Annotated in this window: 105 protein-coding genes and 8 pseudogenes (2 of these 113 running past the window's edge); 69 read left to right on the forward strand and 44 right to left on the reverse strand. The window is 71.7% G+C overall.

The window, feature by feature from the left end:
* The 3 genes from ABD374_RS34655 to ABD374_RS15970 all read left to right on the forward strand — a co-directional run.
* A protein-coding gene (locus tag ABD374_RS34655) for a cupin domain-containing protein (RefSeq protein WP_425577252.1) crosses the window boundary here: on the forward strand, positions 1-23 show its final stretch. 298 nt of this gene lie to the left of the window's left edge; 23 of the gene's 321 nt are visible here — the last part of the coding sequence; its start codon lies beyond the left edge, outside the window; its stop codon occupies positions 21-23.
* Positions 24-119: 96 nt separating this feature from the next.
* Entirely contained in the window at positions 120-602 is a 483-nt protein-coding gene (locus ABD374_RS15965) for an RrF2 family transcriptional regulator (protein WP_344495664.1), read from the forward strand.
* 58 nt (positions 603-660) lie between these two features.
* Positions 661-1,884 (forward strand): NAD(P)/FAD-dependent oxidoreductase, encoded by a 1,224-nt coding sequence (locus ABD374_RS15970; protein WP_344495666.1) that lies wholly within the window; start codon positions 661-663, stop codon positions 1,882-1,884.
* A 477-nt stretch (positions 1,885-2,361) separates the two neighbouring features.
* Here the strand turns inward: ABD374_RS15970 and ABD374_RS15975 are convergent, their stop codons facing one another.
* Positions 2,362-2,766 carry a winged helix-turn-helix transcriptional regulator gene (locus tag ABD374_RS15975; RefSeq protein ID WP_344495668.1) on the reverse strand — a complete coding sequence of 135 codons (405 nt, stop codon included), beginning with the start codon at positions 2,764-2,766 and terminating at the stop codon, positions 2,362-2,364.
* A gap of 140 nt (positions 2,767-2,906) precedes the next feature.
* Here ABD374_RS15975 and ABD374_RS15980 point away from each other — a divergent pair, with 140 nt between their 5' ends.
* From ABD374_RS15980 to ABD374_RS16010, 7 genes are all read left to right on the forward strand, one after another.
* Positions 2,907-3,767, forward strand: coding sequence for an SDR family oxidoreductase (locus ABD374_RS15980; protein ID WP_344495670.1), 861 nt, complete (start codon positions 2,907-2,909; stop codon positions 3,765-3,767).
* A gap of 58 nt (positions 3,768-3,825) precedes the next feature.
* Positions 3,826-4,527, forward strand: coding sequence for a DsbA family oxidoreductase (locus ABD374_RS15985; RefSeq protein ID WP_344495872.1), 702 nt, complete (start codon positions 3,826-3,828; stop codon positions 4,525-4,527).
* Positions 4,528-4,782: 255 nt separating this feature from the next.
* Positions 4,783-5,172 (forward strand): nuclear transport factor 2 family protein, encoded by a 390-nt coding sequence (locus ABD374_RS15990; RefSeq protein WP_344495672.1) that lies wholly within the window; start codon positions 4,783-4,785, stop codon positions 5,170-5,172.
* Entirely contained in the window at positions 5,172-5,594 is a 423-nt protein-coding gene (locus tag ABD374_RS15995; RefSeq protein WP_344495674.1) for a nuclear transport factor 2 family protein, read from the forward strand. The genes ABD374_RS15990 and ABD374_RS15995 overlap by 1 nt, the downstream gene beginning before the upstream one ends.
* 1,027 nt (positions 5,595-6,621) lie before the next feature.
* Entirely contained in the window at positions 6,622-7,092 is a 471-nt protein-coding gene (locus ABD374_RS16000) for a MarR family winged helix-turn-helix transcriptional regulator (protein ID WP_344495676.1), read from the forward strand.
* Between the two features lie 39 nt (positions 7,093-7,131).
* On the forward strand, positions 7,132-8,697 hold the full coding sequence (locus ABD374_RS16005) for an MFS transporter (RefSeq protein WP_344495678.1): 1,566 nt from the start codon (positions 7,132-7,134) through the stop codon (positions 8,695-8,697).
* Between the two features lie 156 nt (positions 8,698-8,853).
* Complete coding sequence (locus ABD374_RS16010; RefSeq protein ID WP_344495680.1) at positions 8,854-9,714, forward strand: SDR family oxidoreductase; 861 nt, start codon at positions 8,854-8,856, stop codon at positions 9,712-9,714.
* Positions 9,715-9,896: 182 nt separating this feature from the next.
* Here ABD374_RS16010 and ABD374_RS16015 read toward each other — a convergent pair.
* The 3 genes and pseudogenes from ABD374_RS16015 to ABD374_RS16025 all read right to left on the reverse strand — a co-directional run.
* Positions 9,897-10,214: pseudogene (locus ABD374_RS16015) on the reverse strand (SPDY domain-containing protein); the annotation flags it as partial.
* 322 nt (positions 10,215-10,536) lie between these two features.
* On the reverse strand, positions 10,537-12,129 hold the full coding sequence (locus ABD374_RS16020) for an MFS transporter (RefSeq protein ID WP_344495684.1): 1,593 nt from the start codon (positions 12,127-12,129) through the stop codon (positions 10,537-10,539).
* A gap of 141 nt (positions 12,130-12,270) precedes the next feature.
* Positions 12,271-13,284 carry an NAD(P)/FAD-dependent oxidoreductase gene (locus ABD374_RS16025; protein WP_344495686.1) on the reverse strand — a complete coding sequence of 338 codons (1,014 nt, stop codon included), beginning with the start codon at positions 13,282-13,284 and terminating at the stop codon, positions 12,271-12,273.
* A gap of 97 nt (positions 13,285-13,381) precedes the next feature.
* On the opposite strand from ABD374_RS16025, the gene ABD374_RS16030 reads away from it, so the two are divergent.
* Together ABD374_RS16030 and ABD374_RS16035 are read left to right on the forward strand one after the other, a co-directional pair.
* Entirely contained in the window at positions 13,382-13,972 is a 591-nt protein-coding gene (locus tag ABD374_RS16030; protein WP_344495688.1) for a helix-turn-helix domain-containing protein, read from the forward strand.
* 124 nt (positions 13,973-14,096) lie between these two features.
* Complete coding sequence (locus tag ABD374_RS16035) at positions 14,097-14,966, forward strand: class I SAM-dependent methyltransferase (RefSeq protein ID WP_344495690.1); 870 nt, start codon at positions 14,097-14,099, stop codon at positions 14,964-14,966.
* A 310-nt stretch (positions 14,967-15,276) separates the two neighbouring features.
* Here the strand turns inward: ABD374_RS16035 and ABD374_RS16040 are convergent, their stop codons facing one another.
* Together ABD374_RS16040 and ABD374_RS16045 are read right to left on the reverse strand one after the other, a co-directional pair.
* A complete protein-coding gene (locus ABD374_RS16040; protein ID WP_344495692.1) occupies positions 15,277-15,519 on the reverse strand; it encodes a hypothetical protein in 243 nt (80 codons plus the stop codon).
* A complete protein-coding gene (locus ABD374_RS16045; protein ID WP_344495694.1) occupies positions 15,516-15,737 on the reverse strand; it encodes a hypothetical protein in 222 nt (73 codons plus the stop codon). Before ABD374_RS16045 ends, ABD374_RS16040 begins: the two co-directional genes overlap by 4 nt.
* A 574-nt stretch (positions 15,738-16,311) precedes the next feature.
* Here ABD374_RS16045 and ABD374_RS16050 point away from each other — a divergent pair.
* The 3 genes from ABD374_RS16050 (at position 16,312) to ABD374_RS16060 (ending at position 18,268) form a co-directional block, all read left to right on the forward strand.
* On the forward strand, positions 16,312-16,815 hold the full coding sequence (locus ABD374_RS16050; protein WP_344495696.1) for an FAD binding domain-containing protein: 504 nt from the start codon (positions 16,312-16,314) through the stop codon (positions 16,813-16,815).
* A 117-nt stretch (positions 16,816-16,932) separates the two neighbouring features.
* Positions 16,933-17,436 carry a nucleoside deaminase gene (locus ABD374_RS16055; protein ID WP_344495697.1) on the forward strand — a complete coding sequence of 168 codons (504 nt, stop codon included), beginning with the start codon at positions 16,933-16,935 and terminating at the stop codon, positions 17,434-17,436.
* Positions 17,437-17,815: 379 nt separating this feature from the next.
* Positions 17,816-18,268, forward strand: coding sequence for a protein kilB (locus ABD374_RS16060; protein WP_344495699.1), 453 nt, complete (start codon positions 17,816-17,818; stop codon positions 18,266-18,268).
* 467 nt (positions 18,269-18,735) lie between these two features.
* On the opposite strand, the gene ABD374_RS16065 is transcribed toward ABD374_RS16060, so the two are convergent.
* Entirely contained in the window at positions 18,736-19,920 is a 1,185-nt protein-coding gene (locus tag ABD374_RS16065; RefSeq protein ID WP_344495701.1) for a spore photoproduct lyase family protein, read from the reverse strand.
* Between the two features lie 103 nt (positions 19,921-20,023).
* Positions 20,024-20,914, reverse strand: coding sequence for an SDR family oxidoreductase (locus tag ABD374_RS16070; protein ID WP_344495703.1), 891 nt, complete (start codon positions 20,912-20,914; stop codon positions 20,024-20,026).
* Between the two features lie 237 nt (positions 20,915-21,151).
* Here ABD374_RS16070 and ABD374_RS16075 point away from each other — a divergent pair, with 237 nt between their 5' ends.
* The 8 genes from ABD374_RS16075 (at position 21,152) to ABD374_RS16110 (ending at position 30,350) form a co-directional block, all read left to right on the forward strand.
* Positions 21,152-21,838, forward strand: coding sequence for a hypothetical protein (locus ABD374_RS16075; protein ID WP_344495705.1), 687 nt, complete (start codon positions 21,152-21,154; stop codon positions 21,836-21,838).
* A 215-nt stretch (positions 21,839-22,053) separates the two neighbouring features.
* Entirely contained in the window at positions 22,054-23,133 is a 1,080-nt protein-coding gene (locus ABD374_RS16080; RefSeq protein ID WP_344495707.1) for a hypothetical protein, read from the forward strand.
* A gap of 340 nt (positions 23,134-23,473) precedes the next feature.
* Positions 23,474-24,298 (forward strand): SAM-dependent methyltransferase, encoded by an 825-nt coding sequence (locus ABD374_RS16085; protein WP_344495709.1) that lies wholly within the window; start codon positions 23,474-23,476, stop codon positions 24,296-24,298.
* A gap of 70 nt (positions 24,299-24,368) precedes the next feature.
* Positions 24,369-25,355 (forward strand): MerR family transcriptional regulator, encoded by a 987-nt coding sequence (locus ABD374_RS16090; RefSeq protein WP_344495711.1) that lies wholly within the window; start codon positions 24,369-24,371, stop codon positions 25,353-25,355.
* Between the two features lie 198 nt (positions 25,356-25,553).
* Positions 25,554-26,813, forward strand: a complete 1,260-nt coding sequence (locus tag ABD374_RS16095) for a polyprenyl synthetase family protein (RefSeq protein WP_344495713.1) — start codon at positions 25,554-25,556, stop codon at positions 26,811-26,813.
* Positions 26,813-28,345, forward strand: a complete 1,533-nt coding sequence (locus ABD374_RS16100) for a phytoene desaturase (RefSeq protein WP_344495715.1) — start codon at positions 26,813-26,815, stop codon at positions 28,343-28,345. Before ABD374_RS16095 ends, ABD374_RS16100 begins: the two co-directional genes overlap by 1 nt.
* Positions 28,342-29,337, forward strand: a complete 996-nt coding sequence (locus tag ABD374_RS16105) for a phytoene/squalene synthase family protein (RefSeq protein WP_344495717.1) — start codon at positions 28,342-28,344, stop codon at positions 29,335-29,337. The genes ABD374_RS16100 and ABD374_RS16105 overlap by 4 nt, the downstream gene beginning before the upstream one ends.
* On the forward strand, positions 29,334-30,350 hold the full coding sequence (locus tag ABD374_RS16110) for a DUF5914 domain-containing protein (protein ID WP_344495719.1): 1,017 nt from the start codon (positions 29,334-29,336) through the stop codon (positions 30,348-30,350). Before ABD374_RS16105 ends, ABD374_RS16110 begins: the two co-directional genes overlap by 4 nt.
* Positions 30,351-30,396: 46 nt before the next feature.
* On the opposite strand, the gene ABD374_RS16115 is transcribed toward ABD374_RS16110, so the two are convergent.
* The 5 genes and pseudogenes from ABD374_RS16115 to ABD374_RS16135 form a co-directional block, all read right to left on the reverse strand.
* Positions 30,397-31,947 carry an FAD-dependent oxidoreductase gene (locus ABD374_RS16115; RefSeq protein WP_344495721.1) on the reverse strand — a complete coding sequence of 517 codons (1,551 nt, stop codon included), beginning with the start codon at positions 31,945-31,947 and terminating at the stop codon, positions 30,397-30,399.
* Complete coding sequence (locus ABD374_RS16120) at positions 31,944-32,702, reverse strand: class I SAM-dependent DNA methyltransferase (RefSeq protein ID WP_344495723.1); 759 nt, start codon at positions 32,700-32,702, stop codon at positions 31,944-31,946. Before ABD374_RS16120 ends, ABD374_RS16115 begins: the two co-directional genes overlap by 4 nt.
* A gap of 52 nt (positions 32,703-32,754) precedes the next feature.
* Positions 32,755-33,954, reverse strand: a complete 1,200-nt coding sequence (locus tag ABD374_RS16125; RefSeq protein ID WP_425577253.1) for a lycopene cyclase family protein — start codon at positions 33,952-33,954, stop codon at positions 32,755-32,757.
* 91 nt (positions 33,955-34,045) lie between these two features.
* Complete coding sequence (locus ABD374_RS16130) at positions 34,046-34,690, reverse strand: RNA polymerase sigma factor (RefSeq protein ID WP_344495876.1); 645 nt, start codon at positions 34,688-34,690, stop codon at positions 34,046-34,048.
* A gap of 351 nt (positions 34,691-35,041) precedes the next feature.
* A pseudogene (locus tag ABD374_RS16135) lies at positions 35,042-35,254 on the reverse strand (beta-galactosidase); the annotation flags it as partial.
* A 65-nt stretch (positions 35,255-35,319) separates the two neighbouring features.
* Here ABD374_RS16135 and ABD374_RS16140 point away from each other — a divergent pair.
* Positions 35,320-35,685: pseudogene (locus ABD374_RS16140) on the forward strand (substrate-binding domain-containing protein); the annotation flags it as partial.
* Between the two features lie 149 nt (positions 35,686-35,834).
* Here the strand turns inward: ABD374_RS16140 and ABD374_RS16145 are convergent.
* The gene (locus ABD374_RS16145; protein ID WP_344495725.1) at positions 35,835-36,905 is read right to left on the reverse strand and encodes a glycerophosphodiester phosphodiesterase; all 1,071 of its coding nucleotides are present in this window, start codon (positions 36,903-36,905) and stop codon (positions 35,835-35,837) included.
* A 273-nt stretch (positions 36,906-37,178) separates the two neighbouring features.
* Positions 37,179-38,753 carry a peptidoglycan recognition protein family protein gene (locus ABD374_RS16150; RefSeq protein ID WP_344495727.1) on the reverse strand — a complete coding sequence of 525 codons (1,575 nt, stop codon included), beginning with the start codon at positions 38,751-38,753 and terminating at the stop codon, positions 37,179-37,181.
* Between the two features lie 221 nt (positions 38,754-38,974).
* On the opposite strand from ABD374_RS16150, the gene ABD374_RS16155 reads away from it, so the two are divergent.
* Positions 38,975-39,130, forward strand: a complete 156-nt coding sequence (locus ABD374_RS16155; protein WP_344495729.1) for a hypothetical protein — start codon at positions 38,975-38,977, stop codon at positions 39,128-39,130.
* Positions 39,131-39,498: 368 nt separating this feature from the next.
* Here ABD374_RS16155 and ABD374_RS16160 read toward each other — a convergent pair whose 3' ends face one another.
* Both ABD374_RS16160 and ABD374_RS16165 read right to left on the reverse strand, forming a co-directional pair.
* Positions 39,499-41,094 (reverse strand): glycoside hydrolase family 53 protein, encoded by a 1,596-nt coding sequence (locus ABD374_RS16160; RefSeq protein ID WP_344495731.1) that lies wholly within the window; start codon positions 41,092-41,094, stop codon positions 39,499-39,501.
* Positions 41,095-41,183: 89 nt separating this feature from the next.
* A complete protein-coding gene (locus tag ABD374_RS16165) occupies positions 41,184-43,205 on the reverse strand; it encodes a beta-galactosidase (RefSeq protein WP_344495733.1) in 2,022 nt (673 codons plus the stop codon).
* Between the two features lie 201 nt (positions 43,206-43,406).
* On the opposite strand from ABD374_RS16165, the gene ABD374_RS16170 reads away from it, so the two are divergent.
* From ABD374_RS16170 to ABD374_RS16195, 6 genes are all read left to right on the forward strand, one after another.
* Positions 43,407-44,729: an ABC transporter substrate-binding protein gene (locus ABD374_RS16170; protein ID WP_344495735.1), complete on the forward strand. Its 1,323-nt coding sequence runs from the start codon at positions 43,407-43,409 to the stop codon at positions 44,727-44,729.
* Between the two features lie 188 nt (positions 44,730-44,917).
* On the forward strand, positions 44,918-45,763 hold the full coding sequence (locus ABD374_RS16175) for a carbohydrate ABC transporter permease (RefSeq protein ID WP_344495878.1): 846 nt from the start codon (positions 44,918-44,920) through the stop codon (positions 45,761-45,763).
* Positions 45,760-46,674, forward strand: a complete 915-nt coding sequence (locus ABD374_RS16180) for a carbohydrate ABC transporter permease (RefSeq protein ID WP_344495737.1) — start codon at positions 45,760-45,762, stop codon at positions 46,672-46,674. The genes ABD374_RS16175 and ABD374_RS16180 overlap by 4 nt, the downstream gene beginning before the upstream one ends.
* On the forward strand, positions 46,671-47,711 hold the full coding sequence (locus ABD374_RS16185) for a LacI family DNA-binding transcriptional regulator (RefSeq protein ID WP_344495739.1): 1,041 nt from the start codon (positions 46,671-46,673) through the stop codon (positions 47,709-47,711). The genes ABD374_RS16180 and ABD374_RS16185 overlap by 4 nt, the downstream gene beginning before the upstream one ends.
* A gap of 202 nt (positions 47,712-47,913) precedes the next feature.
* Complete coding sequence (locus tag ABD374_RS16190; RefSeq protein ID WP_425577254.1) at positions 47,914-49,152, forward strand: MFS transporter; 1,239 nt, start codon at positions 47,914-47,916, stop codon at positions 49,150-49,152.
* Positions 49,153-49,415: 263 nt separating this feature from the next.
* Positions 49,416-50,489: a rhamnogalacturonan acetylesterase gene (locus ABD374_RS16195; protein WP_344495741.1), complete on the forward strand. Its 1,074-nt coding sequence runs from the start codon at positions 49,416-49,418 to the stop codon at positions 50,487-50,489.
* Between the two features lie 84 nt (positions 50,490-50,573).
* On the opposite strand, the gene ABD374_RS16200 is transcribed toward ABD374_RS16195, so the two are convergent.
* Positions 50,574-52,076, reverse strand: a complete 1,503-nt coding sequence (locus ABD374_RS16200; protein WP_344495743.1) for a SulP family inorganic anion transporter — start codon at positions 52,074-52,076, stop codon at positions 50,574-50,576.
* A 400-nt stretch (positions 52,077-52,476) separates the two neighbouring features.
* Here ABD374_RS16200 and ABD374_RS16205 point away from each other — a divergent pair, with 400 nt between their 5' ends.
* Positions 52,477-52,878 (forward strand): MerR family transcriptional regulator, encoded by a 402-nt coding sequence (locus ABD374_RS16205; protein WP_344495745.1) that lies wholly within the window; start codon positions 52,477-52,479, stop codon positions 52,876-52,878.
* Positions 52,879-53,002: 124 nt separating this feature from the next.
* Here ABD374_RS16205 and ABD374_RS16210 read toward each other — a convergent pair whose 3' ends face one another.
* Positions 53,003-54,637 carry a peptide chain release factor 3 gene (locus ABD374_RS16210; RefSeq protein ID WP_344495747.1) on the reverse strand — a complete coding sequence of 545 codons (1,635 nt, stop codon included), beginning with the start codon at positions 54,635-54,637 and terminating at the stop codon, positions 53,003-53,005.
* A 237-nt stretch (positions 54,638-54,874) separates the two neighbouring features.
* On the opposite strand from ABD374_RS16210, the gene ABD374_RS16215 reads away from it, so the two are divergent.
* The 3 genes from ABD374_RS16215 to ABD374_RS16225 all read left to right on the forward strand — a co-directional run bounded on the left by ABD374_RS16215 (position 54,875) and on the right by ABD374_RS16225 (position 58,849).
* Positions 54,875-56,560, forward strand: coding sequence for a ribonuclease J (locus ABD374_RS16215; protein WP_344495749.1), 1,686 nt, complete (start codon positions 54,875-54,877; stop codon positions 56,558-56,560).
* Positions 56,561-56,663: 103 nt separating this feature from the next.
* Complete coding sequence (locus tag ABD374_RS16220) at positions 56,664-57,935, forward strand: D-alanyl-D-alanine carboxypeptidase family protein (RefSeq protein WP_344495751.1); 1,272 nt, start codon at positions 56,664-56,666, stop codon at positions 57,933-57,935.
* Between the two features lie 338 nt (positions 57,936-58,273).
* On the forward strand, positions 58,274-58,849 hold the full coding sequence (locus tag ABD374_RS16225; protein ID WP_344495753.1) for a pyridoxamine 5'-phosphate oxidase family protein: 576 nt from the start codon (positions 58,274-58,276) through the stop codon (positions 58,847-58,849).
* Between the two features lie 84 nt (positions 58,850-58,933).
* On the opposite strand, the pseudogene ABD374_RS16230 reads toward ABD374_RS16225, so the two are convergent.
* A pseudogene (locus ABD374_RS16230) lies at positions 58,934-59,122 on the reverse strand (helix-turn-helix domain-containing protein); the annotation flags it as partial.
* 91 nt (positions 59,123-59,213) lie between these two features.
* Between ABD374_RS16230 and ABD374_RS16235 the strand changes: the two are divergent.
* On the forward strand, positions 59,214-59,711 hold the full coding sequence (locus ABD374_RS16235) for an Asp23/Gls24 family envelope stress response protein (protein ID WP_344495755.1): 498 nt from the start codon (positions 59,214-59,216) through the stop codon (positions 59,709-59,711).
* Positions 59,712-59,770: 59 nt separating this feature from the next.
* Here ABD374_RS16235 and ABD374_RS16240 read toward each other — a convergent pair whose 3' ends face one another.
* Both ABD374_RS16240 and ABD374_RS16245 read right to left on the reverse strand, forming a co-directional pair.
* A complete protein-coding gene (locus ABD374_RS16240) occupies positions 59,771-60,130 on the reverse strand; it encodes a hypothetical protein (protein WP_344495757.1) in 360 nt (119 codons plus the stop codon).
* 183 nt (positions 60,131-60,313) lie between these two features.
* Positions 60,314-60,749 (reverse strand): annotated as a pseudogene (locus tag ABD374_RS16245) (RidA family protein).
* Between the two features lie 869 nt (positions 60,750-61,618).
* On the opposite strand from ABD374_RS16245, the gene ABD374_RS16250 reads away from it, so the two are divergent.
* The 3 genes from ABD374_RS16250 (at position 61,619) to ABD374_RS16260 (ending at position 65,560) form a co-directional block, all read left to right on the forward strand.
* On the forward strand, positions 61,619-63,277 hold the full coding sequence (locus ABD374_RS16250) for a catalase (protein ID WP_344495759.1): 1,659 nt from the start codon (positions 61,619-61,621) through the stop codon (positions 63,275-63,277).
* 123 nt (positions 63,278-63,400) lie between these two features.
* On the forward strand, positions 63,401-63,856 hold the full coding sequence (locus tag ABD374_RS16255; protein WP_344495761.1) for an SRPBCC family protein: 456 nt from the start codon (positions 63,401-63,403) through the stop codon (positions 63,854-63,856).
* A gap of 63 nt (positions 63,857-63,919) precedes the next feature.
* Positions 63,920-65,560, forward strand: a complete 1,641-nt coding sequence (locus ABD374_RS16260; RefSeq protein ID WP_344495763.1) for a phytoene desaturase family protein — start codon at positions 63,920-63,922, stop codon at positions 65,558-65,560.
* A gap of 512 nt (positions 65,561-66,072) precedes the next feature.
* Here the strand turns inward: ABD374_RS16260 and ABD374_RS16265 are convergent.
* Positions 66,073-66,600, reverse strand: a complete 528-nt coding sequence (locus ABD374_RS16265; RefSeq protein WP_344495765.1) for an ANTAR domain-containing protein — start codon at positions 66,598-66,600, stop codon at positions 66,073-66,075.
* Positions 66,601-67,015: 415 nt separating this feature from the next.
* Here ABD374_RS16265 and ABD374_RS16270 point away from each other — a divergent pair, with 415 nt between their 5' ends.
* Complete coding sequence (locus ABD374_RS16270) at positions 67,016-67,486, forward strand: GtrA domain-containing protein (RefSeq protein WP_344495767.1); 471 nt, start codon at positions 67,016-67,018, stop codon at positions 67,484-67,486.
* A 146-nt stretch (positions 67,487-67,632) separates the two neighbouring features.
* Here the strand turns inward: ABD374_RS16270 and ABD374_RS16275 are convergent, their stop codons facing one another.
* From ABD374_RS16275 to ABD374_RS16285, 3 genes are read right to left on the reverse strand one after another with little or no spacing between them, the layout of a single operon-like run.
* A complete protein-coding gene (locus ABD374_RS16275; protein WP_344495769.1) occupies positions 67,633-68,013 on the reverse strand; it encodes a hypothetical protein in 381 nt (126 codons plus the stop codon).
* Between the two features lie 55 nt (positions 68,014-68,068).
* Positions 68,069-68,923, reverse strand: a complete 855-nt coding sequence (locus ABD374_RS16280) for a C40 family peptidase (RefSeq protein ID WP_344495771.1) — start codon at positions 68,921-68,923, stop codon at positions 68,069-68,071.
* Between the two features lie 13 nt (positions 68,924-68,936).
* Positions 68,937-72,719 (reverse strand): nSTAND1 domain-containing NTPase, encoded by a 3,783-nt coding sequence (locus ABD374_RS16285; protein WP_344495773.1) that lies wholly within the window; start codon positions 72,717-72,719, stop codon positions 68,937-68,939.
* 302 nt (positions 72,720-73,021) lie between these two features.
* On the opposite strand from ABD374_RS16285, the pseudogene ABD374_RS34660 reads away from it, so the two are divergent.
* A pseudogene (locus ABD374_RS34660) lies at positions 73,022-73,240 on the forward strand (helix-turn-helix domain-containing protein); the annotation flags it as partial.
* A gap of 88 nt (positions 73,241-73,328) precedes the next feature.
* A complete protein-coding gene (locus ABD374_RS16295; RefSeq protein ID WP_344495775.1) occupies positions 73,329-73,667 on the forward strand; it encodes a type B 50S ribosomal protein L31 in 339 nt (112 codons plus the stop codon).
* Positions 73,668-73,674: 7 nt separating this feature from the next.
* On the opposite strand, the gene ABD374_RS16300 is transcribed toward ABD374_RS16295, so the two are convergent.
* Positions 73,675-73,983, reverse strand: coding sequence for a hypothetical protein (locus ABD374_RS16300; protein WP_344495777.1), 309 nt, complete (start codon positions 73,981-73,983; stop codon positions 73,675-73,677).
* A gap of 205 nt (positions 73,984-74,188) precedes the next feature.
* On the opposite strand from ABD374_RS16300, the gene ABD374_RS16305 reads away from it, so the two are divergent.
* The gene (locus tag ABD374_RS16305) at positions 74,189-74,389 is read left to right on the forward strand and encodes a hypothetical protein (RefSeq protein WP_344495779.1); all 201 of its coding nucleotides are present in this window, start codon (positions 74,189-74,191) and stop codon (positions 74,387-74,389) included.
* Positions 74,390-74,525: 136 nt separating this feature from the next.
* Here the strand turns inward: ABD374_RS16305 and ABD374_RS16310 are convergent, their stop codons facing one another.
* The 3 genes from ABD374_RS16310 to ABD374_RS16320 all read right to left on the reverse strand — a co-directional run bounded on the left by ABD374_RS16310 (position 74,526) and on the right by ABD374_RS16320 (position 77,755).
* Positions 74,526-74,951, reverse strand: a complete 426-nt coding sequence (locus ABD374_RS16310) for a CBS domain-containing protein (RefSeq protein WP_344495781.1) — start codon at positions 74,949-74,951, stop codon at positions 74,526-74,528.
* Between the two features lie 174 nt (positions 74,952-75,125).
* Entirely contained in the window at positions 75,126-76,142 is a 1,017-nt protein-coding gene (locus ABD374_RS16315) for an iron-containing redox enzyme family protein (RefSeq protein ID WP_344495783.1), read from the reverse strand.
* The gene (locus ABD374_RS16320; RefSeq protein WP_425577255.1) at positions 76,139-77,755 is read right to left on the reverse strand and encodes an FAD-dependent oxidoreductase; all 1,617 of its coding nucleotides are present in this window, start codon (positions 77,753-77,755) and stop codon (positions 76,139-76,141) included. The genes ABD374_RS16315 and ABD374_RS16320 overlap by 4 nt, the downstream gene beginning before the upstream one ends.
* 58 nt (positions 77,756-77,813) lie before the next feature.
* Between ABD374_RS16320 and ABD374_RS16325 the strand changes: the two genes are divergently transcribed.
* The 6 genes and pseudogenes from ABD374_RS16325 to ABD374_RS16350 all read left to right on the forward strand — a co-directional run bounded on the left by ABD374_RS16325 (position 77,814) and on the right by ABD374_RS16350 (position 83,282).
* Positions 77,814-78,464 (forward strand): HemK2/MTQ2 family protein methyltransferase, encoded by a 651-nt coding sequence (locus ABD374_RS16325; RefSeq protein WP_344495785.1) that lies wholly within the window; start codon positions 77,814-77,816, stop codon positions 78,462-78,464.
* Positions 78,465-78,531: 67 nt separating this feature from the next.
* A pseudogene (locus ABD374_RS16330) lies at positions 78,532-78,648 on the forward strand (CDGSH iron-sulfur domain-containing protein); the annotation flags it as partial.
* Between the two features lie 99 nt (positions 78,649-78,747).
* Positions 78,748-79,164, forward strand: coding sequence for a CBS domain-containing protein (locus ABD374_RS16335; RefSeq protein ID WP_344495883.1), 417 nt, complete (start codon positions 78,748-78,750; stop codon positions 79,162-79,164).
* 2 nt (positions 79,165-79,166) lie between these two features.
* Positions 79,167-80,015, forward strand: a complete 849-nt coding sequence (locus ABD374_RS16340) for a DUF72 domain-containing protein (protein ID WP_344495787.1) — start codon at positions 79,167-79,169, stop codon at positions 80,013-80,015.
* A 100-nt stretch (positions 80,016-80,115) separates the two neighbouring features.
* Complete coding sequence (locus tag ABD374_RS16345; protein ID WP_344495789.1) at positions 80,116-81,042, forward strand: oxygenase MpaB family protein; 927 nt, start codon at positions 80,116-80,118, stop codon at positions 81,040-81,042.
* Positions 81,024-83,282, forward strand: a complete 2,259-nt coding sequence (locus ABD374_RS16350) for a serine/threonine-protein kinase (protein WP_344495791.1) — start codon at positions 81,024-81,026, stop codon at positions 83,280-83,282. Before ABD374_RS16345 ends, ABD374_RS16350 begins: the two co-directional genes overlap by 19 nt.
* 286 nt (positions 83,283-83,568) lie before the next feature.
* Here the strand turns inward: ABD374_RS16350 and ABD374_RS16360 are convergent, their stop codons facing one another.
* The 4 genes from ABD374_RS16360 to ABD374_RS16375 all read right to left on the reverse strand — a co-directional run bounded on the left by ABD374_RS16360 (position 83,569) and on the right by ABD374_RS16375 (position 86,994).
* The gene (locus ABD374_RS16360) at positions 83,569-85,305 is read right to left on the reverse strand and encodes a serine hydrolase domain-containing protein (protein WP_344495885.1); all 1,737 of its coding nucleotides are present in this window, start codon (positions 85,303-85,305) and stop codon (positions 83,569-83,571) included.
* Between the two features lie 146 nt (positions 85,306-85,451).
* Positions 85,452-85,799, reverse strand: a complete 348-nt coding sequence (locus ABD374_RS16365) for an Asp23/Gls24 family envelope stress response protein (RefSeq protein WP_344495793.1) — start codon at positions 85,797-85,799, stop codon at positions 85,452-85,454.
* Positions 85,796-86,413 carry an Asp23/Gls24 family envelope stress response protein gene (locus ABD374_RS16370; protein ID WP_344495795.1) on the reverse strand — a complete coding sequence of 206 codons (618 nt, stop codon included), beginning with the start codon at positions 86,411-86,413 and terminating at the stop codon, positions 85,796-85,798. The genes ABD374_RS16365 and ABD374_RS16370 overlap by 4 nt, the downstream gene beginning before the upstream one ends.
* The gene (locus tag ABD374_RS16375; RefSeq protein WP_344495796.1) at positions 86,404-86,994 is read right to left on the reverse strand and encodes an RNA polymerase sigma factor; all 591 of its coding nucleotides are present in this window, start codon (positions 86,992-86,994) and stop codon (positions 86,404-86,406) included. The genes ABD374_RS16370 and ABD374_RS16375 overlap by 10 nt, the downstream gene beginning before the upstream one ends.
* 210 nt (positions 86,995-87,204) lie before the next feature.
* On the opposite strand from ABD374_RS16375, the gene ABD374_RS16380 reads away from it, so the two are divergent.
* From ABD374_RS16380 to ABD374_RS16405, 6 genes are all read left to right on the forward strand, one after another.
* On the forward strand, positions 87,205-87,714 hold the full coding sequence (locus ABD374_RS16380; protein ID WP_344495799.1) for an Asp23/Gls24 family envelope stress response protein: 510 nt from the start codon (positions 87,205-87,207) through the stop codon (positions 87,712-87,714).
* 14 nt (positions 87,715-87,728) lie between these two features.
* A complete protein-coding gene (locus ABD374_RS16385) occupies positions 87,729-87,923 on the forward strand; it encodes a hypothetical protein (protein ID WP_344495800.1) in 195 nt (64 codons plus the stop codon).
* Positions 87,924-87,925: 2 nt separating this feature from the next.
* Complete coding sequence (locus ABD374_RS16390; RefSeq protein WP_344495801.1) at positions 87,926-88,960, forward strand: DUF6286 domain-containing protein; 1,035 nt, start codon at positions 87,926-87,928, stop codon at positions 88,958-88,960.
* Positions 88,926-89,495: an alkaline shock response membrane anchor protein AmaP gene (locus tag ABD374_RS16395; RefSeq protein WP_344495803.1), complete on the forward strand. Its 570-nt coding sequence runs from the start codon at positions 88,926-88,928 to the stop codon at positions 89,493-89,495. The genes ABD374_RS16390 and ABD374_RS16395 overlap by 35 nt, the downstream gene beginning before the upstream one ends.
* Positions 89,496-89,624: 129 nt before the next feature.
* On the forward strand, positions 89,625-90,041 hold the full coding sequence (locus ABD374_RS16400; RefSeq protein ID WP_344495805.1) for an SsgA family sporulation/cell division regulator: 417 nt from the start codon (positions 89,625-89,627) through the stop codon (positions 90,039-90,041).
* 261 nt (positions 90,042-90,302) lie between these two features.
* A complete protein-coding gene (locus ABD374_RS16405; RefSeq protein ID WP_344495807.1) occupies positions 90,303-90,509 on the forward strand; it encodes a hypothetical protein in 207 nt (68 codons plus the stop codon).
* A 79-nt stretch (positions 90,510-90,588) separates the two neighbouring features.
* Here ABD374_RS16405 and ABD374_RS16410 read toward each other — a convergent pair.
* A pseudogene (locus ABD374_RS16410) lies at positions 90,589-91,464 on the reverse strand (penicillin acylase family protein); the annotation flags it as partial.
* Positions 91,465-91,657: 193 nt separating this feature from the next.
* On the opposite strand from ABD374_RS16410, the gene ABD374_RS34665 reads away from it, so the two are divergent.
* The 5 genes from ABD374_RS34665 (at position 91,658) to ABD374_RS16430 (ending at position 94,768) form a co-directional block, all read left to right on the forward strand.
* On the forward strand, positions 91,658-91,738 hold the full coding sequence (locus ABD374_RS34665) for a hypothetical protein (RefSeq protein WP_425577256.1): 81 nt from the start codon (positions 91,658-91,660) through the stop codon (positions 91,736-91,738).
* Between the two features lie 72 nt (positions 91,739-91,810).
* Entirely contained in the window at positions 91,811-91,939 is a 129-nt protein-coding gene (locus ABD374_RS16415; protein WP_344495809.1) for a hypothetical protein, read from the forward strand.
* 5 nt (positions 91,940-91,944) lie between these two features.
* On the forward strand, positions 91,945-92,661 hold the full coding sequence (locus ABD374_RS16420; RefSeq protein ID WP_344495811.1) for a hypothetical protein: 717 nt from the start codon (positions 91,945-91,947) through the stop codon (positions 92,659-92,661).
* Between the two features lie 613 nt (positions 92,662-93,274).
* The gene (locus ABD374_RS16425; RefSeq protein ID WP_344495813.1) at positions 93,275-93,532 is read left to right on the forward strand and encodes a hypothetical protein; all 258 of its coding nucleotides are present in this window, start codon (positions 93,275-93,277) and stop codon (positions 93,530-93,532) included.
* A gap of 195 nt (positions 93,533-93,727) precedes the next feature.
* A complete protein-coding gene (locus tag ABD374_RS16430) occupies positions 93,728-94,768 on the forward strand; it encodes a hypothetical protein (protein ID WP_344495815.1) in 1,041 nt (346 codons plus the stop codon).
* Between the two features lie 688 nt (positions 94,769-95,456).
* Here the strand turns inward: ABD374_RS16430 and ABD374_RS16435 are convergent.
* The 3 genes from ABD374_RS16435 to ABD374_RS16445 are packed head-to-tail and all read right to left on the reverse strand — an operon-like array spanning position 95,457 to position 97,999.
* Entirely contained in the window at positions 95,457-96,086 is a 630-nt protein-coding gene (locus ABD374_RS16435; protein WP_344495817.1) for an HAD family hydrolase, read from the reverse strand.
* 44 nt (positions 96,087-96,130) lie between these two features.
* Complete coding sequence (locus tag ABD374_RS16440) at positions 96,131-96,940, reverse strand: enoyl-CoA hydratase-related protein (protein ID WP_344495819.1); 810 nt, start codon at positions 96,938-96,940, stop codon at positions 96,131-96,133.
* Between the two features lie 24 nt (positions 96,941-96,964).
* Positions 96,965-97,999 carry a phosphotransferase family protein gene (locus ABD374_RS16445; protein ID WP_344495821.1) on the reverse strand — a complete coding sequence of 345 codons (1,035 nt, stop codon included), beginning with the start codon at positions 97,997-97,999 and terminating at the stop codon, positions 96,965-96,967.
* 120 nt (positions 98,000-98,119) lie between these two features.
* On the opposite strand from ABD374_RS16445, the gene ABD374_RS16450 reads away from it, so the two are divergent.
* On the forward strand, positions 98,120-98,887 hold the full coding sequence (locus ABD374_RS16450; protein ID WP_344495823.1) for an SDR family oxidoreductase: 768 nt from the start codon (positions 98,120-98,122) through the stop codon (positions 98,885-98,887).
* 100 nt (positions 98,888-98,987) lie between these two features.
* Here the strand turns inward: ABD374_RS16450 and ABD374_RS16455 are convergent, their stop codons facing one another.
* A complete protein-coding gene (locus tag ABD374_RS16455; protein WP_344495825.1) occupies positions 98,988-99,584 on the reverse strand; it encodes a QsdR family transcriptional regulator in 597 nt (198 codons plus the stop codon).
* Positions 99,585-99,612: 28 nt separating this feature from the next.
* Positions 99,613-101,124, reverse strand: a complete 1,512-nt coding sequence (locus ABD374_RS16460; protein WP_344495827.1) for an AMP-binding protein — start codon at positions 101,122-101,124, stop codon at positions 99,613-99,615.
* A 224-nt stretch (positions 101,125-101,348) separates the two neighbouring features.
* Here ABD374_RS16460 and ABD374_RS16465 point away from each other — a divergent pair, with 224 nt between their 5' ends.
* Positions 101,349-102,491, forward strand: coding sequence for a serine hydrolase domain-containing protein (locus ABD374_RS16465; protein WP_344495829.1), 1,143 nt, complete (start codon positions 101,349-101,351; stop codon positions 102,489-102,491).
* A 46-nt stretch (positions 102,492-102,537) separates the two neighbouring features.
* Here ABD374_RS16465 and ABD374_RS16470 read toward each other — a convergent pair whose 3' ends face one another.
* Positions 102,538-103,737, reverse strand: a complete 1,200-nt coding sequence (locus tag ABD374_RS16470; protein ID WP_344495831.1) for an acetyl-CoA C-acyltransferase — start codon at positions 103,735-103,737, stop codon at positions 102,538-102,540.
* A 185-nt stretch (positions 103,738-103,922) separates the two neighbouring features.
* On the opposite strand from ABD374_RS16470, the gene ABD374_RS16475 reads away from it, so the two are divergent.
* Positions 103,923-105,152: an acyl-CoA dehydrogenase family protein gene (locus ABD374_RS16475; RefSeq protein WP_344495834.1), complete on the forward strand. Its 1,230-nt coding sequence runs from the start codon at positions 103,923-103,925 to the stop codon at positions 105,150-105,152.
* A 423-nt stretch (positions 105,153-105,575) separates the two neighbouring features.
* On the opposite strand, the gene ABD374_RS16480 is transcribed toward ABD374_RS16475, so the two are convergent.
* The gene (locus ABD374_RS16480; protein ID WP_344495836.1) at positions 105,576-105,932 is read right to left on the reverse strand and encodes a MerR family transcriptional regulator; all 357 of its coding nucleotides are present in this window, start codon (positions 105,930-105,932) and stop codon (positions 105,576-105,578) included.
* A gap of 131 nt (positions 105,933-106,063) precedes the next feature.
* On the opposite strand from ABD374_RS16480, the gene ABD374_RS16485 reads away from it, so the two are divergent.
* Positions 106,064-106,774 (forward strand): SDR family oxidoreductase, encoded by a 711-nt coding sequence (locus ABD374_RS16485; protein ID WP_344495837.1) that lies wholly within the window; start codon positions 106,064-106,066, stop codon positions 106,772-106,774.
* 70 nt (positions 106,775-106,844) lie between these two features.
* Positions 106,845-107,141, forward strand: coding sequence for a putative quinol monooxygenase (locus tag ABD374_RS16490; protein ID WP_344495838.1), 297 nt, complete (start codon positions 106,845-106,847; stop codon positions 107,139-107,141).
* A 284-nt stretch (positions 107,142-107,425) separates the two neighbouring features.
* On the opposite strand, the gene ABD374_RS16495 is transcribed toward ABD374_RS16490, so the two are convergent.
* The gene (locus ABD374_RS16495) at positions 107,426-107,761 is read right to left on the reverse strand and encodes a hypothetical protein (protein ID WP_344495840.1); all 336 of its coding nucleotides are present in this window, start codon (positions 107,759-107,761) and stop codon (positions 107,426-107,428) included.
* A gap of 16 nt (positions 107,762-107,777) precedes the next feature.
* On the opposite strand from ABD374_RS16495, the gene ABD374_RS16500 reads away from it, so the two are divergent.
* From ABD374_RS16500 to ABD374_RS16515, 4 genes are all read left to right on the forward strand, one after another.
* Positions 107,778-107,990 (forward strand): hypothetical protein, encoded by a 213-nt coding sequence (locus ABD374_RS16500; protein ID WP_344495842.1) that lies wholly within the window; start codon positions 107,778-107,780, stop codon positions 107,988-107,990.
* 739 nt (positions 107,991-108,729) lie between these two features.
* A complete protein-coding gene (locus tag ABD374_RS16505; protein WP_344495844.1) occupies positions 108,730-108,888 on the forward strand; it encodes a hypothetical protein in 159 nt (52 codons plus the stop codon).
* 227 nt (positions 108,889-109,115) lie between these two features.
* Positions 109,116-109,415, forward strand: a complete 300-nt coding sequence (locus ABD374_RS16510; protein ID WP_344495846.1) for a hypothetical protein — start codon at positions 109,116-109,118, stop codon at positions 109,413-109,415.
* A 281-nt stretch (positions 109,416-109,696) separates the two neighbouring features.
* Positions 109,697-110,068, forward strand: coding sequence for a hypothetical protein (locus tag ABD374_RS16515; protein ID WP_344495848.1), 372 nt, complete (start codon positions 109,697-109,699; stop codon positions 110,066-110,068).
* A gap of 1,199 nt (positions 110,069-111,267) precedes the next feature.
* Here the strand turns inward: ABD374_RS16515 and ABD374_RS16520 are convergent.
* Positions 111,268-112,598: the final stretch of a CHAT domain-containing protein gene (locus ABD374_RS16520; RefSeq protein ID WP_344495850.1), read on the reverse strand. 2,656 nt of this gene lie beyond the right edge of the window; only the last 1,331 of its 3,987 coding nucleotides appear in the window; the start codon falls outside the window, past its right edge; its stop codon occupies positions 111,268-111,270.

The following is a 112,598-nucleotide window of genomic DNA, read 5'->3' on the forward strand; positions in this document are numbered from 1 at the left end:
GCCGCGCGCCCCGCCCCACTTGAACGTCAGGCAGCAGGCTGCGGGTCGGCCATCCGGGGGCTGCCATGGCACGCAGGGCCGAGTTGACTCCCGCGAACCTGGATAGTTAGTGTCCAGGTATGCGGATGAGTCGGGGCGTCGAGTGGGCGGTGCACACGCTGCTGAACCTCGCGTGGTCGGCCGGTGACGAGCCGGTCTCGGTGGCCACGCTCGCCGAGGGGCACGACCTGCCGCGCTCCTACCTCAACAAGCAACTCCAGCAGTTGGTCAAGGCGGGACTGCTCGCCTCCGTCCCGGGTGCGCGCGGCGGGTTCCTGCTCGCACGGCCCGCGGAGTCGATCACCCTGCTGGACGTCTTCGATGCCATCGAGGGCGCTGACCCGCTGTTTCGCTGCACGGAGATCCGGCAGTGCGGCACCGTCGGCATGCGCACAGCCTGCGACTTCGCCACCGCCTGCGCGGTCAAGACCGCCATGGGACGCGCCGAGGAGGCGTGGCGCGGGGCGCTGGCCGCGCAGTCGCTCGCCGATGTGCGGGCAAAGGCCGACACGCACGCGCCGTCCATGAAGCGGACGGTGCGCGGCGCCTTCGGTCTCGACTGAAACGAACACACAGAGCGCGGCCCGTGCCGGCCGCGCCTTTTTCGGAAGGTGAATCTGGATGAAAAATATCCTGGTTATAGGTGGCGGTTTCGCCGGCGTCTGGAGCGCGGTGGGAGCCGTCCGCACCGCCCGTGAGCAGGGCATCGACCCCGCTGAACTGCAGGTCACCCTGGTCAGCAATACCGACGACCTGGTGATCAGGCCCCGTCTGTACGAGGCAGACCCCCAGGCCATGCGCGTCGCGCTGGACCGCGTCCTGGGCCCGGTGGGCATCCGGCGGGTCGCCGCCACGGTCACCGGGATCGACACCGACTCCCGCCAGGTCACGGCCCTCGGCCGCGACGCACAGCCCCTCACCCTCGGCTACGACCGTCTCGTGCTGGCCGCGGGCAGCCAGGTCGTACGGCCCCAGCTGCCCGGAACGCAGTGGCTGTTCGACATCGACACCCTGACCTCGGCCGCCAGGCTCGACCACCACCTGCGGCGCCTGCCGCAGTCGGCACCTTTCGACGGACAGTTCACCGCGGTCGTCGTGGGAGCGGGCTTCACCGGCCTGGAGATCGCCACCGAACTGTCCGGACGGCTGCGCGACCTCGCCCCCGACGAACGACGCGACGAGGTGAAGGTCGTTCTGGTGGAGCGGGCGGAGAACGTCGGTCCCGAGCTCGGACAGGGCCCGCGCCCCCACATCACCCAGGTCCTTGAGGACCTCGGCATCGAGCGCCGTCTGCGGACCACGGTCGATGGCGTGGGCGAACGGTCGGTGACGCTGTCGGACGGCGAGACGGTGCCTGCCGCGACCACCGTGTGGACCGCGGGTATGACCGCCAGCCCCCTCACCGCCTTCGTTCCCGGCGAGCGGGACCGGATCGGGCGGCTGGTCGTCGACGCACACCTGCGGGTCAAGGGGGTTGCGGGGGTGTTCGCCGCCGGTGACACCGCCGCCGCCGAGGCCGAGCCCGGCCACCTGACGACACAGAGCTGCCAGCACGCCGTCCCTCTGGGCAAGTTCGCCGGGCGCAACGTCGCCGGCGATCTCCTGGGCCTGGACCTGGTCCGCTTCGCGCCCGACCCGTACGTGACCTGCCTCGACCTCGGCCCCGCAGGAGCCGTCGTCACCTCCGGATGGGACCGCACGGTCCAGACGACCGGCCAGGAAGCCAAGAAGCTGAAGCAACAGATCAACAGCGACTGGATCTACCCCCCGGTCGACGACGCCGACCTCATCCTCCGGTGGGCCGATCACCGCACCACCTGGCCCACTGCGGAAGTAGCCGCGTAAAAATTTTGCTGGTTTCCCCCGGCCTCGACCGGGGGAAACCAGCTGGGTGTTCCCCGCCTGTAGGCGGTGCTCACCGGCAGCGCGGCGACGAATGTACTGATGACGATTGTCCATCGAGGGCTGGTCGTCGAGCGCGCAGTCGGACCAAGGCTGCCCGCCGGAGCCCGCACCTGCCCTGAGGATCGACGACTGTGCCCAGCTCGTTCGAGGTGGGCACAGTGGCGGAAGCGACCCTCGCACACTGTGCGAAGGGGCGCCGTGCAACGCAACCCTGCCCGCGCTGGCACGCAGCGCCGGGCTCACCGGCCGCTCGCGTTCCGTGGCGGTCCTTGGCATCTGCCACACCGGCTTCGATGGGTCTGCCTGGCTGCGCCCCAGGGCGCAAGGCCAGGATGCCTGCTCCGGGAAGGGGCCCGTTCGCGAGAGAAGTGCGGCCCTGACTCGCGGGCGCGCGGGGGCCTGGCTGTGGGCCGGGGGTCAGGCCGGGGTGGTGGCAGTGCGTTGTTCCTGGGATGCGAGGACTGCGGGCATGTTGGCTTCGATGTGGCTGATGAAGGCCATGAGGTGGTCGGCGGTGCTCTCGCCCAGGGGGGTGAGGGAGTAGTTGACGCTCGGGGGCATCGCGGTGAGGACCTCGCGGCTGACGAAGCCGTCGCGCTCCAGGGCCTGGAGGGTCTGGGCGAGCATTTTCTCGCTGACCCCGTCGATGCGCCGGCGCAGGGCGTTGAAGCGTGCCGGGCCTTTGCGCAGGCCCGCGAGGACCAGGACGCCCCAACGGCCCGTCAGATGGTCCAGGACCTGACGGGACGGGCATTGCTTGGCGAAGACGTCGAACTCCAGCGCGGCCGCCTGGCGGTCGTCCTCGGTGGACAACTCGTTCATGAAATGGCTCCTTCGTTCCCTTTCACGTTACCCCCACCACAGTGCTGCGTGAAAGTTGGCACTAACTTTTGGTTAGCGTATGGTCGGTGGAGCCGCCGGGACGTCACCCGGCCCCCTCCCCGCACACGAAGGAATCCGTCATGATCGTCGTCACCGGCGCCACCGGACAGTTCGGCCACCAGGTCATCGAGCACCTCCTTGAGCGCGGTGTGCCCGCCCAGCAGATCGCCGCGGCGGTGCGCACCCCCGCCAAGGCGGCGGATCTGGCCGCCCGGGGCGTCGAGGTCCGTCTCGCCGACTACGAGCGGCCCGAGACCCTCCTGGCCGCGTTCGCCGGCGTGGACAAGCTGCTGCTCGTCTCCTCGACCGGCCCGGACGACACCCGTATCGTCCAGCACCGCGCGGCCGTCGAGGCCGCGGCCAAGGCCGGCGTCGGCCTGATCGCCTACACCTCGGTCACCGCAGCCCCCACCAGCCCGCTGAGCCTGGCGCGCGTGCATCGCGACACCGAGCAGGCCATCGCCGAGAGCGGCCTGCCCGCGGTGCTGCTGCGCAACGGCTGGTACACCGAGAACTACACCGCGGCCCTCCCCGACGCCGTCGCGCGCGGCGCCATCGCGGGCAGCGCGGGCCAGGGCCGGATCGCCTCCGCCACCCGCGCGGACTTCGCCGAAGCCGCCGCCGTGGTCCTCACCCGCGACGATCAGGCCGGCAAGGTCCACGACCTCACCGGTGACACCGCCTGGTCGCTGCCGGAACTGGCCGCCGAGGCCGCCGCCCAGTCCGGCAGGCCCGTCACCTACACAGACCTGCCCGCCGAGCAGTACCGCCAGATCCTCACCGGCGCCGGCCTGCCCGACTTCGTCACCGACCTGATCGTCGACGCCGACATACAGGTCTCCCACGGCGCACTGGCCCACATCACCACCGACCTCGGCGAACTCCTGGGCCGGCCGACCACCCCGCTGTCCACCGCCGTCACCCAGGCCCTCGCCGCCTGACACCCGCCGTAGCCCCCTCCCGCCACCACCTGCACAGACCAGAAGGAACACCATGATCATGCGCGTAGAGATCTGGGGCGACATCATCTGCCCCTGGTGCTACATCGGCACCGCCCGCTTCGAAAAAGCCCTGGCCGGCTTCGCCCACCGCGACCAGGTCGAAGTCGTCCACCGCTCGTTCGAACTCGACCCCACTCGCGACCAGGCGCACATCGAGCCGGTGCACCAGATGCTGGCCGACAAGTTCGGCCCCCAGGGCCCCGGCATGGACCAGCAGGTCGCGAAAACAGCGGCCGGCGAAGGGCTCGCCTACCGCACCGACCGCCAGGTCGGCAGCACCCTGGACGCCCACCGCCTCCTGCACCTCGCCAAGGCGCACGGCCGCCAGCACCAGCTGCTGAAGCTGCTCTTCGAAGCCAACTTCGCCCAGGCCCGGACCATCTTCACCTCCGACGCCCTCCTCGACCTTGCCACCCGCGCCGGACTCGACGCGGACGAGGCCCGTCGCGTCCTTCACGACCCTGACGCCTACCTCGACGCCGTCCGCGCCGACGAGAAGGAAGCCGCCCGCCTCGGAGCCACCGGCGTCCCCTTCTTCGTCATCGACCGCCGCTACGCCCTCTCCGGAGGCCAGCCGGCCGAAGCCTTCACCCAGGCGCTGAACACCGCCTGGACCGAGCGCCCGCCCACCGAGACCGCCCCGGCAGGAGCCGTCTGCGGCCCGGACGGCACCTGCGCCGTCCCGCCCGCCAGGCCGTAACCAGGCAGCTGCCCAGCGCATTCACCGAAACCCACGGATTTTTCCCGCACCGCATGGGCCTCGCCCTTCCCCGCCCCTGGCCTGGCCGCAACGCCAATCGCGTCGGTAGGTGCTTCGCTGCGTACCTCTCTCACCCGTCCGGCCGTCGTGCATGGCGCGGGGCCTCAGCCACCTCAACCTTGAAAGGGTCCCCTCGTCCGTGCCGCCCGTGTGCCCGGCCGCAGGCAGGCCCCCCGAACTTCGAACGGAGCAGCTGTGTCGGATCTTGAGCAGAATAAGAAGGTCGTCGTCGACTACTACCAGACGGCGTTCGGCGGCAACCCGCAAAAGGCCATCGCCGATCACTTCGGCCCCGTCTACGTCCAGCACAACCCCGACGCCCAGGACGGCCCCGAGGCGTTCACCGGCTTCGTGACCTGGCTGCGCGGCGAATACCCCAACCTGCGCCTGGAGATCAAGCGGGTCATCGCCGAAGGCGACATGGTCGTCACCCACTCCCACCTCGACCTGGAGCCCGGCAACCCCGACAACCCCGGCCGCGCGCTGGCGGACTTCTTCCGCCTGGAGAACGGCAAGGTCGTCGAGCACTGGGACGTCATCCAGGACGTCCCCACCCAGGCGGCCAACGACAACGGCATGTTCTGATGCCGGCGCAGCCACTCGCACCCGAGACGGCCGACGCGCCCGTCGCCGTGGTGCGCCGCCAGTACCTGGCATCGGCCACCGGGGACCTCGACCTGTGGCGTACGACGGTGGCCGCCGACGTGGAGTGGATCGAGGCGGCCGGTTCTCCCCTGGCCGGCACCTACCGCACTCCGGACGGCGTGATCAGCGGCGTGTTCGAGCAACTCGCCGCCGCCTGGGACGACTGGATCACCCACGACGACACCTACGTCGTCGACGGCGAGCGGGTCGTCGTACTCGGCCGCTACAGCGCGGTCAACAAGGCCACCCGCAAGACGATGAGCGTCCGCGTCGCGCACTGCTTCATCGTGCGCGACGGAAAGATCGTGCGCTTCGAGCAGATCGTCGACCCCGCCGGCGTCCACACGGCCATGACCGCCTGACATCGCCCTCCGCCTACGGGGGTGTCGCCGTCGCCGTGATCAAGGCAGCGGCTTGGACCCTTTCCGGTTGCCACACCGTTCGCACCGGGGCGCTGTCGTCCTCATCCAGCCCGGCCGTGGCCGGGTCGTGCAGGGGCCGCGAGCCCCCGCCGGCCGGGGCGGACGCGCGGAAGCTGTAGCGGCGCAGGCAGTTGGGTTTGACGTGGTGCAGCGGGAAGAGCCGGCCAACACACTCGGACCCGTCGGAAGAGCGGCGACAATGCCGGCCGGCGTCCTGCAAATCGTGAGATCGAAGCCATTGAGGGCGACCCGGCGCCGCCAAAACGCACCACACTGCCCACCGGACTGATCGTGCGGGGCTCCGCAATGGTACCCACCTCGGCGATCCGCTGATCCTTTGGAGGGTCGTGTGGCACGAGGGTCGGGAGACAGGGCACCTGTGTGAGGTTCTTACTGTTCCGTGCCGTTCGGCTCGTCGGCGCAGACCGAAGGCGAACACGCCTGGACTCCGCTCAGTGTGGAGAGATCATCGAGCGGGTCACCATCCACCAAGAGGAGCGCGGGCGCTCTTCGCGGGAGGAGCCGGGGTTCGGCGGTGTAGTGGTGAGAGTGAGGAGTCGTCCGGGCGATCATGGCTGGTGTCGGGCTGGTCTCCTACTTCGTGCGGGACGACGCCAGCACCTGGAAGCCCTGATCGCCTCCTGGGCTGCCACTCAGCTTGACTCTGTCGGGGAGTGTGTCCTGAACGCGATGGGGATGACGTCGGGGCAGGCCCCCTTCATGGTGTCTTTCGGCGGTGCCACCGGTGACGTCAGCGAGAGCCTGAACGGCCTCATCGGCTGCTGCCGGCCGTACCAGCGTGCCGGGAAGCCTGCCCCCTGGGTCGTCCACGACATGCCCCTCGTCGACGAAGTGCATGAACTGGGCTGGCCGGGACGAGGCCGGGAGCAGTGGACGGAAGCCTGGAGGAGACGGGCGGGATTTAGTTCTGTTGACATAATTATGTTTGCAGAACTATATTCGAGGCATGAGCGACTCAGCAGACGATGTGGCCCTGCGGCAGACCGCGTACGGGCTCGTAGGGGTGCTTCCGGCCCTGAACCGGGCCCTGGACCGGCGCGCCGACCGTGAGTTCCCGTTTCCCAAGCCGCCTGAGGTTCAGATGGCGATGCTCAGCCTGGTGGAGAGCCGCGACGGGATCACCGTGCTTGAGGCGGCCGGCATCCTGCTGATGAAGCCGAGCAATGCCAGCACCCTGGTCTCCCAGATGGTGAAGGCCGGACTGCTCCGCCGGGAGCAGGACGCGCTCGACAAGCGGGTCTGGCATCTGCATGTGACCGAGGAGACCCGTGTCCGGCTGAGGGATGTGGAGGACCTGTACTGCGGCTATGTCGTGGCTGGGTTGAACGCCCTCGACGAGGACGAGCGGGCCGCCTTGGCGCAGGCGCTTCCGGCGTTGCGCTCGCTGGCCCGGCAGGTCCACCCCAACATCCACTGACCGCTCCCGTTCTGTCGGAAGGATTTAGAGGTACGTCCGATGTCCTGCACCACCCTTTCCGCCCCGGCGGCCGCAGCGCCGCAGGCGCCGCCCGCACAGCGTTCGCATCCGTGGCTGACGCTGGCCGCTGTGGCCCTCGGCGTGTCGATGATCGGGCTGGACAGCTCTGTCGTCTCGCTGGCGAACCCCGCTATTGGCCGTGATCTGCACGCCTCGACCGCCGGTCTGCAGTGGGTCACCAACGCCTACCTGCTGGCCCTGGCCGCGACGCTGATCCTGGGCGGGAAACTGGGCGACCGCTTCGGCCGCCGTACGGTCTATCTGGTAGGTGTGGTCGGCTTCACGCTCGCCTCACTCGCCATCGGCCTGTCCGGCGGCATCGAAGGCGTCGTTGCCTTCCGCGCCGCGCAAGGGGCCTTCGGGGCCCTGATGCTGCCCAACACCCTGGGCATCCTGCGTGCGGCGTTCCCGCCGGGGAAGTTCACCATGGCCGTCGGTATCTGGGCCATGGTCTCCTCCGCCTCGACCGCGCTCGGCCCGATCGTGGGCGGGTTGCTGGTCGAACACGTCGACTGGGAATCGGTCTTCTACCTCAACGCGCCGCTCGGCCTCATCACCCTGGTCTTCGGCCTGCTGGTCCTGCCGCAGAGCCGCAGCGCCGCCCGGGGGCAGAAGTTCGACATCCCCGGTGTGCTGCTGCTGGCGCTGGGCCAGATCCTCCTGGTCTTCGGCATCGTCAAGGGCGAAAGCTGGGGCTGGACCTCCGCCGCGACCCTGACCGGCCTGGGAACGGGCATCGCAGTCCTGCTGCTCTTCGGCTGGTACGAGACCCGCACCCCGCATCCCCTGCTGCCGATGCGCCTGTTCCGCAACCGGACGCTGACCATCGGCGCGAGCATCACCGCGCTGAACTTCCTCGTGCTGCTCGGCTCGATGTTCTTCGTCATGCTCTACCTGCAGAACGTCCAGGCCATGAGCCCGGTCGAGGCCGGGGTGCGCACCCTGCCGCTGAGTCTGGGGACCCTGGCCGCCGCTCCGGTCGGCGCGGCGCTGACCGAACGGCTCGGTGCCCGCCTGACCATGCCGGCCGGCCTGCTGCTGCTGGCCCTGGCCTCCTTCGGGATGCTCACCTGGGACACCGGCACCTCCTACGCTCTGCTGTGGCCGCCGCTGGTCGCGCTGGGTGTGGGCAGCGGGATGGTGATGGCCGCCACCTCCGAAGCGGTCCTGGCCGGCGCGCCGGTGGAGGATGCCGGGGTAGCCGGCGGTATCCAGAGCACGGCGATCCAGATCGGCGGAGCGCTCGGCACCTCCGTCCTGGTCTCACTGATCGGCAGCCGCGTCGCCGCCACCCTAACCGCCGAACTGGCCGGCGCGGGAGTGCCCGCCGCACTGGCCGGCAAGCTGAGCGCCGCCAAGGACGCGGTGGCCATGGGCGGCGCACCCCCCGCCGGTCACCTACCGGCCCGCATGCAAGCCGCAGTCGCCGAGGGCAGTTCCCAGGCGTTCATGAACGGCCTGCACACCGCGGCCCTCGCCGCCGGCCTGCTGTGCGTCGCAGGAGCCGTACTCGCCACCGTCGGCGTGCGGCGCAACCCGCGCTGATCGAGCCTGGCCGGCAGGCCGCTCGACCGTACAGAACCGTCCGCCCCGGCCGATCCGGCAGGCCCCGCACACCCGGGCGACCTGCCCGGAGGCCATGGGCGTACGCCGGTACCCGCTACCGGTCCCCTCACAAGATCACAGAAGAGAGATTCAGTCATGAGCATTGTCGTCACCGGCGCCACCGGACAGCTGGGACAGCTGGTTGTCGAAGGGCTGCTGGAGAAGGTCCCCGCCGACCAGATCGCCGCCGTCGTACGCAACGAGGAGAAGGCCGCCCCGCTCGCCGCCCGCGGCGTCCAGGTCCGGATCGCCGACTACGACCAGCCCGACACCCTCACCACCGCCTTCCACCCCGGCGACAAGGTCCTGCTCATCTCCGGCAGCGAACTGGGCAAGCGGGTCCCCCAGCACCAGGCGGTCGTGGACGCCGCCCGCGCAGCCGGCGTCGCCCTGCTCGCCTACACCAGCATCCTCGGCGGCCCCAAGGCCGACTTCACCCTCGGCCGCGACCACCAGGCCACCGAGGAGATCATCCAGGACTCCGGCCTGCCGCACGTCCTGCTGCGCAACGGTTTCTACAGCGACGACTACCTCAACGGCCTCGCCGACACCCTCAAGCGCGGCCGGATCGACGGCAACGCAGGCTCCGGCAAGGTCGCCTCCGCCACCCGCGCCGACTTCGCCGCAGCCGCCGTCACCGTCCTCACCGAAGACGGCCACCAGGGCCGCACCTACGAACTGAGCGGCGACACGGCCTGGACCTTCACCGACCTCGCCGCCGAGATCAGCCGCCGGTCCGCCACCGAGGTCACCTACAACAACCTCGCTCCCGCCGAACGCCGGACCGCTCTCCTCCAGGCGGGACTGCCCGAAGCGATCGCCGACCTGCTGGTCGACATCGACGACGCCATCGCCCGCGGCCTGCTCGCCGACGCCTCCGGCGACCTCAGCCGACTCATCGGCCGCCCCACCACACCCATCACCGAAACCATCGCAAACGCGCTCAAGGCACTCTGAGTAACCGTGTAAGGGTCTGCCCGGCCGCTGCATGCAGCGGCCGGGCAGACGGCCGTCTGCCCCATCGACGTGCTGATCGCGAACGCCGGTTATGGCCTGCGGTCGGAGGAGGTCCTGGGCGTGAACATCGAGAACCTGGACTTCGCCAGCCGCCGCGTCCTCACTCAGACCGGTGGGGCGAACCATCGCCCGTCCACAGTGTGCTTCCACCCGGCCTCGGACAGGGGCTGCGTGGCGGCGGCGACGGTCTTCACGTCTGCCGGGGCACCGACGGCCGTGTCCCAGCCGCCGCCCTCGGCGAGGTGATCCAGCAGTTCCTGGAGCACTGGGGCTGGAGTTGCGGCGGTCGCGGTGAGGACCCACATGCGGTCGGAGACAGGCGTCTCGTACGCGGCGATGGTCCAGGCGGTCTCGCGGAGGTGGGCTTCGTGGACGCGCTCGATGCGCAGGGTCTGGGACTCGTGGATCGCGTGGGTCGTCTCGTCCGACCAGGTCCGTTCCCTGTCAAGTACAGCGTGTTGAACACATACGCACACAGGTCCTCTGGCCGGGGCTGCTCAGATGGTGCACGCAGCACGAGCGAGGCTGCGACCGGCCTCTGGTTCCGATCGCAGCCTCGCTCGCGCAGGGGTTGTCATTGATGTCAGCAACTGCCGGAGGACGCGCGCGTCTGGAGACCGGGAAGTCGCAGCAACCGCCTTCGGATGTTTCCGATTCCGGACAGGGCAGCTCGGCTTCAGCGGCATCCTGATTCCCGGCGAGCGGTTGGCGAACGCGGTGTTCGTGGTGCGGTCTGCTTACTGCAGCCCGGCTTTTGTGCGGTCAGCCGACGGAGACAGCCTCAGCGGGGTCGGTCTCGGTGGTGGCCGCGGAGTGTGTGTTCTTGGGGCCGCGGACGGCGACGTAGACGAACAGGACCCCCATGATGACGGCGCCTGCCCACATGGCCTGCTGCCAGCCGTCGACGAAGGACTGCTGGGCCGCGTGGAGTACATCCGGTGCGTGTGGTCCGGTGCTGCGAGCCACCTCGACGGCGTTGGCGACGCCTTCGCGGGCGGTGTCTGCGGCGCTTTGGGGGATGCCGTGCAGTTTGTCGTCGATGGCGTTGCGGTAGCCGGCGGACACGAGTGCGCCGAGCAGGGCGATGCCGAGTGCGGTGCCGAATTCGCGGGTGACGTCGTTGAGGGCGGAGGCGACGCCTTGCTTCTCGCGCGGCAGGGAGCCGGTGATGGCCTCCGTGGACGGGGTCATCGACAGGCCCATGCCGACGCCCAGGGCGAGCAGGCCGGGCAGGACGGACAGGTAGCCGCCGCTGACGGAGACGAACAGTGCCATGAGGGCCATGCCGACGCCGGCCAGAGCGATGCCCGCCACCATGGTCGAGCGGGCACCGATGCGTGCGGCGAGCTTGGGGGCAAGGCCGGAAGACATCATCATCGTGAGGGCTATGGGCAGCATCGCGACCGTGGACAGCAGTCCCGACCAGCCGAGTACGGCCTGGAAGAACGGGAAGAGGACCACGCCGATGCCCGCCTGGACCCCGAAGACCACCAGCAGCGTGATCGAGCCGCCCGAAAGTCCGCGCTCCCGGAACAGGCGTACGTCCAGCAGGGAGGCGTCGCGGCGGCGCAGCTCCCAGGCCACGAAACCGATGGCTGCGACAAGGCCGACGGCCAGGCTGATCAGCGTCGCGGGCGCGGTCCAGCCTTGTTCGGGGCCTTCCTGCAGGACGAAGATGAGGCCGGTCACGGCGATCACGGAGACGAGGGCGCCGACGGTGTCGAAGCGGTGGGCCGAGGTCTCGCGGGAGTTGGGAACCGACTTCAGCGTCATGGCCAGGGCTACCAGGACCAGGACCACCGGCAGGGTGAACAGCCAGCGCCAGTCGGCGACGTCGACGAGGAGCGCGGAGAGGAACATGCCCAGGATGCCGCCGCCTCCGGCGACGCCGGTCCATACGCCGATCGCCTTGCCGCGCTGCTCTTCGGGGAAGGTGGAGGTGATGACGGCGAGCGTGATCGGCATGATCATCGCGGCGCCGATACCGCTGACCACCCGGGCGGCGAGCATCATTTCCACCGTCGGGGCCAGGGCCGCGACGACGGTGGAAATGCCGAAGACTGTCAGCCCGGCAACGAGCATGGGCTTGCGGCCCAGGCGGTCGCCCAGGGCGCCGAGCGGCAGCAGCAACGCGGCCAGGGCGAGGGTGTAGATGTTGATGACCCACAGGACCGTGCTCTGGGAGGCTTCGAATTCGACGGCCATGTGGGTCTGCGCGACGTTCAGCCCGGTCACCGAGGCGATGACCGCCATCAGGGCGACGGATACCGTGATCAGGATCGTGCGCAGCTGACGCGCGTAAGGGATACCCCCGCCGTCGGCCGGCGCGGCCTGTACGGGCTGGTTCGTACTCATGGATTCCTCTCAAAAAGGGCATGGCGAGTCAGCGCCGGGACAGGGCCGGTCGCTGAACGAGAGTGAAGGGGGTGGGCGGGGCCCGGGTCACCGCGCGCATCGCAGGGTGCGGTCGCGCGGGGCCGGTCCCGTGCCGGGATGTCAGGCGGTGGGGGTCTCGTCCTGTGCTGCGGCGAGCGCGGCGTCGGTGTCCGCGGTGGCCAGCACGGCGTTGATGTGGGAGGCGGCCAGGGCGCCGGCCGCTGCGGAGGCGCCGACCTGGGCGGCGAGGTCGGTGGCGTTGCCCGCCACCCATACGCCCGGTACCTCGGTGGTGCCGGCCATGCCGGTGGCGAAGCCGCGGCCCATGTTGTCGGGCAGGTCCTGCATCGGCAGTTTCAGCCCGTCCAGGCCCTCGGTGCGGGCCTCCATCCGGGTGGCGACCGCGAGGACGCTGCGGGTCACCACCTGGCCGTCGGTCAGGCGTACCCCGGCCAGGGTGCCGTCCTGGTGGTTGGCGACTTCCTGCACTGGAGTGTCGACGATGCGGATGCCGCGGGCGGTGAACCGGGCTCGGGTGTCCTCGTCCAGGAGGGTGCCGTGGGTGAAGTAGGTCAGGTCCTCGGTCAGCTGACGGAACAGGAGCGCGTGGTGGACGGAGGCCGCTCCGGTGGCGAGGATGCCGATGGGCTCATCGCGCACCTCCCAGCCGTGGCAGTACGGGCAGTGCACGACACTGCGTCCCCAGTGCTCGGCGAGCCCAGGGACCTTGGGCAGTACATCCTTCAGGCCGGTGGCCACCAGGACCCGGCGCGCACTGATGCTCCGGCCGTCGGCCAGGGTGACGGTGAACCGCAGATCCCCGTCTTTCGCCGGGTCGGCGGACTCGGCCGAGGCCACCTCACCGGAGACGACGCGCCCGCCGTACTGGCGCACCTGCTCCCGTCCCCGCCGCAGGATCTCGGACGGCGGGGTGCCGTCCAGGACGACGAATCCGTGCACGGCCTCGGCCGGCGCGTTGCGCGGGGAGCCGCTGTCGATCACGACGACCGAGCGGCGGGAGCGGGCCAGCATCAGTGCGCCGTTCAGCCCTGCGGCGCCCCCGCCGATCACCACCACATCGACGGTCCCCTCGGGCAGCACGTCACTTGCGAACGGAGAAGTTGTCACAGCCATGGCCTCTTGCCTTTCCTCGTGCACGGGCCCCAGTCGTTGCGGACCATCTGCACACGACGTTAAACCGGAGATGCGTCGAAGACATACACTCTTGCCCATGACGCAAGAAGATGAAGATCTGGACAGCCTCGTACGCAAACGCATCCGCGCACTACGGGTCGCGCAGGGCTGGTCCTTGGAGGAGCTGGCCTCCCGCGCCCACCTCAGCCAGTCCTCGCTGAGCCGCATCGAGAACGGCCGGCGCCGCCTCGCACTGGATCAGCTGGTCACCCTCGCCCGCGCCCTGGACACCACGCTCGATCAGCTCGTGGAGACCGCCACCGACGACGTCGTCGCCAGCCCGACCATCGACAGTACCCACGGCCGGATGCGCTGGACCGTCAAGGCCGACCCCGGGATGAGCGTGGTGCGCCAGCGCATGACCGAACCGCCCCCCGAGAACCCGGCGCGCATGCGCGCCCACCCGGGACGCGAATGGCTCGTCGTCCTGTCCGGCACGGCGATCCTCATGCTCGGCCACCGCCGCTTCCGCCTCGAGACCAACCAGGCCGCCGAGTTCCCCACGATGATGCCGCACGCGATCGGAGCCGACGGCGGACCCTGCGAGATCCTCGGCATCTTCGACCGCGACGCCCGCCGCGGGCACCAGGGTGACAGCGACGACGACGCCCAAGGCACTCCCGGGTGACCGTGAGGCCGCGCGACGGCCTTCCCGGGGGCGTCTTGCGCGTGAGGCAGTACTCTCGATCATCATCTTGCGTAAACGGGGATGCTTCGTGCCGCAGGGGCATATCCGCCGTAGTGTGAAGGGCATGAACCACGCACACACCCACACCCCCCACCACGGCGCTGCACACGGGCACCACGAGCACGCAATGGACGGCCAGGCGGAGATCCTCGACCTGGACGCCGAGGTCCTCGGCGAGCACACCGCCTCCATCACCGCGTGGCTGCCGCTGCAGACCGCCCCGCACCACATCGTGGACCTGGGCTGCGGCACGGGCGCGGGCACCTTCGCCCTCCTGGACCGCTTCCCCGACGCGTATGTCACCGCCGTCGACGCCTCCGCCGAACACTTGCAGCGCCTGCGCACCAAGGCGTACACCCGCGGCGTCGAAGAACGCGTACGCACCGTGCAGGCCGACCTCGACGACGACACCTGGCCCGACCTCGGCTCACCGGACCTGATCTGGGCGTCGGCCTCGATGCACCACATGGCCCACCCCGACCGCGCACTGCGCACCGTCCACGACACGCTCGCGCCCGGCGGCCTGTTCGCCGTCGTCGAACTGGCCGGCCACCCCCGCTTCCTGCCCGCCGATGCCCCAGCAGAGCGGCCCGGCCTGGAAGAGCGCATCCACGCCGCCGCCGACCGCCGCCAAGCCGAACACGTGCCCCACCGCGGTGCCGACTGGGGCCCGATGCTGACCGCCGCCGGATTCACCGTCGAGGGCGAACGCACCATCACCGTCAACATCGAAGGCTCGCGCAGCGAAGCGGTCGGCCGCTACGCCACCGGCGTCCTGCGGCGCATCCACAGCGTCATCGCCGACAGACTGTCCCCCGAGGACCTCACCGCGCTCGACCGGCTCCTCGACACCAGCGGCCCGCACAGCATCCTGCGCCGCGACGACCTGACCGTACGCACCGAGCGCACCGTCTGGGCCGCCCGCCGCATCTGACCACGGATGGTTCCACTCGCCAGGGCGGGTTTGCCTCCGAGCCCGCGGGCGGTGGTGTCCGGGTGCGCCTTTCGTCCTGCTCGCCGGTCAGCTGTACTTTGCGGCGAAGCCACCACCCGGTAGGCAGCGACTCAGAGGCTTCGTCCTGGATGTGGCTGGGTCGGCAGCGCCTGGACCGGTGGGGCGGGCTGCGACAGGGCGTGGAGCAGCTGCCGGTTGTGCGCGGTCAGTCGGTTGACAGCGCGGACGAGGTGTTCGACATCGGTCCGCAGCTGGGCCAGCTCGGTGGCGTCCTTGCTTCGGAGCTCCTTCAGTTCGACGATCTGCCGACGCAGACGGATCTCGGATCTGGCGTCTGCCCGCGCGCCCTTACCTGCACGTAGAAGTCGTTCTTGAGGTCAAGGTGACGCTGGGTGAGCGCGTTGCGCGGCACCCCGGCTTCCTGGGCCAGGGCGACGATCGTCAGCGCGCCGTTGGAGTGCTGCGCGGTTCCCTGCAGGATGCGGTCCACGGCCGCGCGGATCCGGTCGCGTTCGTCGGGGGCGGGACTCATGCGATGCCGTCCCGGAGGGTGGTGCGGGTGCGATCGTGGGCGTCGGCGAGGTCGCGCAACCGTGTGGCGTTGTCGTGCAGGCGCTCGCCCAGCGGGCCGGGAACGCGGCCTGCCTGCTGGTCAAGTGCCGTGGCGTAATGCCGAAGGCCGACGGCGTGCTGATCGGTGCGGGCGATGTTTGCGCAGCCGGGATCGCGGGCGAGGCCGAGGGCGTACATGCCCTCCACGCCGAACGCCCCGTCGGTCCGGGCGCACCACCACACGCCATGGCCACACGTGCAGTCAGTGACGCACGCGAGGCATCTCCTCGATTCGGTTGTTCGGTCGCCGACGACCTCGGAAGGTCTCGCTCCGTCTCGTCCTCGCGCCACGCCGTGGACCCGGACACCACGAGAGGGCTCACCCAGGCCCCTCCACGAGGGCCAAAAAATTCGGACGGGGATGTCGAGAACCCGGACTGGCTCCGCCGCGCTTGGCGCGGCCCGGTGGCCGGAGCGGTCGCCTCGAAGTGAGCAGGCGGGCCGAGACCAACGGTGTGAAGCGTTGCCGACGAGGAAGCTCGGCCTGCCCTCGCCGGAGCCCATTCCGACGTCACGGCGGCAGGCCCGACGGCAACCCCGGCATCAACTCCCCTGCGAGGAAGTGAGGTTCGACGCCGGACCGGCTCTTGTAGGAGTCTACGAAGAGCCGGTCTCAGCCTGCGGAGTTTTCATGCCTTCCACCTCTAACCGACTTCGCTCGGTTGGCTGTGTACTCCTCGGACAAGGTGCAACGAAGCAAGGGATGAGTGCCGTGGACTTACTCCGTCCCGCCACATGGGCGGAAGCGCCGGACGCGAAGGCTCAGCATCCGGACGCGACGCCGATCGCGGGCGGTACCGACGTGATGGCCGGGATCAACGCGGCCGACCGTCGGCCGGCCGCTCCGCCCGACCTCACCGGGGCCGGCGAACTCGCCGAAGGGCCCGGGGCCGACGGACGGTTGCGGACCGGCGCGGGCGTGTCCTGCGCCCGGAACATTGATGAACTCGGCGCTCGGCTTCCCGGTCCGGCTGTCGCGTCCAGGACCGTGGGATCGCCAAGGACCGGTAACCGGGGCACCCTCGGCGGCCACCCGGCTACGGCGCCCCCCGCCGGCGACGGGCACCCACCGTTGGTTTCCTCCGACGCCGAGATCGGGGTTTCTCCCCTTCGCGGCAGCCGCATGACCCCGGTCGGCGAGTCCTCCACCGGCGTCAAACGCACCGCACTCGCCGAGGACGAACTGATCTCCCGCGGGTGTCACCGACCGCGCTGATCCCGGCGCTGATCCGAAGGCGGCATCCGCGGGGCGCCATTCCCCGCCCCGGGTGCGGTGTCCCGTACGGGCAGGGCACCCGGGAAGTCTCCACCCTCTCGAAAAAAAGGAGTGACCATGACTGCGAACATCCAGGAAACGAGTGCCCAGGAGCTCAAGCGCGCCTGGCTGGAAGAGGCGATCGGGTTGGCCACCAACAGCGTCACGAACGGCGGCGGTCCGTTCGGCGCACTGGTCGTCAAGGACGGCGAGGTCGTCGCGATCGGGAACAACCAGGTCACCGCGACCCTGGACCCGACGGCGCACGCCGAGGTGAGCGCGATGCGTGCCGCCTGCAAGAAACTGGACACCTTCTCGCTCGGGGGCTGCGTCCTGATCACCTCGTGTGAGCCGTGTCCGATGTGCCTCTCCTCCGCGCTGTGGGCGCGAGTCGACCGGATCGTCTACGCCGCCGACCGTGACGACGCCGCGGTGGCCGGTTTCGACGACCGCAAGTTCTACGACCTGTTCGAAAAGAAGCCCGCGTCGATGTGGCCCACGCCGGTCGAGCGGTTGGACCTGCCGAACCGTACGGCGCCGTTCGACGCGTGGCTGGCCAAATCCGACCGCGTCGACTACTGAAAACCCGGTTCGCCGTGCACTGGCATCGAGTGAACCGAGCCCATCAGATCACTGAGCCTTTCCCGGCCTGGTGGCGGTGACCGCAGGCTGGACCGTACTGCCCGACGACGAAGCTCCTGGTGGACGGGTTCTCGACCGAGAACACCCCTGTCCGCCAGGAGCTTCGTGTGCTGGCCCCCCGTCCTCGTCCGATCTGTCCGGCCGTACGCCGGAAGCCGGCTGAGGCCACGTCTGCCGGGTGGTGCGCCCGACGGGCATCCTTGTCCCAAGCAGGTCCGCCCCGGCGTGCCGCTCCGGCCACTGCGCCGGAACACGGCGTCGAAGGGGGAGCGGCTGACTCCGATCCGTCCCATCAGCGCTGTCCAAGGAGAACCTCGCGATGTGGCCCAGCATCATTGCCGTGGTCGGCACACTGCTCGGGGGCACGCTCACCGGGCTGCTTCAGATCAAGAGTGCGCGGATCGCTCAGAATGCTGCCCGTGCCGACCAGAGGGCGGAAACCCTGCGCAGGGCACTGGGCGAATTGGTGGCCGCCCTGGGCGACCACCGGCGGGCCATGTGGCATCGCGAAGTCCTGCGCCTGGACGGCGCGAGCGAGGAAGCCGTCGAGACGGCCCGCACGGCCTCCCGCACCACGCGCTCGGCCATAACCGGCCCACTGGTCACGGTATCCGTCCTTGAACAGTCCCTTGCTGAGCCGGCTCGTCAGGCTGCCCTGGCCGCGTTCAGCCTGCGCAACGCCACTGACCACCCCGACCTGGCCTCCCGCCGCGAGGCCGCCATCGCGGCGACTGACGAACTGGTCGCCGCTGCCGGCCGAGCCATGGCCTGACTTCCCGCAGGCCCGGGTGACGCGGCCCGGCCCTCCACCGATCAGGCAGTACCTGACACGTGTCCAAGACCGGACCAGGTGGGGAAGCGGAGCATTCCTGGTGAACTTCGGAGAGCCCCATGGGACCTCGCAGTCCACCCGCTCCCCGACCGCCGCGCCGTACTGGCCGATCGTTTCAGGCTGAGGTTCGAAGTGGCCTCGAGCTGGGGTGCGGCAGGCGGGCCGGAACCGGACCCGGAACCGGTTGGGGCGCCGCGGCGGACGATCCTGTGCGGGGTCCCGCGGGCCCGGACGAGGCGGCGTCACGTGCCGAAGCCGAAGCCGGGGAACAGCCGCCGGGGCGACCGCGGGGCCGGCCGCGCGGCCCTCGGACGGGCGGGATGGCGTCCAGCGGCGGGAAGCGGCCCACCGCACCGTCGCACCCGCCCACCGCACCGGCCCCGTACCCGCCCGCCGTCCGTGCCCCTTCAGAAGGCGTAGCGGATCGTCAGCCACGGGGCGTGGGTGTCCACCAGGCCGCGCACGGCCTCCACCGTCGCGGCCTTGACCGCATTGCGGTACCGCACGTTCCAGCTGCCGTTCTCGGACCGCTTGGCCTGCTGGAGGTCGGGGCGCCAGATGGCGTCCTCGGCGCGCGGGTGCCAGGCCAGGTTGACCTCGTGCAGGTCCCGGTTGTGCGTCAGCATGATCACTTCCGCCGCGGCCTGCTCCTTCACCCTCTGCGGCAGGACGTCGTCCATGTGCCGGAGCAGCTCCGCCCAGGACCGCTCCCAGCCGGGCCTGATGACGACGGGGGAGAGGTTGAAGTGGACCTCGTAGCCGGCGTCGAGGAAGTCCGCCGCCGCGGCGATGCGGTGCTCGACCGGGCTGGTGCGGATGTCCAGCAGCCGTGAGTCGTCCGGCGGCATCACGGAGAACCGGACCCGCGTCCTGCCGCGGGGTTCGAGCAGCAGCAGATCGGGGTTGACGAACTTGGTCGCGAACGATGCCTTGGCGGTGGGCCACCGGGCGAAGGCGTTCACCAGATCGGCGGTGTTCTCGCTGATCAGGGCGTCGACCGAGCAGTCGTTGTTCTCCCCGATGTCGTAGACCCACGCGCTCGGGTCGCACTGGTTCGGCTCGCTCTTGGGGCCCTGGCCGGCGACATGGCGTGCCAGACGGGCGACGATGCGGTCGACGTTCGTGAAGACGGTGATCGGATTGGCGTAGCCCTTGCGTCGCGGAACGTAGCAGTACGCGCACGCCATGGCGCATCCATTGGCGGCCCCGGGGGCGATCCAGTCCGCCGACCGGCCGTTGGGCCGTACGGTCAGGGTCTTCTTCTCGCCCAGCACCAGGACCGTGCTCTTGATCCGCACCCAGCGCTCGGCGTTCCCCTTGTTGCCGTGCAGCTCCGGAATGCGCCAGTGGGAGTCGGTGGAGACGACATCGGCGTCCGGGAACCTCGCGAGGATCTGCCGGCCCCGCGACGAGGACGCCGCCCCGGGCTCGGCGTGGATCTCCCGTACCGACAGCATGCGGCGCGCCTGCTCCGAGTCGCGGAAGAGCGGCCCGGTGGACCTTCGGGGCTCCGGGCCGGTCCGGAGCTCGTCGAGGCCGAACAACTCGTCGTGGTCGTCGTCCGGCATGCCGGACGGCTGGGAGGTGTGCATGCCTGCTCCGGAGTCTGTCGCGTCGTACTCCACCGTACGGGAGCACCGCCCGGCACGCGGCGCCGCGCGCCGCCGCCCGTGCGAACGACCCGGCCCGGTCCGCTCAGCCGCCCGTCCGCCGGCGGCCGTCCAGGTCAGCGCTGCCGCCGGCGCCCAGCAGCCCCGTCGCCGCGAACGCGGTGCTCCGCTGGAGCCGGGGAAGTTCCCGCTTCGAGAGCAGGGTGACCACCGGAGGCATGGCGCCCCGGACCACCTGCGTCGCGCGGAGCCAGGCGGGCGCGTACACGGCCGCGCTCCGCCGTTCGACGGCCCGCGCCATGCGCGCGGCCACCGTTTCGACCGGGTAGACCTTCCTCGCGGGCCTCGGCATGTGGGCCCGCAGCTCCCGCAGCACCGGATGCTGGTCCACGTCACGGATCATGTCGGTGTCGGTCCAGTTCAGGTACGCGATGCCCACCCCGACGCCCTCGTGGGCGAGCTCGGCGCGCAGGGAATGGGCGAAGGACTCCACACCGGCCTTGGAGGCGCAGTAGGCGCTCATCATGGGCGCCGCCCCGATCGAGGCCAGCGAGGCGATCTGCAGGTAGTAGCCGTGTGTCGTCCGCAGGCCGGGCAGGAAGGCACGCGCCGTGATCGCGCTGCCGATCAGATTCACCTCGATCACGCGCCGCCACAGCGCGGGGTCGGACTCCGCGAAGGGACCGCCCTCGGCCACTCCCGCGTTCGCCACCACGACCGACACGGGCCCGAGACGGTCGCGGACCTCGGCGGCGACCCGCGCCATCGTGTCCTCCTCGGTGACATCGGCCTCCCAGCACAGGGCCCGCCCGGCGAGGGTGTCCCGCACCTGGGCCAGTGTCGGCTCCTCCCGGCCGAGGAGGGCCACCGTGGCGCCGCGCCGGGCCAGCTCCCGCGCGGTCGCCGCCCCGAGGCCCCGGGCGGCACCGGTCACGACGGCGACACGGCCTTGCAGAGGACCTACTGCGCCCGTCACATGGACCTCCTGGAGAGGGAGCGGGCCCCGGTGGTACTCCGCGCCACCGGGCCCGGCAAGGGGTTCTCTCACCATAGGCACCAACGGCGGGGGCCGCAGCGCCACCGGGCAGCCACCCCCGCGGGACGTCCGGCCGGCGTGCTTCGGCGCGCGTCGTACTGACTGCCGGGGTGACCGCAGTGACCGTTCTTCGTTGACCGGGAAAGTCACAGCCCGCGTTCGACGAGCCGAGGTCCCATGCGGAAACAGCCAGCCCCTTCGCCGACCCCCATATCCGGACGGCGCCCGCGCGTCGACGAGGCGGAGGCGGTCCTCGTTGAGCACTACGGACACCTCGTACGCCTCGTCCACCTCGTCCTTCCGGCAGACCTGGGCCGTCACCGACGGGTGGTCACGGCCCATTCCGTGGTCCAGCGCACGCTGCCACGGGCGCCGGGCACCCGCGGAAACGTATCGTCCGCACAACCGCCGGCGGACGCCGCCGCCTACAGCTGGATACGTGACCGCGTCCTGAAGACCGCGCTCGGCTTCGAAAGGCCGCCCTGGGCGCCCCTGCGGCAGTGGTGGCAGCGGTCCGCCCGGTTGCCGCTGATACTGGGGGTACGGGTGTTCCCCAGTGCGGGCGGGGCCGACGAACTCGCCCTGTCCCAGGTGCTGTCGGGGATTCCGGCGGCGGCCCGTGCCGCTCTGGCCCTGTACGTGTTCGACGCACTGGCCGAGGACGAGATCGTCCCGGTGCTCTCCGCAGCGGGTGTCGCGGACCCCCGTGCGGCGCTGCGGACCGCGCTGAGCGTGCCGAATGTGCAGGACGGTTCGGCGGCCGCGCTCCTGCGGACCGGCGAGTTCGACCCCGGCCTGGTGCAGCTGCACCCGACGGACCTGCTGCGCCGCCGCAACCGCGCACGCCTCAGGCCGCCGTCCTGACCGCCGCGGCACTGGCCACGGCAGCGACCCTCACGACCGGGGAGAAGGCGCCGGCTCCCGGCGCTGTCGCGAACGGCCCCGCGGGCCGCGGCGCGTCGCTCCCGGCCCTGGACCCCGCGAAGCTGCGGACCGCCTCCGCCGAAGGCTGGGCCGACACCGCACGCGTCGACTTCTCCGCGTGGCCGGCCCGGGGCGCACGGGCCGGGGACCGCGCGTTGCTGCACCGCGCGCTGCGCGCCTGGGGCTCCCCCGGCGAGACCGTCCGCGTGACGGCGGCCGAGGACACCGTCACGGCGCCGCCGATCCGCCCGCCCCAGCTGCTGTACGCGGGTGACGTGAACGGCGAGGCCGTCGTCCTCCTGCACGACGGAGAGCGGCTCGTACGCTACGCCGAGCCCGCCACGGACGGCGGCGCCGCGGGGCGCGAGGACACGGCCGCCCTGGACTTCGCCCGGACCGACAACGCGGGCGTGACGACCGCCGCCGCCGTCGTCATCAGCCGCACCGCGGGCGGCGCCCGGTACCTCATGGCCCCCTGGATCGCCGAAACCGGCACCCGCGACCTGCTGCGCCCCGGAGCGGCGACCCGCCGTCTGCCGGCCGTGGACGGGGTCACCGCCGTAGTGCCCTCCCCGGCCACCGGCGGGGCGTGCACCTCCTGGCCGGTTCTCAGCCTCCGCTCCTCCGAACGGATCGTGGAGAAGCACGCGTTCCTCCTCACGGACCTCGGCGACCTGACGCCGGCGCACCTCACCCACACTCCGCCGCCCGGCTCCGGCGCCCCCGCGCGCCAGCCGCGCGAGGCGACGGGCCGGGAGGCGCTGGTGAGCTGGGCGCGAAGCGCCTGCACGCTCACCGCGATGCGCGGCCAGGGAGCGCGGGCCGTGAACGACTGGGTCTACGCCCGCCAGACGCTGCCGGGCGGCGGCCGTGCGGCCTGGGTGTGCACCCGCATGGAGGCGTGGCGGGGGACGGGGCGTGTCCAGGTGCGGTTCCAGCCGCCCGCAGCCGGCCCGGCGACCCCCGGAACCGTGGTGGCCGAGCAGGGCGGCACCGCGGCGTGCGGCCGCTTCGGGCAGCACGTGGTCGCCGCTGCGCAGTGGCGTTCCCCGCAGGGCCGGTGGTTCGTCCTGGCCGCCGGCAGCCGTTCGGTGAGCCGCATCAGCCTCTCGGGCGGAGTCGACGCGAGCAGCGCGGGTCCGACCATCGCCGTACCCGCCGCCGAGGGCACACAGGTGGAAGTCACCGCCTTCCACGCGGACGGGAGCGAACTGTCGCCGCTGCGCGGGCGGTGACGGCGGCCCGCGGGCGCGGCGCGACGGCGGCCCCCTCGCGCCGCGCCCGCGGAGGGGATCATTCCGCGGCTCCCCGCCCGGGGCCGCCCGGAAGGGTGGCGGTGCGGTCGCTGCCCTGCCCCCTGACGCGGCCGGTCCGTTGGACGTGCGAACTGCGTCATCGGGTGTACGCACCGGAACCGGGCCGGCGTGCGCCCGCCCTGCCCGTAGGCGGTCCCGCTCGCGCCCGGGCGGGAGCCGGGACGTCCGGTCGCGCGGACGGCCTGCCGTTCTGGGGACAACTCGCCTCTGTAGTCTGCGTGTTGACCTTGAAGTGAGCTTGTTTCCCAAAGGGGGCCCCGTGGCCGAGCAGCCGACACCTTCCGATGTGTCCCGGCAGAGCGACAGGATCAACACCGCGCAGCCGCACACGGCCCGGATCTGGAACTACTGGCTGGGTGGCAAGGACCATTACGCGGTCGACCAGGAGGCCGGTGACCAGATACGCAAGCTGCACCCGGGCATCGGCGACTACGCCCGGGCGGACCGGCTGTTCCTCGGGCGCGCGGTGCGCCACTTGGCCGCCGACCGCGGGATCCGGCAGTTCCTCGACATCGGTACCGGTCTGCCGACGGCCGACAACACCCACGAGGTCGCCCAGCGGTCGGTGCCGGAGTCCCGCATCGTCTACGTCGACAACGACCCGCTGGTGCTCGCCCACGCGCGTGCCCTGCTCACCAGCACACCGGAGGGGAGGACCGACTACCTCGACGAGGACCTGCGCAACGTCGACCTCATCCTGGAACACGCGGCGAAGACACTGGACTTCGGTGAACCGGTCGCGCTCATGCTGCTCGGCGTGGTCATCTTCCTCGAGGACGACGAGGAGGCGTACGGCATCGTCGGCCGCCTGATGGACGCACTGCCGTCCGGGAGCCACCTGGTCCTCTCCCACACGGTCACGGACCCGGCGATGCCCGATGTGGACGCCGCGGTGGCGTTCTGGAACGAGCACGGCACCCCGAAGCTCACCCAGCGCACCCCCGACCAGGTGGCCCGGTTCTTCGACGGCCTGGAGCTCCTCGACCCCGGTGTGGTGTCGTGCAGCCGCTGGCGTCCCGAGGCGGACGTCACCGGCCTGCCGGACGAGGTGGCTATGTTCGGCGGGGTCGCGCGCAAGCCCTGAGGCATCGCCGGTGTCCACGGCCCCGCCCGTCGGGCGAACGTGCGGTGACGGTGCGTCGTACCCTGAAGCCGTGACACCCGATCCGGATCCCGCGGTCGCCGAGGGCGGCGGTGCCGGAGCGGCTCTGAGCACCGGTGCGGTCGCCCGCAGGCTCGGTGTCGCTCCCACCACCCTCCGCACCTGGGAGCACCGTTACTCGATCGGTCCCGCGTCGCGTCAGGACGGCAAGCACCGCCGGTGGACGCCGCAGGACATCGCCCGCCTCGAAGAGATGTGCCGCCTCACCTCGCAGGGCGTTCCCCCCGCCGAGGCCGCTCGCGCGGCCCTGCGCCCGCTGCCCGGCGGGGACGGCCGGCCGCCCGCCCCCCCGGCTCCGCGCGCCGTTCTGTCGCCCGGGGGCCGCAACGCCCTGCCGCTCGGGGACGTGCGGCAGGAGTGCCGCGGCCTCGCCCGTGCGGCCGTACGCCTCGACGCGCCCGCCGTCGAGGAGTTGCTCGACGCCGCGCTCGCCGAACACGGCCTGGTCGCGGCCTGGGAGGAGGTGTTCGCTCCCACGCTCCACGCGGTGGGGCGCAAGTGGGCCTCTTCCGGCGAGCGTTACGTCGAGGTCGAGCACCTGCTGTCCTGGCAGATCTCGTCGGCCATCCGCCGCGTACGAACGGTCCGCGGGCCGGCAGGCATCGCCCCCGCGCTGCTCGCCTGCGTACCGGGCGAGCAGCACACCCTCCCCCTGGAGGCGCTCACGGCCGCCCTGGGGCAGCGGGGTCTGCCCGCGAGGATGTTCGGCGCTGCCCTTCCCACCGAGGCCCTCCACGCGGCGGTACGCCGCATCGGCCCGTCGGTGGTGGTGCTGTGGGCACAGTCCCGTTCGACCGCCGACCGCGCGCCGGTCCAGCTCGTCTCGGGGATGGAATGGGGTCTGCGAGGCGCCAGGGCCAATCCTGCTCTGCTGCTCGCCGGCCCCGGTTGGACGACGACGCCGCACGTACCGGGCACCGGGCGGCTGCACGGCCTGCGGTCCGGGACCGAGACCGTCGAGTCCTTGCTCGTCGGGTGACACGAGGATCCACACCGCCGAACCGCTGTTCGCCTCTCGTGTGTGTCACACATTTCCCCGTGTGTCATTGAAAAGCCGGATCATCCCCATGTGATCGAGTGGATGCCGACTGCCGCCCGTGCGAAACGGTGGTGGCGCATCCGAACGGCCTGTCTTCCCAGAAGGACGAGTAACACCCGTCGATCCCCGCGGAGGACCATGATGCATCCGAGCAGCTCCACCGAGCCGGACTCGACCAGGCGCGGGCCGGACACAGGCCACGGCTCCTGCGCCGGCACCGACAGGGACGTGCCCGCCGCGGTGGGCGAGGTGCTCGAGGGACTGCTCCGGGAACGGATCGCGCGGGCACGGACACTCGACGAGACCTTCGCCCGGGACATCGCGGAACGCGTCGCCGACTTCACGCTCCACGGGGGCGGACGCACACGGTCCCAGTTCTTGTGGTGGTCGATGCGTGCGTGCGGGGGCGCGGAACGGGAGAGGCCCGCAGCGCTCCGCGTGGCGGCGGCGCTCGAACTGATCCAGACCTGTGCCCTTGTCCTGGACGATGTGATGGACGGGTCGTCCAGGCGCCGCGGCCGCTCCGCCTTCCACACGCGGCTGGAGGCGCAGTACCCCACATCCCGGGCGGCCCCGCCGGGCGCCGTCTCCTTCGGCGCCTCCGCCGCCGTCCTCGGGGGCGACCTCGCACTGGTGTGGGCCGACGACATCATCGCCGACACCGCCTACGGCCACGGCGTCCGGCCGCGGGTGCTGAGCCTGTGGCGCGCGCTGCGCATGGAGATGGTCGCGGGGCAGTACCTGGATCTGCGAGGGCAGGGGCAAGGCCAGGAGCAGGGGCAGGAGGCCGGTTTCCGGTCGGTCGCCAGGGCGATGCGCACAGCCTGTCTCAAGTCCGCGCTGTACTCGGTCGAACGGCCGCTCGCGCTCGGAGCCGCTCTCGCGGGAGCCGACGACAGGACCACGAGGGCTCTGTGCTCCGCCGGCCGCAACGCGGGCATCGCCTTCCAGCTGCGCGACGACATCGAGGGCGTGTTCGGCGACCCCCGCACGACCGGAAAGCCGTCGGGCGACGACATGAAGGCCGGCAGACTCACCTGTCTGGCCGCCGTCGCACGCGCGACGGCGGCCTCACGAGGCGACACGGACTCCCTGGCCGTGCTCGACAACGCGCTGGGCAACCCGGCCCTGACCCGGGCCGGCCTGGAGGAGGTGCGGCAGGTCCTCGTCGCCACGGGGGCGCGCAGCGCCGTGGAGACGAGGATCGAGAGGCTGCTGGCGGTCGGCTCCCGCCGGCTGGCCGCGGCAGCCCTGTCGTCGCCCGCGTCGGCCCGTCTGGCCCGGCTGCTGAACGCCGTGGCCGCGCCCCGGACCGGTGTGCCCCCTGCGCACACCGGACCCGTACAGGACGGCATACCGGCTCTGCTGACGGCCGGAGTCGCGGAAGGAGACCGGTGATGCGCACAGTCAAGGGGCGGACCGACCACGTCGTGGTGGTCGGAGCCGGGCTCGCCGGTCTGTCCGCCGCGCTGCACCTGCTCGGCGCGGGCCGCCGGGTCACCGTCGTCGAGCGCGACACGCAGCCCGGTGGACGGGCCGGCCGGGTGGACAGGGGAGGCTACCGGTTCGACACGGGCCCGACCGTGCTGACCATGCCGGAGCTCGTCGAGGACGCGTTCGCCGCCGTCGGCCGGAAACTCACCGACCGGCTGGAACTCGTCGCCCTGCACCCCGCCTACCGGGCGCAGTTCGCCGACGGCAGCGCCCTGGACGTGCACACCGACGCCGAGGCCATGGAGGCGGAGATCGAGAGCTTCGCGGGAGCGCGCGACGCCCTCGGGTACCGCCGCCTGCGCGGTTGGCTGCAGGAGCTGTACCACGCCCAGATGCGGCGCTTCATCGACACGAACTTCGATTCGCCGTTCCAGCTCCTGCACCCCGACCTCGCCCGTCTCGCGGTGCTGGGCGGCTTCGGCCGCCTCGACCCCCGGATCGGCCGCTTCATCAGCGACGAGAGGCTGCGGAGGGTCTTCTCCTTCCAGGCCCTGTACGCCGGAGTCCCGCCAGCCCGCGCCCTCGCCGCGTACGCGGTCATCGCCTACATGGACACGGTCGCGGGCGTCTACTTCCCCATGGGGGGCATGCACGCCCTTCCGCGCGCCATGGCCGACACCGCCGCCGACGCCGGCGCCACCTTCCGGTACGGCCAGCACGTGACCCGGCTGGAACGCAGGGGGGAGAGAGTCACGGCCGTCATCACCGACCGGCTGCGCATTCCCTGCGACGCGGTCGTGCTGACACCGGACCTGCCCGTCACCTACCGCCTGCTGGGCCGCAGGCCGAAGCGCCCCCTTGGCCTGCGGCACTCCCCGTCCGCCGTCGTCCTGCACGTCGGCACCGATCGCACCTGGCCGCAACTGGCCCACCACACACTCTCGTTCGGAGCGAAGTGGAATGAAACCTTCCATGAGCTGACCGGCAGCGGACGGCTGATGAGCGACCCGTCCCTGCTCATCACCCGGCCGACCGCCACCGACCCGCTGCTCGCCCCGGCCGGACGGCACGTGCACTACATCCTGGCGCCCTGCCCCAACACGGACATCGGCCCGAGCCGCGAGCAGTGGCACGACCTCGCTCCCCACTACCGCCTGAGCGTGCTCGCCGAACTGGAACGCCGCGGACTGACCGGCCTCGCCGGGGCCATCGAGGAGGAGTGCCTGATCACCCCCGCCGACTGGACCGAACAGGGACACGCGGCCGGTACGCCGTTCTCGGCGGCCCACACCTTCGCCCAGACAGGCCCCTTCCGCCCCCGCAACCTGGTCCGCGGAACGGCGAACGCCGTCATCGCGGGATGCGGAACGACCCCGGGTGTCGGCGTGCCCACCGTCCTCATCTCCGGGAAGCTCGCGGCCGCCCGCATCACCGGAGCCACAAGGCCCGCCCGGTCCCGCGCCCACCACCGGAACCCCGTGGGCGGTGCCTCGTGACGCGCCGGGAACTGGCGGCCGCGGGCATCACCGAGCCCCGTCTGCGCGCCGCCTACACGCACTGCCGCGCCCTCAACGCCCGCCACGGCAAGACCTACTTCCTCGCCACCCGTCTGCTGCCCGTCGAGCGGCGGCCGGCCGTCCACGCCCTGTACGGTTTCGCCCGCTGGGCCGACGACATCGTCGACGACCTGGGCACCCGGGCGTCCGCCGCCGAGCGCGGCGCCCGGTTGACCGCCCTGGCGGCGCGCCTGCGGGACGGGCTGCGAACGGGCCGCAGCCCCGAACCCGTCGTGCACGCCCTCGCCGACACCGCGGCCCGGTACGGCATCGACCCCCGGCACTTCGACGACTTCCTCGCCTCCATGCGCTGCGACCTCGAAGTGACGGACTATCCGACGATGGACGATCTGAACCGGTACATGCACGGATCGGCCGCCGTGATCGGCCTGCAGATGCTGCCGGTGCTCGGCACCGTCGTGCCGCGCGCCGAGGCCGCACCGCACGCGGCAGCCCTCGGAGTGGCGTTCCAGCTGACGAACTTCCTGCGGGACGTCGGCGAGGACCTCGACCGCGGGCGGGTCTACCTGCCCGCGGATCTGCTGGCCGCGCACGGAGTCGACCGCGAGCTGCTGCTCTGGAGCCGGGCGGCCGGCCGGAGCGACCCCCGGATCGTCGAAGCGCTCAAGGCCGCGGCGCACCTGACCAAGGGCGTGTACCGCGAGGCCGCACCCGGGCTGCCCATGCTCGACCCCGTCTCCCGCCCCTGCATCCGGACCGCCTTCACCCTGTACGGCGGCATCCTCGAAGCCATCGCCGACGACGGGTACGCGTGCGTCCACCGGCGCGCGGTGGTCCCGCCCCTGCGGAGGGCGGTGGTCGCTCTCGACGGCCTGAGCCGGCTGGCCGTGGCCAGGAGCAGGGCGTCGCGCACGGGAGCCGGGCGCCCCGCCGGCCCGGCCGCCACGCCCGTGGAGGAGCAGCTCGCATGACGTCCCCGTCACCCGCCGGCCGCCGCCGCTTCCCGCTCAGTTTCCGCCGTACGCCGACCCCTTGGGACAAGCAGCGCCCGACCTGGCGCGATGCCCGCCCCGCCGTGATCGACGCCGCGCTCAAGCGCGCTCTCGCCCGTCCGTCCGGGAACTGGTACGTACTCGCGGACGCCCGCGAGATCACGTCGGAGGGCTCGTTCGGGCGCACCGTCGCGGGCGTGGAGGTCGTCGCCTGGCGCGACGCGCAGGGGCGGCCGGTCGCGGGTCCCGGAGCGTGTCCGCACCTCGGCGCGCCACTGGGCCGCAGCCCCGTCCGCTGCGGCACCCTCGTCTGCCACTGGCACGGGCTGGCCCTGGACGGGAGGGCGTACGCGGGGTGGGAGCCGTTTCCCGCGTACGACGACGGTGTCCTGGTGTGGGTGCGGCTGGACGAGGCGGGCGGGGAGCCGCCGCTGGAGCAGCCCGTCGTACCGGCGCGTCCGCGTTCGCGGTCCGCCGTGGCCGCCGTGTACACCGGGGCCGGTGTGTGCGAGCCGCAGGACATCGTGGCGAACAGGCTGGACCCCTGGCACGGTGCGTGGTTCCACCCGTACTCGTTCGTCGACCTCGGCGTCGTCGGTGCCCCGGGCGGTGAAGCGGGTGAGGACGACGACGCGTTCGCCGTGCGGGTGTCCTTCCGACTCGCGAGCCGCGTCGTCGTCCCCGTGACCGCCGTCTTCACCGCGCCCGAACCTCGCACCGTCGTCATGCACATCACCGAGGGGGAGGGGGCGGGGTCGGTCGTCGAGACACATGCCACCCCGCTGGAGCCGGACCTCCACGGCCGGCCGCGCACCGCGGTGATCGAAGCGGTGGTCGCCGCGTCCGACCGGCCCGGGTTCGCCGCGGCCCGCGCGCTGACTCCCGTACTGCGGCCGCTGATGCGCGCCGCTGCCGGACGGCTGTGGCGCGACGACCTCGCCTACGCCCAGCGCCGGTGGCAGCTCCGCAGCACCGGCCGGTTCCCGGGCTGACTCCGCGCTCCCGCCCCGGCGGCGCTCGGCGCGCCGGCCGGGGCCGTCAGCACGCGCCGAGCCGCCCGAGTGCCCGCAGGACGGACGAGCGGCCCCGGTCCGGCACGGTCCACAGGGCGTGCCCCCGGATCCGCCACCGGGCGAGCAGGGCGTTCGCCGCGAGGAAGCCGCTGGTCGCGGCGCGTTCCATCAGCGCCACCGGCAGTTCCGTACGCACCAGGTCGCCGGCCACCATGACGGACGGGTCGGGCGTACGGACCGCCGGGCGTCCGCGGTAGCCGCCGACAGGGAACAGCGGGCAGTCGCTCCGCCACTCGTGCCGCTCGTCCACCACCTTCGCGTCACGGGTCTCCGGGTACACCCGGTGCAGCTGCCGCAGCATCCGGTCCTGGACCGCTTCCCGGTCACCGGCCCGCGCCACGGCGTAGGCGTGCAGCTCGACGACGGATCCGCCGGTGCGCAGGGCCCACCGGTGGGCCTCGCCCTCCCAGCGCTCCAGCACGCTGACGTTGTCGAGGTCGCCGTACCCGCTCGTGCCGAGGAAACCGGGCCGGTCCGCGGCCACCGGCCGGTCCAGCCACAGCCGCGACACCAGGAACGGCGGCGCGGTGCGAAGGGCCGCGATCCCGGCGCGCCAGACCGGGTCGCCCAGCGACGGCGAGGCGGCCACCACCTGCCGCAGCCCCTGTGTGTCCAGGGCCAGTACGACGGCGTCGTGGCGGGCGGTGCGCCCTGAGGCGGTCACCTCCAGCGCACCGCCGTCGACCGGCCGCACGGTCTCCACCGGCGTCCCGGTGCGGATGCGGGCGCCCAGGCTGTCGACGTGGCCGGCCAGCGGCTCCCACAGCGCCTGGGGGAACGGCTCGCGCGGTACGTCGAACAGCAGGCCCTCGCTCGACCCCAGGAAGTAGATGTGGAACATCAGGGCCAGCTCGGCCGCGGACAGTTCGCGGGGGTCGGCGAAGAAACTGCGGGAGAACACCTCGAACGCGAGATGGTGCGCGGCCTGCGGGAACCGGATGTCCGCGAGGAAGTCCGCCGCGCTGACGCCGTCGAGCCGCTCGTACACGTCGGGCACCCGGACGTCCAGCAACGGCAGCGCGGCCCGCGGACTCATGCGCAGCAGGTCCGCCCATCCGAACGACGGGCTGCGGGCGACGAATCCGAGCGCGCTGAGCGGGGGAGTGCGCGGCACCTTCGCGAAGCTGTCGTACATGCCGCCGCTGTGGCGCAGCGGGTAGTCGGGAAGGCCCGTCAGGGTGTGCAGCCCGGGGTCGGCGCGGCGCAGCAGCGCCCGCAGGTTGTAGTACTGCCGGAAGAAGGCGTGGAAACCGCGGCTCATCGTCGCCGTCGAGCCGTCGGTCAGCTCGACGGGCCAGCCGGCCAGCCGTCCCCCGAGTCCGCCGTCGCGTTCGTACAGGGTGACGCCGACGCCCCGTTCGGCCAGAGCGGTCGCGGCGGCGAGGCCCGCGATGCCGCCGCCGACGACCGCGACCCGGGGCGCGGGCTCCGGGGCGTGTGCACGGCCGGGGCGGGCCGGCAGCACCCGTGCCCTGGGGTCGCGGCCGTGCCGCAGCGGGCTCCTGTCGCGCCTCACGCGTCCTCCTCCGTCGTGCCGGGCTCCGTCGTGCCGGGCCTTGCCGTGCCGGGTGTGTGCGCCACGAAGGTGTGCGTGATCCCGGTCTGCCATCCCGGCAGGGGGAGAGTCCGCACCCCGGCGAAGCCGGTCCCGCGCAGTCTGGCCGCGAACGCGTCCGCGGTGTCGAACGCGACGACGCTGCGCCACAGATGGTCGTAGAGCGCGGTGTCTCCGTGGCGCCGGCCGAGCGGCATCACCAGCGCCTTGCACACCGCCGTCCACACCGCGCGGTCCGCCGCGCGGCCGCTGAGCGTGTACTCGTGGACGGCGATGCGCCCGCCCGGCGCGAGAGCGGAGCGGACGGCCGCCAGGACCTGGTCCGGATCGTCGACGTTGCGGAACAGGTACGCCGCGAACACGGCGTCGAACGGCCCGTGGACACCCGCCTCCTCCAGCAGTTCCACGGGGCTGTGCACGAAGGAGACACCGGGCGGCCAGGGCTTGGCCCGGGCCCGCTCCAGCATCCCCGCGGAGGCGTCCACGGCCGTGATCCCGGCGAGGGGAGCGGCCCGGAGCAGTGCGGCGGTGGAGGCGCCGGTGCCGCAGCCGAGGTCGAGGAGGCGCAGGCCCCTGCCGGCGGCCGGGAGGCCGAGTCGGCGGGCCGAGCGGCGCAGGTGGCGGTGGTAGCCCGGGTTGGCCGAGGTCATCCGGTCGTACGTCCGCGCGGCGTGGTCGAAGGCGGCGGACAGATCGGCGTCGCGCAGGAGGGACATGCGGTCCTTTCGTGGCGAAGGCGGTTCGCCGGGGTGGGCTGTCCATGACGTGTCATGGCGTGGGCGTGCGTCTGGGCAGACGCGGGACTTCGAGGACGGTACGGAGCATGGGGCGCACGGGCGTGTGCAGGCCGATGCGGACGTCCTCCCACCAGTGGGTGCGACCGTCGAGGAAGCGCAGCAGCCGTTCCGTCGGGACCTCGCGGAACAGGCGTGTGAAGAACGACGCGCCGTCCACCCGCCCGGTGTCCAGCGCCCTCAGCAGGACGGAGTCCAGTGCTCTGGACCGGGCCGGGTGGGGAGCGGGGACGAGCGGCGTGCGCCCTTTCAGCAGCGCCTCGGCGATGGCCCCCGTCTGACGCTGCGTCGCGGAGAAGGTGTAGCCGGTGGAGGGCCGGGTCGCTCCTCCCGCCGCGCCGATGAGAAAGACGCACCGGCCCGTCCTGCGGGGGAAAACGGCGTCGGTCATGGGGATCACCCCCTGCTCCGTGGCGGTGACGCGCAGATCGCCGAGGCCGAGCACGTCCCTCGTGTAGTGGCGCAGGGCGCGTTCGTAGGCGTCCTCGGTCAGCACCCGCCGGGAGAACTCCGTGTACTCCACCAGGGCCTCGTGGGCACTGAACGGCAGGACGTAGCCGAAGGAGAGCCCATGGCCGGGCTGCGGGGTGCGAAAGTCCATGAGTTCCACGACCGAGGGATCGAACACCGGACGGCCGGTCTTCACGAACCACCCCCGGAAGTGCTGGAGCAGGGTGGTACGCGCCGGATACGGCTCACGGGGCGGACGGGAGTCGAAAGCCCAGCGCGCCCGGATCCGTACCTCACGGCCCGCCGCGTCGTGCCCGCGCACCTCGGCGCCGCCGGCAACGTCGCGGACCGTCTCGACGGCGGCCTCGAACCTGCGGTGCCCGGCGCGGCGCAGGCGCTCGGACAGCAGCCGCTCGAAACTCTCCGAGGTGAGCATCTTGTACTGGAGCGGAGACGGTTCGCCCAGCACCCGGACCCCGTCGGGCCCCGTCACCCGCAACCTGTCCCAGCGGGCGGACAGGGCGTCGTCGTACTCCCCGCCGGACTCCTCCCAGAAGCACCACGTACGCCGGGGCGGCCGGAGCGGTCCCGGCGGGGCGTCCACGACGGCGACCGACAACGGCCGCCGTGCGGAAGGAACCGTGCTCAGTCTGTGCGCCAGCGACAGGCCGGCCGCGCCGGCGCCGATCACGACCACATCGGCGTACCACACCGTGTCTCCCACACCGTGCCTCCCTCCCCGAAGCCCCCGCGAATTCGTGCCGTCCACCGATCGGATACCGATGTTTCCGCAGCAGACCCGGCGGTGGACGCACTCATCGGGCGCGTGTCGTACCCGAATCCGGTTCCATGGACCTGCGCAAGGAGCGCAGTGCCCGGCGGATATGGCTCTTCACCGTTCCCAGGGGCAGGCCCGTGCGGTCCGCGATCTGCGTCTGTGTGAGGTCGCCGTAGAAAGCAAGGCCCACCACGCGTCGCTGAGCCGACGGGAGCCGTTCCAGCTTCCGCGCGACGAGGACACGGTCGAGCGCCTCGTCCGTGCCGCCGCGGGTGTCGGGCGCGGGAGACTGCTCGTACCGCGTGGAGGCCGCCGCCACCAGTTCCGCCCGGCGCGCCCGGGCGGCGAGAGCGTCCGCGATCTTGTGGCGGGTGATGCCCACCAGCCAGCCCGCCAGGCCGCCCTGCCCGGGGCGGTAGCCGTGGCGGCCGCGCCAGGCGGCGAGAAAGACCTGCTGCGTGACGTCTTCGGCTTCGTGGTCGTCGCCGAGGGCCCGGCGGGCCAGTGTGTGCACGAGCGACCCCCAGCAGCGGTACACCGCTTCCACGCACCGCTCGTCGCCCGCGACGAAACCGGTGGCGAGCAGCTCTTCGTCACGACTCTCCTCGGCGCACCGCTCGGCGCGCGGCGTCCGCGCGAGCACGGCGGAACGCGTGGTGGTCCCGGGGCCCGACTGCGGCATGGCCGGCTCCTCATACCTTGATGAGCCCGCGCCGTTCGGGCGCGATGACACCCCGAGCGTTGTCCTTGGTCCCGAGGGAAGCAACTTGCATCGTTGGTGCGTCGTTTTCCTGATGCCGCCGCGCCGCGCGGACGGGCGCGAGCGGCGGGCATCCGCCCACCGCTCGCGCCACGAGCTCCGGTTCGTCCGCCGGGGGTGTCCGTGCCTGAGCGGTTGCTTCGGCCCGGTACCGGTGTGGGCCGTCACGTCGGACACCTTCCAGCGCTGGTGGGGGCCGGAGTTCGGCGTCCACAGCGTGACGGCGGCCTCGTCGTGCGTGGCCCGGCCGCCGATTTCGAGCAGGCTTCCGGTGGCGGCGTCGTCGGAGTGGTCGTGGACGTTGTGGCAGCCCAGCTCGTTGGAGACGTGCCAGGCCACCGGGGCGGGAGGGCCTGCGTACCGCTGCGCCATCCGCCGCACCAGGCGCAGCGCGTGTCTGCGGAAGACCGGTGAGGTGGGGCGCCAGTGCTGCCGTGCCCCCGGCCGCACCGTCTCGCCGGAGGCGGTCACCGGAAGGATCTCCGGTGGAGGCGCTTCCACTTCTTCGTGGCCGAAGTCGCGGGCGAAACCGGACTATTCCTGGACGCACCCCGCCCCTGGTGAGGGGCGACTGGTCGGCGGAGTCCGGCTGCCGGGCCGGTCTGGAACTCGCCTCCCAGCAGGACTGCACGGCGGTGTTCGCCGCCAACGACCAGATGGCACCGGGGCTCCTGCGGGCCCTGCACGAGCGGGGCCGGAAGGTGCCGGAAGACGTCAGCGTCATCGGTTTCGACGACATCCCCGAGGCCGGCTCCTTCCTGCCGCCCCTGACCACCGTTCACCAGGACTTCGCCGAAGTGGGACGGCGCCGCGTCGAGGGCGTCCTGCGGCAGATGCGTCACGACACGACAGAACACGGCACCACGCTCGTCCCCACGCGCCTCGTGGTGCGCGACAGCACCGCCCCGCCGCCCCCGCGCCAGCCCGGCGGGCACCGCTCCGGGGCTGCCCGCCCGCGTACCGGGAGAGGGGCACAGTCCCGCCGTGGAGGCACGCGCGGCCGCTCCCGGCCGGCGGGACCCTGTCCGCGAGGACGTCCGGCGCAGCCCCTTCCGGCCGAGGCCCTCTACGCGGCCGCGCCGGATCCGGAGGGCGCGCGGTACGCCTTGGGGAGCTTGAAGCCGTGGTCGCTCATCACGGTGCGCAGCCGGTCGGGGTAGTCGGTGATCATGCCGTCCACTCCGTCGCCGATCAGCTTGTTCATGGTGGCCGCGTCGTTGACCGTCCACGGGATCACCTTCATCCCGGCCGCGTGCGCCCTGGCCACCATGGCCTTGGTCACGTACGGCTCGTAGCCGGGGTCGTCGACGGTGCCGCCCTGGGGGGCGCCGTGCACCGGAGAGACGGCGTCCGCGCCGAACGACTCGGCCGCGGCGACGAGATCGCCGTCGAAGTCGTCGATGTCCAGGCCGCCCAGCCAGGGCGACCTGCCCTCCATGCCGGCCTGCAGGAACTGCTGCCCGTTGGTCAGCGCCACGATCGGCAGCCGCGGCTCGACCTGCCGCATCCGCATCAGCGCGCCCCAGTCGAAGCTCTGGACGGTCACCCGGCCGAGCACTCCGGCCCGGCGCACCTCGTCCGCCACGATCCGGACGAACTGCTCGCGGGGCGCGGTCTCGTGCGGAGCGCCGGCCTCGACCTTGGTCTCGACGTTCATCATGACCTTGCGGGCCCTGTACCGCTCGACGAGGCCGAAGACCTCGGAGAGCAGCGGCATCTTCGCACCGGGGCTGGGACGCTGTCCGGGGTACTGGGGAAGGGTCCGCGTCCCGCAGTCCAGCGTCCGCACCTGGGCGAAGGTGAGACCGGCGATGTACTTGCCGACGTACGGGTACTGCGGGTCCCCCGCGTACGCCGGGCCCGTGTCACGGCACTTGGCCGCGGCGATCCGCCGGTCGTGGGTCACGACGGCCTTGCCGTCCCTGGTGATCTGCACGTCGAGTTCCAGTGTGCCGACCCCGGTTTCGAGCGCGTTCGAGAACGAGGCGAGGGTGCTCTCGACGACGAGCCCGAGTCCTCCCCGGTGGGCCTGCAGGTCGAACGCGTGACGCCGGCCCTGCGGGCTGCTGCCGGCGGCCGCCGGGCCGGCCGGAGCCAGGGCGCAGACGGCCGAGAGGCCCACGAGGGCGGCTGCCACGAGCCTGCGCCGAACGGAGCGACCGGGACGGGCCGTCGGGGAGGGGAACACCATGTCGTGCCTTTCACGAGCGGCTGGGAGGCTCATTCCTGGTACAGCTTTCAGCGAGACCGTGGTCCGGAGGGCGGCTGCCGGGCGTCCTTCCGGTGGCGGCCCGATGACGATCGCGCCCTGTCCCCGGTGCCGGTGCCGGTCGGCGGTACGCGGCAGCGCCCCTCGTCCCCGGTGCCGCACCGGGGCGGCACCGGGCGGGGCCGTGGGCGCGCCCGCGGTTCAGCGGCCGGCCTGGAGCGCGGCCCAGGTCGCGCCGCCCACGACGCCGTCCGCGCCCAGGCCGCGGCTCGTCTGGTAGTCGCGGACCGCCTGCGCGGTGCCGGCGCCGAAGCGGCCGTCGACCGCCACCGTCCGGCCGAGGGCCGCGGTGAGGGCCCGCTGGAGACGTTCCACCGCCGCTCCCGTGGCTCCCTCCGCGAGCACGGGAGCGGCCCCGGCCGACAGCAGCGCCGTCCAGGTGCGGCGCCCGACGACACCGTCGGAGGGCAGACCGCGCGCCGTCTGGAAGCCCCGCACCGCGCTCGCGGTCCGGGAGCCGTAGACACCGTCCGCCGTTCCGGCGTCGTGGCCCTGGGCGTTCAGCAGCGACTGGGCGGCCTTCACCTGGGCTCCGGTGGAGCCGTCGGCCAGGGTGGAGTAGGAGGGGAAGCTGAGCTGGACGCCCCTGACCAGCTCCATGTAGTACGACCAGTTCCAGTTCGGACCCGGGTCGGTGTGGTCGTTGCCGGGCACCTCGACGTGACCCACGATGTGCGCACGGTCCTTGGGGATGCCGTACCGGTCGGCGAGGTGCCGGGTCAGGTGCGCCGAGGAGCGGTACATCGCGTCGGTGAACCAGGCGGGGTTGTCGACGTACCCCTCGTGCTCGAGGCCGACGCTGTACGGATTGCCCGAACGGGCGTGCCAGGCGGTGTCCTTGTCGCGCACCGTCTGCGTGACCTGGCCGTCCGAGGAGCGGATCAGATAGTGGGCGCTGACCTTCGAGGCAGGGTTCTGGAACCAGCTGATGGAGCCCGCGTACGAGCCCTGGGTGACGTGGACGACGACGTGGGTGATCGCCGCCGACCGCCCGACGGTGTAGTTCCCGCTGTGCGCCGGGACCCACAGGGCGGGCGCGTAGTCCGTACTGGAGACGCCCGTGTCGTGGGCCGGGACGTCCGCGTACCGTCCCCGGTCGGGCCGGACGGCGCGCGGTCGCACGGTGACGAGTTCGCCGCCCTCGGCGCGGGCGCTGATGCCCTCGGCCAGGAACAGGTAGACGGTGTCGGCGTACAGCCGGGACGTCCGCCGGTCGGTGGCCCCGCCGTACCGGGCCACCGCCTCGTACCACTCGGCCGTGTCGCGGCGCTCGGCGGCGCTCAGGCCCAGCTCGTCGGCGTACGCGCGGAGCACGGCCGCGCCGCCGCGGATGTTCGCCGCGGTGTCCCTGCGCAGCGTGGCGGGCGAGGCGCCGGTCAGCGCGGCGGCCTGCTCCAGGGTGCGCTGCCGGGGGTTGCTCGTCAGGTGCATCACGCCGTAGCCGTTCGCGTGGCTGGGCTCGCCGCGATGGCCGTCCAGGTGGGTCTCCCCGTGACCGACCGCCACGAGCACATCGCGCGGTACGCCGAACTCCTCGGCGGCCGCGCCGAAGGCCCGGCCGACAGAACCTTCCGTACTCCCTGTGCTCCCCGCGCTCTTCGCCGCCGGAGCGGGCAGCGCGGTGGCGGGCTGGGCGGCGATGGTCATCACGGTGGTGGTGAGCACGCCGAGAACGGACAACGCCGTACGTCTCCACAGTGCCGCGCACGGGTTCATGGTGCCTCCTGATCGGGTGGAGTTGGCAGCCCGGGCGGCCGTGGCAGCCCGCGCCCGTCGAGGCACACACTCCACCGGCTGGACATGTCCGCGTCAATATGTGCCGACGCCATGACAGGCTCCCCCGGTGTGGGGCGCGGGCGCATCCGGGGCCGCGGCCGTCGCGGCGGACTCTGACCACCGGCGGGAGGAAGCCATTTGACCACCGGCGGGAGGAAGCAATGGAACCGGCGGTCCTCCCCGACGGCAGGGTGTCCACCGTCGACCGCGGCACCAGCCAGGGCGGCGGCCAGGTCCGGATCTGCAACCCCGCCACCAAGAACACCACCGAGGCGCTGGGCCTGGACCTTGCCGCCCGCCACGAGGACTCGTACTGAAGACCGCCCTCGGCCACGAGGAGCACGCCGGCGGGATGGTCTCGCACCACGGCCGCACCGCCACGTTCGACACCGGTGAGGTGCGCGCCCGTCCCGAGGCGGTCCTCTTCTTCGTCGTCCGCGCGCTCTCCGCCGACCAGGGCGCGCCCCCTCACCCTGCGGCCCGAGCGGTGGCAGGCGGAGCACGCCGTCGAGCTGAACGGCCCCCAGGTCGTCACCGCCTCCTCGGCCACCGGCGGGGTCACCGCGCGGTCGCGTGTCCGTGCCGGTACGGACGGCTCCCGGCCGCCGGCCGCGTCATGGCGGTCGGTGCCGGGAGCGGTGGGTTCCCGGCCGCCGGGGAGGGCGGAGACGCCGGGGCGTCGCGCTCAGCGGTGCTTGAACCAGTCGGCGGCCGGCAGCGCCCGGTCGTCGTAGCCGAACAGCGCCTGGTTCTCCCAGCCGTTGCCGGACCCCGGGTCCGCCGGGTCCCAGCCGTTGCCGGACACCGCGGTCCAGGGCGCTTCCCAGTAGAAGACGCCCAGACCGCGGCCGTTCGGGACGGCCTCGACCACGCTGGTGATGTCCGCCAGCCAGGCGGCCTGCCCGGCGGGTGTGGCCGGGTAGCCGGGGATCAGCTCGCTCTCCTGGTCGATGATGTCGGTGTGGGTGTCCTCGCTTCCCAGGCGGAACGGGTAGGCGGTCTCCGCGACGAACACCGGCTTGCCGAAGCGCGCCGCGCTGTTGTCCAGCGTCGTCTGGAGCTCCGCGAGGGTGCCGTGCCAGTAGCCGTAGAAGGAGAGCCCGATGACGTCGAACCGCACGCCCTGGGCGACGGCGTTGTCGAACCACCACCGCGTACCGGCCCAGTCGCCGCCCTTGGCCAGGTGCAGGGCGACGGCCGTCGTGGGTGACACCGCCTTGGCCGCGTCGTGGCCCGCGTTGAGCAGTCCGGCGAGCTGCGGCCAGTGGGCGGTGGCACCGTCCGGCCAGAGCATCCCGCCGTTGATCTCGTTGCCGATCTGCACCATGTCCGGTGTGGTGCCCTGGGCCTTGAGCGCGCTCATCACGTCGTGCGTATGGGCGCGCACGTCGGCCTTGAGCTGCTCGTAGCTGTGACCGGCCCACGCCGCCGGCCTGCTCTGGGCCCCGGGATCGGCCCAGGTGTCCGAGTAGTGGAAGTCGACCAGGAGCTTCATGCCCTGTGCCTTGACACGCTTGGCCATCGCGAGGACGCGGGGCTTGTTGTTCCAGCCGTCGGCGGGGTTCACCCACACCTTCAGCCGGGCGTGGTTCATGCCGTGGGACTTCAGGATCGCGAGCCCGTCACCGGCGGCGCCGCCGGAGCCGCGGTAGACCCCGCCGAGGGCCTCGCTCTTGGGGAGGGAGGAGACGTCCGCCCCCTTGGCGGGAACGCCGGTCCGCCCCGGGGCGAAGGTGATGTCGTCGACGTTGATCCAATGGCCCGCCCGGGCATCGGAGTTGATGCTGATGGTGCACTGGCCGCCGGTCACGGTGACGGACGTGACGATCCGCACCCACGAGCTGGTGGAGACGGGCAGGGCGGTGCGCTGCTCGGCCGAGCCGCAGTTGCGCAGGGCGAGGTGGGCGGAGTTCTGGCCGCCGCTGGAGCGGACCCAGGCGGTGAGCGTCCAGGGGCCGTCGGCGATGCCGGAGAGGTACTGGTAGGTCTCCACCTGGTAGGCGGAGGGTGACCAGTGGCTGAGCCGGTGACCGCCGGAACGGCCGCCGGCCTCGGTGTAGGAGGCGGCGTGCTGGTTCGCCGCGGAGTAGGTGGACCAGTCTGCCGGGGTGGGCGTGGCGGCGGAGCCGGCCTCGAAACCTCCGTTGCCGAGCGAGGACGCGGCCTGCGCGGTGGTGGAGGGGAGGCCGGCCAGGGCCAGGCCGGCGAACAGGGGCAGGAGCAGGGCTCGTACCGCCCGGCGCGTGGTGCGAGATCTTGGCCGGAGCCTGAGTGGGAACACCGTTGTCCCTTCGGCGGGGAATGGGGGGGTGGTGGAGGTGGTGGGGAGGGGGACGAGCTCGCGGGCGGGTGGCCGGTGACGGGGGAGCGTCACCCCTCGAGGGCGACGACACGGACGGCGCCGGCCGGCGCCGTGAGCGCGCCCGCGACGCGCTCGCCGGTCAGCAGGTCGGTGCCGGGGGAGTCCAGTGCCACCTTTGCGTCCGCTGTCGTGTGGTTGATGACGAAGACGTAGGTGCCGCTCTCGCCGGAGCGGCGGACGACCTCCACGTCGTGCGGCAGCCCGGTGCGCGGAGCGATCCCCGCGTCCTCGCAGGCACGCTCGAGCACGGCGTCCAGGTGGGGGCCGGACAGCCGGCTGGAGAGGTACCAGGCCACGCCTTCGCCCAGGCGGTTGCGGGTCACGGCGGGCCGGCCGGCCGGGATGCCGTCGGCGTACGTCCACAGGGTCTCGGCCCCACGCGGTACGACGACCTCGGACCACACGTCGCCCGTCAGCTCCGCGCCGTCGGCGCCGGTCAGCCGTACCGTCTCGCCCGCCAGCAGCGGTGAGAACTCCTCCACGGTCAGGCCCAGTACGTCCCGCAGCGCGCCCGGGTACGCGCCGGGGTGCACGGCGTCGTGCTCGTCGACGATGCCGGAGAAGTACGACACGACGAGCGTGCCGCCGTTCTCGACGTACGCGCGGAGGTTGCGGCCGGCCGCCTCGGTCGTGAGGTAGAGCGCGGGGACCACGACCAGCGGGTAGCCGCTCAGGTCGGCCTCCGGGTGGGCGAAGTCGACGGTCAGGTGGCGGTCGTACAGCGCCTCGTAGAACGTGTCGGCGCGCTCGCGGGCGTCGTGGTCCTCGCTGGGGCGCCATTCGAGCTGCTGGGCCCACCAGGACTGCCAGTCCCACAGCACGGCGACGTCCGCGACCGTCCGGGTGGCGCGCAGGGGTTCCAGCGACTCGACCGCGCGTCCGAGTCCGACGACCTCGCGCCACACCCGGGAGTCGGTACCGGCGTGCGGAACCATCGCCGAGTGGAACTTCTCCGCGCCGCGCCGCGACTGGCGCCACTGGAAGAACATCGCGCCCTCGGAGCCGCGGGCCACGTGGGCGAGCGAGTTGCGCGCCATCTGGCCGGGGGCCTTGGCGGGGTTGCGCGGCTGCCAGCTGACGCCGGAGGTCGCGTGTTCGAGCAGCAGCCAGGGGGCCCCGCCGGCCACCGAGCGGGTGATGTCCGCCGTCATGGCGAGGTTGACGTGGGTGCGGCGTCCGTCGGTGATCAGGTAGTGGTCGTTGGTGACGATGTCGACCTCCCGTCCCCAGGCCCAGTAGTCGATCGTGTCGCACTGGCTGAGCGCGGTCATGAAGTTGGTGGTGACGGGCACGCCCGGCGCGAGCCGGTGCAGGATGTCCCGTTCGGCCACGAAGTTCTCGCGCAGGGTCGCGTCGGCGAAGCGGCGGTAGTCGAGCTGCTGGGCGGGGTTGCCGGTGGTGGGTGTGGTGCGCGGCGGGTCGATCTCCTCGAAGCCGCGGTAGCGCTGGCCCCAGAAGGCCGTTCCCCAGACCTCGTTGACCGCGTCGACGGTGCCGTACCGCGCGCGCAGCCACTGCCGGAAGTGGGCGCCGCACGTGTCGCAGTAGCAGGCCGAGACCGGGACGCCGTACTCGTTGTGCACGTGCCACAGGGCGAGTGCCGGGTGCCCGGCGTAACGCCGGGCCAGCTCGGTGGTGATCCGGGCCGCGGCCTGCCGGTACGCCGGTGAGCTGTGGCAGATCGCGCCGCGCGAGCCGAACGCCAGACGCCGTCCGTCCGGGTCGACGGGCAGGGCGTCGGGATGGGCGCGGTAGAACCAGGCGGGCGGCGCGACCGTGGGGGTGCCCAGGTCGGCGCGGATGCCGTTCGCGTCGAGCAGGTCCAGGACCCGGTCGAGCCAGCCGAAGTCGTACTCTCCCGGGTCCGGCTCCAGCAGCGCCCAGGAGAAGATCCCGACGCTCACCAGGGTGACGCCGGCTTCGCGCATCAGCCGTACGTCCTCGTGCCAGACGGATTCCGGCCACTGCTCCGGGTTGTAGTCACCGCCGAAAGCGAGTCGGGTCAGGCCCCTGGGCGTGGTCTCCGGCATCGATGTCCCCCTGCGAGGTAACGGTTCGTCTGATGATGAACTGGGAACGTACACAGAACTCTTCGTGCTCGTCCAGTAGTAAAAACGATGCATCGAATCCATTGACAAGTATCGAGCCTGTTTCTCTACTGTGAACGTTCACAGAAAAGTGCTGCGCCGCCCGCATCCGTCTCGGGCGCCGTCCGGCCCAGGGAGAAGTCCATGTCGTACGCCTCGTATCGCCGCTTTTTGGCCATGTCGGCCGCCGTCGCGCTGGGGGGTCCGGTTCTTGCCGGCTGCGGTTCGTCGGACGACGGTGACGCCGGTGCGCGGTCCGGCCCGGTGGAACTGACCTACTGGGCCTGGGCCCCCGGGATCGACAAGGTCGCGGACCTGTGGAACAAGGGGCCGGGCAAGAAGGAACAGATCACCGTCACGGTCAAGAAGCAGGCGGCCGGTGACGACCTGGTGACCAAGATCGTCACCGCCGCCAAGGCGAAGGAGGCACCTGACCTGGTGCAGGCCGAATACCAGGCCCTGCCGACCCTCGTCAGCAACGACGTGCTCGCCGACATCTCGGACGAGGCCGACGGCGCGCGCGGCGCCTTCGCCCCCGGCGTCTGGCAGCAGGTCACCCTCGGTTCGGACGCGGTCTACGCCGTACCGCAGGACTCCGGGCCGATGATGTTCTACTACCGCGAGGACCTGTTCGAGGAGTACGGCCTGAAGGTCCCCGCCACCTGGGACGAATTCGCCGAGACCGCCCGCGCGTTGAAGAAGAAGGCCCCGGACAAGGACCTCACCACCTTCTCCGCCAACGACTCCGGCCTCTTCGCCGGTCTTGCCCAGCAGGCCGGCGCCCGGTGGTGGACGACCGAGGGCGACAAGTGGAAGGTCGGCATCGACGACGCCGCCACCAGGAAGGTCGCCGACTTCTGGGGCGGCCTGGTCGCGGAGGACGTCATCGACAACCAGCCGATGTACACCCCGGCCTGGAACAAGGCGCTCAACACCGGACGGCAGATCGCCTGGGTCAGTGCCGTCTGGGCCCCGGGCACCCTCACCACCGCCGCCCCCGACACCAAGGGCAAGTGGGCCGTGGCGCCGTTGCCGCAGTGGTCCGCGTCGAAGCCCGCGACCGGCAGCTGGGGAGGCTCCACCACCGCCGTCACCAACGACAGCGAGCACAAGGCGGCCGCCGCCGCGTTCGCGACCTGGCTGAACACCGACCCGAAGGCGCTCGCGGCCCTGGTCGAGGAGAGCGGCATCTACCCGGCGGCCACCGCCGCCCAGAGCGGCGGCGCGCTCGCCGAGGCCCCCGACTACTTCTCCAACCAGCCCGGCTTCTACACCGAAGCGGCCGCAATCGCGAAGACCGCGGCCCCCGCGGCCTGGGGCCCGAACGTCAACGTCGCCTACACCACCTTCAAGGACGCCTTCGGCCGGGCCGCCAGGAACAAGGCGGGCTTCGGCGCGGCGCTCACCGCGGTGCAGGACAAGACCGTCGCGGACCTGAAGAAGAGCGGCTTCGGAGTCGCGCGGTGACACACCCGACGCCCCGGACGGCTTTGCCGCCGCCATCCCCTTCGTCCCCGCCGCCTCCGTCACCCCCGCCTTCCCCGTCACCCCCGCCGCGCCGGGCCCACCCGCCGGCCGGGCGGCGACCACGCCACCGGGCGGGAGGGCCGGGGCCGGCCCCCTACGCCTTCCTCGCCCCCGCCGTCGTCCTCTTCCTGCTCTTCTTCGCCCTGCCCATCGGCTACGCCGGCTACCTCAGCCTGCGCAAGGTCGAGATCGAAGGGCTGGGCCTGGGCCGGGGCGCACGCCAGGAGGTGTGGGCCGGCCTCGCGAACTACACCGACGCGCTGACCGATCCCGAACTGCTGGACGGTGCGCTCCGGGTCCTCGGGTACGGCGCGATCGTCGTTCCCGTGATGCTGGGCCTGGCCCTCGCCCTGGCCCTGCTGCTCGACACGGACCGGATACGGCTCGCCTCCTTCTCCCGGCTCGCGATCTTCCTCCCGTACGCCGTCCCGGGCGTGGTCGCGGCCCTGCTGTGGGGATTCCTCTACCTCCCCGACGTCAGCCCCTTCGCGTACCTCCTGGAGCAGGTGGGGCTGTCCCAGCCCGACCTCCTCGACGGCGCACCGCTGTACGGCGCGCTCGCCAACATCGCGGTCTGGGGCGGCACCGGCTTCAACATGATCGTCATCTACACCTCGCTGCGCGCCATCCCCGTCGAGGTGTACGAGGCCGCCGGGCTCGACGGCTGCACGCCGCTGCAGACCGCACTGCGCATCAAGATCCCGATGGTGGCGCCCTCGCTGGTGCTCACCTTCTTCTTCTCGATCATCGCGACCCTGCAGGTGTTCGCCGAGCCGACCACGCTCAAACCGCTCACCAACTCCGTTTCCACCACCTGGAGTCCGCTGATGAAGGTCTACCAGGACGCGTTCGTCAAGGGAGACATCCACGCGGCGGCCGCCGAGGCGGTGCTGATCGCCGCGGCGACGCTCCTGCTCTCGTTCGGGTTCCTGCGCCTGGCGAACTCCCGCACCAAGCAGGGGGCCTCCCGGTGACCGCGGTAACCGTACGCAAGAGCGCGCCCGCCGCCGGTTCCACGCCGGGCACGGCCCAGGGGCCGCCCGGCCGCCCGCGCCGCAGCCGCGCCGGACTCCTGCCCAGCGCCGCCCTGCTGCTGGGAGCCGCGTACTGCCTGCTGCCCGTGATCTGGGTGGTCGTCGCCGCGACCAAGGGCTCCGACGAGCTGTTCGCCACCTTCACCTTCCTGCCGGGCACCGGTCTCGCGGACAACCTGGACGACCTGACCGCGTACCGCGACGGTGTCTTCTGGCAGTGGATGCTCAACTCCGGCTTCTACGCGGGCTGCGGCGCGCTGCTGTCCACGGCGGTGTCGGCCGTGTCCGGCTACGCGCTCGCGATGTACCGGTTCCGCGGCCGCGAGGCGCTGTTCAACGTCCTGCTCGCCGGCGTCCTGATGCCTCCCGTGATCCTCGCCGTACCGCAGTACCTGCTGCTGGCCAAGGCCGAGCTGACCGATTCCTACCTCTCGGTCCTGCTGCCGCTGGTCCTGTCCCCGTACGGCGTCTACCTCGCGCGGATCTACGCCGCCGCCGCGGTGCCCGCCGATGTCGTCGAGGCCGCGCGGATGGACGGCGCGGGGGAGTGGCGGATCTTCACCCGCATCGGGCTGCCGATGATGGTGCCCGGCCTGGTGACGGTGTTCCTCTTCCAGTTCACCGCGATCTGGAACAACTTCCTGCTGCCGTACATCATGCTCGGCGACGACGAGAAGTTCCCGATCACGCTGGGGCTCTTCACCCTCCTCTCCCAGGGATCGAACCAGCCGTCCCTCTACACCCTGGTGATCACCGGCGCCCTGCTCGCCGTTGTCCCGCTGATCGCCCTGTTCCTGGCCGTCCAGCGCTTCTGGAGCCTGGACCTGCTGTCCGGAGCCGTAAAGTCGTGACCATGAACACCAACGGGGGCCGGCGCAGGGCGGCCAAGCCGCCGACGATCCACGACGTCGCCCGCGAGGCCGGCGTCTCACGTGGGACGGTCTCCCGCGTCCTCAACGGCGGGCATTACGTCAGCCCCGCCGCACGCGAGTCGGTCGAGGCCGCGATCAGCAGGACGGGTTACGTCGTCAACCGGCACGCCCGGTCGCTCATCACCGGCCGCTCCGACTCGGTCGCCTTCCTGCTCACCGAGCCGCAGGAGCGGTTCTTCGAGGATCCCAACTTCAATGTGCTGCTGAGGGCCTGCACGCAGTCCCTCGCGGACCACGACATCCCCCTGCTGCTGATGATCGCCGGCACCGAGGCGGAACGCCGCCGCATAACGCGCTACATCACCGCGGGCCACGTCGACGGGGTCCTCCTCGTCTCCAGCCACACCGGGGACCCGGCCGCCGACCAGCTGCGGGACGCGGGCGTGCCCCTCGTCGCCTGTGGAAAGCCCATCGGCCACACGGGGAAGGTCAGTTACGTCGCGGCCGACGACCGCGACGGCGCCCATGACATGGTGCGCCACCTGTACGCCTCCGGGCGCCGGCGCATCGCCACGATCACCGGCCCGCTGGACACACCCGGCGGCATCGACCGGCTCGCCGGCTACCGGCAGGCGCTGGCGGAAACGGGCCTGGAGGCCGACGAACGGCTCGTCGCCACGGGCGACTACACCCGGGTGGGCGGGGAACACGCGGCCGAGCGGCTGCTGGCGGCCGTACCGGACATGGACGCCCTGTTCGTCGCCTCCGACCTCATGGCACAGGGAGCCCTCACGGCACTGAAGCGGGCGAACCGCCGGGTGCCCGAGGACATCGCGGTCGGCGGCTTCGACGACTCGCCCGCCGCGCTCGCCACCACTCCGGAACTCACCACCATCCGCCAGCCCTGGGACCGCATCGCGTCAGAGATGGTCCGCCTCCTGCTCGCACAGATCGGCGGCGCGGACACCTCGGCGGTGATCCTGCCGACGGAACTGGTGAGCCGGGGCACGGTGTGACGACCCACTCCCGCTGACGCCGTGTGACGACCCACTCCTGCTGACGTCCCACTCCCGCTGACGGGCGGGCGCCGGGCTGCCCATCGCCCGGCGCCCGGAGGCCACGCCTCCGTACCCCCTGCGCCGCACATCTGCGCGTCGACCCGCACGGCGCAACCATGTCCTCCGCCCGCGTGAGCGCGGGCCGGCCAGTGGAGCCCCCATGAGCGATGACACCCTGAGACAACGCCGCGCCGGAACTCCCCCCGGAATTTCCGCCGAAACCCCGGCCGAAGCCCCCGGGACACGGATCTTCACCGGTCCGGCCGTGGTGGCCTCCTGTGTCGGCTTCGTCCTGATCGGCGCCCTCCAGGCCCCCTACGGGCCCGCCATCCCCGCCCTGCGCGAGAAGTTCGGCCTCTCCCCGTCGGGAGCGGGGCTCGCGCTGAGCGCCCACTTCGTCGGCGGGGTCGTCGGTGTGCTGCTGTTCGACCAGTTGTACGGACGAGTGGGCAACCGCTCCGTCATCGGCGCCTCGTACCTGCTCATGGCCGTCGGAACGGCCGGTTTCGCGCTCGCGCCGAGCCGGCCGGTCGCCCTGCTCGCCGCGTTACTGGCCGGCTTCGGGTTCGGCGGCATCGACTACGGGCTCAACCAGCTGTTCGCGGTCGGGTTCGGCGAACGCTCCACCACGATGCCGAACATCCTCAACGCCCACTTCGGCGTGGGCGCCATCCTCGGCCCCGCGCTGATAGCCGCCGTGGGAGCGGCGCACTACGGAGCCGTCTTTCTCGGTTTCGAGCTGGTGACCCTGCCGCTGATGCTGTGCCTGGGCGGGATACGCCGGACGGCCGCGCGGGCGGCGGACGGCGAGGCCGACCCCTCGGGAACACGCCCGCAGGCGCGCGGCAGAAGCCTCGGCACGGTGCTGGCGGTGTTCGTCACCCTCTACGTACTGCACGTGGCCATCGAAGCGGGCGTCGGCGGCTGGGAACCCACGCACCTGGAGACGGTCGGCTGCAGCGCGGGTGCCGCCGCCACCGCCACCTCCGTGTACTGGCTGATGATGACCGTCGGCCGGTTCCTGGTGGCACCGGTCGCCCTGCGCTTCTCCGCGCAGTCCATCATCGCCGTTTCCTGCGCGGGAATGACGGGGTGCCTGTTGCTGGCGGGAGTACCGGGGCTGGCGCCGTATGCATATGCGGGTGTCGGGCTGTTCATCGCCCCGATCTTCCCCACCGGCCTGCCGTGGCTCAGCAGGGCCCCCCGCGCCCGCCGCGCCGGAGCCCTGGTGATCGCCGCGTCCATGGTGGGCGGGGTGGCCGCCGGGCCCGTTCTGGGCAGGGCCATCGAACTGTCCGGCGTCCGCGCCGTACCGCTGCTGCTGTGCGCCCTCTCCGCCGCGTGCCTGGCCGCGACCGTCTGGCTGATCCGGGCCACCCGCCCCGCAGAGGACCACTGACCGTGCGGGAGCGCGGGTGGGGTGCACGAGGGGTTGACCCGGCGGTACGTCTGTTGGGAACCTTCCCTCGCTCAGCAAGCGCTTTCTGTTCTTTGGCGCTCCCCTCGGATCCTCTCTTCGCGGAAGGGCTGCGCGAGCAGGCAGTGAATCGTTTCACGGCGTCGGTTGGGACGCGCATGCCCACAAGACGTGTCCCGGGCGGAGACGGGGACTCAGGGCGGCGCCCGGCGACAGGCACCCCGCACCCTCCTGGAGGAGCTCGTATGACTCGTACGACGAGTAGGAAACGCACCGCCGTGCTGGCCGCGCTGACGGCCGCCGCCGGCTGCCTGGCCACCGTGCCGGCCGGTGCCGCGCCCGGACAGGAAACCGGGCGCGGCGGAAGCGGCCTCGAACGCTGCGCCGGCACCGGACCTGTCGTGTGCCACTTCGATGTCGCGCCGGGAACGTACGACGTCGCGGTCACCCTCGGCGGAACACCGGCGGGCAGCACCTCCGTCGCCGCCGAGACCCGCCGCACCCTGCTCGCCGAGACCGTCACGGCGCCGGGGCAGCGTGCCCGCCGTACCTTCACGGTGAGCGTCCGTACCCCGGAGGGTGAGCCCACCGGCCCCGCCGGAACGCCCGGCCTCACCCTCACCTTCGCCGGAGCCGCCCCCGCTCCGGCCGCGGTCCGCGTCACCCCCGCTCCGCACGCCCGCCGGATACTGCTGGTCGGGGACTCGACGGTGTGCGACCAGCCGGGGGAGCCGTACTCCGGCTGGGGCCAGCAGTTGCCGCAGTACCTGAAGCGCGGTGCGGTCGTCGCCAACTACGGCGACTCCGGCGAGAGCAGCGCGAGCTACCTGGAGAGCCCCGCGCTCTTCCCGGCCGTCCAACCGCTCGTCCGGCGCGGCGACCTGGTGCTCGTCCAGCTCGCCCACAACGACAAGCAGACCGGCGCGGCGGCCTATCGCGCCAACCTCACCGCGCTCGTCGACGGAGTGCGCGCGCGTGGAGGCCGCCCCGCCCTCGTGACGCCCGTCGTCCGCCGCTGGTTCAACGCCGACGCCACCCTGAACAACGACACCGCCCTGCTGGTCAACGGTCTCGGCGTGAACCACCCGGCGGAGATACGCGCCCTGTCGGCGGAGCTGGGAACCCCGCTGGTCGATCTCACGGCCCTCACCAGGAAACGGGTGGAGGAGCTCGGCCCCGAGGCGTCCAAGGCCCTCTACCTGACGGCGGAGAAGCGCGACAACACGCACACCTCGGTGCGTGGCGCGACCGAGTACGCGCGCCTGGTCCTCGACGCCCTGCGCGAGCAGCGGCTGATACCGGAGCGGCTCGTCCGCTGAGCGGCGAAGCCGAGGGGGAGGGATTCCCCGCGCACGCTCACCGCACCGGCCGTCGCAGCGGGCCGCCGAATCGGCGGGCGGTTCTCAGTGGCCGGCGGTGAGCTGCCCGGCGAGCTTCTCGTGCATCTCGGCGCTGGGATCGTTCAGGCCGACGATGGTGACCTTCTTGCCGCGCCGGGCGTACTTGGTCTCGACGGCGTCCAGGGCGGCGACCGAGGAGGCGTCCCAGATGTGGGCGCCGGAGAGGTCGATGACGACGTCGTCCGGGTCGTCCTTGTAGTTGAACTGGTGGACGAGGTCGTTGGACGAGGCGAAGAACAGCTCGCCGGTGACCGCGTAGACGACCTGGCTGCCGTCGGGGCCGACGACTCCGGAGACCCGGGCCAGGTGGGCGACGCGCTTGGCGAAGACGACCATGGCGGTGACCGAGCCGAGAACGACGCCGATGGCGAGGTTGTGGGTGGCGACCACGGCGGCGACGGTGACGGCCATGACGGTGGTCTCGCCCACCGGCATCCGCCTGAGCGTCCCGGGCTGGACGGAGTGCCAGTCGAAGGTGGCGACCGAGACCAGGATCATCACCGCGACCAGCGCCGCCATCGGGATGTCCGAGACGACCGGGCCGAAGACGATGCACAGGACCATGAGGAAGGATCCGGCCAGGAACGTGGACAGGCGGGTGCGGGCGCCGGACGTCTTCACGTTGATCATGGTCTGGCCGATCATGGCGCAGCCGCCCATGCCACCGAAGAAGCCGGTGACGATGTTGGCGATGCCCTGGCCGATGGACTCGCGGGTCTTGTCGGAGTGCGTGTCGGTGATGTCGTCGACGAGCTTGGCGGTCATCAGCGACTCCATCAGCCCGACCAGCGCGAAGGCGAAGGCGTACGGGGCGATGGTGGTCAGCGTGTCCGTCGTGAAGGGCACGTCCGGCAGGCCCGGCACCGGGAGCGAGGAGGGCAGGTCACCCTTGTCGCCCACGGTCGGCACCGCGATGCCGGCGGCGACCGTGATCACGGTCAGGACGACGATCGAGACCAGCGGGGCCGGGACCACCTTGGTGATCTTCGGGAAGAGCACCATGAGCACCAGGCCGCCGGCGATCAGCGGGTAGACGGCCCAGGGCACGTCCCGCATCTCGGGCACCTGGGCCATGAAGATCAGGATCGCGAGGGCGTTCACGAAGCCGACCATCACCGAGCGCGGCACGAAACGCATCAGCCTGGCGACGCCCAGAGCGCCGAGAACGACCTGGATGAGGCCGCCGAGAATGACCGCGGCGATCAGGTGCCCGAGCCCGTACTCATGGTTGAGCGGGGCGATGACCAGGGCGATCGCACCGGTCGCGGCCGAGATCATGGCCTTGCGGCCGCCCACGATCGAGATCACCACGGCCATGGTGAAGGACGCGAAGAGGCCGATGCCGGGGTCGACGCCGGCGATGATCGAGAACGAGATCGCCTCGGGGATCAGGGCCAGCGCGACCACGAGGCCGGCCAGCACCTCGGTGCGGAAGACCTTCGGGGAGTCGAGCCAGTCGGGCTTGGTGATGCGCAACCTGGGGGCCGTGGGCAGCGGTGAAGACATGCAACCGTTTCTGTTCGGGCGCACGCATCCGTCCGCTGGATGCACACGCGTCGTACTCGGCTCCGCGCCAAGGGGCGGAGGTCCCGGCGGCCCGGCCTCGAAGGGGGCCCTGCCGGATGGAGCGGCAGCCGTCGTGGCTGCCGGTCGGGCATCATCGCCCGGAAGTCTGCCGGCGGAGCCGGCCGGTCGGGGCCTTCGCTCCGATGAGGTCGCCGTGGCTGAATCTGCCCGGTCCGGAACCCGCACCGACACCCTACCCTGACGTGAGGGCAGAGTCCGAGGGGTGGCGTGCGAAGCGCGCAGCTGAACGAGCCTTCGGGGTGCGCGATCCCGGAAACGTAGGCTGAAGCGCTTCACATGTTCGGCACGCGACGGAACGCGGAAGGCGAAGGCGCGGAGAATGACTGAGCGGCAGATGCAGATCGGTGAGGTGGCCGAGCGCACCCGCCTGTCGCTGCGCACGATCCGGCACTACGAGGAAGTCGGCCTCGTCACCCCCTCCGCCCGCAGCAAGGGCGGCTTCCGCCTCTACACCGGGGCCGACGTCGAGCGACTGATGGTGATCCGCCGGATGAAGCCGCTGGACTTCTCCCTGGAGGAGATGCGCGACCTGCTGGACATCACCGACCGGCTCGCCGCCACGGACGATCCGCCGGCCGACGACGAGAAGGAACGGCTGCGCGAGCGGCTGGACTCCTACCGGGAGGCCGCCGACGCCCGCTGCGAGGCGCTGCGGGCCCGGTTGACGGCCGCCGAGGACTTCGCCGCCACCCTGCGCCACAGGCTCGATCCGGCGCACTGACCAGTACTGACCAGCACGGACGACAGCGCGGGGGTGCGCCGCCGCCGGCCGGCTCCGTCCCTGTTCTGCCGACGCGGAAGGCTTCGCCGTTCACCCGACGGACGCACGGACGCACGGACGCCCCTCAGTCGTGGGCGGCGAGGAGCGGGTCCAGTCGGGCTCCGGGAAAGGCCCGTCCGAAGGAGTTGGCCTGCCAGCGGTCCGGGAACAGCGCGAGTACCGCCTTGTCCCGGACACGGGTCAGTGCCTCGCCCTCGACCAGCCGGGAGCCGTTCAGGTCCGCCGCTCCGGCCGCGTCAGTGGCCCGCGCCAGGTGGTAGGGGAGCATTTCCAGCCGTACCGGGGCGGAGAACTCACCCGCCATGCGTGCGGAGACGACATCGAACTGCATCGGCCCCACGGCGGCGAGCACCGGCGCCTGGTCACCGCGCACGTCGGACACCAGGACCTGTACGACGCCCTCTTCGTCCAGCTGGGCGATGCCGCGCCTGAACTGCTTGGAGCGGCCGATGTCCACGGGGCGTACGACCGCGAAGTGCTCCGGCGCGAAGGTGGGCATGGCGGGGAAGAGGGCGGGCGGCCCGGCGTAGAGGGTGTCACCGACGCGTAGAGCGGCGGCGTTGACCAGACCGACCACATCGCCGGGGTAGGCGGTGTCGACCATGGAGCGGTCCTGCCCGAAGACGCTGTGCGCGTACTTGGTCGCGAACGGTTTGCCGGAGGCGGCGCGGGTGACGGTCGCGCCCCGCTCGAAGACGCCCGAGCACACCCGCAGAAAGGCGATCCGGTCGCGGTGCGAGGGATCCATGTTCGCCTGCACCTTGAACACGAGCCCGGAGAACGGGGCGTCGACCGGCCGGCTGCCGCCGCCCTCCAGCTCCCGCGGGCCCGGCGCCGGGGCGAGGTCGACGACGGCGTCCAGCAGCAGCCGTACGCCGATGTTGGAGATCGCGGCGCCGAAGAAGACCGGAGTGGACGTGCCGGCCAGGAACGAGGCCCGGTCGAATCCGGCCCCGTCCGCCCGCAGCAGCTGGAGTTCCTCCGTGGCCTGCTCCCAGTCGGCGCCTTCCTCCAGGGCGGCCCGCTCGGCCGGTACCAGCTCCTCGACGGCCTCGTGGGACCCGCCGGGGGTGCGGGTGTAGCGCAGCATCTGCCCGGGTTCACGCACGTCGATCAGGCCGTGCATGTACCCCGGGGCGCCGACCGGCCAGGTGAGGGGGGTGGGCCGCAGGCGGAACTCCCGCTCGATCTCGTCCAGCAGCTCCAGCGCCTCACGCCCCGGCCGGTCCCACTTGTTGACGAACGTGATCACCGGGACGCCCCGGTGACGGCACACGTCGAAGAGCTTGCGGGTCTGTTCCTCCAGCCCCTTGGCCGCGTCGATGAGCATCACCGCGCAGTCCACCGCCGCCAGCACCCGGTAGGTGTCCTCGGAGAAGTCCGCGTGGCCGGGGGTGTCCAGCAGGTTGAGCACGTGACCGCGGTGGGCGAACTGCAGCACCGCCGAGGTCACCGAGATGCCGCGGGCCTTCTCCATCTCCATCCAGTCCGACGCCACCCCGCGTCGCCCCGATTTGCCGTGCACCGCACCCGCCTCGGTGATCGCGTGCGCGTGCAGGGCCAGAGCTTCGGTCAGCGTGGACTTGCCCGCATCGGGGTGGCTGATCACGGCGAACGTCCGTCGCCGGGCCGCCTCGCCGGCTGCCGATCCGCCCATGGTGTTCACCGAACCGCCTTCGTCGCTGTCGCTGTCTGTCACTGTCGCTGTCACCCTGTCACGCGTCCCTCGCCCCCCTCCCACCCCTCGTACCCCTCAGCGGCCTCGGGCGAAGGGCCGGACGACTCCGGCGGTCGCTCCCGTACGTCGGGCAGCCGCCGTGTCCAGCGCGCCGGCGCCCATGCCGGCTCCAAAGCTACTCTGACGTCAAGGTAGGCTCGTCCGCGGGACAGGGACACCAAAGGATCACCGCGGTCGGCTCTCCGGTAACGTCAAGATATGAGTCATCCGCATCCCGAACTTAAAGCCGCTCCTCCGCTGCCCGACGGAGGCCTGAGGGTCGTCGCCCTGGGCGGCCTCGGGGAGATCGGCCGCAACATGACCGTCTTCGAGTACGCCGGCAAGCTGCTCATCGTCGACTGCGGCGTGCTGTTCCCCGAAGAGACCCAGCCCGGGGTGGACGTGATCCTCCCCGACTTCACATCGATCCGGGAACGCCTGGACGATGTCATGGCAGTGGTGCTGACCCACGGCCACGAAGACCACATCGGCGCCGTTCCGTACCTGCTGCGCGAGCGGTCGGACATTCCCGTCGTCGGCTCGAAGCTGACCCTTGCCTTCCTGGAGGCCAAGCTCAAGGAGCACGGCATCAGGCCCCGCACGGTACGGGTGCGTGAGGGCGACCGGCGGGGGTTCGGCCCCTTCGACTGCGAGTTCGTGGCGGTCAACCACTCCATCCCGGACAGCCTCGCGGTCGCGATCCGCACCGGTGCCGGGATGGTGCTGCACACCGGTGACTTCAAGATGGACCAGTTCCCGCTGGACGAGCGCATCACCGACCTGCGTGCCTTCGCGCGGCTCGGCGAAGAGGGGGTGGACCTGTTCCTCACCGACTCCACCAACGCCGAGGTCCCCGGTTTCACCACGTCCGAGCGCGATCTGAACCCCGCGATCGAGCAGGTCATGCGCACCGCACCGCGCCGGGTCATCGTGTCCAGCTTCGCCAGCCACGTGCACCGCATCCAGCAGGTTCTGGACGCCGCCCACCAGCACGGCCGCAAGGTCGCCTTCGTGGGCAGGTCGATGGTCCGCAACATGGGCATCGCCCGCGAGCTCGGTTATCTGAAGGTCCCCTCCGGCCTGGTCGTGAGCCTGCGGGAACTGGAGAAGCTGCCGGACCACAAGATCACCTTGGTGTGCACCGGTTCCCAGGGCGAGCCGATGGCCGCGCTGTCGCGGATGGCCAACCGCGACCACATGATCCGCATCGGCAAGGGCGACACCGTCCTGCTGGCCAGCTCCCTGATCCCGGGCAACGAGAACGCCATCTACCGGGTGATCAACGGGCTGACCCGGTGGGGCGCCCACGTCGTCCACAAGGGCAACGCCAAGGTGCACGTCTCCGGACACGCCAGCGCCGGCGAGCTCGTCTACTGCTACAACATCGTCAAGCCCCGCAACGTCATGCCCGTGCACGGCGAATGGCGCCACCTCCGCGCCAACGGCGACCTGGCCATCCGTACGGGTGTCGACCCCGACCGGGTCGTCATCGCCGAGGACGGCGTCGTCGTCGACCTCGTCGACGGGCGCGCCTCCATCACCGGCAAGGTGCCCGCGGGCAACGTCTACGTGGACGGCATGACGGTCGGCGGCGCCACCGAAGCGTCCCTCAAGGACCGCGTCACCCTCGCGGAGGAAGGCGTCGTCACCGTCGTGGCGATCGTCGACGCCGACACCGGAGCCCTCGCCGAGGCCCCCGACTTCCTGGCCCGCGGGTTCGTCCACGACGACACCACTTTCGAGCCCGTCATCCCCGTCATCGAGAAGACCCTCGCCACCGCGGCGGAGGAAGGCGTGGGAGACGCGCACCAGCTCGAACAGCTCATCGCCCGCGCGGTGGCGAACTGGGCGTTCAGGACCTACCGCCGCAAGCCCCTCATCATCCCCGTCATCATCGACGCCTGACCGGACCGACCGGACCGTTGCCCGCCCGGAGGCCACTCCTCCGGTACGGCCGGTCGGCCCAGGCGGACCTGCGCGTACCGGAGCTGTTTTCTACGGTGACTGAATGGTCATCAGCTCTTTTCTCCGCCCCCGCCTGGTGAGTGCGGCGGCTCTTGCTGTCTGGGTGCCGGCCCTCGTGACCGCACCGGCCACGGCCGCCCCGCGCCCCGAGCCGCTGCCGCCACATCCCGTCTCCGCCGAGGCATCACTGCTGCACCGGCCGGGGACGCATGTGCGGCTCCGGCCGGGGGCGCCGAAGCTTCCGCGCGACATGACCGCACTCTCGTGGCTGGTGGCCGACGCGCGCACGGGCGAGGTGCTGGCCGCCCACGACGCGCACCGCCGCCTGCCGCCGGCCAGCACCATCAAGACGCTCTTCGCGGTCACCGCACTGCCCCGTCTTTCCGGCGCGGCCCTGCACACGGTCACCAAGGACGAGCTCACGGGAGTGGGCGAGGGCAGCAGCCTGGTGGGTGTGGCGCCGGGCCGCACCTACCAGGTCTCGGACCTCTGGCGGGGTGTCTTCCTGCGGTCCGGCAACGACGCCGTGCGTGTACTGGCCGAGATGAACGGCGGCTGGGAGGTCACGGCCCGCCAGATGCAGGCCAAGGCCCGTGCCCTGGGCGCGCTGGACACCCGCGTGGTCTCCCCGGACGGCTACGACGCTCCGGGCCAGGTCTCCTCCGCCCACGACCTGGCCGTCTTCGGCCGCGCCGGGCTGGCGGACCCGCAGTTCGCCCAGTACGCGGCGACCGCCGACGCGGCTTTCCCCGGCGGGACACGCCCCGACGGAAGCTCCACCTGGACCTTCGGGATCCAGAACACCAACCGGTTGCTGACCGGATCCCACGGGGTGGAGCGGTACCCGGGGCTGATCGGCGTCAAGAACGGCTACACCTCCGGCGCGGGCCACACCCTGATCGCCGCCGCGCACCGGGGCGGGCGCACCCTGCTGGTGACGGTGATGAACCCGCAGCGGGGCGGTGGGTCCGCGGTGTACGAGGAGGCCCGCGCCCTCCTCGACTGGGGCTTCGCCGCCGCGGGGCGTGTCGGCCCGGTGGGCTCGCTGACGCCGCCCGCCGCACCCCGGGCGTCCCAGGCAGGGTCGGGCTCCGTCGCGCGGGCCGCCGCACTGCCCGAGGAGTCCGGCGCCGGGGTCGGGTACGCCCTGCTGGGCGCCCTCGTCGCCGCCGTGTGCCTGGCCGCGGCCGTCATCGCGCGGGGGCGGGACCGGTACCGTCGGCCGGTGGGGACGGACCGGTTCACGCCGGCTCGCGGGCAGATCCGTGCCGCGGTGCGCAGGGTCCGGCCCCGTCGGGACCCCTGGGGCCCTTGAGGCGGAAGAGAGGCGGCAGGAACGCCCCTCACCCTCGGTGGACCGATGCCCCTGGTGCATAATGCACCCCTCGGAGACGTCGTGGCACCGGGGCCGCCGCCGGTGACCACGACGTGGGTGCGCACCGCCGTGCCGGCCTCTTCCGCGTACGAGCCGCCGTCTCCCCTCGGCACATCGCCGGGAGGCAGGGCCCTTTGCCGCAAGTGCTGCGAGGGCTCGGGCCCGGGGGCCGGCACGGGGCGTCCCTGTCCTTGCCGCACCCCCGTACTCGCACGACACCGGCCGGAAAGCGAACACCTGTGAACAGTCACGACGCCGCCCCATCCCGCGGGGAGCGCATGCTGCAAGACCACCTCGGCACCACGACGCGCGCCGACGCCTTCTACGACCAGCAGGTCCACCCCCGCCTCACCGAGGTGATGCGGGACTTCATCGGCCGGCAGTCGATGGTCTTCCTCTCCACGGCGGACGCAGGCGGTCACTGCGACGCCAGCTTCCGGGCGGGCCCGCCGGGATTCGTCACCGTCCTGGACGAGCACACCCTCACCTACCCCGAGTACCGCGGGAACGGCGTCATGGCGAGCGCCGGAAACATCACGGAGAACCCGCATCTGGGGCTGTTGTTCGTCGACTTCACCCATCACCACATCGGGCTGCACGTCAATGGGTCGGCCCGGCTGGTGGGTGCGCAGGAACTCCGCGCCCGCCACCCCCTGATACCGGTCGACACGGCCCCGGGACGACAGCCCGAATTCTGGGTCCACGTCAGCATCGCCGAGGCCTTCATCCACTGTTCCAAGCACATACCCCACCTCGAACCGGCCCGTCGCCCCCAGGGCCCCGAGCTCAAGCGCCCCAAGGACGCCGACTACTTCACCGCCGCGCCGGCCGACCGGCTGCTGACGGACCGGTAACCGGCTCCGCCTCGGCTCGCGCGTTCCGGCGGTGCGCATCTGGCGGCGCCGCATGCGGGCCGTCCCGTGCTGAACCGGGAGAGTTCAGCGCGGGACGGCGGAGCGGAGATGCCAGGAGCTCCGCGGGACCACCAGGCCGGATTCGTGGGCGAGGGCCACGAGCCGGGCGCGTTCGCGGGCATGGAACTCGGCCGCGGCCCGGTCGATGTGGGTTTTCGCGGTCAGCGGGCCGATCACCACGCGGTCGGCGATCTGGTCGTTGGACAACGAGCGCATACGGGCCCGATCGGGTACGAATGGATACTGCGGCCTTATACATTCGCAGGGCTCCGAGGGGCCCGCCTGTTCGAGGAGGTGGCTTCCCATGGCGGAAGCGACCAGCGCAGCCAAGAACGAACCCCGTGCCTCCGGCGCGACGACGCTGCAGGGCAAGTCCGGGGCGAACGCGGCCCCCGCGACACGGGGCAGGACGACCGTCGCGGACGGGGTGGTGGAGAAGATCGCCGGGATGGCGGCGCGGGAGGTGCCGGGCATCCACGCCCTGGGAGGCGGCCTCGCCCGCACCATGGGCGCCGTACGGGACAGGGTTCCCGGCGGCCGGCCGAGCGTCACCCGTGGGGTCACGGTCGAGGTCGGCGAGCGTCAGACCGCGGTCGATCTCGAGATCGTCGTGGAGTACGGGGTCCCCATCACCGAGGTCGCCGCCGATGTCCGCGAGAACGTCGTCGCGGCGGTGGAGCGGATGACGGGCCTGGAAGTCGTGGAGGTGAACATATCCGTCAACGACGTCCACTTGCCGGACGAGGAGGAGGCGGAGGACAAGGACAAGGGGGAGGAGACCCGTACGGGGCGCGTGCAGTAGACGGCTCCCGACGGCGGCGTACGTCCGCGGGACCGTCCGTCACCCGCCCGTCCACCGGGTCAGGGAGCCTCGTCGCGGTATCCGCACACCCACGCCAGCGCGTCGTGCACTCCCCGGGTGTGATCCCGCGGACCGGGCCGGCTGACCGGCTCGTCCATCTGCACCACGGCCGCGTCCACCTCGGCGGTCAGCCTGTACAGGTCGGGGACGCCCTCCGAGCCGCTCGCCCCGGTCACCGGCGAGCGCTCCGCACGGCCCAGAGCCCAGCGGTAGGCCGCTGACGCGCCGCTGGAGAACTGCGAACGCTCTCGCTCAGCCCCGGTGGCCTCCAACCGTTCCCGGGCCCGCTCGACATCGGTGTAACCCCGGGTACCCACCCGGGGTTTCTCGCTCTGCTGTGCGTTCCGATGAGTAGTCATACCGGCCCGCCTACCCGCCCCCGGCCCGGTGATGCCCGCCGCCGGAGAGGCTCCTGGCGGGGCGGCCGCGCCTGCTGCCGGTTACCGTGCGGCCCCGAGCCTCTGGAGCCGCTCCGCAGCGGCCGGCTGCACCCCCGGACGGGCCCTTCCACTGCCTGGAGGGGGCGGGGCCGGGGTGCGGGGCTACCGCGCCGGTACGTCCTCTCGCGCCGCCCGGGTGCCGGGCGCACCGGTGGCCGCGGCAACCGCCGCCACCTCGACGAGCTGGTCGTCGTACCCGAGCACGGTCACGCCGAGCAGGGTGCTCGCTCGGAGCGTCATGCGCGCCCATGTACTCCCGGTAGACCTCCCACGCCTCGACCAGGTCGCCCTGCCGGGAGGAGGCCCCATGGACGGTGGTCTTGACGACGTCGGACAGTGAGGCGCCCACCCCGGCGAGAGCCGTGACGAGATTGCGCATCACCTGGTGGGTCTGGTCGGCATGGCTTCCCACCGCGACGGTCCTGCCCTCGGCGTCGAGGGGACAGGAGCCGGCGGTCCAGATGGCGCGTACGGGTGCGTCGGCGACCGACGCGTAGGCGTATTCCACCGTCTGCGCGAGCCGGTCGTCGCGGACCAGCCCGACCCTGTGCTCATCGAAGGCTCCGTCCTGTCCGTCCCGCCCGGGCGCGGTTGCCCGGGGCGCCCTTCCGGCGGAGTTCTCGATGATCGCGGCGAAGCCGGCCGGCCTCGCGCGAGGCCCAGCTCGAACAACACGTCCAGGTCCGGGACGTGGCCGCCCGCCAGGGCTCCGGTGACCTTGGTGAACGTGGGGTGGGCGCCGGAGGCGGCGAGCGCCTCCGGCGCGGGTGCCCGGCGGTCCGTCCAGTCGTCGCCATGGGCGAAGCGCCCGACTTCCCCTTCGGCTCCACGGTCCGGATCCGTATGGACCGCTGGCCGAAGGGGCGGGTGGCGTCGCTCGGTGACGCGGGCCACCGCCCCTCGCCGAGATCCGGGCAGGGTAGGGGCCTGGCCCTGGTGGGCGCGTACGTACTGGCCGACGAACTCGGCAGGGCACCCGACGGTGATCATCGCGTCGCGTACGCCCGTACCGGAGGCCGTACGCGTCCCCTCGTCGACGCGGACCGGGCACGGGCCACGGAGGATCCGGGCGGGCCCGCGGCGCAGTCGTCCGTGGACCGCGCGGAGCGGGCGCTCGGCCGGCCGTCGCCTCCGTCGCGCCCCGCGGGCAGCCGTCGGCGGATTTCGCCAGGACGGCCGTATGACTTCTTTTCCGGTGGGTACTGGCGGGACAGCGATGCGCTGAGACCGGCATTTCCGAGGGCCGCGCCGGACGGCCCCGGACCTGGTCAGGCGGCGAAGCCCGACTCCGGGGCGCGCGGAAGGCGGTGACGCGTCTCCGCAACCCCATCGGAGGAGCCGGGCTTCCGGGCAAAGGGGAATAGTGTGGAATATCCGGCGAAATACGCATAGAAGGGGTTGAATATCGTGACCGATGTATCGGGCAAGGGCCCGTCCCCGGACGACGACCGAAAGGTGCTGACCAACCGGCAGGGCCACCCGGTCTACGACAACCAGAACCAGCGCACGGTGGGCGCCCGGGGCCCGGCCACCCTGGAGAACTACCAGTTCCTGGAGAAGATCAGCCACTTCGACCGCGAACGCATCCCCGAGCGCGTCGTACACGCCCGGGGCGTCACCGCGTACGGCTACTTCGAGTCGTACGGTGCCTGGGGTGACGAGCCGATCAGCCGTTACACCAGGGCCAAGCTCTTCCAGGAGCGCGGCAAGCGCACCGACCTGGCCGTACGCTTCTCCACCGTGATCGGCGGCCGCGACTCCTCCGAGGCGGCCCGCGACCCGCGCGGCTTCGCGGTGAAGTTCTACACGGAGGACGGCAACTGGGACCTCGTCGGCAACAACCTGGGCGTCTTCTTCATCCGCGACGCGATCAAGTTCCCGGACGTCATCCACGCCCTGAAGCCGGACCCGGTCACCTTCGAGCAACAGCCGCGCCGGATCTTCGACTTCATGTCGCAGACCCCGGAAAGCATGCACATGCTCGTGAACCTGTTCAGCCCCCGAGGGATCCCGGCGGACTACCGCCACATGCAGGGGTTCGGCGTCAACACCTACAAGTGGGTCAACGCCGAGGGCGACACCGTCCTGGTCAAGTACCACTGGCTGCCCAAGCAGGGCGTCCGCAGCATGACGGCGGAGGACGCGGCGAACGTGCAGGCCCAGGGGCTCGGCCACGCCACGAAGGACCTCTACGAGGCGGTGGCCAGCGGCGACTACCCGGAGTGGGAGCTCGTCGTCCAGATGATGGAGGACCACGACCACCCCGAGCTGGACTTCGACCCCCTGGACGACACGAAGACCTGGCCCGAGCAGGACTTCCCGCCGAAGCCGGTCGGGAAGATGGTCCTCAACCGGATGCCGGACAACTTCTTCGCCGAGAACGAGCAGATCTCCTTCGGCACCGGTGTCCTGGTCGACGGCCTGGACTTCTCCGACGACAAGATGCTCGTGGGCCGTACGTTCTCCTACAGCGACACCCAGCGCTACCGGGTGGGGCCGAACTACCTCCAGCTGCCTGTGAACCAGGCCAAGAACGCCGACGTGCGCACCAACCAGCGCGACGGCCTGATGACGTACAACGTGGACCGGGCCGGGGAGAACCCGAGCGTCAACTACGAACCGTCGATCACCGGCGGCCTGCGCGAGGGCCAGTACCCCGCGCACGACGAGCAGGGCCCGGAGATCCACGGCAGGCTCACGCGCAGTCGCATCCCGCGCACCAACGACTACATGCAGGCCGGACAGCGCTTCCGCCTCATGGAGGACTGGGAGCGGGACGACCTGGTGCACAACCTCGTCACCATGCTCTCCGACTGCGACCGCCCCGTGCAGGAACGGATGGTCTGGCACTTCCTGCTCGTCGAGAACGAGCTCGGCCTGCGGGTGGGAGAGGGGCTCGGCATCGGCCCGCAGGACGTCGCCGGGCTGGAGCCGCTGGCCAGTCAGGACCTCACCGAGGAGGACCGCAAGCGGCTGGCCAACCTGGGGGACAACCCTCCGCGCGACGTGACCGGCCTGACCATGACGCACTGCGTTCCCGACGAACGGCATGCCGTCACGCGGTGACACCGGCACCACAAGCGGCCTGAGGGGCGGGCCCCGCGCGTGTATCCGCGTGCGGGGCCCGCCCTCCCAGGCGCTGATGATCGCGATCCGTTCCGCTGAGACGTTCGAGACGCTGGAGGACCGATGGCTGTACGGCACCACTTGATCCGCAGGCCCCCCGAAGTGGTGTGGGAGGTCCTGGCCGACGGGTCGCGGTACGGCGACTGGGTGGTCGGAACCTCACAGTCGCAGCCCGAGAAGGGCGAGTGGCCGCAGGTCGGCGCCACGATCGAGTACACCGTGCGCCTCGGACCGTGGACGGTGACGGGCCAGACGATCGTCCGCCGCAGCGAACCGCCGTACGAACTCGAACTCGAAGCCGACAGCGGCCCGCTGGGGACCGCCAGGATCGCCATCGAAGTCCGCCCCTGGGGGGACGACGCCCTGCTCATCCTCGACGAGCACCCCCTGCGCGGAGTGGGCGGCATGCTGCACAACACGGCGCTCGACGCCCTGCTGCAACTCCGCCACCGCAGCATGCTCGGCCGGCTGGCCAAAGTCGTCGAACACGCCCCGCGGCACGCGGGCGAACGGTCCTGAGACACCAGACCGGAGACCGGAGGCCGGACAGGAATCCGGACGAAAACCGGACAGGAGACAAGGATGCCGGACGCGGTAGTGATCGGTGCAGGGCCCAACGGACTGGTCGCCGCGAACCTGCTGGCCGACGTCGGCTGGACGGTGGAAGTCCTGGAGGCCCAGCCCGAGCCGGGGGGTGCGGTCCGCAGTGACCGCGGTGTCCACCCCGATTACGTCAGCGACCTCTTCAGCGCCTTCTACCCGCTGGCCGCGGCCTCCCCGGTCATGGCCCGCTTCGCACTCCACGAACACGGGCTGCGCTGGAGCCACGCCCCCAGCGTGCTGGCACACCCCCTCCCCGACGGGCGGTGCGCGGTCCTGGAGCGCCGGGCCGAGGACACCGCCGCCGGCCTCGACGCCCTGACCGCCGGTGACGGCGCGGCCTGGCGGGGGCTGTGCGGCGTATGGGACCGGCTCGGTCCCGACATCCTCGGTGCCCTCTTCACCCCCTTCCCGCCCGTGCGTTCCGCGGCCCGGCTCGCGGCCCGGCTGCGCAGCGCGGGCGGACTGCACCTGGCCCGGACGATGCTGCTGCCGGTGCGGCGACTGGGCGAGGAGGAGTTCGCCGGGGAGGCGGGCCGGCTGCTTCTCGCGGGCAACGCCCTGCACGCGGACCTCGCTCCGGAAGCAGCCGGGAGCGGCGGCTTCGGCTGGCTCATGTCCATGCTCGGCCAGAGGTACGGGTTCCCCGTACCGACCGGCGGCGCGGGCGAACTCACCGCGGCGCTGGTACGGCGGCTGGAGCGGCGCGGCGGCGCCGTGCGCTGCGGCGAACGCGTGACCGAGGTCGTCGTGAGGGCGGGGCGCGCCGTGGGCGTGCGGACCGCGGGCGGCGATGCGGTGCCGGCGACCCGGGCGGTGCTGGCCGACGTGTCCGTACCGGATCTCTACGGCGGGCTGGTGGACGCCCGGCACCTGCCCGGCCGGTTCCTCGACGACCTGCGCACCTTCCAGTGGGATTTCGCCACCTTCAAGGTCGACTGGGCCCTCGACAGCCGCGTGCCGTGGACCGCCGCCGAAGCCTCGACCGCGGGCACGGTGCACCTGGCCGACGGGGTGGACGACCTGACCCGGTTCGCCGCGCAGATCGCGATGGGCCAGGTTCCCGACCGGCCGTTCGTGCTCTTCGGCCAGATGACCACCGCCGACGCCTCCCGCTCACCGGCGGGCACCGAATCGGCGTGGGCCTACACCCACGTCCCCCACCGGATCAAGGGCGACGCGGGGGACGACAGTCTGACGGGCGCCTGGGACAAGGGCGAGCAGGAAGCGATGGCGGACCGGGTGGAGGCCCAGGTCGAGCGGTACGCGCCGGGCTTCCGCTCCCGCATCCGCAGCCGTCGCGTCCTCGCTCCTCCGACACTGGAGTCGATGGACGCCAACCTCCACGGGGGTGCGATCAACGGCGGCACCACCGCCATTCACCAGCAGCTCCTCTTCCGCCCGCTCCCCGGCAGCGGCCGCCCGGAAACCCCCGTCAAGGGCCTGTACCTGGCCTCGGCCGGCGCGCACCCGGGCGGTGGCGTCCACGGTGCCCCGGGCGCCAACGCGGCGCAGGCGGCGCTGCACAGCCGCTCCCTGGGGGACGTACTCAGCCGTACACAGCGCGCCCTGAGCCGCCGCGACAGGAGCGGCGAACGCGCGGACACCACCCCGGAAGCCTGATCGCCGCTCTCCCCTTTCCTCGGTCCGGAGAAGCCGGGCAGGAAGGCCCGGGCGGTGACCGCGCCGCCGATCAGGTCGACCTCCACGCCCCGTCGCCAGATCGCCGGGCCGCTGCCGGGCGCAGGCCGCCCGCCGCCCCCCCGGCATCGGCCACCAGCACGGAAGGCGGCCCGAGGCGCTGTTCCACCTGGGAGGCGGTACGTGCCGTCCCGTCCCGGCCTCGTCGGTGACGTCGACGGCCCAGTGGGCGGCTCCGCCCGGGAGAACGGCGGCGACCCGGGCGAGTCCGGACTCCTCGTGGCCGAGCAGGGCCACGCGGGCTCCCCGCCGCACGGGCGCGTGCGCCATGTATTCTCCGGCGCCGCGTGGCGCCGGAGACCACCGGGCTGCGGCCCAGCAGGGGGAGCGTTCGTGCCCTCGTCGTCCTCCGTGGTGATGCCGTGTGGTCTCCGGTGCGGCCCTGCCCTTCCCGTGACGGCCCGCCATGCGCCGGCGGATGCGGGCGGCACCGCTCAGAAGGCGGTGCCGCCCGTGCCGGGCGGTGGGGGTGCGAGCCGTTCGAGGGCGTTGTGCAGCGCCGTGCGCAGCGGCCCGGACGGCGGCGGCCCGTCGACGCTGTCGACGAGGCGCTGGGCTATCTCGCGGAGCTCGATGTTGGTGTGCCGGGAGACGTCCATCAGGACCTGGAACGCCTCCTCGTGGGTGCAGCCGCCCAGCGTCATGACGATGCCACGGGCGATGCCGATCACCGGGCGGGTCTCCAGGGGCAGAGGCAGGGGCGGGGGCTGTCGGGACCGGCCGAGTTCCTTCTTCAGCACCGGCTCCCCGGACACCGGCACCGGGATCGGCCCCGGCACCGCGGGCCGGACGGTTTCCGGCGCGGTCTGGACGAGTTGGACGGTCCGTGCGGCCTGGACCACCTGTGCGGCCTGTGCGGCCCGGAAGCCGTCCGCCTCCGACGCCTGCCGGGACCGGTCGTCTTCCCGGTGCACGGGAGCCTCGCTGTCGGCGATGATCGTGCGGTTGTCGTTCGTCGTCATGGCTCCGGCTCCTTCTGACCAGTCTGCGGCCGCCCCCGCGCAGGGGGCGGCCGACGGCCCGCCGTTCGACGTGCTCCCTGTTTGATTCCCTGTTTCTGCCGGTTTGAGGCTTCGGGTCTTTTTCGTCAGGGGGCGACGCGCGGTACGAGCTTGCCGCGGGTGCGACCCGGCCCGACGCGGCGACGGGCGGCGGGGTCCTCCAGCGGGAACATCTCCTCGACCTCCGGGGACAGGGCGCCGTCACGTACTCGGCGTACGCACCGGACACCTCCGTACCGGGGTTCTGCCCTGAGGCGGGCGGGGGAGGCGACCCTGACGAAAATCGGGGGCGGGCCCGGCCGTCCGGGCGACGCCGGGCCCAGGGGGCGTGGAGTGGAATCGAAGCAATGGTCCAACCGCTCCCCGGAGGCACCCCGTGAGCACCCGCACGCACAAGAGCCGACCGCTCCGCCCGACGACCGGGGCCTTCGTGCGCTTCGTCGTCTGCGGCGGCGGTGTGGGGCTGGCTTCGAGCGGTGTGCTCCTGCTGCTCCACGGCCGGATGCCGTTGGCCGCCGCCAACGCGCTGGTCACCGTCGTGTCCACCCTGATCGCGACCGAGCTGCACGGCCGGGTGTCCTTCCGCAGCGAGCGCGGCGGCTGGGGAGTCCATCTGCAGTCCGGCCTCACGGTCCTGGTGAGTTACGCGTTCACGACGGGAGCGCTGCTCGGTCTGTACGCCGTCCGGCCCGCGCCGTCGGTCCTGACCGAACAGGCCGTCTACCTCTCGGCTTCCGCGCTGGCGGGCATCGGCCGCTTCGCGGTCCTGCGCCTTGTGGTCTTCGCCGAACGCCCGGTGGCGGCCGCGCCCGCGCTGCGCAGGACGGCCGTGGCGGTCGCGGCGTAACGCCGTGGCACCGGCGAAGGCATCGCGGCGCACCCTCCCGCCGGACCCCCTCGGGGAGGACCCGCCGGCCCCGCACGCGCGCGAGCGGGCCGCCCCCGTCCGGAGGGGCGGCCCGCCGTCAGCGCGGTACCGACGTGGGACTGTGGTCAGCACTCCCGCAGGCCGGGCGCCGGGTCCACCGACGTGTGGACGTCCACGGCCGGCATGTTGCCCCACTGGCCGTTGTCCAGCTGGGTCCAGTACCAGACGTTGTTGCCGCCCGGGTGGTTGTCGCCGCGGCCCCAGCACGAGAACCAGCTGAAGGACGTGTTCATCTGGCCCCGCACCGCCGATCCGTACGACCGGTGTGCGTAGCCCTTGGCGCCGGCCCGGTTTCCGCAGTGGAGCTTGCCGTCCGAGCGGACCCCGCACTCGGCTGCGGGGCCGGCGGGCGCGGCGGTGGCGGGGGCCGTGACGGCGGCCAGGCTCGCCGTCAGGGCGGTCGAGGCGAGGGCGATCGCGAGCTTCTTGCCCAGGTTCAGGTTCATGCGGTTCTCCTTGAGGTGTGATGAGGTGATGAGTGAGCTGTGAGGGGGCGGGGTGTTACGGGCAGGTGGGCACGCCGTCGAGCCAGGCCGGGCCCTTGATGTAGATGTTGGTGATCCACGCGCTGTGGTCCGGCAGATAGGACCAGGCGTCGTTGGTGATGCCTTCGGCGGTGACCGGCTGGGCGTGGACCTGGCACTCGACGCGCACGGACGTCGGACCGGTGAACTTGTGCACCCGCGCACTCGCCGTGGACGGCTCGGCATGCGTCCACACGTCCGTGCCCCAGGTGCTGAACGTCCCGCGCTCCGGGACGCTGTTGATGCGTACGGCCCCGAAGTAGTCGCCGCCCGGGCGCACATCGCTGACCATGATCCGGGTGCCGGACTGCCGAGCCTCGACCATCTTTCCCGCGCCGAGGTGGATCGCGATGTGGTGAATCCTGCGGGCGTTGCCGTAGACCAGCAGATCACCGGGGACCAGCGGCCCGGTCCCGTCCGCGGCGCCGAAACGTGCTGTGGCGTGCGGGGTGGTGAACTGGCTGTGGGCGGTGCCGTTCAGGATGTCCCGGCCGGCCGCCTCGGCGTAGGCGTACCGGACGAGGCCCGAACAGTCGAAGCCGCGCCGCTCGGGGTCGTGCTCGCTGGCCGGGTCGGTGGGGTCCACCACGCCGTAGGTGGGCCCGGGCGCCGGGCCGTGGCCGCCGCCCCACGAGTACCAGACGCCGATCTGCGAACAGGCCGCCCGTACCGCCTTCTCCGCCGCCGCCGAGGCGCCGGGTGCGAGGACGTCGCACCCTTCGGCGGCTGCCGCCCTCGGAGCCGCCGCCTGTGCGGGCCGCCCCGCCGGCCAGGCGATGAGCGACAGTCCGACGGCCGCCGCCGCGACTGCCGCTCCCCATCGGTTGCGCATGGCTGATCCCCGTTCATCTTCCGTCCGGTTTCCGGCTGTCCGGGTTCGGTCCGGCCCTTCGAGCCTGGGTCGTGGAGTCGGCCGCTGTCGAGGTGCCGGCTGTCTCCCGGTGCGACAGGAAACGGGAAACGTCCTGGGAAACGGCGCTCACGTCGGTGTTCCACAGCCGCACGGTGCCGTCATTGCTGCTGCTCACCAGCGTGTGCGTCCGCGGGTCGAAGACGACGCCCCAGACCGCGCCGCTGTGGCCGGTGAGGGTGGCGGTGAGCCGGTGGTGGGTGGTGTCCCAGAGGCGTACCGTCCCGTCACTGCCGCTGCTCGCCAGGGCCTGAGCCCCTCCTTCGTCCTCCGGACCTTTCGGACCCTCCGGGCCGAAGGCGACCGCCCGTACCGCGCCGCTGTGGCCGGTGAGGGTGGCGGTGAGCCGGTGGTGGGTGGTGTCCCAGAGGCGCACCGTCCCGTCATTGCCGCTGCTCGCCAGCGTCCGCCCGTCCCTGCTGTACGCCACACCGCGCACCGAACCCGTGTGGCCGCGCAGCACCGCGCGGACGTCCCGGTCCGCCACGTCCCACAACCGCACCGTCAGATCGTCACCGCCGGCCGCCAGCGCCGTGCCGTCCGGGCTGAAAGCGAGGGTGTTCACGAAGTCCTGATGACCCGTGAGGGTGGTGAGGAGTGTGCGGCGGCGTACGTCCCAGAGTCTGACCGTACGGTCGGCGCTCGCGGAGGCGAGGTGGTGTCCGTCGGGGGAGAAGGCGACGCCGAAGACGGAGCCCGTGTGGCCGGTGAGGGTGGTGAGGAGTGTGCGGCGGCGTACGTCCCACAGCTTGACCGTACGGTCCACGCTCGCCGACGCCAGCAGCCGCCCGTCCGGCGAGAGCGCCGACTGCCAGGCCTCGGCGAAGGGACGCGCGGTGAGCGCCGCCCTGTCCAGGTCCCACAGCACCACCGACCGGTCGAAGCCCGCCGTGGCCACCACGTTGCCGCCGCTGACGGCGGCCCCCAGTACGTAATCGGTGTGTCCGGCCAGCGTGGCGGTCACCCGGTGGCTCGCGGTGTCCCACACCTTCGCCGTGCCGTCCCCGCAGGCGCTCACGACGGTGGTCCCGTCCGCGCCGTACGCCACCGCGTTGACGTCGTCGCTGTGCCCGGTGAGCGTGGCCCGGATCCGGAGGCGGCGTACGTCCCAGAGCCTGACCGTACGGTCCGCGGCGCCCGAAGCGACGCTGTCCCCGTCGGGGCCGAAGGCCACCCCCAGCACGCCGTCGCTGTGCCCCCGCAGCGTCGACCTCGGCGTCGCCCGCACCGGCCGGCCGGCCACGTCCCAGAGCCTGACCGTACGGTCCGCGCCGCCCGACACGACGCTGCGCCCGTCGGCGCTGAAGGCGACCCCGTGCACCTCGTCCCCGTGCCCCCGCAGCGTCGCCCGCACCTGCCGGCGCCCCACGTCCCACAGGCGCACCGTCCGGTCCGCGCCGCCCGACACCAGGCTCCGCCCGCCCGGGCCGAAGGCGACCGACCGTACGGCGCCGCCGTGGCCCAGCAGCGTCCCGGCCGGCCGGCGGTCCGCCACGCTCCACAGGCGCACCGTCCCGTCGGAGCCCGCCGACGCGATCAGCCGCCCGTCGGGACTGAACGCCACGGCGATCACCGGACCGCCGTGGCCCGTGAGCGTGTCCACGGGGCTGCGGTGGCCCGCCCCTGCCCACAGCCGCACCGCGCCGTCCGAACCGGCCGACGCCAGCAGCTTGTCGTCGGGGCTGAACGCCACGCCGTTGACCGGCCCCGTGTGCCCGCCGAGCCGGCCCGCGAAGTACCGCGCCTGTGTGCTGAGCAGCGCACCGCGGGCCTCGGTGGTCGGCGCGGTGCGGTACGCCTCGGCCGCCAGCCGCATCGATGCCTCGGGCTGCCCGGACGCCAGGGCACCGGACCGTACCGCCATCGCCTGGGACTGGGCCACCCGGCGCTCCTCGAAGGCCCGGGAGCGCTGGTGGAACGCCGCTGTGCCCGCGAGGAGCGCCAAGACCAGCAGCGCCGTCAGCAGTGCCAGCAGCCTGCGGTGGGTGCGGGCCCGGCGCCGCTCGGCCTGCTGTCTGTTCACCTCCTCCGCCCGGCAGGCGTCGAGGAACTCGGCTTCCCGCGGGGCGAGTTCGGACCTCCGGCCGGTACGGTCCGCCCATTCCCGCGCGGCGGCGAGCCGCGTCCCCCGGTAGAGGACCCCGGCATCACGCCCCTCGCGCACCCACTCGGCGGCGGCCTCGGCCAGCTGCTGGTGGACGAGCAGCCCGGCCCGGTCGGCGCCGATCCACCCGCGCAGCCGGGGCCAGGCGCGCAGCAGCGCCTCGTGGGTGATCTCCACCGCGTCGCTGTCGACGGTGACGAGCCGGGCCCGTACGAACGCGTCGAGCGCCGCTTCCACCCCGCGCCGGTCGGGCAGTCGCGTGAGCAGCTCCTCGCGGCTCGCCCTGCGCCGGGTCACCGCGTCGCCGTCCCCGTCCCCGCCCCCGGCGGAGCCGCCGCCCCCGGCGCCGACCTGGACCAGTCGTACGAGCATCCGCCGCGCCATCTCCCGCTCGGCGGGGAGCAGCCGGGTGAACACGTCTTCGGCCGTCCGCGCGACCGCCCCGTGGATGCCGCCCGTCGTCTCGTACCCCGCCACGGTCAGGGTGCGGTCCGTACGCTGCTGCCAGGTGACCAGCAGCGCGTGGGCGAGCAGGGGCAGCGCGCCGGGGGAGGCGGGTGCGAGATCGTCCCGGCCGCCCCGGCCGGCGCCCCCGGCCCCCACGTCGCGCAGCAACAGCCCGACCAGGCCCGGTTCCAGGGACAGCCCCGCGCGTTCGGCCGGCCGCGTGATGGACTCGCGCAGTTCGGCGCCGGTCATCGGGCCGAGTGCGAACAGGCCGTGCGAGAAGACGGACGCCAGTTCCGGGTGGTCGAGGCACCGGCCGCTGAAGTCGGCCCGTACGCCCAGCACCACGACGCCCGGCGGCCGGCCGGTGTCCCCCTCGGCGGGGGTGGCGAGAGCGCAGAGCGCCGAGACGAAGGCGCGCCGCTCCGCCTCGTCCGCGCACAGCGTGAACGTCTCCTCGAACTGGTCCACCAGCAGCACCAGCCGCCGCCCCGGCCCTGCTGCCAGCAGAGACCGCACGGCGTCGGCGAGCCGCCGGGGCCGCGCCCGCAGCGACTGGGGGCCGACCCCGGGCTCCGCCCCCAGCGCCTCGGCCACGCACCGCAGCAGCTCCTTGAGCGGATGCGCGGTCGGCGTGCACACCACCACCGGCCAGCCGCCCGACCCCTCGGCCGGCAGTGCGCCGCGCCGCAGCGCCGGCACCAGGCCGGCCCGCAGCAGCGACGACTTCCCCGCCCCCGACGACGCGACCACGGCGAGCGGCCCGCTGCCGGCCCGTTCGGCGAGCCGCCCGACCAGCTCGGCCGTCGCCCGCTCCCGCCCGAAGAACCACTGGGCGTGCTCGGGTCCGAAGGCCGCGAGACCTCGGTACGGGCATACGGGGCCGTCCGGGCCGTCCGGGCCGGGCAGCCCGGCCGGTGTCGCCGTCGGCCGCCGCGCGGACGGTACGCCGGCCGCCAGCCGCACCAGACGGCCGCCCGCGCCCAGCGCCTCGTCGCAGCGCCTGGCGACATCGGGCGTCGGCGGCTTGCCACCGTTCTCGATCTTGCTCAGGTAGCCCTTGCTGTAGTGGATCGACCGGGCCAGCGCCGTGAGCGAGATGCCGCGCTCGCTCCGCAGACGCCGTAGTTCTTCCCCGAAGGAGCATGCGCCCCGAACCCCGTCCATGCGGGGCACCGTACAGGCCCCTTACGGTCAGTTTCCTTACTCTGTAAGGCTTTTGCCTGAATTCCAGTCGCCGTGGCTTGCGCGCCCCGCCGGCGGGGTAGAGGGCCGGATCCTCGCGCAGTAGCCCGCGGCCGCACGACCATCAGCGCCAGCGGCGCGCCCGCCCCGCACAGCGCGCCGACGCCCAGCCACAGCGGATCGTACGAACCGAACACGTCCCGGGCCACGCCGCCCGCGACCCGGCGCATCCCGAAGCGGTCCATCAGCGCGGCCGCGAACGGCGCGGTCAGGCCGTACAGCACCATCGCCGCTTCTGCGAGGAGGCCGGGCAGACACCGCTCCAGTGGCTCACCGGACAGCGCGTCGACCGCGCCCGCCACCTGCTGGAGGAGACGGACCTGCCGGTCGACCGGGTGGCGGCGGCGGTCGGCTTCGGCACCGCGGTGTCGCCGCGCCAGCATCTGCACGCCGCGCCGGGCGTCTCGCCGAGCGCCTACCGCGCGACCTTCAGGGGGGGTGACGGCGACGGATGCCGACGGGCGCCGTCCGGCTTAGCCTGGGAAGGCCCGTACGGCGCGTACGCCCGTACAACGAGGCGAGGAGCCAGATGTGAAGCCGGACGCCAGCATCTCCTACCACGAGGTGGTCTTCAGGGACCGGGCCGCGGGATACGCGTTCCTCACCCGGTCGACGGCCACCAGTGAGAACACCATCGAGTGGGACGACGGCAGCACGTACCCCGTCGTCGATGTCGAGATCTCCTCGGAGAGCCACCCGTTCTACACCGGCAGGGCCCGGACGCTGGACGCGGAGGGGCGGATCGCACAGTTCGAGCGGCGGTTCGGGCAGGAGGGGAAGGGCGAGCAGGAGGGGAAGAGCGGGCAGGGCGGGAACGTCGGGCAGGACGGCCGGGGCGGTTCGGCCGGTCAGGGCCAGTCGCCCGGCTAGCCGACGGCTACATGTCCTCCAGCCCTTCGTCGAGCACTTCGAGCTCGTTGTCCAGGCCCTTGAGCTCGTCGTCCTCGTCGTCCTCCTCCGGAGCGTCCGGATCGATGTCCGGTTCCTCCTCGGCGAGAAGCTGGTCCAGTGACTCGCCCCGACGCGCCTCCTCCGCGGTGTTGCCGAAGAATTCCGCGGGCGACCAGTGCTCGGGGGGCGCTATGCCCGCGTCGAGCGGGTCGTACTCCAGGTCGTCGCTCTCGAGCGTGTCCTGTGCGTCCAGGACGCCGTCGTCCTCGGGAGGAATCACGTTGTTTTCGCTCATGTGTCCCGCTCCGTGCCTCGTCCGGCCCGATGGTGCTGCCCATGATGCCCACGCTGCCGCAGGCGGGCGCCCCTCGCATCCGGAACGGAGGCACGGCGCAGGGAACACAACGGCCGGGGAACACGGGGACGAGGGATGTTCACCGAATGCGGTCCGGGTACGCGGGAACCAGAATGCCGACTGATCGACGAAACAAGGAGGCGGTATGAGCGAGGAATCCGTTTCGAAGCTGGACCCGTCGAGGGCCACCCCCGACAGGCTGCTGCACACCGGTGCCACCGACGACGTCACGCCCGAGGACCTGGTGCTTTCCTCCGGGCGGGACGTGACTCCGGAGACACTGGAGTGGGCGAAGCGCCGGCTGGAGAAGGAGGGCCGCTCGGCGCTCGACACACAGCTTCCTTAGTCGCTGCCGCGACCGGCCACACCCGTACTCACGCACTCCGCCCCGCACAGACCGGTTCCGTGCGGGGCGGAGTGCGTGGTGTGGCGCGGTGCGATGCGGGGCGGCGGGCTGCGTGCCGGGGCTGTGCGCGGTCCTCTCAGCGCCTCGCGCAGACACGGATGACGAAGGCGGCGAACTGGTCGGCGGGCAGGGCACGTGCCAGGTCCGCCTCGCTGATCACGCCGGCCGGTCTGCCGTTCTCCAGAATCACCAGTCGGCGGATGCGCGCCTCGCTCATCACCCGTACGGCTTCGTAGGCGTCGACGGTCGCCTCGACCGCCACGGGAGCGCCCTCCGCGAGATCGCCCGCCGTGATCTGCGCGGGATCGCCGCCCGCGGCGAGGCACTTCACGATGATGTCGCGGTCGGTGACGATGCCGACGAGTTCGTCGCTGCTTTCGCTGCGCTTCACGGGAAGCGCGCCGATGCGGTGGGCGCGCATCATCTTGGCCGCGCGGTTGAGCGTGTCGGTCGCCAGGATGCATCGGACGCCAGGGGTCATCAGGTCACGGACAGCGGTCATGGGAGTCCTCCGAGGTGTGCGTATGCGCCACCGCCATGCTGGACGCACCCCGACTTGTAGGCGAGCGGTTGAGGGCGTATGGGTGACCGTGCGTGAACGTGGCACGCCCCACCTCGCAGGACGCCGGGCCCCGGCCGGACCCCGGTCGGGCCTCAGCCGGAGCTCAGCCGGGCCTCACCGGGACGGCGCCGGGCGGCCGATGTCCGGCGCGCCGGCCCGCAGCGAACTGCGGCCCGCCCGCCAGGCGCCCAGTACATGGTCCTCCCAGCGCGACTCCAGCAGTACGCTCGCCCGGATCCCGAACGCCACGTCCCCGGCCAGCTCCGGCTCCCTGGCCAGCAGGTCCCCGATCACATCGTGGCGCATCACCTGTTCGTGCACGGCGTCCGCCTCGATGTGCTCGGTGAAGAAACGCGTGCACTCCTCGCCCGCGCCCAGCCGTTCCAGAGCCTTCGCCATCCGGCGCGCGCCCGGCGGCGAGGTGATCTCCAGGGTGGCGAAGTTCCCGACCATCGCGCCGCGCAGCGCACGGCGCAGACCGAAGAGCGACATCACGTTGACGGTGGCGAGGGTGACGGCGGGCGCGAACTCCAGATACCGGCCGTAGCTCGCGTCCAGTCCCGCGCCCTCCATCAGGTCGGCGAACAGCCGGGCGTGCACCCGCTCGCCGTGGCCGCCGCCGAACTCGTCGAACTCCACCGCCACCAGCGACGCCTTGGCCTGCCCCTCCAGCCGGGGGATCAGCCACGCCTGCGGGTCGGACTCCTTCAGCTGGTAGAGCGAACGGTGGGCCAGGTACTCACGCATCTGTTCCCAGGTGCCGTCGTGCATCAGGTGGTGGGAGGCGCCGTCGCCCTCGACCGGTTCGACGAGCAGGGCGTCCAGTTCCGCTGTCACGTCGTCGCCGCCCGGCGCCGCCGCGCGCAGCGCGCCCAGGAAGGCGCCCTCCATGGCACCGCGGAGCCGCAGCAGATCCAGGTTCCACTCCTGGGAATCGGAGACACCCCGGATTCCCCGGTAGTGCGGCTCGTACGCCGTGTAGAGGGCCAGCTGGAGATCTTCCCCGAACGGATCCGCGGAAGCGGCCTCCTCCAGCGGCAGACCGCCGGGCGGGGGTGATCCGAGCAGTATGTCCCGTACGGCGCCCGACAGGGGCCCGCGCGAGGAGGGCAGTTCAGCGGTGGTGGTCATGCGTCGTCACCCTTGCCGTTCTTGACGTGGTCCTTCCCGTCCTTCTCGCCGTTTTCGTCGTTCTCACCCTTCTCGCCCTCGAGGTCCTCGAAGTCCTCGACCTTCTCCAGAGGGCGTACGGCGGGTCCCTGGAGCACCTCGCCGCCGATCCCGAACCGGGAGCCGTGGCACGGGCACTCCCAGGCGCGTTCGGCGTCGTTGAACCGCACGATGCAGCCCAGGTGCGTGCACCGGGCCGACAGCGCGTGCAGCTCGCCCGCGTCGTCGCGGTGGACCGCCAGCTGACGGGCGCCGCTGCGCACCACCGCGCCCTCACCCGGCGCGATCGCCGAGGCGGGCCCGCCGCCCGCCACGAACGGCAGCCGGTCGCCCACGAAGTGCCCGGCCGCCGCGGCCTGGAACCGCAGCAGTGACGGAGCCTCCTTCAACGGCTGGAGGCGCACCGGGTCGTACAGATCCGCCCAGGGCAGCTTCTGCCCGGTGATCCGTGCGGCGAGCAGTTTGCCCGACATCACGCCGCCGGCCATGCCCCAGCCGTTGAAGCCCGTCGCCACGAAGGCGTGACGCGCGCGCGGGTGCAGCGCGCCCACGAAGGGGACCCCGTCCGTCGGCTCGTTGTCCTGGGCGGCCCAGCGGTGGGTGAGCCGCACGTCCGGGAAGCGCTCCGTGGTCCACCGCTCCAGCCGCTCGTACCGTTCACCCACACGGCCAGCTCCCGGGGTGAACTTCTCACCCGTCACGATGAGCAGCCGCCGCCCCTCGCCGTACGGAGCGGTCCGCACCGACCGCGTCGTTCCCTCGGGCGTCAGGTACATGCCTCCCGGGTCCTGCGCCGCCGGGATGACGCCGGCCACCACCAGCTCGCGGTGCGGCTTCAACCGCGCGAAGAGGAGCGACCGGTCGAAGACCGGGTAGTGCGTGGCGACCACGACATCGCGGGCCGTGACCGTGCGCCCGTCCTCCGTCGTCAGCCGGCACGGCTCGCCTTCCTCCAGCCCGACGACCCTGGACTCCTCGAAGATCTGCCCACCGCGCCCCTCCAGATCGGCGAGGAGGGCGTACAGGTACTTGCGCGGATGGAACTGGGCCTGTTCCTCCACGCGCACCGCGCCCGCGACGGGGAACGGGAGTCCGGTCTCCTCCACGTACGACGCGGGCAGCCCGGCCTCGCGCGCGGCCCGTGCCTCCTCCTCGACCGTACGGGCCTCCTTGGCCGTCTCGGCGTACGTGAACGCCGGGACGCGCTCCAGTTCGCAGTCGATCCCGAGTTCGTCGCACACGGCCACCACGTGAGCGATGGCGTCCTGCTGCGAGCGGGCGTACAACGCGGCGCCCTGAGCCCCGCGGGTGCTGCGCAACCGCTGGTAGACCGTCCCGTGCAGGGCGGAGAGCTTGGCCGTGGTGTGGCCGGTCACTCCGGCCGCGACCCGGTTCGCCTCCAGCAGCGCGACCGACCTCCCGGCCCGGGCGAGCTCCCAGGCCGTACAGATCCCGGCGATACCCGCGCCGATCACCGCCACGTCCACGTCGAGACCTTCGGGCGCGCGGGGGCGCGCAGCGGTGTCGCCGTACTCCATCCAGTGCGAACCGGGGCGGACGGGAACATCCCTCATGTGCAGCTCCTTCTGGCAAGGCCGTTACGACCAGGGGTTTTCGAGGTACCCGCCTCTCATGCGCCTACTCAGACCACCTGGTGTGTATGCCCCACTGGAAGACACCGAACTGCTCGCACGGACCGCCCGTGAGGAACCGCGGATGCCCGGCGCCGACGTGCTCGACGTCGGCACCGGCACCGGCGCCCTCGCCCTGGTGGCCGCCGCATCCGGGGCGGCCAGCGTCACCGCCACCGACCTGTCGCGCCGAGCCGTTCTCGCGGCCCGGCTGAACGCCCGGCTGCGAGGACATCCGATCCATGTCCGCCGCGGGGACCTGCTGAGCACGGTGGCGAAGCAGAGCTTCGACGTGATCCTTTCCAATCCACCGTACGTCGTCTCCCCCGGCGGCGTACCGGCGAAGAGCGCCGACCTCACCTGGTGGGCGGGGGAGGACGGACGCGCGGTGCTGGACCGGCTGTGCGTGCAGGCGCCGCCCCTGCTGAGGCCGGGGGGCGTACTGCTGGTGGTGCATTCGGCGCTGTGCGGCGTCGGCGCGACCGTGGACGCCCTGACCGCCCAGGGGCTGCGGGCCGGGCCCGTCGCCCACGAGACAGTGCCGTACGGACCGGTGATGCGCCGGCACGCCGCATGGCTGGAGGCCCGGGGCCTGGTGGAGCCGGGTGAGACGAAAGAGGAACTGGTGGTCATCCGTGCCTGGCGCAGCTGAGAGTGGAACCCCCCGGACGCAGGACGACCGCGCTGTCCGGCGGGTCGTCGTCGACCCGCAGGGCCCGATGCTGGTCGAGGGCCCTGTCGAAATCACTCTGCCGGACGGCACGACCGCCCGCTCCGACCGGTTCACGGTGGCCGTGTGCGCCTGCCGGCGCAGCCGCCGCTACCCCTGGTGCGACACCAGCCACCGCCGCAGGACGAATGCCCGGCCCGCGGCCGGGTATCCGGCCGACTCCGGTGGACGGACAGCCGGTTCCGCATCCGAGACAGGAGGAACGATGACGACCGCACGCCAGATCATGTCCAGGGGCACGGAGTGCGTGGGCGAGCAGGAGACTCTGGCGGACGCCGCCCGGACGATGGCGCGGCTCGGCGTGGGCGCCCTGCCCGTCTGCGGCGCCGACGAAAAGCTCAAGGGCATGCTGACCGACCGCGACATCGTGGTGCGGGCCCTCGGAACGGGCAAGGACCCGGGCACGACGAAAGCCTCCGAACTGGCACGGGGCGAAGTGGTGTTCGTCCGGGCGGACGACGACGTCGACCAGGTGCTCCGCACGATGACGCGGCACAAGGTGCGCAGGCTCCCGGTGATCGACGGCCACCGGCTGGTCGGCATGATCACCCAGGCCGACGTCGCCAGGGCGCTGCCCGCACCCCAAGTCGGTGACCTCCTGGAGGCCCTGTCCACGGACTGATCATGGGCGACATTCTGGTGGGCACCTGCTCGTGGACCGATTCCGCGCTGGTCTCCAGCGGCTGGTACCCGAGGGGCGCCAGGGGAGCCGAGGGGCGGCTGCGGCACTACGCCTCCCGGTTCCCCGTGGTGGAGGCCGACAGCACGTTCTACGCCCTGCCTTCCGAGCGCGTCAGCGCCCTGTGGGCGGAGCGCACCCCCGAGGGCTTCCTCTTCGACGTGAAGGCGTTCGCCCTCCTCACCGGGCACGGCGCCCGGGTGGGCGCGCTTCCGGCCGACCTGCGCCCGGCGGGCCTGGCCCCGACGGCGTGGGTACGCAAGTCCCAGCTGCGCCCGGAAGCGGTGACGCAGCTGTGGCAGCGGTTCACGGCCGGGGTTGCGCCTCTGCGCGACGCCGNCATCGAGGAGTGCCGGGAGCGGGCCGGCACCCCGATCGCCGTGGAGTTCCGGCACCCCGGGTGGCTCGCCCCGGACCGCATCGACGAGACGGCCGGCTTCCTGCGGAGCAAGGGCATCCCCCTGGTGGCCGTCGACACGCCCCAGGGGCTGCCCGAGTCGGTGCCGCCCGTCGCGGAGGCGACGGCGCCCGCGCTCTCGGTCGTACGGTTCCACGGGCGCAGCCCGCAGTGGGGCACCGGCAGCAAGGAGGACCGCTACCGGCACCGCTACACCCACGAGGAACTCAGGAGCTGGCTCCCGCGCATCCGCGCGCTCGCGGAACGTACGGAACAGGTCCACGTGCTCTTCAACAACTGCTGCGCGGAGGCGTCGGTCGAGGCGGCCGAAGCGATGTGCGAAGTGCTGGCGGAGCAGGGGATCAGCGGGACAGCGGGACCTGACCGCCCCGGGTGAGCGTCCCGCAGGTGTCCCCGCACATCCCCGGGCACGTCTCCGGGCTCCCTGCCGGCCGGCCGGTCCGGTCAGCCCGGCCGTACCGGCAGGAGGTGGGGACATGCGCGACGCCGACCCGGGCCTCTTCGGGCCCGAATCCGTCACCTGGCAGATGCACGGCGACCCGGTGATGTGGATAGGGGGCCTCCGCGCGCTCTACCTCCAGGCACTGCACCCGCGCGCCGTCCGCGGCGTCCTGCAGAACAGCGACTTCCGCCAGGACGCCTGGGGCCGGCTGATGCGCACCGCCTCCTTCGTCGGCGCCCTCACCTACGGCACCACGGACGCCGCCGAGCGGGCCGGCGCCCGGGTCCGCAAGATCCACAGCATGCCCGGCACCACCGACCCGGCCACCCGCGAGCGCTACGGCGTCGACGAGCCGGAGGCGCTGCTGTGGGTGCACTGCGCCGAGGTCGGCTCGCACCTGGACGTCGCGCGCCGCTCGGGACTCGGGATCGACGACGCCCAGGCCGACCAGTACCTCGACGAACAGCGCGAAAGCGCCCGCCTGGTCGGCCTTGACCCGGCCCGGGTCCCGGCGTCCACGGCCGGACTCGCCGCCTGCTTCGAGCAGGTGGGGCCGGAACTCGCCGCCGGGCCCGAAGCGCGCGAAGTCGACGACTTCCTCCGCGGCCCCCCGGTGCATCCGCTGCTCGTACCGGCGCGCGCCCTGCTGTGGCGGTGCGTGGCCGCCCTCGCCTACGCCTCACTGCCTCCCTACGCCCACGACCTGTACGGCCGCCCCGCCGCCGCACCGCAGACCGTGACCCGCAGGCTCGCCATGGCCGGAACCGCCCTGCGCTGCGTCCCCTCCCGCGTGCGGTGGCAGCTGCCGCCCCAGCACATTCTGAGAGCGATGGCGCGTCTCGGCCCCGACGCGCGCCCCGCCCCGTACAAACTCCGCAGACAGGCGGCCATACTGGGCGGTCCGGGGAGGGCGCAGCGAAACGACGGGGGCGACAGCACGAGATGGCGGACACCAGGCTGATCCAAGGCCGGTACCGGCTGCTCGACCTGATCGGGCGCGGGGGCATGGGCGAGGTGTGGCGGGCCCGCGACGAGTCGCTGGGCCGCCGGGTCGCCGTCAAGTGCCTCAAACCGGTGGGGCCTCAGCACGACGAGTCCTTCACAAGGGTGCTGCGCGAACGCTTCCGCAGGGAGGCGCGCGTGGCCGCCGCCCTCCAGCACCGCGGTGTCACCGTCGTCCACGACTTCGGCGAGCACGACGGCGTTCTCTACCTCGTGATGGAACTGCTCGAAGGGCGCAACCTCAGTCAGCTCCTGGAGGACAACAAAGCGCATCCGCTCGACGTCGCCGATGTCGTCGACATCGCCGAGCAGGTCGCCTGGGCCCTGGCCTACACGCACGACCAGGGCATCGTCCACCGGGATCTGAAGCCCGCCAACATCATGCGGCTCACCGACGGCACGGTGAAGATATGCGACTTCGGCATAGCGCGCCTGGGCCAGGACATCGGCTTCAGCTCCCGGCTCACCGGCACCGGGATAGCGATGGGCACCCCGCACTACATGTCGCCCGAGCAGATCGGCGGCGACCACGTCGACCACCGCAGCGACCTCTACTCGCTGGGGTGTGTGCTGTACGAGATCGCCACCGGCGTTCCGCCGTTCGACCTCGACGACGCCTGGGCGGTCCTCGTCGGACACCGCGACACGCAGCCCCGGCCGCCGCGCGTCCACCGCCCCGAACTTCCCGAGTTCTTCGACCGCGTCGTCCTCGACCTGCTCGCCAAGACGCCCGAGGAACGGCCCGCCGACGCCAAGGACCTGGCGCACCGCCTGACCGCGGCACGCGCGTCGGGCTCCGTCGCCGTGCCGCTGCCCGCGCCCGCCCTGCGCCCGCCCGCCGGGCGCCCCGAACAGCCGCCGTCGCGCGCCCCCCGCCTGCCCTCCTGGACCCGCGGCATGACGACCGGCCACAAGGCGAGCGGCACGTGGGCCCTCGCGTCCGCCCCGCCCGACCACGCGGCGGGCCTGACGGGGGAGTGGACCACCGGCGCGGGCCCGCGGGCCGCGCCCGCCGCTCCGGCCGCGCTCCGGCCGGAGCGGCACACTCCCTCGCCCGAGGTACTGGCCGTACTCACCAGCAGGCACGACGCGGGCCTCAGCCTCGGCCGCCTCGGCCGCTGGAACGAAGCGGGCGAGGTGCACCGCGCGGTCGCCGCCGAGCGCGAACGCGCCCTGGGCCCGGACCACCCCGACACCCTCGCCAGCCACTACGAGGTCGGCTTCACCCTCAGCAGGACCGGGCGCGCCGCCGAAGCCCTGCGCGAGTTCGACCGCGTGGCCGAGGGCCGCGAACGCACCATGGGCCCCGACCACCCCGAGACGCTCGCCGCACGGCAGGAGACGGCGTACGTACTGGGCCAGCTCGGCCGCCACGAGGAGGCACACCAGGTGTACGCGGACGTGCTCGCCTCCCGGGAACGCACCATGGGGCCCGAGCACCCCGACACGCTGCGCTGCCGGCACAACCTGGCGTTCAACCTCGGCAGGCTGGGGCGTCTGGAGGACTCGTACCGCATGGCGCACGAAGTCGCCACGGCCCGCACCAGGGTGCTCGGCGCGACGCACCCGGACACGCTCGTCACGCGGTACGAGGTCGCGTACGCACTCGGCCGGCTGGGGCGCTGGACGGAGGCCCTCCAGACGTACCGGGATGTCGCCCGGGCCCGCGCGCGGGCGCTCGGCGCCGACCACCCCGACACCCTCGCGGCCCGTTACGAGATCGGCATCAGCCTCGGACGGCTCGGCCGCAGCGCGGAGGCCCTGGAGCTCTACCGGGACCTGGTCGACGACCGCACCCGGGTGCAGGGCCCCGCCGATCCCGAGACGCTGCGCGCCCGGCACGGCCTCGGCGTCAACCTCGGCCGCCTCGCCCGCTGGGAGGAGGCCCTGGCCGAGGCCCGCGACGTCTGCGCGATCCGCGAACGCGTCCTGGGACCCGACCACCCCGATACGCTCGTCAGCCGCCGCGAGATCGCCGTCGGCCTCGGCTGGCTGGGCCGCTGGGCCGACGCGCTCGCCGTCTACCGGCAGGTCGCCGAGGCCCGCGAACGCGTCCTCGGCGCCGACCACCCCGACGCCCTGGCCGGCCGCCACGACGAGGCGCACTGCCTGGAACAGCTCGGGCGGGGCGCGGAGGCCGTCGAGCTGTACCGGCGGGTGGCCGACCTGCGCCGACGGGGCGGGGCGCGGAGCCACTGAGCCGCCGGGCCGCTGAACGGCCGAGTCCGGGAACTGCGGCTGCCCGGCGGCCAGGTCTTCCACCGCGCGCTCTTTTTCCCGTACGCCGGCGAGTCCGCCGCCCCGTACGCCGGCGAGACCGCCGGGACGGACCGGCGGGGCGTCGGGACGGCGCGCGAGCGTCCTGCTGCGCGGCGCGGGAGCCGTACGCGGCGACGGAGTCGGCGCAGTCCCCGGCCACCACGCTGCGATGGCCGCACCCGGGCGCTGATCTGGGGCCGGCCGCATCCGGCCCGGCGGCTACCGGTCAGTCCTCGGAGGCCGTCCAGCCCGTCGCCTCGACGCGGGCGGCGTCAGCGGGCCTGGCCTCGTCGAAGAGGACGCGGCGGCCGTCGTCGACCCGCAGTCCGTCGACGTACGCACCCCGCCCGACGTACAGCGTGTCGGTCCGGTACCGCCAGCGCAGCCGCACCTCCTTGCCGCGCCAGGCCGCGAGGTCCGCGCTCAGCCGGTGCCAGACGCGCCCCGACCAGCCGGTGACCGCGCCCGCCGGGTGCGTCTGCGGCTCCCGGCCCCCGCGTACGGTCGTGAACGGCACCGCCTGCCAGGTGGCGCCCCCGTCCGCCGAGGCTTCGAGGAAGAGGCGGTCGGACCCGGGTTCGGTGTCCCACCACAGCGAACAGCGCAGACGCGGGCGGTCCGAGGCGAGGGGCAGGGCGGGCAGGGCGAGCGTGGCCGTGGTGGCGGAGGCCATGCCGGAGAACCAGGCGGTGCGGCCGTGGGCCGGGCGTACGGCGACGGCGCGGGCCAGGTTGTTGGCCGCGGCCACCCGCGGGGCGCTGCCGGAGCGCCAGTTGCGCACGGGATGGACGGAGTTGCCGAGTACGACGAGGAAGGAGTCGGCCGACGGGTCGAGGACCAGACTGGTGCCGGTGAACCCGGTGTGGCCGGCGGTCTTCGGAGTGGCCATCGCGCCCATGTACCAGTGCTGGTGGAGCTCGAAGCCGAGGCCGTGCTCGTCGCCGGGGAAGGCGGTGTTGAAGTCGGTGAACATCAGCTCCACCGACTCGGGCTCCAGGATCCGCGCCCGCCCGTACGCGCCGCCGTTGAGGAGCGTACGGGCGAGGACCGCCAGGTCCCAGGCGGTGGAGAACACTCCGGCGTGTCCCGCGACACCGCCGAAACCGTACGCGTTCTCGTCGTGCACCTCGCCCCACACCAGACCCCGGTCGAGACCGGACCAGGGCAGCCGGGCGTCCTCGGTGGCGGCGATCTTCGGCTTCCAGGAGGCGGGCGGATTGAAACGGGTGCGGTGCATCCCGAGCGGGGCGGTGATCTCGTCGTGGAGCAGGGCGTCCAGAGTGCGACCGGTGATCTCTTCGAGCACCAGCTGCAACGAGATCAGGTTCAGGTCCGAGTAGAGGTACGTGGTCCCCGGCGCACTGGCCGGCGTCTCGTTCCACAGAAGCCGCAGCTTCCCCTCCCGCGTCGGCTCCTTGTAGAGCGGAATCCACGCACGGAACCCGGACGTGTGCGTGAGCAGCTGACGTACCGTCATGTCCTGCTTCCCCGCGCCCCCGAACCGCGGGAGATACGTGGCGACCCTCTCCTCCAGCTCCAGCGCGCCCCGCTCGATCTGCTGCACGGCGAGCACGGAGGTGAGGAGCTTGGAGACCGACGCCAGGTCGAAGACCGTGTCCTCGGCCATCGCGATCCGCTGGTCCGCCGGGAACTCCACCGCCGTGTCGGTCTTCTCGTCGTACGCCGAGTAGCGCACCGCCGAGCCGATCGCCTGATGCAGCGCCACCGTGCCGCCCCGCCCGGCGAGCAGGACCGCGCCCGCGTACCAGGGGTGCTTGGGGGAGGGGCCGAGGTAGCGCTCCGCGTCGGTGACGAGTTGCTTCAGGGGGCCGGGGAGCAGCCCGGCGCGCTCGGGCGAACCGCGCCGCAGCGTCGGCCGCCCACCGCCCGCGCCGGCTTCCTTCGCCGCCGCCGCCCACCCGGCGGCGGGCGGCGCGAGCACCAGGGCGCCGCCCAGCGCCATGATGCCGACGCCCAGCCCGCGCCGGCTGATCCCTCTGTCCGCTGCACCGTCGGTCACGAGCCACCCCTTGTGAAAGTAACTTCCGCCACGCGCTCAATAGGCGAAACTTTCTTGCAGGCGAAGGGTGCTGTCAACCGTCCCCGCACTCACACGATGGCCGTCACGGTCACCGTCACAGCGGCCCTGACGGGGCGTCCGCCCGTCGCGGCCGCCCCTGCGGCTGTCTCCGCAGCCGCCTCGACCGCCGCGCGGACCGCGCGCGTCACGTCCACCGCCCGGTGACCGCGCAGGACCGCGAGCTGTACGTCGATCCGCCACCCGCCCGAACCCTCCGCCGCCCTGGCCCGCACGCCACCGCAGCTCCCCGGCCGCTGCCCCGTCGCGCCGCGCAGGACATCGGCGATCCCGGGACGCAGGAAGGCCACGCCCGGCACCGCGAGGGCCGCCTCGGCGGCCGCCCGTTCCAGCCGCGCCCTGCTGGTCCGCGCCGTCATCGGCCGTTCCCGTCGGGCTCGTCGAGGATGTCGATCACCCGGACGTCGATGGTCCGCACCGGCATGCCCAGTACCTCCCCGGCAGCCGCGGCGACCCGTGCGCGGACCGCGCCACAAGCCTCCGGCAGGGCCCAGAAAAGGGCCACCGCCACCTCGATCTCCACCCGCGCCGCGTGGCCCACCGGGGCGATGCGGCAGCTTCCCGTGCGTACCCCGGGCAGTGCGTCGGCAGCCGCCCGCAGCGCCTTCGCCGCGGCGGCCTCGAAGACCCAGCTGTCCTCGTCCGGCTCACCGAGGGGCAGCGTGCGACCGGGCCGCAGTTCCAGGCGCACGATGTCCATCACGCGGGCCGTCACCGCTTCGGCGTCCGGCTGGTCCGACTCCGTGTCCTGCGCGGCGCGGGCGCGGTTGACGAATGCGTCCAGTGCCCGCAGTTCGTCGAGCGCGGCGGCGCAGTGCGGGCAGTCGTCCCGGTGGTCCCCCGGACCTTCCTGGTCCTCTTGGTGCTCCTCGGCGAGGCGGGCGTCCCAGACGTCGGCAAGGGAGCGTCCGCACAGCAGCAGTTCCTCGTCCGCGGGATCGGGACCGCCCGCCGGTTGTGCGTTCAGCGCCATGCGCTCATCACCTCCGTCAGGGAGCGCCGCGCCCTGAAGATCCGGCCGCGGACCGCCTGGTGGCTGATCCCGACGGCGTCCGCGATCTCCTCGTACGGCAGTCCGTGCAGTTCGCGCAGGACCCAGCAGGCGCGCTGCTCCGGCGAGAGCCGGCCCAGCGCCGCGGACAGCTCCTCGAGGGCCGCTCCGGCCTCGGCGGCGCGCGCCGGGGAGCCGGTGTGCTCGGGCGCGGCCGGCTCGGGAACGGCGTCCAGGCCGGTCACCGGCCTGCGGGCGCGCAGCAGGTTCAGACAGCGGTTGGTGACGATCCGGTACATCCAGGTACGGAAGGCGGCCTCGCCCCGGTACTCCGGCAGCCTGCGCCAGGCGCTGACGAAAGCGTCCTGCACGGCATCCTCCGCTTCGGTCCTGCTGCCGAGCATACGGAGGCCGAGCCGCAGGAGCGGCGGCCCGTGGCGGCGGACGAGGACCTCGAACGCCTCCTCGTCGCCCTCGCGGGCCCGCACGGCCAGCAGCGCGTCCTCGTCGGACTCCGACGGGTCCTGCGTACGCTGCGGCGGTTCATCCCCGTCCCCGGGCACTCGGCGGCTCCTCTCGTTCCTGCCTTGCATCTGTGCGTCTGCTGCTCGGACACGGCCGCGGTGGATGTGTCACGGCGAACGTGTCACGCCCCCCGTGACGGCCCGGCGGAAAAGAGGGTTGGGATCCGCGTGACACTTCACCGGGCCCGGTGTCCAACGAAGTGACAGGGCACATGTATTGAGAACTCCGAAACTCCGAGGGGAAATCCGATGACGTCGAACACAGTCTCCGCCGGATCGCCGAACGCCTCCACCGCACGCAAGGGACCGGACGCGGGGCACACCACGACCGTGGGCGCCGGGGCGACCGGCGCCGCCGAGCCCGCCGGGACCCGTGGCAGGACGTCGATCGCCGATGTCGTGGTGGTGAAGATCGCGGGCATGGCGGCGCGCGAGGTCCCGGGCGTGCACGACATGGGGGGCGGCCTGTCGCGCACCTTCGGCGCGGTACGCGACCGGGTGCCGGGCGGGCGGCCCAACGTGGGGCGCGGGGTCAAGGTCGAGGTCGGCGAGCGCCAGACGGCGATCGACATCGACCTGGTCGTCGAGTACGGCGTACCGATCATGGACGTGGCGCGGGACGTCCGGGAGAACGTGATCTCCGCCGTCGAGCGGACCACGGGTCTGGAAGTCGTCGAGGTGAACATCTCCGTCGACGACGTGCACCTGCCCGACGAGTCCGACGAGGGCGGCTCGAACGCCGAATCCCGCGTGGAGTGAAGGGGTTCGCGGCGATGAGCGCAGCACAGCTGGGACCGGTGGCGGGCATGGCGCTCGCCTTCGCCGCGTGGTTCGGCGGGTTCGGTGCGTTCCTGCTGGTCGGGGCACTCGGCGGCGTGGGATTCGCGGTCGGCCGGGCCTTCGACGGGGGCGCCGGCGGTACGGACCTGCGGCGGTTCCTGGACGGCATCGCAGAGCGGAGGCGCTGACGGTGCGGGGCGAGCCGGGCGGACGGGCCGCCGACCGCGGTACGACGGTGATCACCGACCGGGCGCTGCGCCGCGTCGTGTCGCGCGCCGCCGCGGAAAGCCTCGGACAGGACGGGAACGCCGGGCACGCCGCCGTCACGAGGCGCGGGAGTTCCGTCCGCGTCTCGCTGGGCATCGGTCTGCGCTATCCGGCGGACTCCACCGGACTCGGGGCGCGGGTGCAGGCGCATGTGGCCTCCCGTACCGCCGAGTTGACCGGGTTCAGCGTCTCGGCGGCGGAGGTGGTGGTCAGCCGGCTGCGACCGGACCCCGCCGCCTGCCGGCCGGAAACGGCACCCGCCCTCGTCGAGGGGGCCGGCGCGGCGCCGGCGGACGCGGGCCGCCGGGAGTGGTCGGCCCGGCGGCTGCCCGCCGCGCTCGCCGCCCTGGCGGGGACCGCGGCGGGCGGGGGACTGCTGTACGACATGGCGACGACCGGGGGCCGTAGGGCCGCACGCGTCCAGGACGGTGTCCTGGACCGGCTCGCGGACGCGGGCAGCGGCAGCGTCTGGCCGGTGGTGGCAGGAGCATGCCTGGCTCTCCTCGGAGCATGGCTGGTCGTGCTCGCGCTCACCCCGGGCGCCCGCCGCCTGCCGATGGCCGTGCCCGCTTCCGGTGTACGGGCCGCCCTGGACCGGGGCAGTGCCCGTGCGCTGCTGCGGGACGCGGCGCTCGACGTACCCGGCGTGGCGGCGGCCCGCGTACGGCTGCGCCGCGCGCACCGCGTCCGCGCACGCGTCACGGTGGCCTTCGGGGATCCGGACGCCGTGCGTACGGCGGTGCACGAGCGGCTGTGCGCGACGCTCCCGGCCCTGGGCACGGCACGGCCCGGTCGCGTACGGGTCGGGGCCGTACGCGACCGCGACTGGTGCGCACCCGCACCCGTCGGGGAGGAGGAGCAGCCGGAAACGCACGAGGACGGGCACGGGCACGAAAACGATCAGGATCACGAGAGGGGACGGCATGAAACCGGCGCGCCGCACAAGACCGTTGCGTGACGGTCTCAACCGCGCGCTGCTGGCGCTCCTGGGCGCGGCGGCGCTGGCAGCGGGGACCTGGCCGGCCGTCACCGGCCTGGTCCGGGAGGTCCCCCCGTGGTGGCCGCTGCCGGGAGAAGGCCTACGGCCTTCCGTCCCCGACTGGGGTTCGCCCGCCGTGATCGCCCTGACCGGCGCGGTCACGGCGGCCTCGCTCGGGTGGCTCGTGGCGCAGGGCCCCGGGCGCGGACCGCGTCGCCTCGCGCTTGCCCACCCGGCGCTCCACCTCCGTACGAGGGCCCTGGTGCGCGCCCTCCGTACCGAGGCCGAGGCGGTCCCCGGAGTGGCCGGGGCGCGTGTACACCTTTCGGGAAGGGCCGCCCGCCCCCGGCTGGACATGGCCGTACTGCTGGAGCCGGAAGCGCGTCCCGCGGCGGTGCTGGAACGCCTCGCCGGGGAGCAGCTGCGGGCCGCACGCACCGCCGCGGGCAGTGAACGGCTGGTGCTCAGCGTGCGGTTCCGGGTGCGCGGGCACCGGGCCGGCCGCGCCCGCTGACATCGGCGGAGCACCTCCCTGTCACCCACACAGGTGATATGACCGCGCACCGCGTGAGGACTCGGCCGGGCAGGTGTCCGGAAGGGCAGCGGTGCATGTCGGCACCGGTATGAGGGGAAGGAGAGTCCCTTGCTCACCAGCATGACTCACTTGGTCGCGGCCCGGCTCTGCGCGTCGAGTATCGGCGTCCGGTACACCGTCACCGTCTCTCTGACGTACGCGTGCGACGATCCGCTGGCCGTCCATCTGACCTTCCCGGCCGACGCGTCCCGCAACGACGCCCCGGCGACCTGGACGTTCGCCCGCGGGCTGCTGGCGGCGGGCCTGCACGCGCGGGCCGGGGTGGGCGACGTGCAGGTGTGGCCGCACGACGAGCGGTGGGTCACGGTGAGCCTGACGGCGCCGGAGGGCGCGGCCGTGGTGGAGCTCGACCGGCGCGGCCTCCAGCGCTTCCTCGCCCACGCGTTCGCGGCCGTACCGGCGGCCGAGGAAACACAGCGCCTCGCCGTCGACGCCCTGATCGAGTCCCTGCTCGCTTCGGGCTGATCCGGGAAGCTCCGGGCCGGTCGGGAAAGCCCCGGGCCGCTCCGGGGCGTACGGGCGGGATCAGCGGGACCGGCCTTTCCGCCGCGAGCAGGGCGGGCAGCGGCACGGCCCCTCGTGGGCGAAGTGATCCTCCGGGGTGGACGCGGTGGTCGCGAGCCGCTCCGGCCCGGCCCTGCGCGAAGCGCTCTCGCCGGGGCCCGTGGCGTCGGCCGCCCCGGCGAGCAGAGCTCCGAGGTCCGCCAGCGCCCTGGCGGCGGCCCGGTGTCCGCGCCGGCCTCGATCGACGGCTGGCGGGGCCGGGGAGCCGTCGCCCGGCGCGACGCGCCCGCCCCGCTGTCCGCGGCCGGGCGCAAGGTGTGCGTCGAGACGCCGACGGCGTACGAGAACGGCCTCGCCGGCGACCGGGACCGGACATGCTCACGGACCGTCCCGACGACCGCGCGACGGGGCGCCCGCCCCGCCCGGTGAGCAACCGGCGCGTCGGCGGAGGCTCCGCGCGCGCGACGGGCCCCACCGGTGGGGGCCCGCCGCCGTGTCTTCGCCGGGGTCAGCGCTCGCGTACGCGCTCCACCCGCAGCTCCGGCGACCTGAGGATGTCCTTCTCGCAGAACCGCGACGTCACCCAGCGCTCGCCCGAGTACAACCCGGTCTGGTCGCTGGAGTGCGGCGAGGCCGGGTTCGACGACTGCGCGTAGGCCAGCAGGGTGCGCGCCACCGGGCAGCGGCCGCCGTCCCAGCCCACCGCCTGGATGTGGCTGGAGCCGGCCGTCACCTCGGTGTAGCCGCCGCCCGCCGCGTTCCACACGGGCTCGATCTTGTTCCAGATGCCGAGCGACTCCGTACCGCCGTGGATCGGGAGGCGCTTGCCGCCGCGTACGACGAACTGGTGCTCGCCCAGCGGCGCGTCGAGCGCGATGCCCGCCGCCCTGAGTTCTTCCACCGCGCCCGTGAGGGCGGTGGCGAAGCCGGGTACGGCCGTGTCGAGCGTGTGCGGCGTACGCACCGGATCGGCGGGGGAGAACGGCACCTTCCACAGCTGGGCCGCCGGCACGGACGCCACCAGCCTGCGCCAGAACCGGTCGAAGAGCAGCGCGCCCCTGCTGTCGCTGTCCACCGTCCTGTCCCACCGTCCCAGGACCTCGCACACGTCCTTGAGGTCAGGCCGGTCCGCCGCGAGCGCCGTGCACGCCTTCGCCGTGTCGGCCGCCGCCAGATCACCGGCGGGTGCCCGGTTCGCGAACTGCTGCCGTTGCAGGTCCCCGACGGTCAGCCGGCCCCTCTCCGCCATGGCCGACACGTCCTCGACCGCGCCGCGCGTGCGCAGGGAACGGGGCGTCGCGACGCTGCCGAAGACCCGCTCGTAACCGGTCAGCGGCCGGTCCGCGTTGGTCAGCCAGGCGCTGTCGTTGGAGTTCTCCGCATGGTAACGCGTGGTTGCGACACGTAAGCAGCGAGTAGGCGTCGTCAGCCGGAGCGCACCGGCGCACTGCTCAGCGTCGATCGGGTACACCATCACGCGGGACGCTATCTCAGGGGTGTTGAGCGCCTGCGCGGTCTGGGCCCTCGGCAACACGCTGTTGATGCAGCAGGCCCTCGCAGATCCGAAGTGGGCGGACATGCTTACCGATGCCGACCGGCGTGCCCTGTCACCGCGGTTCTGGACGCACGTGAATCCCTATGGCTCGAACTGGACATGAACAGTTGGCGGTGACCGGCGACATGGGTTGCGCCGGTCATTGCGGGATTCCTGGCGTACGGAGACCGGGCGCGTGGACGAGCTGATCGGCTTGATCCTCCATTCCTGGGCGGCGCAGGGCGATCGAGGCGGCAGCGGCGCTCCCGGCACGGATGGCCAGTGCGGGGATCGGGCGGAGGGCGGCTGCGGCCGCAATCTGTGATCGCCGTGAACGTCCACGAAGCCGCCGTCCTGAATGCACTGCCTCCCGGCGCACCGGCCCCTAACCTGCTGGGCATCCACCGTCCCGCCGACTGGACCGCCGTTGTTATCGCCCACCTGGACGGGTCACATCCCAACCTATGCCCGGCCTCCGGCGACGCCGAACAGACCTGGGCCCTGCTGGACACGCTCACCTCCAGCCCAGCCCAGCCCCGCCCCGACGCCGTACGCCGCAGCGGTGAGCACGGCGCACTCCACGGCCGCCGCTCTGCACGGCTGGGACGAACCGGCCGGCCGACCTCGCGCCCACCGCTCGAACTCTCCTGCCGAAGCTCGCCGAACGGGAAGCGGCTTGGCCCGCCCTCGCCCGCGGAGACCGCATCGTCCACGGCGGCTTGGGCCGACAGCATGGTCCGCGACCATGACCGCGACGTGACTTTCGTCGACTGGGCCTATGTCACCACCGGACCCGCCTTCATCGACGCCGCCTCCCTCGCGCCACAGCTCATCCTCGCTGGCCACGCCCCCGCGGGAATCGCGCGCCTGCTGCGGGACTACCCCGCCACCGCCATCAGCCCCGACACCACTACGGCGTTCCTCGCCGTGCTCACCGGCCACTGGCACCGCAACACCCGCAAGCCCGCGCCCCCGGCGCCCCTGGACTGCGCGCCTACCAGCACCGGGCCGCCGCGGCCGGACTCACCCTCCTCTGCCACCTCCTGAGCTGAAGCCCCCACGACCTCCGCTCGACTCCCGGATGGACCGCCTCACGGAACCCGCGACGTAGTCCGCCAAGGGGACTGGGGCGCGGTGCCGCCGACCCGGGTCAGCCGCCGGCGCCGCCCTTCGGCTCCCTCGCCGACGCCCAGTCCAGCACCTCCGAACTGCCGTACACGCCCGAGCACCCCCGAGCGGAAACCGGAGCGCTGACGACGCCAGGAACCTTGCGCCCACTCCGGCCGCCGCGGGTGACCCCGCGGTCAGCACGCCCGGGCCGTCGGCGCTCCCGGCCCCGGTCGACGACGACCAGGCGGTCGGACTCCGCGAGGCCCAACAGCACCACCTGCCGGACATCACCCTCGCCCCGCTCCGCTTCGCCCGCGCCAACGACCCCGCCTTCCCGACCTCGGTCGACAAGTGCGGCACCGAACTGCTCTACCGCGTCGGCGACTTCAAGAAGTGGGCCCGCAACCGGCCCAGCGCCGCCACCGGCACCACCGACCCCGAACGACCCCGGCGGTCGCGCGGGGCGGGCATCCGCCCCGCGCGACCGCCTGCACCCCTGCCGGACCGGAGCCGGGGGAAGGATCCAGCGATCCTGATGTACACCTGAACCATGAAGACCCAGGAAGCGTTCTGCGTGCGATGCGGCAGTGCAGACACCCGAGTTACCCGCCTTGACCAGACCAGCGCGGAAGGCACCTGCTTCCGCTGCGACCAGCCCTTCCGCGCCACACTGTGCCAGGGCTGCGGAGGCTTCCGCATCGACGGCTCCTTCGGTGTCTCCGGCACGGGGTTCGAGAACCTCCCCGAGACCGTGAAGTGCTGGGACTGCGGTCACCGCAACTCGCTTCGCGACCCCGGCCCGGAGTAGGCCGCTGGCGCCGGCCCCGCCGCTCGCGGCCCGGCGCCGCCGACCCAACTTCCCAGGGCCTTGCACGCACTCCAGCGCGATGCCGTGGTCCTGAGCAGCGGCACCGATGCGTCGGCAGACGATCGCGTGCTGGTGCCGCTCGGTATGTCAGTCCCCCGCACTACCCTCCAACGAGGAAGACGTGGAGGGGGCAAAGTGGCCAACGATGGAATCGATCAGCGAGCGATCGAGAAGCACGTGAAGGCGCTCAAGAAGGCGTATGAGCGGGCTGCCAAGAAGTACCCGGTTACGATTCCGGTCGCGGGCAGGGGCTTCACCCCCTCATTCACCGGCGCTGGGACGGGAATCGAGCAGGACCCGCAGCTGGTCCGATTCCTGATCTGGCTGGGTGAACAGCCTCAGAGACAGTACGCAGAGCAGGACGCCTACGCCGAATACTCGGGCGTCTCTCTGGATGATGTTCAAGTTCTGGCCCTCGAGCTCGAGCGAGACGGCCTGGTCGACTCCATGGGCTCCTTCGGTGCAGACGACTCCTACCAGGTGACTGCGGACGGGCGAGTCGAACTTCGGCGGCTTGCCCAGCTACGCGACACCCCCGCCGCTCGGCACCGCTACGCGACTGACGCCTTTCTGCGGTGGCTGTACGACACCGCTCATGACCGACGCGCCACCCACCCAGCCGGCTTCCTGACCACCGCCGAGGCGCACTTCGCCGGGGGCGAACTGTCAGAGACCGAACTCGACTACGCCCTGGCACGCCTGACGAACTCCGGCCTCGTCGAAAGCGAAGACACGGAGCCCAAGGCCGTCGCCATCACCATCGACGGCATCGACTGCGTACTTTCTGGAGCAACCGTGAGCGACTACCTCAACCGCACCCGCCCCGGCGACTACTACAGCATCCACGGCACGAACGTAGTCGCCGGATCTCAGGCCAAGGTCGAGCAGCACAACCACAACAACGCCTTCGACCCCAGCGCCCTGCGGGAGTTCGCCGCACTGGTCCAGCAGCTCGCCCCGACCTACGGCATCGACCCCGAACAGCGGGATGCGCTCATCCATGACGCGGAAGTCCTCGCCGAGGAGACCAGCGGCGACAACGCACAGCCTGGCCGCATCCGCACCGCCTACGACACGGTGATGGGCCGCCTCGCCGAGATCAGTGCAGCCTCCGCCGGCCTCACCACCACGATCCAGCAAGGCCAGCAGGCACTCGGTACCGTCTTCGGCGGCTAGCTTCCGCTCCAGGAACCTCCGAGTGGGTGGCTGCCCCTCACGACAGACAGCCACCCACTCGTCTACCCCGCCCACTCCAGCCCGAGGTCCGCCAGCGCGGCGCCCTCGCCGAAGTCGTCCTCCGCGAGCGCACGCTGCTTCCAGAATCGCACCAGGCTCGTACGGACCCTCTACCCGCGGCTGGACCGCCTCACCGAACCCGCCCCGGCCATCACGTAGCCCGGCGGCCCGATGGGTCGGACACCCTTGAGAACGCTGCGTCCGCGCCCGGAGACCCAAAGCAGCTATGCTTCGTCTTCTTCGTCGGGGCGATCGAGGTCCTGGCCCAACGCACGCAGCAAGGCGTGGGCCCCTGCCAGCCTCGGCTGTGGTCAAAGAACGCGGGAGAGGCGGATTCGCGGATTCCGCGTCCTTTCCCCGGCCAGGAACGGCATCATCTCCTGGCCGGGGCGGTGAGATGTTCGCTGGCGAAGGTGGGCGTCGAGGGACGCGTCGTCGCGCCTCGTGGGAATTCACACAGGCTGGCAACTTCCGCGCATGGCTCGCCCGTCAAGGGAGTGCCTTGGGCGGGATGGAAGCCAGGTGGCCTTCCCCCATGGTCCCGGTGATGGTGTTTCCGGGCTGTTCTGCCTCGGCCGACCGCGGAACGGGAAGATGAGTTCATCCGGCGCGGTCGCATGAGAGTTGTCTAGCGCGAGGCGGGCATGAATTCGGCTTGTGGTCGGCCGAGGTGCTGGGCGAGCTTGGCAGTGGTGGTCGCAGCATCGCGGTGTGTAATGCCGACCATTCCCAGGCGCTCTGCCGCGACGATGTTCTGCTTCAGGTCGTCGATCATGACGATCTCGGTCGGGTGGCAGCCCAGTCGGTCGCAGGCGATTTGGTAGAGGCGGCGGGAGGGTTTGCGGACTCCTTCCCGGCCGGAGATGGTGACGCTGTCGAATAGTGAGTCGAGGTCCCAGCCGACGTAGGTGTCGGAGCCGAAGGAGTTGGAGATCAGGCCGACACGAATGCCCTGAGTCCTCACGGTGTTGACGAGGGTGACCATGGATTCGTCCCGCTGCAGCCGCTTCTGGATGCGCGCCACCAGGTCCCGTGGTTCCACTGTCGCGCCGTGCAGTTTGAGTCGGGCCGCGAAGCCGGTCTCGAACTCCTCGGCGCTGAGGCGGCCTTCTTCGTGGGCGCTTAGCAGTTTGCGTGACTGTTCGTCCTCGGTGAGGAGGCGCAGGGGCAGATCGCGGTCATGGCATTCTTCCTCGCCGAAGGCCCGGAACGCATCGAGCACGCTCGTGGTGAGGACGCCGCCGAAGTCGATCAGCACAGCTTGGCGAACAGTCCCGGGGGTGGTGGTGGCGTGGTGGCGGGTCATCGCGCGGCCAGCCCGGGGAATCGGGGCTTGCGGCCCTCAAGGTAGCTTGTCACGCCTTCGACGACGTCCGGGCCCAGGAGGGATTGCTGCATGAGGTCGTCGGCGCGGGCCACGGCTGTCGCGAAGTCGGTGTCCAGGGAGCTGTGGACCTGCTGTTTGATGACGCTCATCGCCCAGGGGGAGCTGAGGTCTGCCAGTTCTTGCGCGTAGGCGACAGCAGCGTCCACGAGGTTTTCCGCCGGCACGACGCGGTCGACCAGGCCGATGGCCAGCGCTTCGTCTCCGCGCACCACGCGGGCGGACAGCAGCAGGTCGAGCGCGCGGCTGGTGCCGATGAGGCGCGGCAGGATCCATGCGGCGCCGTATTCGGCGATGAGTCCTCTGCGGGCGAAGGCGGTGGTGAACTTGGCGTCGGGTGTGCAGAAGCGGATGTCGCAGAACAGGGCCTCGACGAGTCCGAGTCCGGCGGCTGCCCCGTTGACCGCAGCCACCATGGGCTTGCGGATGGTGAGGGGGAATTCGCGAGGGCGGGGGCGGTCCGGAAGGCCGGAGTCGTCGAGTTCGTCCACGCGCTGGAGGTCGGTCATGTCCGCGCCGGCACAGAATCCCCGGCCGGCCCCGGTGACGACGATGGCCCGCACGTCCGGGTCCGCCTCGGCTTCGTCGAGCAGGGCGAAGTACCGGTTCTCAAGGTCGTTGTTCCACGCGTTGAGCTTGTCCGGGCGGTTGAACGTCAGCAGCAGGACGGACCCGTGCCGCTGCGAGAGAACAAGGTCCTCGTTCGGATGCGGTGACGTCTGCGACATGGTGCTGTCCTTTCGAATGTGGTTTCAGAGGGAGGCGTCGTCGGCGATGGCGTGGGCGTAGCTGACGATGGAGGTGATGACGTCGCGTGTGGGGACACCAGTGCGCGCGCGGTCGGCGGGAGTGTCGAGGGAGCGGCGCAGTACCCCTTCGGCGATGATCGCGATTTTCCACAGGCCCAGTACGTGCCAGAAGCCCACGTCTGACGTGTCTCGTCCGGTGGTGGTCGCGTACTGGTCGATCAGTTCGGCCCGGCTGGGGAATCCGGGCAGGGTGGAGGCGGAGGTCCTGTCACTGATGTCCGATTCACCGTGTGCGGGCCAGTACGCCAGCAGGGTGCCGAGATCGGCCAGCGGGTTTCCCAGCGTGCTGAGTTCCCAGTCGAGGACGCCGACGATCGTGCCGTGGTCGGTGATCACGTTCTTGATGTGGAAGTCGCCGTGCACGAGGGTCGTCTCCTCCTGGGCGGGCATGGCCCGTTCCAGTCGCCGGGAGAGGCTGTCGAGCGCCGGGAGTTCGCCGGTCTTGGATGCCTCCCATTGCCGGTTCCAGCGCTTCAGCTGGCGCGGGGCGTAGGGGTTATGACTGGCGAGGTCCTGGAGTCGCGTTTCTTCGAGGTCGACGGCGTGGACGTGCCCGAGAGTGGTGGCCATATCTAGGCCGATCGAGGCGCGTTCCGCGATCGGGGTCCGCGCGGCGGTGTCCATGTCGTCGATGACGACGCCGCCCAGGTGTTCCATCAGCACCCATGGCACACCGGTGGCATTGTGCCGGGCCCCGTAGATGCGCGGGACGGGCACGGCGGTGCCCGACAGTGCGTCGACGATGCGGGCTTCGCGCAGGACGTCGTGGGCCGAGGCCAGGAGCTTTCCCGACGGTGGCCTGCGCAGGACCCAGGCGCGGGCGGCGTGGTCCTCGATCCGGTACGTCAGGTTGGAGAGGCCCGCACCGATGCGCTGGGCCGTGAGGGGAGGGGATACCTGCAGGCCGCAGGAGGTGAGCCAGTCGGTGGCCCAGTCGGCATCGACGGGCTGCAAAGACGCTGGGCGGGCGGCGGGCATGCTCGGGCCTTCCGGAAGATCAACGGCGGGGGTTGTGTGCGCGATCGACGAGGCGGTACGTTCCTGCAACATATCAGCGAATGTTGCAGACCTGCTAGGTAACCGAACAGGAAGTTCGACATGGACACCACGCGCTTGTTCTCACTTGAGGGCCGCACCGCCCTGGTCACCGGCGGCTCCCGCGGCATCGGCAGGATGATCGCCGAGGGATTCCTGGCTCAGGGGGCCCGTGTCTACATCACCGCCCGCAAGGCAAAGGTGTGCGACGCCACAGCCCGGGAGCTCTCCGAGCTGGGGGAGTGCCATTCACTGCCCGGCGACGTGTCGACCCTGCAGGGGATCAACGACCTCGTGGCCAGGTACGCGGAGCGCGAGCCGGCTCTGGACGTGCTGGTGAACAACGCGGGCGCCGCGTGGGCCGCCCCGTTCGACGAGTTCCCCGAGTCCGGCTGGGACAAGGTGATGGACCTCAACGTCAAGGGTCTGTTCTTCCTGACCCAGGCCCTGAAGCCGTTCCTGGTGCGGTCGCCCGGCGCGCATCTCGCGAAGGTCATCAACATCGCGTCGGTGGACGGGATCGCGGTCAACCCGGGCGAGACCTACTCCTACCACGCGAGCAAGGCCGGCGTGATCCACCTGACGCGCAGGATGGCGCTCGAACTCATCAAGAGCGGGATCGTCGTCAGCGCCATCGCGCCGGGCGCTTTCGCCTCCGAGATGAACCGCGCCGCCCGGGACCACGCCGAGGCGGTGATCGGCTACATTCCGGCCCGGCGCATCGGCGAACCGGAGGACATGGCCGCCGCGGCGATCTACCTGGCCTCCCGCGCGGGCGACTACGTGCTGGGCTCCACCGTCGTCGTCGACGGCGGAGCGTCCGTCGCGTAGCGAGGATCTGCCCGGGGACGGGATCGGGTGCGAGGGGAGCGGCGCGGCCTTCGTACCCGATCCCGATCTCCGCACGGCCCCGTCGGGGGCGTCGAGTCTCTTAGCGGACGGCCGGGGAGGTTGCAAGGAGTGCGGCGATCGCCGCACCGACCTTGGCGGAGTCCGGTTCCTCGCCAGTGATGATGTCGGCGTAGATGAAGGACTCGATGATCCGCACGATGAGGTAGGCCAGGTCGTGCAGGTCCATCGGCGGGAACTCGTGCCCACCGTCCCGCTCCTGCTGCAGCAGGTTCTGGAAGCTCTCCACGATGTGCTGCTGCAGCGGGCTGGCCTTGGTGGTGGTCAGCCGCAGTGACCGTTCCGGCTCGCGCTGCATGAACGCCCGGTAGTACGAGGCGTCGATGATCTTCTGCGCGTAGATCTCGGCGATCCGCGCGACGCGAGCGCCTCCGCTGCCGCTCGCCGCGTCGGCGGCCTTCTTGATGGTGGGGTCTGCCAGCGTCGTGAGGATGTTGACGACCAGGGTGTCGCGATTGCCCACCCACCGGAACAGCGTCGTACGATCCACGCCGAGCTCGGCGGCGAGATCCTGCATGTCCAGGCGGTCACCGTTGACGAACTTCTTCAGGGCGAGGCTGAACGCCTCGCGTGCGCCGGGCCGCACCGCCGGTCTTCCAGCCTCTCGTTTCGCAGTCACAACCGGAGTATAGGGAGCAGCCGGTACGTCATTCCGCCTGCTCCGGCTGGGAAGCCGGCTGCCGGAACCGGTTGGTGTCGATGGTCCGCTTCAGGATCTTGCCACTGGGTCCTTTGGGCAGGGCCTCGACGAACCTGACGAGGCGGGGGATCTTGTAGGCCGACATCCTCTCGCGTGCCCACGCGGTGATCTCGGGCCCTGTGACTGCCGCCGGCCGGTCCAGGACGATCACGGCGGCGACCTCCTGGCCGTAATGCTCGTCCGGTACGCCGACGACGGCCGCCTCGACGATGTGCGGGTGCTCGTAGAGGATCTCCTCGACCTCGCCGGGGTAGACGTTGTATCCACCCCGGATGATCAGGTCCTTCAGGCGGTCGACGATGAAGAGATCGCCGTCCTGGTCGACCATGCCGAGGTCACCTGTCCGCAGCCAGCCGTCGACCAGGGCCTGCGCGGTCGCTTCGGGGCGCCGCCAGTACCCCTTCATGACCGAGGGGCCGCTGATGTAGACCTCGCCCACCTCTCCCGGGTCAAGAGGCGAACCTGTCTCGCTCCGGACCTCCACCGCCGTCCGGGGCACCGGCCGCCCGGCCGAGCCTGTCTTCCGGATTCCTCCCTGGCCGTTGAAGGTTCCCTGGGAGGTCGTCTCGGTCAGCCCGTACCCTTCGAGCAGCTCGCACCCGAAACGGCTCTCGAACGCCTGGGCGACCGGTGCCGGGAGCGGGGCGCCGCCGGAGACAGCGAGACGGATATGGCCGAACCCGCTCCCGTCCTCGCCTTTGGATGAGCGCAGCATGGCGTTCCACATGGTCGGTACGCCGGCGACGATGGTGAGCCGGTGCGTGCGGATGGCGTCGATCATGGCCTCGGGGGTGAAAGGCGCTACCAGGTGCAGGGAGCTCCCTGTGGTGAGCGAGGCCATCATCACCGAGATCTGGCCGAAGATGTGGAACAGCGGCAGCCCGGTGCCGATCCGGTCGTCGGGTGTGCCGTTGCTGCATTCGACCGAGATCTGGGCGGCGGACAAGATGTTCGCGACCGTGAGTTCGGCGCCCTTGGGGCGGCCGGTGGTTCCCGAGGTGTACAGGATCGCCGCGGTGTCGTCGGGGTCCCGGTCGACGGGGGCCGCGAGCGGCAGAGCCTCCCACATGCCGTGTACGAGAGTGACAACCGGTGGCCCGTCCGCAGCCGCCGCTTTCCGGGCGGGTGCGCTCGCCTCGTGCCAGGCGATGACCAGTGAGGCTTGCGCGTCCCGCAGGACGTAGCTGACCTCCTCGCTCGTCGACATGGTGTTCATCGGCACCACGACGCAGCCCGCTGCCTGGATGCCGAGGTAGGCCACGACGTACGCCGGCACCGACGGTGCGATGAGAACGACCCGCTCCCCGGGTGCGACGCCCTGGGCGTTGAGGATCGAGGCGAAACGCAGGCTCGATTCGAGGAGCCCCTCGTAGCTGATGTGCTCGCGGGCGCCCCTGATGGCGACACTCCTGGGTGCTGCATCGGCGTGGAGGCGGACGGGGTCCAGCAGGCTCACCATGGCAGGTTTCTCCTTCGGCGCGGCGGGGGCTGGGTGCTCGCGTGGGAGCGGACGGCGGCGGGGCATCCGCGCAGCGTTCATGTGATTGTTGCGGGGAGGTGTCCAGGCTATTGACGCTTGCAACATTCGACCATACGTTGCATCGTGACCCGCGTCACAGCACTGGCAGGTGGTGTGGAGGGCAGGTCAGTGGTCTCTCGCCGTTCACGCCAGGGAGTTCAGCCATGACAGAGGTAGTCGACGGAGAATGCGACGCGCGGTTCGAGAAGGTGAGGGAACTCCTCGAGGAGAACATCGCCTGCGGCAACGAGGTGGGTATTTCCCTGGCGGTCGACCTGCGGGGGGAGCCGGTGCTGGACCTGTGGGGTGGCCACCGGGATGCGGCACGGACCGTGCCGTGGTCGAGGGACACGATCGTCAACGTCTGGTCCTCGACCAAGATGGTCACCAATCTGGCCGCGCTGATGCTGGTGGACCGCGGACTGCTCGACGTCCACGCCCCTGTCGCACGCTACTGGCCCGAGTTCGCCGCCCAGGGCAAGGACCACATCGAGGTGCGTCATCTCATGTCGCACACCTCCGGCCTGTCGGGCTGGGGCGGGCCCCTAGTCACGGAGGATCTGTACGACGTGCCGGGCGCCACCGCCCGACTGGCGCGCCAGGCCCCGTGGTGGCCGCCCGGTACTGCCTGCGGGTACCACTCCAACAGCCAGGGCCACCTCGTCGGGGAGCTCGTGCGACGCGTCTCGGGACTGTCGCTGACCGAATTCGTCCGGGCGGAGATCGCCGCCCCGCTGGGCGCCGACTTTCAGATCGGTGTGCGCCCCGAGGACGACGCGAGGGTGGCCGAGATCATCCCGCCACCGCCGTACGCCTTCGACTTCGCCGCGGCCGACCCCGACGACATCATGGTGAAGACGTTCGCCCACCCCCTCATCGACGCGGCGACGGCCAACACGCACGCCTGGCGGCGCGCGGAACTCGGGGCCGTCAACGGTCACGGCAACGCCCGATCGCTCAGCCGGATCCTGTCGGCCGTCTCCGCCGGCGGCTCGGTCGACGGGGTGCGTCTGCTCCGCCCCTCGACCATCGACCTGATCTTCGAGGAGCAGGCCAGCGGCGTCGACCTGGTCCTGGGGCTCCCCATGCGGTGGGGCATCGGCTACGCACTGTCCGAGCCCCAGTCGCTGCCCTACATCGCCGACGGGCGCACGTGTTTCTGGGGCGGCTGGGGCGGATCGCTGACCGTCATGCATGCCGATCGCGGTCTGACGATCTCCTATGTCATGAACCAGATGTCGGCCGGAGTCATCGGGTCGGACCGCTCGGCCGAGTACGTCACGGCCATCTACCAGGCGCTGGGATGAGAGGCGGGGTGGCCCGACCAAGGTGCGGACGGACCACCCCCAGCGTTCAGGCGACCTCGAAGAGGCCGGCGGCGCCCATGCCGCCGCCGATACACATCGAGACGACGGCGAACTGCTCGCCACGACGCCGTGCCTCCAGCAGGGCATGCCCCACGGCCCGGGCGCCCGTCATGCCATAGGGGTGGCCGAGCGCGATGGCCCCGCCGTTGACGTTGCACTTTTCGGGATCGATCCCCAGGGCGTCCTGGCAGTAGACCGCCTGGGACGCAAAAGCCTCATTGAGCTCCCACACGCCGATGTCGCCGACCGTGAGTCCGTGCCGCTCCAGCAGCTTCGGAACGGCGGCCACCGGCCCCACCCCCATCTCCTCCGGATCGCACCCGGTGACGGCCAGGCCGCAGTAATAACCCAGCGGCTCCAGACCCACGGCGGCCGCGTAGTCGCTGTCCATGAGGACCGACGCCGAGGCCCCGTCCGACAGTTGGGAGGCGTTGCCGGCCGTCACCGACGGAGTACCGCCCGCTTCGTCCGGCGACAGCACGGTCCGCAGCGCGGCCAGCCCTTCCGGTGTCGTGGCGCGGCGCAGCCCTTCGTCCTGGGTGATCGCGATCTCCACCTCGCGGGACTCGCCCGACTCGCGGTCCTTCTCGATCTTCACCACCGTCATGGGCGCGATCTCCGCGTCCATCAGGCCGGAGTCCTGCGCCGCCGCGGCGCGGCGATGGGATTCCGCACCCATCTCGTCCTGGCGTGTCCGGCTGATCCCGTACCGCAGGGCGACGATCTCAGCGGTGCGCACCATCGGGTAGTACAAGCCGGCGACCCGCTCGCTCAGCCACGGATCGGCCGCCCGGTAGCGGTTGTTGTGCTCGTTCTGAACCAGGGAGATCGATTCCACGCCTCCTCCGACAACGACCTTGAGCCCGTCGACCAGGACGCGCTGAGCGGCCATCGCTATCGCCATGAGCCCCGAGGAGCACTGCCGGTCCACCGTCATCCCCGGCACGCTCGCCGGCATGCCGGCCCGCAGCGCCGCCTGGCGGGCGACGTTGAACCCCGTCGTGCCCTCCGGCACGGCACACCCCAGCACCACATCCTCCACCAGTGCGGCCTCGATCCCGGCCACATCCAGCGCATGGGAAATGGCATGGGCCGCCAGCTCCTGGCCCTGCGTGTTGTTGAACGCCCCTCGGTACGCCTTCCCGATCGGCGTCCGGGCCGTCGCCACGATTGCTGCTCTGCTCATCTGGATTCCCCTCATCGGCCAATGCGCGGTCGCCACCACCAGCGATGCAACGTTTCTCATAATGTTGCACACGGGTGGCGATTGTTCTAGCCTCAGGCGAGTCCGACGGGCGCAGGCAGCGCTCGGCCCGGGCGGTCCTACCCACACAGCGGCGAGACCGAGCCGCGGACACCGCGAGGAACCTCATGGACATTCGCCCCTCCGAACGCGCATCGGACTACCAAAAGCGGCTGGAGATCTTCATGGACGAGTTCGTCTACCCGGCCGAGGCGGTGAGCGAGGAACAGATGAAGGCATCCGGCGACCTCTTCCACCACCCGGCCGTGGTCGAGGACCTCAAGACGGAGGCGCGCCGTCAGGGGCTGTGGAACCTGTTCCTTCCCGAGTCCGATCTCGGCGCCGGGCTCACCAACGTCGAGTACGCCCCTCTCGCCGAGATCATGGGGCGCAGCGCCCACCTCGCCCCGGAGGCGACCAACTGCAACGCGCCGGACACCGGCAACATCGAGGTCTTGGCCCGCTTCGGCACGCCCGAGCAGAAGGAGAAGTGGCTGCGGCCGCTGCTCGACGGTGAGATCGCCTCCGCGTTCGCCATGACGGAGCCGGCCGTCGCGAGCTCCGACGCCACGAACATCGAACTGAGCATGGCCCGCGACGGCGACGAATACGTCCTCAACGGCCGCAAGTGGTGGGCGTCCAACGCAATGCACCCGATGTGCAAGATCCTCATCGTGATGGGCAAGACCGACCCCACCGGCCCCAAGCACCGCCAGCAGAGCATGATGCTCGTCCCCATCGACACCCCCGGCGTGACCCTGGTGCGATCCCTGCCCACCTTCGGCTACATGGACCGCGAGGGCCACGCCGAGATCCTCTTCGAAAACACACGGGTGCCCGCGACCAACATCATCTCGGGCGAAGGCGACGGCTTCCTCATCAGCCAGGCGCGGCTCGGTCCCGGCCGCATCCACCACTGCATGCGGTCCATCGGCATGGCCGAACGCGCTCTGGACCTGATGATCGACCGGGCGCAGTCCCGCACCACCTTCGGACAACCGCTGGCACTGCGCAGCAACATCCAGGACTGGATCGCCGAGTCACGCATCGACCTGGAAATGGCCCGCCTCCTGACGATGAAGGCGGCCTGGCTGATGGACACCGTGGGCAACAAGGGCGCACGCGTCGAGATCGCCGCCATCAAGGTCGCCGCCCCCAGCATCGCCGCCCGGATCATCGACCGCGCCATCCAGGTCTTCGGAGCCGCCGGCATGTCCAATGACACCCCCCTCGCCGAGATGTACGTCCACCAGCGGCACCTGCGGATCGCCGACGGCCCGGACGAAGTACACAAGCGCACCATCGCCGCAGCCGAACTCCGCCGCCGCAACCCCGACTTCGCCCTCACCCCACGCTGACACGCCCACCCAAAGCGCCCTTCAGTAAGTGGTAGCAACCGTACGGAATCATCCGGGGCGCCGGTGATCAGCGTTGCCCAGGTTTGCGGTGGTGGCTGGGCTCACCACCGCCATTGCACAGCTACGCCGACCCCAGGCCCCACTTAGCCGAGGTCGGCGTAGCTGTTCACGGGCACCCGGTGAGAGCGTGGAGCGCTGCCGAGCCATCGCCCGGGGGCTCGAGACTGCCCGTCGCCGATGATCCCCAGGTGGGCGGTCTCTGGCCTCACGTCGGTGCGTCTCACGCTCGTGCGTCCTTACGCAGCGGACGCCAGGCTCGTAGCCGCTCGGACGGTGTAAGCGCCGGCCCGGTGGTACGGCCCTGGCTCAACAGGAAGGACGGTTGCGACGCCGGCGGGTGAACTGGCAGAGCGGAGAGTACCGTCACGCCTTGACGATTCCCGCTGCGACGATGTCTTCGATCACGCCGTCGAGTTTGCTTTTCGCTCGGGACAAGTCCTGGATGCGTTCGGCGATGCGATCGCGTTCCGTGGTGAGCTGGCCAAGCATGTCGGGAGTCGCGGTGCCGGTGCTCACGCACGGCAGCAGTTCGACAACGATCCGGCTGGAGAGGCCGGCGGCAAAAAGATCCTGAATGAGCTGGACGCGGTCCAGAGCGTCGTCGGAGTAGTCGCGCTGCCCGCCGGGCGTCCGTGTCGACTCCAGAAGGTTCTGCTCCTCGTAGTAGCGCAAGGCACGCACGCTGACCCCCGAGCGCTTGGCGAGCTGTCCGATACGCATGACGCAGATCACTTCCCTTCCGCTTGCACCTCACGTTGACGTCAGGTTTTAGCGTAGCAATACCGCCGAAGTACGCGCGGGATCCACGGACCGGCCTGACCTACTCCCGGCCGCATCGAAAGGGCACCTGCATGAACATCTCCGGAGCAACAGCGCTGGTGACCGGCGCGAACCGCGGGATCGGACGTCACTTCGCCACGCAACTTGCCGAGCGCGGCGCGAAGGTCTACGCGACCGCCCGTCGCCCCGGCAGCATCGACCTGCCGGGCGTGGAAGTCCTTCAGCTCGACATCACCAACCCGGCATCGATCAAGGCCGCCGCAGCGGTGGCCACCGACGTCGATCTGCTGGTGAACAACGCCGGGATCTCCACGGGCACCAACCTTCTGGGCAGCGAGCTCGACGCCATCCGGCGCGAGATGGACACGCACCTGTGGGGCAACCTGAACATGGTCCGCGCCTTCGCCCCCGTCCTGGCCGCCAACGGCGGAGGCGCGATCGTGAACGTGCTCTCGGCCCTGTCGTGGTTCTCCTACGACGGCAGCAACGCCTACGCAGTTGCCAAGGCGGCGGAGTGGAGCATGACCAACGGCATTCGCCTGGAGCTGGCAGCTCAGAACACGCTCGTCACCGGCGTCGTCCTGGGCGCGGCAGACACCGACATCATGGCCGGCGCCGACTACGACGGGCCGCTCACCGACCCCGCCGACGTCGCCCGCGCCGCACTCGACGGCGTCGAGAAGGGCCTCATCGAGGTCGTCGTCGACCAGTGGAGCGCCCACGTCAAGGCATCCCTGGCCGCTGACCCCGCGGACTTCTACCAGCAGCTGCTCGCCACCTGACCTCACCCTGCACACATACCGCTCCACCTGGCGGCAGCACCATCACACCGAAACCCAAAAGAGAAGAACCATGAACGACACCGTCATGATCATCGCTGAGAGCAACGCCGCCCCGGGCAAGGCCGACCAGGTCCGCTCGCTCATCGAAAGCGTCGTCGAGCGCACCCGCGCCGAAGACGGCTGCCTGCGCTACGAAGTCCTGCGCGACCTGGACGACGACAGCCACATCATCCTCATCGAGGAGTGGCGCGACCAGGCATCCCTCGACGCCCACCTCGCCAGTGAGCACCTCACCACCATGTTCCAGACGATGATGCCGCTCCTCGCCGGCGAAGGACGCGGAACCCGGGTGGCCCGAATCGCATAATCCAGCCCGACGCCGGCGGTCGCCCGGCCCCGGCTCAGAGCATGTTGTCTCCGAACTGGCGGCCGGGCGGCAGATCGGGGCTCAGTTCACTCCGCCTGCCTCGAGTTCGCCAATGTAGGAAGCGTGAAAAAAGACGCTGGTCAACCTGGTTGTTAAATACTAAAGGTGGTCACGCACCCGGGTCGCGGAGGCCTACCCCAGCATCCCGCTCTACATCACCGAGAACGGTGCCGCCTTCCACAATGACCCCTACAACCGGCAGCATCTAACGCAGGACGAGGGCGTCATACAAGGCGACGGCATCGCAGCACCGCGTAGCCCCGGCCGTCGTCCGGTTCCACGTCCACCCGGCCCGCCTGCCGCAGCATCGCTGCTGCATACTCCAGATTGTCCAGTACCGGAGCTGTCACCGCCGATGTCCATACCAGCGCCACTTCTGTCGCCAAGCGGAATCCCTCCAGGACCAACCTGGACATGTCGGCGGCACTGAGCATCCGCCACAGGTCGATATTGACGACCCGGTCGAACGCTTCGTCAGGGAAGGGTACTGAGACCCCGAGGAGATGCAGGTTCCGGTCGCCGGCGGGCGCTGAAGTGGAGTTCCAGAGGATCGCCGTCACCCCTGGGCAGATCTCTATGTACCACCTGCCGACCACTCCGCCCAAGGTGACCGATCGGCGCTCATTCTCCGGCACTGCGACGACCCAGGCCGAGGCTCTGCCTCCGGACGTCCTCGCCGCCATCGTGCGCGCGGCCATTGAAGCCCACCGCGACCCCGAAGTCCATCGGCGGGCACTCGCGCGCGAAGAGTCGGAACGGGAAGCGATCCGCCGGCGGCTGACCGCCTGACTCACTTGGCGCTAAGTCGGCCACAGCGTGACTGCCTCGGGCGCCGTTCTCAACGACTGTCCTCACCAACACCGGCACGCACGCCCCGCCATGACGACATCACACATTCAGGGGTAGGTGATCATGTCGGTATATGCGTAATAGATCTCGGTGCCGGCACTGTTGTACATTCGGAATACTGCGTACGCCGTCAGCTTTGTGAAGCGGGAGGCGTCGGCGGTCGCCTGTTTTGAGGGAGTCTCACTGCAGGGCCTGAGACTGGTTGATGACACCGCTTCGCCGGTGTACACGTCGTAGAGGGAGACGCGGTAGCCAGCGCAATTTGCGGGAGGATCATAGACGGTCGCTTGCCCAATGAACGTCGAACTGACCAAGGCCAGGCATAGCCTGGAGCTGCCATCCATGGGGGTGCACTGCTGCTCATTGACTGTCGTCTGTGCGGGGGAGAAACCCCCCGCTGCATGAGGAGTGGACGCCGCAGCCGGAACCGAGCCTGCCCCTACGGCCAGAATCGCGGTACTGAATAGTGCCAAGAATAAACGCCGCATAACTCTCCTCGATATCGTGAACTCCGCTGCTGGTGCTCACGAGTCTGACCTCCGCAAGTCATGGTCACAAGACCGCAGCTCGACGTTGCCGCGCCACCACTGCTCCCCAGGACTGATGCAAAATCCCGGTGATCATGCGTGGCCGCTGGTCAGAGCGTGGTAAAGCCGCCGCAGGGACCGGGCGCACCGTCATGACCACCGCCACCGCACCGCTATCCACTGGTGAGGCCCTGCCGCCCGACAGCCTGGCCTCCATCGTGCGCGAGGCCATCGAGGCTCACCGCGACCCGACGGTCGACAGGCACTCGCCCGCGAAGAAGCCGAGCGTCGCGCGACCCACGAGCGCCTGAACGGGCGGCCGAACCCGGACGGCCTCTCACCGGGTGGATCTTGAGCCGGGCTCCGTGCACCACACTTGTTGCACGCACTATGGTCGTCCCGGCCGCTTCTGAGCTGCGAGAACTTGAACCGCACGCTGGCGGCGCCCCGGAGAAATGTCGGTGATTTCGATTGCTCGGGTGAGGATCTCGAACGGGACTTCGTGGCGCGCACCGCCTGCTGGAGCCGGAATCGGCGCGTGCTGCTCACCTACGACCAGGCCGTCAACGACTACGAGCTGCCCGCGACCGAGGGCAAGCGCGGAGATCCGAGGTGGCCGGCCTTCGCCCGCCGTCACGGATTCGACATCGACCACCCGGTGCAGTGGGAGGTCGAAGCGCTGGAGCCGGACGAACTCCGGCGCCTGGTCCTGGCCGCCGTCGCCCCGTACATCGACCGCCAGGTCCTCGCGCAGCAGACCGCCCGGCAGGAAGAACAGCGCCGCGCTCTGGCCTCCTTCGTTCGAGGCTGGGGCGCGGCGGGTGGAACGTCGGCCTAACGCTGCACGGGGGGCCTGTGCGGCCTGGGCGAAGTGCATGGCGATCCCCTTCGCTCCCGGGCGGCCTTCTGGATCGTGAGCAAGTCCCGCCCCTTTTTCGGGAGTTGGCTTGAATGTTTGCCGGCGGGAGGTCCACGTGTGGTTCAGTGGTGTTGCCGAACAATGGCAGCAACGTTCACTGCCCCAATCCGAGACGGTCGCCTCCGGGTGATGGTGAGTACGTGGGTTGCGGCACCCGTTACTCGAAGAACCTGGGAGGTTGTCATGGATGGCTGGGACTGGTGAGCTTGAAGGGCATATCGAAGGTGAAGAGCCGCACGAGGAAGGCCGGCGTGGCCGTGACCGCAGTCGCGTCGGTTGCCGGGATGGTCTTCGCGGCGACGCCCGCGGCCGCCGCCGGCTCCGCCACCTTCTCGATTGACTACGGGGCGAGCTACTACAAGGGCGCGGCCACCTGGTCCAACCGGACGGTCGACGTCGCCGGATCGTTCAAGGCCGACATCTGTCGGCGGGTCTACGTGCGGGCGTTTGCAGGCAGCACCACACTGGACGTTAAGAGCACCAGCGGCTGGTGCAACCGATCGGGGCCGGCGAACTTTACCCTTGCGGCAGACGTCTCGTCGGTGGGTCCGACAACATCTGGGTCTACATGACCGACGAAAACCAGACACACCTCGAAGGACAAGACCTGTTACCGCAGCTCCGGCGCCCGCGTCGACGGCCTGAAGTAGCTTCGCGGCCCCGACGCCAGAGCGCGGAACCGGCGGCCGCGAACCGCACAGGGCCCAACGTGGGGCGTTCAGCCCGGCGCATGTGTCGAACCGACCAACGCCGTTGGTGGCCAGAAGGACACGGCCGGCGTCAGCACGAAGCGCTCCCGCCTTCTGCTGGACCAGTTCAGCGGCCGTGATCGATCTGAGCGCCGGTCACGGAGCGTGGCAGGTTACGGGAGGGTGGGGGACGTCGGCGGCTTCGCCGTGTTCGGGACATAGTCGAAGTTGGGAGGGAGCGTGCCGAAGAGGATGCCGACGCGCGGAGGTGTGGCCCCAGTGTCCTGCGCGAAGAGGTCCGCGGCGTCCTGGGTGACGTAGAAGGGTGCCTTCTTGATACGGAAGCCCGTGAGGCTCGGGCGGGCTTCGGCATGACGCGGATGAAGGTGTCCTTCAGGGTGATCGTCTTGCCGGATCGGGAGTGGTGGAGCTTGAGGCCGCCGGGGTAGAAGACGCGGCCCTTGGAGTCGAGGCCGTCACCGGCCGTTGAACCGATGGGCATGTTGAACCCCCGCCCGTCGGCGCCCATCACGAACGGGCTGATGGCCTCCAGCGTGATGTCCTCACGCTCCATCCAGACCAGGGTCTCGTCACTCATCTCCCCCTGGGCATGGCTCCAGGGGGAGATGTAGGCGCCCGGCAGCGGATCGGTGACAGCTTCTGTCCTGAGGGTGGCTGGCTGGTGGGCTGCCGCTCCGGCCGGGGTCAGGCCGAGCGGTGCGGAGAGTGCAGCCGCGGCGGCGAGGACGGTGAGACGTCGGAGTGAGCGCATACGCATCCCGTGCCACCGCTTGGGACGGACGGCCCACTTGACGGCTACGGCCCGCGGAAGGCCGCCGACGCGAGCGGCAGCCCCGACATCCGGTCGGCGACCGGCAAGCCCTCCGGCGCGTCGACCCCACCGTCACGCCCACGTCCACGAGCGTCGGCTCGGCCCCCACGGCCACCCCCACCACCGCGGCCCCGAGCCCGGACCCCTCGCCGACGGGGTGTGACCGCGCTTCCTGTGGTGGTGCACGTAAGGTCTTCGTCTGTGCGAAGGCGGGACGGTCGTCGCCGGCCGCGCCCGGGGGAGAGCTCCGTTACGGCCCGCTGTGGATCAGCGACGCCCACAGGTGCGGTCGACCGGGATGCTCGGCGCGCAGGTGCCGGATGACGCGATGGAGCGAGGTCGCCGCGTCATCGGCGGACGGTGTGTCCGGCATCAGCCGGTAGAAGTGATCGGCTGCGCCGGCCGCGACGCGGTCGTCCAGCGGCCAGAGACTCGCGACGACATGCCGAAACCCGGCCAGCTGGAACGCGGAGGCAAGGTGGATGGACTCGTCCGCGTGCCGCCGGCCGACGTGCCCGGTGGAGCACGCGGACAGGTATGCCAGTTCGGCCTCGTGGAGGTCGCGGCGGCCGATCTCCGCGATGGACAGCACACCGTCGTGGAGATGGAGCCCGCCTTCGGAGGGCGCGTAGGGGTCGGTGCTGGCGTGGCAGGCGAAGTGCGCCCAGCTCGCCTCGGGGAGCGCGCCGGTCACCCGGGCGGCAGTGGCCTGCTCATTGGTGAGCAACGGCATGTCGGGATGGGCCGCGTGCAGGCTCGCCGCCTCGGCGGCGGTGGCCGGCAGGTCGGGCAGGCCCGGGGTCCGGTCGAGGGCGACGGTGAGCCGGCGCAGGACTGTCGCGGCCGGACGTTTCTGGGCGCGGGCCAGGGCCCGCAGGGTGGGTGTGTACGACGAGACCACCCGGTTGAGCGCCCCGGGCCGGTCGGGGTGCCCGGCCGCGTGCAGCGGCAGCAGCGCGAGCGGCCCCGTCGGCATCCACCACACGCGGGGGAGTACTCCGTCGTCCGGACGGAGCCGGTGTTCGACTGCGTCGAGGACCGGCTCGACCGCCGTGTCCCACAGTCGGCCGAGCAGTTCCGTCAGCACCCGCTGCCGGCGCATCTCGCCGGCGAACGACCCGGCGTCGTGCGTCGCTTCCGTCAACTCGGCGCCCCACGCCTCGGCATCGGCCAGCCGCAGGTCGGGCAGCGGTATGAGCAGCGGGGGCCCGTCGGCGGTGACGACGATGCCGTCGCACCTCTGCAGTCCAGCGTTGAGCAGCACGACCGCCCCGTCGGCGGCGGTCGGTCGCAGCTCGCTCCACGTCGGCGGGAGCAGGAACCGGTCCAGGCCCGGCAGGCGCCGGATCTCCGTCAGGACGGCGTCGTGCTCGGTCCACAGCCTTTTGCGCCGGTCCACGTGATCGATGTCCTGGCCGTCGGGCGTGGTCAGGGCCGGGGGATCCGGCGCGTTGAGGGCATCGCGGACGCGGCTCAGGCGCCGGGCCAGTGCGGGGTGCTCGGCCGCCAGGTCCGCGAGGGGCGTCCGCAGCGCCAACTGGGACGCCAGCAGGACCGACCGGCCCAGCTCACCGGCCTGGA

It is taken from the genome of Streptomyces enissocaesilis (assembly GCF_039533765.1).
GTDB lineage: Bacteria > Actinomycetota > Actinomycetes > Streptomycetales > Streptomycetaceae > Streptomyces > Streptomyces enissocaesilis.

What these genes read in the sequence shown, in the direction of transcription:
- ABD374_RS16010 (WP_344495680.1), top strand. Translation starts at nt 8,854, where the DNA reads ATGAGCATTGTCGTCACCGGCGCCACCGGACAGCTGGGACAGCTGGTT.
- ABD374_RS16500 (WP_344495842.1), top strand. Translation starts at nt 107,778, where the DNA reads ATGTACCACCTGCCGACCACTCCGCCCAAGGTGACCGATCGGCGCTCA.
- ABD374_RS16490 (WP_344495838.1), top strand. Translation starts at nt 106,845, where the DNA reads ATGAACGACACCGTCATGATCATCGCTGAGAGCAACGCCGCCCCGGGC.
- ABD374_RS15995 (WP_344495674.1), top strand. Translation starts at nt 5,172, where the DNA reads ATGCCGGCGCAGCCACTCGCACCCGAGACGGCCGACGCGCCCGTCGCC.
- ABD374_RS16170 (WP_344495735.1), top strand. Translation starts at nt 43,407, where the DNA reads ATGTCGTACGCCTCGTATCGCCGCTTTTTGGCCATGTCGGCCGCCGTC.
- ABD374_RS16365 (WP_344495793.1), bottom strand. Translation starts at nt 85,799, where the DNA reads ATGACGGCGCGGACCAGCAGGGCGCGGCTGGAACGGGCGGCCGCCGAG.
- ABD374_RS16475 (WP_344495834.1), top strand. Translation starts at nt 103,923, where the DNA reads ATGGACATTCGCCCCTCCGAACGCGCATCGGACTACCAAAAGCGGCTG.
- ABD374_RS16275 (WP_344495769.1), bottom strand. Translation starts at nt 68,013, where the DNA reads ATGAACCTGAACCTGGGCAAGAAGCTCGCGATCGCCCTCGCCTCGACC.
- ABD374_RS16380 (WP_344495799.1), top strand. Translation starts at nt 87,205, where the DNA reads ATGACGTCGAACACAGTCTCCGCCGGATCGCCGAACGCCTCCACCGCA.
- ABD374_RS16310 (WP_344495781.1), bottom strand. Translation starts at nt 74,951, where the DNA reads ATGACCGCTGTCCGTGACCTGATGACCCCTGGCGTCCGATGCATCCTG.
- ABD374_RS16065 (WP_344495701.1), bottom strand. Translation starts at nt 19,920, where the DNA reads ATGCACACCTCCCAGCCGTCCGGCATGCCGGACGACGACCACGACGAG.
- ABD374_RS16055 (WP_344495697.1), top strand. Translation starts at nt 16,933, where the DNA reads ATGACTGCGAACATCCAGGAAACGAGTGCCCAGGAGCTCAAGCGCGCC.
- ABD374_RS16485 (WP_344495837.1), top strand. Translation starts at nt 106,064, where the DNA reads ATGAACATCTCCGGAGCAACAGCGCTGGTGACCGGCGCGAACCGCGGG.
- ABD374_RS16465 (WP_344495829.1), top strand. Translation starts at nt 101,349, where the DNA reads ATGACAGAGGTAGTCGACGGAGAATGCGACGCGCGGTTCGAGAAGGTG.
- ABD374_RS16220 (WP_344495751.1), top strand. Translation starts at nt 56,664, where the DNA reads ATGGTCATCAGCTCTTTTCTCCGCCCCCGCCTGGTGAGTGCGGCGGCT.
- ABD374_RS16505 (WP_344495844.1), top strand. Translation starts at nt 108,730, where the DNA reads ATGACCACCGCCACCGCACCGCTATCCACTGGTGAGGCCCTGCCGCCC.
- ABD374_RS16265 (WP_344495765.1), bottom strand. Translation starts at nt 66,600, where the DNA reads ATGACGACGAACGACAACCGCACGATCATCGCCGACAGCGAGGCTCCC.
- ABD374_RS16030 (WP_344495688.1), top strand. Translation starts at nt 13,382, where the DNA reads ATGACGCAAGAAGATGAAGATCTGGACAGCCTCGTACGCAAACGCATC.
- ABD374_RS16235 (WP_344495755.1), top strand. Translation starts at nt 59,214, where the DNA reads ATGGCGGAAGCGACCAGCGCAGCCAAGAACGAACCCCGTGCCTCCGGC.
- ABD374_RS16035 (WP_344495690.1), top strand. Translation starts at nt 14,097, where the DNA reads ATGAACCACGCACACACCCACACCCCCCACCACGGCGCTGCACACGGG.
- ABD374_RS16130 (WP_344495876.1), bottom strand. Translation starts at nt 34,690, where the DNA reads ATGCCGCAGTCGGGCCCCGGGACCACCACGCGTTCCGCCGTGCTCGCG.
- ABD374_RS16370 (WP_344495795.1), bottom strand. Translation starts at nt 86,413, where the DNA reads ATGGCGCTGAACGCACAACCGGCGGGCGGTCCCGATCCCGCGGACGAG.
- ABD374_RS16325 (WP_344495785.1), top strand. Translation starts at nt 77,814, where the DNA reads ATGCGCCTACTCAGACCACCTGGTGTGTATGCCCCACTGGAAGACACC.
- ABD374_RS16045 (WP_344495694.1), bottom strand. Translation starts at nt 15,737, where the DNA reads ATGTACGCCCTCGGCCTCGCCCGCGATCCCGGCTGCGCAAACATCGCC.
- ABD374_RS16280 (WP_344495771.1), bottom strand. Translation starts at nt 68,923, where the DNA reads ATGCGCAACCGATGGGGAGCGGCAGTCGCGGCGGCGGCCGTCGGACTG.
- ABD374_RS16200 (WP_344495743.1), bottom strand. Translation starts at nt 52,076, where the DNA reads ATGTCTTCACCGCTGCCCACGGCCCCCAGGTTGCGCATCACCAAGCCC.
- ABD374_RS16480 (WP_344495836.1), bottom strand. Translation starts at nt 105,932, where the DNA reads ATGCGTATCGGACAGCTCGCCAAGCGCTCGGGGGTCAGCGTGCGTGCC.
- ABD374_RS16320 (WP_425577255.1), bottom strand. Translation starts at nt 77,755, where the DNA reads ATGAGGGATGTTCCCGTCCGCCCCGGTTCGCACTGGATGGAGTACGGC.
- ABD374_RS16260 (WP_344495763.1), top strand. Translation starts at nt 63,920, where the DNA reads ATGCCGGACGCGGTAGTGATCGGTGCAGGGCCCAACGGACTGGTCGCC.
- ABD374_RS16440 (WP_344495819.1), bottom strand. Translation starts at nt 96,940, where the DNA reads ATGTCGCAGACGTCACCGCATCCGAACGAGGACCTTGTTCTCTCGCAG.
- ABD374_RS16000 (WP_344495676.1), top strand. Translation starts at nt 6,622, where the DNA reads ATGAGCGACTCAGCAGACGATGTGGCCCTGCGGCAGACCGCGTACGGG.
- ABD374_RS16300 (WP_344495777.1), bottom strand. Translation starts at nt 73,983, where the DNA reads ATGAGCGAAAACAACGTGATTCCTCCCGAGGACGACGGCGTCCTGGAC.
- ABD374_RS15985 (WP_344495872.1), top strand. Translation starts at nt 3,826, where the DNA reads ATGCGCGTAGAGATCTGGGGCGACATCATCTGCCCCTGGTGCTACATC.
- ABD374_RS16305 (WP_344495779.1), top strand. Translation starts at nt 74,189, where the DNA reads ATGAGCGAGGAATCCGTTTCGAAGCTGGACCCGTCGAGGGCCACCCCC.
- ABD374_RS16215 (WP_344495749.1), top strand. Translation starts at nt 54,875, where the DNA reads ATGAGTCATCCGCATCCCGAACTTAAAGCCGCTCCTCCGCTGCCCGAC.
- ABD374_RS16255 (WP_344495761.1), top strand. Translation starts at nt 63,401, where the DNA reads ATGGCTGTACGGCACCACTTGATCCGCAGGCCCCCCGAAGTGGTGTGG.
- ABD374_RS16150 (WP_344495727.1), bottom strand. Translation starts at nt 38,753, where the DNA reads ATGAACCCGTGCGCGGCACTGTGGAGACGTACGGCGTTGTCCGTTCTC.
- ABD374_RS16345 (WP_344495789.1), top strand. Translation starts at nt 80,116, where the DNA reads ATGCGCGACGCCGACCCGGGCCTCTTCGGGCCCGAATCCGTCACCTGG.
- ABD374_RS16350 (WP_344495791.1), top strand. Translation starts at nt 81,024, where the DNA reads ATGGCGGACACCAGGCTGATCCAAGGCCGGTACCGGCTGCTCGACCTG.
- ABD374_RS15980 (WP_344495670.1), top strand. Translation starts at nt 2,907, where the DNA reads ATGATCGTCGTCACCGGCGCCACCGGACAGTTCGGCCACCAGGTCATC.
- ABD374_RS16335 (WP_344495883.1), top strand. Translation starts at nt 78,748, where the DNA reads ATGACGACCGCACGCCAGATCATGTCCAGGGGCACGGAGTGCGTGGGC.
- ABD374_RS16460 (WP_344495827.1), bottom strand. Translation starts at nt 101,124, where the DNA reads ATGGTGAGCCTGCTGGACCCCGTCCGCCTCCACGCCGATGCAGCACCC.
- ABD374_RS16285 (WP_344495773.1), bottom strand. Translation starts at nt 72,719, where the DNA reads ATGGACGGGGTTCGGGGCGCATGCTCCTTCGGGGAAGAACTACGGCGT.
- ABD374_RS34665 (WP_425577256.1), top strand. Translation starts at nt 91,658, where the DNA reads ATGCTTACCGATGCCGACCGGCGTGCCCTGTCACCGCGGTTCTGGACG.
- ABD374_RS16005 (WP_344495678.1), top strand. Translation starts at nt 7,132, where the DNA reads ATGTCCTGCACCACCCTTTCCGCCCCGGCGGCCGCAGCGCCGCAGGCG.
- ABD374_RS16315 (WP_344495783.1), bottom strand. Translation starts at nt 76,142, where the DNA reads ATGACCACCACCGCTGAACTGCCCTCCTCGCGCGGGCCCCTGTCGGGC.
- ABD374_RS15965 (WP_344495664.1), top strand. Translation starts at nt 120, where the DNA reads ATGCGGATGAGTCGGGGCGTCGAGTGGGCGGTGCACACGCTGCTGAAC.
- ABD374_RS15970 (WP_344495666.1), top strand. Translation starts at nt 661, where the DNA reads ATGAAAAATATCCTGGTTATAGGTGGCGGTTTCGCCGGCGTCTGGAGC.
- ABD374_RS16425 (WP_344495813.1), top strand. Translation starts at nt 93,275, where the DNA reads ATGAAGACCCAGGAAGCGTTCTGCGTGCGATGCGGCAGTGCAGACACC.
- ABD374_RS16165 (WP_344495733.1), bottom strand. Translation starts at nt 43,205, where the DNA reads ATGCCGGAGACCACGCCCAGGGGCCTGACCCGACTCGCTTTCGGCGGT.
- ABD374_RS16040 (WP_344495692.1), bottom strand. Translation starts at nt 15,519, where the DNA reads ATGAGTCCCGCCCCCGACGAACGCGACCGGATCCGCGCGGCCGTGGAC.
- ABD374_RS16155 (WP_344495729.1), top strand. Translation starts at nt 38,975, where the DNA reads ATGGAACCGGCGGTCCTCCCCGACGGCAGGGTGTCCACCGTCGACCGC.
- ABD374_RS16100 (WP_344495715.1), top strand. Translation starts at nt 26,813, where the DNA reads ATGCGCACAGTCAAGGGGCGGACCGACCACGTCGTGGTGGTCGGAGCC.
- ABD374_RS16020 (WP_344495684.1), bottom strand. Translation starts at nt 12,129, where the DNA reads ATGAGTACGAACCAGCCCGTACAGGCCGCGCCGGCCGACGGCGGGGGT.
- ABD374_RS16190 (WP_425577254.1), top strand. Translation starts at nt 47,914, where the DNA reads ATGAGCGATGACACCCTGAGACAACGCCGCGCCGGAACTCCCCCCGGA.
- ABD374_RS16445 (WP_344495821.1), bottom strand. Translation starts at nt 97,999, where the DNA reads ATGCCCGCCGCCCGCCCAGCGTCTTTGCAGCCCGTCGATGCCGACTGG.
- ABD374_RS16450 (WP_344495823.1), top strand. Translation starts at nt 98,120, where the DNA reads ATGGACACCACGCGCTTGTTCTCACTTGAGGGCCGCACCGCCCTGGTC.
- ABD374_RS16120 (WP_344495723.1), bottom strand. Translation starts at nt 32,702, where the DNA reads ATGTCCCTCCTGCGCGACGCCGATCTGTCCGCCGCCTTCGACCACGCC.
- ABD374_RS16225 (WP_344495753.1), top strand. Translation starts at nt 58,274, where the DNA reads ATGCTGCAAGACCACCTCGGCACCACGACGCGCGCCGACGCCTTCTAC.
- ABD374_RS16240 (WP_344495757.1), bottom strand. Translation starts at nt 60,130, where the DNA reads ATGACTACTCATCGGAACGCACAGCAGAGCGAGAAACCCCGGGTGGGT.
- ABD374_RS16395 (WP_344495803.1), top strand. Translation starts at nt 88,926, where the DNA reads ATGAAACCGGCGCGCCGCACAAGACCGTTGCGTGACGGTCTCAACCGC.
- ABD374_RS16470 (WP_344495831.1), bottom strand. Translation starts at nt 103,737, where the DNA reads ATGAGCAGAGCAGCAATCGTGGCGACGGCCCGGACGCCGATCGGGAAG.
- ABD374_RS16060 (WP_344495699.1), top strand. Translation starts at nt 17,816, where the DNA reads ATGTGGCCCAGCATCATTGCCGTGGTCGGCACACTGCTCGGGGGCACG.
- ABD374_RS16205 (WP_344495745.1), top strand. Translation starts at nt 52,477, where the DNA reads ATGACTGAGCGGCAGATGCAGATCGGTGAGGTGGCCGAGCGCACCCGC.
- ABD374_RS16110 (WP_344495719.1), top strand. Translation starts at nt 29,334, where the DNA reads ATGACGTCCCCGTCACCCGCCGGCCGCCGCCGCTTCCCGCTCAGTTTC.
- ABD374_RS15975 (WP_344495668.1), bottom strand. Translation starts at nt 2,766, where the DNA reads ATGAACGAGTTGTCCACCGAGGACGACCGCCAGGCGGCCGCGCTGGAG.
- ABD374_RS16095 (WP_344495713.1), top strand. Translation starts at nt 25,554, where the DNA reads ATGATGCATCCGAGCAGCTCCACCGAGCCGGACTCGACCAGGCGCGGG.
- ABD374_RS16075 (WP_344495705.1), top strand. Translation starts at nt 21,152, where the DNA reads ATGCGGAAACAGCCAGCCCCTTCGCCGACCCCCATATCCGGACGGCGC.
- ABD374_RS16360 (WP_344495885.1), bottom strand. Translation starts at nt 85,305, where the DNA reads ATGGCGCTGGGCGGCGCCCTGGTGCTCGCGCCGCCCGCCGCCGGGTGG.
- ABD374_RS16025 (WP_344495686.1), bottom strand. Translation starts at nt 13,284, where the DNA reads ATGGCTGTGACAACTTCTCCGTTCGCAAGTGACGTGCTGCCCGAGGGG.
- ABD374_RS16385 (WP_344495800.1), top strand. Translation starts at nt 87,729, where the DNA reads ATGAGCGCAGCACAGCTGGGACCGGTGGCGGGCATGGCGCTCGCCTTC.
- ABD374_RS16195 (WP_344495741.1), top strand. Translation starts at nt 49,416, where the DNA reads ATGACTCGTACGACGAGTAGGAAACGCACCGCCGTGCTGGCCGCGCTG.